Annotated in this window: 104 protein-coding genes, 1 tRNA gene, 2 pseudogenes and 1 riboswitch (1 of these 108 running past the window's edge); of the genes and pseudogenes, 61 read left to right on the plus strand and 46 right to left on the minus strand. The window is 54.2% G+C overall.

Annotated elements, in window-relative coordinates:
* The 6 genes in view from pstC to ABDK75_RS02400 are tightly spaced (at most 17 nt apart) and all read left to right on the plus strand, a layout consistent with a single transcriptional unit that may run on beyond the window.
* A protein-coding gene (gene pstC / locus ABDK75_RS02375; RefSeq protein ID WP_046900721.1) for a phosphate ABC transporter permease subunit PstC crosses the window boundary here: on the plus strand, positions 1–356 show its 3' portion. 613 nt of this gene lie to the left of the window's left edge; the window shows 356 of its 969 coding nt (coding positions 614–969); the start codon falls outside the window, past its left edge; the stop codon is at positions 354–356.
* A complete protein-coding gene (gene pstA, locus ABDK75_RS02380) occupies positions 353–1,225 on the plus strand; it encodes a phosphate ABC transporter permease PstA (RefSeq protein ID WP_086633433.1) in 873 nt (290 codons plus the stop codon). The genes pstC and pstA overlap by 4 nt, the downstream gene beginning before the upstream one ends.
* A gap of 17 nt (positions 1,226–1,242) precedes the next feature.
* A complete protein-coding gene (gene pstB, locus ABDK75_RS02385; protein WP_283092261.1) occupies positions 1,243–2,013 on the plus strand; it encodes a phosphate ABC transporter ATP-binding protein PstB in 771 nt (256 codons plus the stop codon).
* 6 nt (positions 2,014–2,019) lie between these two features.
* Entirely contained in the window at positions 2,020–2,739 is a 720-nt protein-coding gene (gene phoU, locus ABDK75_RS02390; protein WP_086633432.1) for a phosphate signaling complex protein PhoU, read from the plus strand.
* Positions 2,736–3,458, plus strand: a complete 723-nt coding sequence (locus ABDK75_RS02395) for a response regulator (protein WP_346004871.1) — start codon at positions 2,736–2,738, stop codon at positions 3,456–3,458. Before phoU ends, ABDK75_RS02395 begins: the two co-directional genes overlap by 4 nt.
* 3 nt (positions 3,459–3,461) lie before the next feature.
* The gene (locus tag ABDK75_RS02400) at positions 3,462–4,721 is read left to right on the plus strand and encodes an ATP-binding protein (RefSeq protein ID WP_215766709.1); all 1,260 of its coding nucleotides are present in this window, start codon (positions 3,462–3,464) and stop codon (positions 4,719–4,721) included.
* A gap of 62 nt (positions 4,722–4,783) precedes the next feature.
* Here ABDK75_RS02400 and ABDK75_RS02405 read toward each other — a convergent pair whose 3' ends face one another.
* Positions 4,784–6,199 (minus strand): amino acid permease, encoded by a 1,416-nt coding sequence (locus tag ABDK75_RS02405; protein WP_086633430.1) that lies wholly within the window; start codon positions 6,197–6,199, stop codon positions 4,784–4,786.
* A 169-nt stretch (positions 6,200–6,368) separates the two neighbouring features.
* Complete coding sequence (locus ABDK75_RS02410) at positions 6,369–7,610, minus strand: lytic transglycosylase domain-containing protein (RefSeq protein ID WP_346004872.1); 1,242 nt, start codon at positions 7,608–7,610, stop codon at positions 6,369–6,371.
* A 63-nt stretch (positions 7,611–7,673) separates the two neighbouring features.
* Here ABDK75_RS02410 and fliL point away from each other — a divergent pair, with 63 nt between their 5' ends.
* The 5 genes from fliL to ABDK75_RS02435 are packed head-to-tail and all read left to right on the plus strand — an operon-like array spanning position 7,674 to position 12,935.
* A complete protein-coding gene (gene fliL / locus ABDK75_RS02415; RefSeq protein ID WP_046900729.1) occupies positions 7,674–8,147 on the plus strand; it encodes a flagellar basal body-associated protein FliL in 474 nt (157 codons plus the stop codon).
* Positions 8,147–9,253, plus strand: a complete 1,107-nt coding sequence (gene fliM, locus ABDK75_RS02420; RefSeq protein ID WP_346004873.1) for a flagellar motor switch protein FliM — start codon at positions 8,147–8,149, stop codon at positions 9,251–9,253. Before fliL ends, fliM begins: the two co-directional genes overlap by 1 nt.
* Positions 9,254–9,271: 18 nt before the next feature.
* A complete protein-coding gene (locus tag ABDK75_RS02425) occupies positions 9,272–9,775 on the plus strand; it encodes a DUF6468 domain-containing protein (RefSeq protein WP_211498607.1) in 504 nt (167 codons plus the stop codon).
* Between the two features lie 5 nt (positions 9,776–9,780).
* A complete protein-coding gene (locus ABDK75_RS02430) occupies positions 9,781–10,500 on the plus strand; it encodes a MotE family protein (protein WP_211498606.1) in 720 nt (239 codons plus the stop codon).
* Positions 10,500–12,935 (plus strand): hypothetical protein, encoded by a 2,436-nt coding sequence (locus tag ABDK75_RS02435; protein WP_346004874.1) that lies wholly within the window; start codon positions 10,500–10,502, stop codon positions 12,933–12,935. Before ABDK75_RS02430 ends, ABDK75_RS02435 begins: the two co-directional genes overlap by 1 nt.
* Positions 12,936–12,940: 5 nt before the next feature.
* Here ABDK75_RS02435 and ABDK75_RS02440 read toward each other — a convergent pair whose 3' ends face one another.
* On the minus strand, positions 12,941–13,597 hold the full coding sequence (locus ABDK75_RS02440) for a TetR/AcrR family transcriptional regulator (protein WP_252350022.1): 657 nt from the start codon (positions 13,595–13,597) through the stop codon (positions 12,941–12,943).
* Between the two features lie 115 nt (positions 13,598–13,712).
* On the opposite strand from ABDK75_RS02440, the gene ABDK75_RS02445 reads away from it, so the two are divergent.
* From ABDK75_RS02445 to ABDK75_RS02465, 5 genes are all read left to right on the plus strand, one after another.
* Positions 13,713–14,921 carry an efflux RND transporter periplasmic adaptor subunit gene (locus ABDK75_RS02445; RefSeq protein ID WP_099211750.1) on the plus strand — a complete coding sequence of 403 codons (1,209 nt, stop codon included), beginning with the start codon at positions 13,713–13,715 and terminating at the stop codon, positions 14,919–14,921.
* Positions 14,922–14,927: 6 nt separating this feature from the next.
* Positions 14,928–18,104 carry an efflux RND transporter permease subunit gene (locus tag ABDK75_RS02450; RefSeq protein ID WP_099211752.1) on the plus strand — a complete coding sequence of 1,059 codons (3,177 nt, stop codon included), beginning with the start codon at positions 14,928–14,930 and terminating at the stop codon, positions 18,102–18,104.
* On the plus strand, positions 18,101–19,555 hold the full coding sequence (locus ABDK75_RS02455) for an efflux transporter outer membrane subunit (protein ID WP_099211755.1): 1,455 nt from the start codon (positions 18,101–18,103) through the stop codon (positions 19,553–19,555). The genes ABDK75_RS02450 and ABDK75_RS02455 overlap by 4 nt, the downstream gene beginning before the upstream one ends.
* 12 nt (positions 19,556–19,567) lie before the next feature.
* Positions 19,568–19,909, plus strand: a complete 342-nt coding sequence (locus ABDK75_RS02460) for a hypothetical protein (protein ID WP_046900735.1) — start codon at positions 19,568–19,570, stop codon at positions 19,907–19,909.
* A 353-nt stretch (positions 19,910–20,262) separates the two neighbouring features.
* Complete coding sequence (locus tag ABDK75_RS02465) at positions 20,263–22,479, plus strand: TonB-dependent receptor domain-containing protein (RefSeq protein WP_346005819.1); 2,217 nt, start codon at positions 20,263–20,265, stop codon at positions 22,477–22,479.
* A 64-nt stretch (positions 22,480–22,543) separates the two neighbouring features.
* On the opposite strand, the gene pnuC is transcribed toward ABDK75_RS02465, so the two are convergent.
* The 3 genes from pnuC to ABDK75_RS02480 are packed head-to-tail and all read right to left on the minus strand — an operon-like array spanning position 22,544 to position 26,617.
* Positions 22,544–23,104 carry a nicotinamide riboside transporter PnuC gene (gene pnuC / locus ABDK75_RS02470; RefSeq protein ID WP_346004875.1) on the minus strand — a complete coding sequence of 187 codons (561 nt, stop codon included), beginning with the start codon at positions 23,102–23,104 and terminating at the stop codon, positions 22,544–22,546.
* Positions 23,095–24,237 carry a phosphotransferase gene (locus ABDK75_RS02475; protein WP_346004876.1) on the minus strand — a complete coding sequence of 381 codons (1,143 nt, stop codon included), beginning with the start codon at positions 24,235–24,237 and terminating at the stop codon, positions 23,095–23,097. The genes pnuC and ABDK75_RS02475 overlap by 10 nt, the downstream gene beginning before the upstream one ends.
* A 4-nt stretch (positions 24,238–24,241) precedes the next feature.
* A complete protein-coding gene (locus ABDK75_RS02480; protein ID WP_346004877.1) occupies positions 24,242–26,617 on the minus strand; it encodes a TonB-dependent receptor domain-containing protein in 2,376 nt (791 codons plus the stop codon).
* Positions 26,618–26,700: 83 nt separating this feature from the next.
* Positions 26,701–26,833, minus strand: a riboswitch (TPP riboswitch).
* 138 nt (positions 26,834–26,971) lie between these two features.
* Between ABDK75_RS02480 and ABDK75_RS02485 the strand changes: the two genes are divergently transcribed.
* The 3 genes from ABDK75_RS02485 (at position 26,972) to ABDK75_RS02495 (ending at position 30,979) form a co-directional block, all read left to right on the plus strand.
* Positions 26,972–29,053 (plus strand): S46 family peptidase, encoded by a 2,082-nt coding sequence (locus ABDK75_RS02485; protein WP_346004878.1) that lies wholly within the window; start codon positions 26,972–26,974, stop codon positions 29,051–29,053.
* Positions 29,054–29,171: 118 nt separating this feature from the next.
* Positions 29,172–30,401 (plus strand): MFS transporter, encoded by a 1,230-nt coding sequence (locus tag ABDK75_RS02490; protein ID WP_211508271.1) that lies wholly within the window; start codon positions 29,172–29,174, stop codon positions 30,399–30,401.
* A complete protein-coding gene (locus ABDK75_RS02495; RefSeq protein WP_346004879.1) occupies positions 30,398–30,979 on the plus strand; it encodes a YdcF family protein in 582 nt (193 codons plus the stop codon). The genes ABDK75_RS02490 and ABDK75_RS02495 overlap by 4 nt, the downstream gene beginning before the upstream one ends.
* Here ABDK75_RS02495 and ABDK75_RS02500 read toward each other — a convergent pair.
* Positions 30,973–32,232 carry an AGE family epimerase/isomerase gene (locus ABDK75_RS02500; RefSeq protein WP_346004880.1) on the minus strand — a complete coding sequence of 420 codons (1,260 nt, stop codon included), beginning with the start codon at positions 32,230–32,232 and terminating at the stop codon, positions 30,973–30,975. The genes ABDK75_RS02495 and ABDK75_RS02500 overlap by 7 nt on opposite strands.
* A 161-nt stretch (positions 32,233–32,393) precedes the next feature.
* Here ABDK75_RS02500 and rpe point away from each other — a divergent pair, with 161 nt between their 5' ends.
* The 4 genes from rpe (at position 32,394) to ABDK75_RS02520 (ending at position 37,196) form a co-directional block, all read left to right on the plus strand.
* On the plus strand, positions 32,394–33,068 hold the full coding sequence (rpe, locus tag ABDK75_RS02505) for a ribulose-phosphate 3-epimerase (protein ID WP_046900742.1): 675 nt from the start codon (positions 32,394–32,396) through the stop codon (positions 33,066–33,068).
* Positions 33,068–34,735: a heparinase II/III family protein gene (locus ABDK75_RS02510; RefSeq protein ID WP_346004881.1), complete on the plus strand. Its 1,668-nt coding sequence runs from the start codon at positions 33,068–33,070 to the stop codon at positions 34,733–34,735. Before rpe ends, ABDK75_RS02510 begins: the two co-directional genes overlap by 1 nt.
* 10 nt (positions 34,736–34,745) lie before the next feature.
* Positions 34,746–35,864 carry a glycosyltransferase family 4 protein gene (locus ABDK75_RS02515; protein WP_346004882.1) on the plus strand — a complete coding sequence of 373 codons (1,119 nt, stop codon included), beginning with the start codon at positions 34,746–34,748 and terminating at the stop codon, positions 35,862–35,864.
* 105 nt (positions 35,865–35,969) lie between these two features.
* Complete coding sequence (locus ABDK75_RS02520) at positions 35,970–37,196, plus strand: SMP-30/gluconolactonase/LRE family protein (RefSeq protein WP_346004883.1); 1,227 nt, start codon at positions 35,970–35,972, stop codon at positions 37,194–37,196.
* 19 nt (positions 37,197–37,215) lie between these two features.
* On the opposite strand, the gene ABDK75_RS02525 is transcribed toward ABDK75_RS02520, so the two are convergent.
* The 4 genes from ABDK75_RS02525 to tyrS form a co-directional block, all read right to left on the minus strand.
* On the minus strand, positions 37,216–37,821 hold the full coding sequence (locus ABDK75_RS02525; RefSeq protein WP_211500537.1) for a response regulator transcription factor: 606 nt from the start codon (positions 37,819–37,821) through the stop codon (positions 37,216–37,218).
* Entirely contained in the window at positions 37,818–38,942 is a 1,125-nt protein-coding gene (locus ABDK75_RS02530; protein WP_264649112.1) for a sensor histidine kinase, read from the minus strand. The genes ABDK75_RS02525 and ABDK75_RS02530 overlap by 4 nt, the downstream gene beginning before the upstream one ends.
* Complete coding sequence (locus ABDK75_RS02535) at positions 38,939–39,484, minus strand: hypothetical protein (RefSeq protein ID WP_339406165.1); 546 nt, start codon at positions 39,482–39,484, stop codon at positions 38,939–38,941. The genes ABDK75_RS02530 and ABDK75_RS02535 overlap by 4 nt, the downstream gene beginning before the upstream one ends.
* Positions 39,485–39,578: 94 nt before the next feature.
* Entirely contained in the window at positions 39,579–40,829 is a 1,251-nt protein-coding gene (gene tyrS, locus ABDK75_RS02540; RefSeq protein ID WP_346004884.1) for a tyrosine--tRNA ligase, read from the minus strand.
* A 189-nt stretch (positions 40,830–41,018) separates the two neighbouring features.
* Here tyrS and ABDK75_RS02545 point away from each other — a divergent pair, with 189 nt between their 5' ends.
* Entirely contained in the window at positions 41,019–43,808 is a 2,790-nt protein-coding gene (locus ABDK75_RS02545; RefSeq protein ID WP_346004885.1) for a TonB-dependent receptor domain-containing protein, read from the plus strand.
* Positions 43,809–43,923: 115 nt separating this feature from the next.
* Here ABDK75_RS02545 and ABDK75_RS02550 read toward each other — a convergent pair whose 3' ends face one another.
* The 6 genes from ABDK75_RS02550 to ABDK75_RS02575 form a co-directional block, all read right to left on the minus strand.
* Positions 43,924–46,143, minus strand: coding sequence for a pyrroloquinoline quinone-dependent dehydrogenase (locus ABDK75_RS02550; RefSeq protein WP_346004886.1), 2,220 nt, complete (start codon positions 46,141–46,143; stop codon positions 43,924–43,926).
* Positions 46,143–46,523: a glycerol dehydrogenase gene (locus ABDK75_RS02555; protein ID WP_211502285.1), complete on the minus strand. Its 381-nt coding sequence runs from the start codon at positions 46,521–46,523 to the stop codon at positions 46,143–46,145. The genes ABDK75_RS02550 and ABDK75_RS02555 overlap by 1 nt, the downstream gene beginning before the upstream one ends.
* 87 nt (positions 46,524–46,610) lie before the next feature.
* Positions 46,611–48,167 carry a carbohydrate porin gene (locus tag ABDK75_RS02560; RefSeq protein ID WP_346004887.1) on the minus strand — a complete coding sequence of 519 codons (1,557 nt, stop codon included), beginning with the start codon at positions 48,165–48,167 and terminating at the stop codon, positions 46,611–46,613.
* A 280-nt stretch (positions 48,168–48,447) separates the two neighbouring features.
* Positions 48,448–49,866 (minus strand): ABC transporter permease, encoded by a 1,419-nt coding sequence (locus ABDK75_RS02565; RefSeq protein ID WP_346004888.1) that lies wholly within the window; start codon positions 49,864–49,866, stop codon positions 48,448–48,450.
* A gap of 2 nt (positions 49,867–49,868) precedes the next feature.
* Positions 49,869–50,738 (minus strand): ABC transporter ATP-binding protein, encoded by an 870-nt coding sequence (locus ABDK75_RS02570; protein WP_346004889.1) that lies wholly within the window; start codon positions 50,736–50,738, stop codon positions 49,869–49,871.
* A gap of 104 nt (positions 50,739–50,842) precedes the next feature.
* Positions 50,843–51,508 carry an alpha/beta hydrolase gene (locus ABDK75_RS02575; RefSeq protein WP_064274695.1) on the minus strand — a complete coding sequence of 222 codons (666 nt, stop codon included), beginning with the start codon at positions 51,506–51,508 and terminating at the stop codon, positions 50,843–50,845.
* A gap of 137 nt (positions 51,509–51,645) precedes the next feature.
* Between ABDK75_RS02575 and ABDK75_RS02580 the strand changes: the two genes are divergently transcribed.
* The gene (locus tag ABDK75_RS02580) at positions 51,646–52,737 is read left to right on the plus strand and encodes an aminotransferase class V-fold PLP-dependent enzyme (protein WP_346004890.1); all 1,092 of its coding nucleotides are present in this window, start codon (positions 51,646–51,648) and stop codon (positions 52,735–52,737) included.
* On the opposite strand, the gene ABDK75_RS02585 is transcribed toward ABDK75_RS02580, so the two are convergent.
* Positions 52,734–52,898, minus strand: a complete 165-nt coding sequence (locus tag ABDK75_RS02585) for a hypothetical protein (RefSeq protein WP_346004891.1) — start codon at positions 52,896–52,898, stop codon at positions 52,734–52,736. The genes ABDK75_RS02580 and ABDK75_RS02585 overlap by 4 nt on opposite strands.
* Positions 52,899–52,991: 93 nt before the next feature.
* Here ABDK75_RS02585 and ABDK75_RS02590 point away from each other — a divergent pair, with 93 nt between their 5' ends.
* The 4 genes from ABDK75_RS02590 to ABDK75_RS02605 are packed head-to-tail and all read left to right on the plus strand — an operon-like array spanning position 52,992 to position 56,219.
* Positions 52,992–54,140 (plus strand): cysteine desulfurase family protein, encoded by a 1,149-nt coding sequence (locus ABDK75_RS02590; RefSeq protein ID WP_346004892.1) that lies wholly within the window; start codon positions 52,992–52,994, stop codon positions 54,138–54,140.
* Positions 54,141–54,157: 17 nt separating this feature from the next.
* Positions 54,158–54,472: a ferredoxin family 2Fe-2S iron-sulfur cluster binding protein gene (locus ABDK75_RS02595; RefSeq protein ID WP_046900759.1), complete on the plus strand. Its 315-nt coding sequence runs from the start codon at positions 54,158–54,160 to the stop codon at positions 54,470–54,472.
* A gap of 5 nt (positions 54,473–54,477) precedes the next feature.
* Positions 54,478–55,560 carry a tRNA 2-thiouridine(34) synthase MnmA gene (mnmA, locus tag ABDK75_RS02600; RefSeq protein WP_086633404.1) on the plus strand — a complete coding sequence of 361 codons (1,083 nt, stop codon included), beginning with the start codon at positions 54,478–54,480 and terminating at the stop codon, positions 55,558–55,560.
* 2 nt (positions 55,561–55,562) lie between these two features.
* Positions 55,563–56,219, plus strand: a complete 657-nt coding sequence (locus ABDK75_RS02605; RefSeq protein ID WP_346004893.1) for a glutathione S-transferase family protein — start codon at positions 55,563–55,565, stop codon at positions 56,217–56,219.
* Positions 56,220–56,233: 14 nt separating this feature from the next.
* On the opposite strand, the gene ABDK75_RS02610 is transcribed toward ABDK75_RS02605, so the two are convergent.
* Positions 56,234–56,449: a hypothetical protein gene (locus ABDK75_RS02610; RefSeq protein ID WP_346004894.1), complete on the minus strand. Its 216-nt coding sequence runs from the start codon at positions 56,447–56,449 to the stop codon at positions 56,234–56,236.
* A 154-nt stretch (positions 56,450–56,603) separates the two neighbouring features.
* On the opposite strand from ABDK75_RS02610, the gene ABDK75_RS02615 reads away from it, so the two are divergent.
* The 3 genes from ABDK75_RS02615 to ABDK75_RS02625 all read left to right on the plus strand — a co-directional run bounded on the left by ABDK75_RS02615 (position 56,604) and on the right by ABDK75_RS02625 (position 59,615).
* Positions 56,604–57,689 carry a DNA topoisomerase IB gene (locus tag ABDK75_RS02615; protein ID WP_346004895.1) on the plus strand — a complete coding sequence of 362 codons (1,086 nt, stop codon included), beginning with the start codon at positions 56,604–56,606 and terminating at the stop codon, positions 57,687–57,689.
* 149 nt (positions 57,690–57,838) lie between these two features.
* A complete protein-coding gene (locus ABDK75_RS02620; protein WP_346004896.1) occupies positions 57,839–59,092 on the plus strand; it encodes a sodium:proton antiporter in 1,254 nt (417 codons plus the stop codon).
* A 58-nt stretch (positions 59,093–59,150) separates the two neighbouring features.
* Complete coding sequence (locus tag ABDK75_RS02625) at positions 59,151–59,615, plus strand: hypothetical protein (RefSeq protein WP_346004897.1); 465 nt, start codon at positions 59,151–59,153, stop codon at positions 59,613–59,615.
* A gap of 17 nt (positions 59,616–59,632) precedes the next feature.
* Here ABDK75_RS02625 and ABDK75_RS02630 read toward each other — a convergent pair whose 3' ends face one another.
* Together ABDK75_RS02630 and ABDK75_RS02635 are read right to left on the minus strand one after the other, a co-directional pair.
* Positions 59,633–60,577, minus strand: a complete 945-nt coding sequence (locus ABDK75_RS02630) for an SMP-30/gluconolactonase/LRE family protein (protein ID WP_346004898.1) — start codon at positions 60,575–60,577, stop codon at positions 59,633–59,635.
* Between the two features lie 138 nt (positions 60,578–60,715).
* The gene (locus tag ABDK75_RS02635) at positions 60,716–61,648 is read right to left on the minus strand and encodes a hydrogen peroxide-inducible genes activator (RefSeq protein WP_086633398.1); all 933 of its coding nucleotides are present in this window, start codon (positions 61,646–61,648) and stop codon (positions 60,716–60,718) included.
* A gap of 145 nt (positions 61,649–61,793) precedes the next feature.
* Between ABDK75_RS02635 and ABDK75_RS02640 the strand changes: the two genes are divergently transcribed.
* The 6 genes from ABDK75_RS02640 (at position 61,794) to ABDK75_RS02665 (ending at position 67,301) form a co-directional block, all read left to right on the plus strand.
* The gene (locus tag ABDK75_RS02640) at positions 61,794–62,525 is read left to right on the plus strand and encodes an SDR family oxidoreductase (protein ID WP_064274703.1); all 732 of its coding nucleotides are present in this window, start codon (positions 61,794–61,796) and stop codon (positions 62,523–62,525) included.
* A 118-nt stretch (positions 62,526–62,643) separates the two neighbouring features.
* On the plus strand, positions 62,644–63,768 hold the full coding sequence (add, locus tag ABDK75_RS02645; RefSeq protein WP_346004899.1) for an adenosine deaminase: 1,125 nt from the start codon (positions 62,644–62,646) through the stop codon (positions 63,766–63,768).
* Between the two features lie 167 nt (positions 63,769–63,935).
* Entirely contained in the window at positions 63,936–64,499 is a 564-nt protein-coding gene (ahpC, locus tag ABDK75_RS02650) for an alkyl hydroperoxide reductase subunit C (RefSeq protein WP_046900770.1), read from the plus strand.
* A 98-nt stretch (positions 64,500–64,597) separates the two neighbouring features.
* Positions 64,598–66,160 (plus strand): alkyl hydroperoxide reductase subunit F, encoded by a 1,563-nt coding sequence (gene ahpF / locus ABDK75_RS02655; RefSeq protein WP_346004900.1) that lies wholly within the window; start codon positions 64,598–64,600, stop codon positions 66,158–66,160.
* A gap of 35 nt (positions 66,161–66,195) precedes the next feature.
* On the plus strand, positions 66,196–66,858 hold the full coding sequence (locus ABDK75_RS02660; protein ID WP_346004901.1) for a LysE family translocator: 663 nt from the start codon (positions 66,196–66,198) through the stop codon (positions 66,856–66,858).
* 110 nt (positions 66,859–66,968) lie between these two features.
* Entirely contained in the window at positions 66,969–67,301 is a 333-nt protein-coding gene (locus ABDK75_RS02665) for a YegP family protein (RefSeq protein ID WP_064274707.1), read from the plus strand.
* Positions 67,302–67,365: 64 nt separating this feature from the next.
* On the opposite strand, the gene ABDK75_RS02670 is transcribed toward ABDK75_RS02665, so the two are convergent.
* Positions 67,366–68,436, minus strand: a complete 1,071-nt coding sequence (locus ABDK75_RS02670; protein ID WP_346004902.1) for a LuxR family transcriptional regulator — start codon at positions 68,434–68,436, stop codon at positions 67,366–67,368.
* Positions 68,437–68,597: 161 nt separating this feature from the next.
* Here ABDK75_RS02670 and ABDK75_RS02675 point away from each other — a divergent pair, with 161 nt between their 5' ends.
* Entirely contained in the window at positions 68,598–70,283 is a 1,686-nt protein-coding gene (locus ABDK75_RS02675; protein WP_346004903.1) for a Hint domain-containing protein, read from the plus strand.
* Positions 70,284–70,341: 58 nt separating this feature from the next.
* Here ABDK75_RS02675 and acnA read toward each other — a convergent pair whose 3' ends face one another.
* Positions 70,342–73,032, minus strand: coding sequence for an aconitate hydratase AcnA (gene acnA, locus ABDK75_RS02680; RefSeq protein ID WP_346004904.1), 2,691 nt, complete (start codon positions 73,030–73,032; stop codon positions 70,342–70,344).
* Between the two features lie 33 nt (positions 73,033–73,065).
* On the minus strand, positions 73,066–74,088 hold the full coding sequence (locus tag ABDK75_RS02685; protein ID WP_346004905.1) for an isocitrate/isopropylmalate family dehydrogenase: 1,023 nt from the start codon (positions 74,086–74,088) through the stop codon (positions 73,066–73,068).
* A gap of 107 nt (positions 74,089–74,195) precedes the next feature.
* On the opposite strand from ABDK75_RS02685, the gene ABDK75_RS02690 reads away from it, so the two are divergent.
* Positions 74,196–75,128: a LysR family transcriptional regulator gene (locus ABDK75_RS02690; RefSeq protein WP_211509396.1), complete on the plus strand. Its 933-nt coding sequence runs from the start codon at positions 74,196–74,198 to the stop codon at positions 75,126–75,128.
* On the opposite strand, the gene ABDK75_RS02695 is transcribed toward ABDK75_RS02690, so the two are convergent.
* Both ABDK75_RS02695 and ABDK75_RS02700 read right to left on the minus strand, forming a co-directional pair.
* Complete coding sequence (locus tag ABDK75_RS02695; RefSeq protein ID WP_346004906.1) at positions 75,125–76,207, minus strand: putative zinc-binding metallopeptidase; 1,083 nt, start codon at positions 76,205–76,207, stop codon at positions 75,125–75,127. The two genes, ABDK75_RS02690 and ABDK75_RS02695, sit on opposite strands and share 4 nt — an antisense overlap.
* A gap of 39 nt (positions 76,208–76,246) precedes the next feature.
* A complete protein-coding gene (locus ABDK75_RS02700; RefSeq protein ID WP_346004907.1) occupies positions 76,247–77,095 on the minus strand; it encodes a transglutaminase family protein in 849 nt (282 codons plus the stop codon).
* A 261-nt stretch (positions 77,096–77,356) separates the two neighbouring features.
* On the opposite strand from ABDK75_RS02700, the gene ABDK75_RS02705 reads away from it, so the two are divergent.
* Together ABDK75_RS02705 and ABDK75_RS02710 are read left to right on the plus strand one after the other, a co-directional pair.
* A complete protein-coding gene (locus tag ABDK75_RS02705; protein WP_086633387.1) occupies positions 77,357–78,829 on the plus strand; it encodes a circularly permuted type 2 ATP-grasp protein in 1,473 nt (490 codons plus the stop codon).
* Between the two features lie 26 nt (positions 78,830–78,855).
* Entirely contained in the window at positions 78,856–79,854 is a 999-nt protein-coding gene (locus ABDK75_RS02710) for an alpha-E domain-containing protein (RefSeq protein WP_086633579.1), read from the plus strand.
* A 76-nt stretch (positions 79,855–79,930) separates the two neighbouring features.
* On the opposite strand, the gene ABDK75_RS02715 is transcribed toward ABDK75_RS02710, so the two are convergent.
* Both ABDK75_RS02715 and ABDK75_RS02720 read right to left on the minus strand, forming a co-directional pair.
* Positions 79,931–80,839, minus strand: coding sequence for a hypothetical protein (locus ABDK75_RS02715; RefSeq protein ID WP_346004908.1), 909 nt, complete (start codon positions 80,837–80,839; stop codon positions 79,931–79,933).
* A gap of 581 nt (positions 80,840–81,420) precedes the next feature.
* The gene (locus ABDK75_RS02720; RefSeq protein ID WP_346004909.1) at positions 81,421–81,855 is read right to left on the minus strand and encodes a DUF6538 domain-containing protein; all 435 of its coding nucleotides are present in this window, start codon (positions 81,853–81,855) and stop codon (positions 81,421–81,423) included.
* A 428-nt stretch (positions 81,856–82,283) separates the two neighbouring features.
* Here ABDK75_RS02720 and ABDK75_RS02725 point away from each other — a divergent pair, with 428 nt between their 5' ends.
* Both ABDK75_RS02725 and ABDK75_RS02730 read left to right on the plus strand, forming a co-directional pair.
* On the plus strand, positions 82,284–83,399 hold the full coding sequence (locus ABDK75_RS02725) for a Fic family protein (protein WP_346004910.1): 1,116 nt from the start codon (positions 82,284–82,286) through the stop codon (positions 83,397–83,399).
* Positions 83,400–83,736: 337 nt separating this feature from the next.
* Positions 83,737–84,501: a hypothetical protein gene (locus ABDK75_RS02730; protein ID WP_346004911.1), complete on the plus strand. Its 765-nt coding sequence runs from the start codon at positions 83,737–83,739 to the stop codon at positions 84,499–84,501.
* 173 nt (positions 84,502–84,674) lie between these two features.
* Here the strand turns inward: ABDK75_RS02730 and ABDK75_RS02735 are convergent.
* From ABDK75_RS02735 to ABDK75_RS02750, 4 genes and pseudogenes are all read right to left on the minus strand, one after another.
* Positions 84,675–85,172: pseudogene (locus tag ABDK75_RS02735) on the minus strand (chloramphenicol phosphotransferase CPT family protein); the annotation flags it as partial.
* Positions 85,173–85,416: 244 nt separating this feature from the next.
* A complete protein-coding gene (locus tag ABDK75_RS02740) occupies positions 85,417–85,968 on the minus strand; it encodes a GNAT family protein (protein ID WP_339408380.1) in 552 nt (183 codons plus the stop codon).
* Positions 85,965–87,317: a tyrosine-type recombinase/integrase gene (locus ABDK75_RS02745; RefSeq protein ID WP_346004912.1), complete on the minus strand. Its 1,353-nt coding sequence runs from the start codon at positions 87,315–87,317 to the stop codon at positions 85,965–85,967. Before ABDK75_RS02745 ends, ABDK75_RS02740 begins: the two co-directional genes overlap by 4 nt.
* 93 nt (positions 87,318–87,410) lie before the next feature.
* Entirely contained in the window at positions 87,411–87,680 is a 270-nt protein-coding gene (locus ABDK75_RS02750; protein WP_339408376.1) for a DUF6538 domain-containing protein, read from the minus strand.
* Between the two features lie 391 nt (positions 87,681–88,071).
* Here ABDK75_RS02750 and ABDK75_RS02755 point away from each other — a divergent pair, with 391 nt between their 5' ends.
* Positions 88,072–89,064, plus strand: a complete 993-nt coding sequence (locus ABDK75_RS02755) for a DNA cytosine methyltransferase (RefSeq protein WP_346004913.1) — start codon at positions 88,072–88,074, stop codon at positions 89,062–89,064.
* The gene (locus tag ABDK75_RS02760) at positions 89,045–90,004 is read left to right on the plus strand and encodes a NaeI family type II restriction endonuclease (protein WP_346004914.1); all 960 of its coding nucleotides are present in this window, start codon (positions 89,045–89,047) and stop codon (positions 90,002–90,004) included. Before ABDK75_RS02755 ends, ABDK75_RS02760 begins: the two co-directional genes overlap by 20 nt.
* A gap of 3 nt (positions 90,005–90,007) precedes the next feature.
* On the opposite strand, the gene ABDK75_RS02765 is transcribed toward ABDK75_RS02760, so the two are convergent.
* Positions 90,008–90,277, minus strand: a complete 270-nt coding sequence (locus tag ABDK75_RS02765) for a hypothetical protein (RefSeq protein WP_346004915.1) — start codon at positions 90,275–90,277, stop codon at positions 90,008–90,010.
* 39 nt (positions 90,278–90,316) lie between these two features.
* Positions 90,317–90,874, minus strand: a complete 558-nt coding sequence (locus ABDK75_RS02770; RefSeq protein WP_346004916.1) for a recombinase family protein — start codon at positions 90,872–90,874, stop codon at positions 90,317–90,319.
* A gap of 423 nt (positions 90,875–91,297) precedes the next feature.
* Here ABDK75_RS02770 and ABDK75_RS02775 point away from each other — a divergent pair, with 423 nt between their 5' ends.
* Positions 91,298–94,342, plus strand: a complete 3,045-nt coding sequence (locus ABDK75_RS02775) for a hypothetical protein (RefSeq protein ID WP_346004917.1) — start codon at positions 91,298–91,300, stop codon at positions 94,340–94,342.
* Between the two features lie 248 nt (positions 94,343–94,590).
* On the opposite strand, the gene ABDK75_RS02780 is transcribed toward ABDK75_RS02775, so the two are convergent.
* The gene (locus tag ABDK75_RS02780) at positions 94,591–95,151 is read right to left on the minus strand and encodes a recombinase family protein (RefSeq protein WP_346004918.1); all 561 of its coding nucleotides are present in this window, start codon (positions 95,149–95,151) and stop codon (positions 94,591–94,593) included.
* A 162-nt stretch (positions 95,152–95,313) separates the two neighbouring features.
* On the opposite strand from ABDK75_RS02780, the gene ABDK75_RS02785 reads away from it, so the two are divergent.
* Genes ABDK75_RS02785 through ABDK75_RS02795 form a run of 3 tightly spaced genes read left to right on the plus strand, consistent with a single transcriptional unit; the run spans position 95,314 to position 97,328 of the window.
* A complete protein-coding gene (locus ABDK75_RS02785) occupies positions 95,314–96,021 on the plus strand; it encodes a hypothetical protein (RefSeq protein WP_346004919.1) in 708 nt (235 codons plus the stop codon).
* Positions 96,022–96,064: 43 nt separating this feature from the next.
* On the plus strand, positions 96,065–96,451 hold the full coding sequence (locus tag ABDK75_RS02790; protein WP_346004920.1) for a hypothetical protein: 387 nt from the start codon (positions 96,065–96,067) through the stop codon (positions 96,449–96,451).
* Positions 96,452–96,455: 4 nt separating this feature from the next.
* Positions 96,456–97,328 (plus strand): hypothetical protein, encoded by an 873-nt coding sequence (locus tag ABDK75_RS02795; protein ID WP_346004921.1) that lies wholly within the window; start codon positions 96,456–96,458, stop codon positions 97,326–97,328.
* On the opposite strand, the gene ABDK75_RS02800 is transcribed toward ABDK75_RS02795, so the two are convergent.
* From ABDK75_RS02800 to ABDK75_RS02805, 3 genes and pseudogenes are all read right to left on the minus strand, one after another.
* A complete protein-coding gene (locus tag ABDK75_RS02800) occupies positions 97,325–98,488 on the minus strand; it encodes a hypothetical protein (RefSeq protein ID WP_408874433.1) in 1,164 nt (387 codons plus the stop codon). The two genes, ABDK75_RS02795 and ABDK75_RS02800, sit on opposite strands and share 4 nt — an antisense overlap.
* A 240-nt stretch (positions 98,489–98,728) precedes the next feature.
* A pseudogene (locus ABDK75_RS17815) lies at positions 98,729–99,112 on the minus strand (hypothetical protein); the annotation flags it as partial.
* Entirely contained in the window at positions 99,109–99,411 is a 303-nt protein-coding gene (locus ABDK75_RS02805; RefSeq protein WP_346004923.1) for a MobC family plasmid mobilization relaxosome protein, read from the minus strand. The gene ABDK75_RS02805 and the pseudogene ABDK75_RS17815, both read right to left, overlap by 4 nt.
* Positions 99,412–99,636: 225 nt before the next feature.
* On the opposite strand from ABDK75_RS02805, the gene ABDK75_RS02810 reads away from it, so the two are divergent.
* Both ABDK75_RS02810 and ABDK75_RS02815 read left to right on the plus strand, forming a co-directional pair.
* A complete protein-coding gene (locus ABDK75_RS02810) occupies positions 99,637–100,227 on the plus strand; it encodes a hypothetical protein (protein ID WP_346004924.1) in 591 nt (196 codons plus the stop codon).
* Between the two features lie 287 nt (positions 100,228–100,514).
* Complete coding sequence (locus tag ABDK75_RS02815; RefSeq protein WP_346004925.1) at positions 100,515–101,174, plus strand: hypothetical protein; 660 nt, start codon at positions 100,515–100,517, stop codon at positions 101,172–101,174.
* Here ABDK75_RS02815 and ABDK75_RS02820 read toward each other — a convergent pair.
* The 8 genes from ABDK75_RS02820 to ABDK75_RS02855 form a co-directional block, all read right to left on the minus strand.
* Positions 101,159–102,568 carry a hypothetical protein gene (locus ABDK75_RS02820; protein ID WP_346004926.1) on the minus strand — a complete coding sequence of 470 codons (1,410 nt, stop codon included), beginning with the start codon at positions 102,566–102,568 and terminating at the stop codon, positions 101,159–101,161. The two genes, ABDK75_RS02815 and ABDK75_RS02820, sit on opposite strands and share 16 nt — an antisense overlap.
* A 157-nt stretch (positions 102,569–102,725) precedes the next feature.
* Positions 102,726–104,360 (minus strand): tyrosine-type recombinase/integrase, encoded by a 1,635-nt coding sequence (locus ABDK75_RS02825; RefSeq protein ID WP_346004927.1) that lies wholly within the window; start codon positions 104,358–104,360, stop codon positions 102,726–102,728.
* A 94-nt stretch (positions 104,361–104,454) separates the two neighbouring features.
* A tRNA-Leu gene (locus tag ABDK75_RS02830) sits at positions 104,455–104,540 on the minus strand.
* 7 nt (positions 104,541–104,547) lie between these two features.
* On the minus strand, positions 104,548–105,231 hold the full coding sequence (locus ABDK75_RS02835) for a SprT family zinc-dependent metalloprotease (RefSeq protein ID WP_346004928.1): 684 nt from the start codon (positions 105,229–105,231) through the stop codon (positions 104,548–104,550).
* 4 nt (positions 105,232–105,235) lie between these two features.
* Entirely contained in the window at positions 105,236–105,724 is a 489-nt protein-coding gene (locus tag ABDK75_RS02840) for a YcgN family cysteine cluster protein (RefSeq protein WP_046900785.1), read from the minus strand.
* Positions 105,721–106,152: a hypothetical protein gene (locus tag ABDK75_RS02845; RefSeq protein WP_339408342.1), complete on the minus strand. Its 432-nt coding sequence runs from the start codon at positions 106,150–106,152 to the stop codon at positions 105,721–105,723. The genes ABDK75_RS02840 and ABDK75_RS02845 overlap by 4 nt, the downstream gene beginning before the upstream one ends.
* Positions 106,149–107,336, minus strand: a complete 1,188-nt coding sequence (locus tag ABDK75_RS02850) for an extracellular solute-binding protein (protein ID WP_346004929.1) — start codon at positions 107,334–107,336, stop codon at positions 106,149–106,151. The genes ABDK75_RS02845 and ABDK75_RS02850 overlap by 4 nt, the downstream gene beginning before the upstream one ends.
* 42 nt (positions 107,337–107,378) lie before the next feature.
* Positions 107,379–108,539: a TOBE domain-containing protein gene (locus ABDK75_RS02855; protein WP_346004930.1), complete on the minus strand. Its 1,161-nt coding sequence runs from the start codon at positions 108,537–108,539 to the stop codon at positions 107,379–107,381.
* A gap of 86 nt (positions 108,540–108,625) precedes the next feature.
* On the opposite strand from ABDK75_RS02855, the gene ABDK75_RS02860 reads away from it, so the two are divergent.
* From ABDK75_RS02860 to ABDK75_RS02900, 9 genes are all read left to right on the plus strand, one after another.
* Complete coding sequence (locus ABDK75_RS02860; protein ID WP_046900788.1) at positions 108,626–108,904, plus strand: hypothetical protein; 279 nt, start codon at positions 108,626–108,628, stop codon at positions 108,902–108,904.
* Positions 108,905–108,986: 82 nt separating this feature from the next.
* Positions 108,987–109,421, plus strand: coding sequence for a hypothetical protein (locus tag ABDK75_RS02865; protein WP_046900789.1), 435 nt, complete (start codon positions 108,987–108,989; stop codon positions 109,419–109,421).
* Between the two features lie 171 nt (positions 109,422–109,592).
* Positions 109,593–109,787, plus strand: coding sequence for a DUF1656 domain-containing protein (locus ABDK75_RS02870; protein WP_007284708.1), 195 nt, complete (start codon positions 109,593–109,595; stop codon positions 109,785–109,787).
* 12 nt (positions 109,788–109,799) lie between these two features.
* Complete coding sequence (locus ABDK75_RS02875) at positions 109,800–110,711, plus strand: HlyD family secretion protein (RefSeq protein WP_046900790.1); 912 nt, start codon at positions 109,800–109,802, stop codon at positions 110,709–110,711.
* 1 nt (position 110,712) lies between these two features.
* The gene (locus tag ABDK75_RS02880; protein ID WP_099211840.1) at positions 110,713–112,221 is read left to right on the plus strand and encodes an efflux transporter outer membrane subunit; all 1,509 of its coding nucleotides are present in this window, start codon (positions 110,713–110,715) and stop codon (positions 112,219–112,221) included.
* A 50-nt stretch (positions 112,222–112,271) separates the two neighbouring features.
* A complete protein-coding gene (locus tag ABDK75_RS02885) occupies positions 112,272–113,240 on the plus strand; it encodes a serine aminopeptidase domain-containing protein (protein ID WP_346004931.1) in 969 nt (322 codons plus the stop codon).
* 49 nt (positions 113,241–113,289) lie between these two features.
* Entirely contained in the window at positions 113,290–113,448 is a 159-nt protein-coding gene (locus ABDK75_RS02890) for a hypothetical protein (RefSeq protein ID WP_167386127.1), read from the plus strand.
* Positions 113,445–114,356, plus strand: coding sequence for a DnaJ C-terminal domain-containing protein (locus ABDK75_RS02895; RefSeq protein ID WP_099211842.1), 912 nt, complete (start codon positions 113,445–113,447; stop codon positions 114,354–114,356). Before ABDK75_RS02890 ends, ABDK75_RS02895 begins: the two co-directional genes overlap by 4 nt.
* Before the next feature lie 2 nt (positions 114,357–114,358).
* Positions 114,359–114,508 (plus strand): hypothetical protein, encoded by a 150-nt coding sequence (locus tag ABDK75_RS02900; protein WP_167386128.1) that lies wholly within the window; start codon positions 114,359–114,361, stop codon positions 114,506–114,508.
* The last annotated feature ends 25 nt before the right edge of the window (positions 114,509–114,533 follow it).

Here is a 114,533-nt window from a genome sequence, read left to right on the forward strand (position 1 = left end):
TGCCCGGTATGCTTCGTGAAAGCGCCTACGGGTTGGGAGCAACGCGCTGGGACGTGATGTGGAAGGTCGTCGTGCCCTGGTCCCGGTCGGGCATGATCGGCGCTATTGTTCTGGGTATGGGGCGCGCTCTAGGTGAAACCATGGCCGTGACATTCGTGATCGGAAACGTGACAGCCGTCGGCTGGTCTTTGTTCGCCCCTCGAAGCACCGTGGCCTCTCTCATTGCACTGCAGTTTCCGGAAAGCCCGGCCGGGTCGCTTCGTTTGTCTTCTCTGCTGGCACTGGGTTTCATTCTCATGTTGCTGTCGTTCGCCAGTCTGTCTCTGGCCCGGATGCTGAGAGGGGATAGCAAATGAGCAATATGACCACGCTTTCTCCCGGTTGGGCTCCCAATCCTTGTGGCGCGCGTCGCCGCCGGAAAGATCGTGTCGCGACTATTCTGGGCATGATTGCGGCGGGCATTCTTGTGCTGGTTCTGACGTCCATTCTCTGGACGCTTCTGGCACGCGGTATCGTTGGCCTGTCCGCGGGTGCTCTTTTCAAGCCCATGGGCCCACCAGGTTCTGGAGGTGGGTTGGCAAACGCTATTCTTGGTAGCGTGATTCAGACGGCGATGGCGCTTGCTATGGCCACCCCCCTAGGGCTGGGTTGCGGCATCTATCTGTCCGAGTATGGCTCCAAGCAGAACCGTTTTGCCTCGTGCGTGCGTTTTGTTTCTGATGTGCTGATGTCTGTCCCGTCCATTCTTGTGGGGCTGTTCGTCTATCAGGTTTTGGTGGCGCCGTTTGGTCACTTCTCTGCTTTTGCGGGCTCCGTGGCCCTCGCCATTCTTGCTGTGCCCATCATTGTGCGCACAACGGAAGATATGCTGCGTCTCGTACCGGTCTCGATGCGCGAAGCCGGAGCGGCGCTGGGTGCAACGCGCTGGCGCGTTACCCTTTTTCTCTGTCTGCGTTCGGCTAAAACCGGCGTTTTGACAGGTATTCTTCTGGCTCTGGCCCGTGTGAGTGGCGAGACGGCTCCCCTGCTGTTTACATCACTCGGTAATCAGAACTGGTCCTTCAGCCTGAACCACCCAATGGCCAGCCTACCGGTGACAATCTACCAGTATGCAGGTGCATCTTACGACGACTGGGTACAGCTTGCTTGGGCTGGTGCTCTTCTGGTGACACTGGGTGTTCTGGCCATCAATATTGCCGTTCGTTTTTCGGCCCGGCGCGGATGACTTTACAGGATTTCAAAATGAACGAGACCAAGCCGCAAGTGGCCCTCGCCGTTCGCAATCTGAACTTCTACTACGGGCAGAACCATGCCCTGCACGATATCAGCATCGACTTTCCCGCCCGGAAAGTGACGGCGATGATCGGCCCCAGCGGCTGTGGCAAGTCCACGCTTCTGCGGATCTTCAACCGTATGTACGATCTCTATCCGGGACAGCGTGCAACGGGAGAGGTGATTTTCGACGGCCGCAACATTCTTGAAACCGGGCTGGACCTGAACATCCTGCGCGCGCGGATCGGAATGGTGTTCCAGAAGCCGACACCGTTCCCGATGTCGATCTATGACAACATCGCATTCGGTGTGCGCCTCCATGAGCGCCTGAACAAGGCTGACATGGATGTGCGTGTGCAAGACGTGCTGACACGTGTTGCCCTGTGGAACGAAGTGCGGGATCGCCTGAATGCGCCGGCTGCGGGTCTCTCGGGCGGCCAGCAGCAGAGACTTTGTATCGCACGTTCCATTGCGACCCGCCCTGAAGTTCTGCTGTTGGACGAGCCGACGTCCGCGTTGGATCCTATCTCTACCGCACGTATTGAAGAACTGCTGGACGAGCTCAAGGAAGAGTTCACGATTGCGATCGTGACGCACAACATGCAGCAGGCAGCACGGTGTGCTGATCAGGTTGCGTTTTTCTACATGGGACGGCTGATTGAAGTGGACGCGGCAGACCGCATCTTTACCAATCCAAAGCAGCAGCAGACCCAGGACTACATCACCGGAAGATTTGGATAATCCGCCATGGCTGACAGATCTCATATCGTCAAAAGCTACGAGCAGGAGCTGGGTCAGCTCCGGTCCATGATGTCCCAGATGGGTGGCATCGTAGAAAATCAGGTCGCGTTGGCGCTTTCGGCCATCGCAGACCGGAATGAGGAAGCTGCCGATGCCGCAGCCCGTCAGGATCCGGACGTAGATGAGCTGGAGCGGGAAGTTGAAAGTCTCGCCATTCGCCTCCTGGCCCTGCGAAGCCCGATGGCCAGCGATCTGCGTGAGATCGTTGCGGCGCTGAAAATCACCGGCGATCTGGAGCGTATCGGCGATTATGCCTCGTCCATCGCGCGTCGGTCCCTCCGCATTCGCGGCGCTGACGGGCAGATTTCGCTCTCAGGTCTGCGGAGCATGGGGCGTCTGGTGCAGGACAATCTGCGCCGGTCTATTGATGCGATCACGCAGCAGGATTCCAACCGCGCCATGGAAGTCTGGCACGCAGACCGCGCGGTCGATGAGTACTATACCGCGTTGTTCCGTGAACTCGTGACGTACATGATGGAAGATCCCCGAAATATCCGTGCCTGCACGGAGCTTCTGTTCATTGCAAAAAACCTCGAACGGATTGGTGATCACGCCACCAATATCGCCGAGCGCGTATTCTACGCAGTGACGGGAGACAACCTACCAGCCGTTCGTCCGCGCGGTGCTCCAGCAACTGCCGATACTTCAGAACAGCCCGACCGGTGAGCGGAAGCACCCAAATCAGGGCAAAAGGCCTTATCCTTGTTGTCGAGGATGATCCTGCGTTGCTCCTGATGATGCGATATAACCTCGAGCAACGGGGTTATCGTGTCGAATCTGCGGCCGACGCTGAGACCGCACTTCAGTTCCTCGAAACGGCGCGTCCAGACGCTGCTGTTCTGGACTGGATGCTCCCGGGAATGTCGGGGCTTGACCTGTGCAGGCGTATTCGCAGCAACCCGATCCTGCGCGATCTTCCAGTTCTGCTGCTGACAGCGCGGTCAGGCGAACAGGATGCGATCCGCGGGCTAGATACAGGCGCGGATGACTACCTGATCAAACCCTGTAGCGTTGACACTCTGGATGCCCGCCTGCGTGCTCTGCTGCGGCGACACCAGTCTTCTTACGACGTGCTGTCTTTCGCAGATATTACGCTAGATCCTGAAACCCACCGGATTGAACGGGCAGGCCGTCTGCTGTCACTTGGGCCAACGGAATATCGTCTTCTGGATCTGCTGATCCGGAATCCCCGCAAGGTTTTCTCACGGGAAGATCTTCTGCGGCGGATCTGGGGACAGAATATCCATGTGGAAATTCGCACGATCGACGTGCATATCCGCCGGCTTCGCAAGGCAATCAATGGCCCGAACGAGCCGGATCTGGTGCGCACTGTCAGGGCTGCGGGTTATGCTCTGGATGACGGTCCTGTCATGGATGGACTTTGACGGGTGAGGGCTGAAAGCCTGGCAGCCGTCTCTCATGAAGGTCTGCCTTTCTGGGCAGGGCTTGTTCTTGTGGGAGCCGCGGTTGCCGGGTGGGGATGTGCCTTTCTGGCCTTCCGGCGACCGGCATTACCCCTGCCGGTACTGACGGAACATTCAGCCCTGCCATCTGCAGTACCAACGTCAGAGACTGCGCTCCCTATCGAGATTTTCCCTGGCAGTGTTCTTCTGCTGGACCGTCTGGGGGCAGTTCTTCAGGCGAACGAAGAAGCACTCACACAGTTTGGCGATAGTGTTGGTGCTATTCTCCGTCACCCCGCCGCGCGTTCAGCTCTCTCGGCCGCATTGCGCGTTGCTTCTGACAGCGCAGATGACCTGCCTTCAATGTGTTCGACAACGTTTACGCTGGACGTTCCTGTCCCGCGTACGCTTCACCTGTCACTCAGACGAATTCCTGCCCAGCATGACCGGCATACACGCGTGCTTGTCATGCTATCGGATCGGAGTGAAGCACAGGTCCTGGACAGGATGCGGATCGATTTCGTAGCCCATGCCAGTCATGAGCTCCGCACGCCTCTGGCCTCTCTGAGTGGCTTCATTGATGCCCTGCGCACCGGTGGAAGCAGCATGAATGAAGGGACGCGGCAACAGTTTCTCGATATCATGGCCCAGCAGTCTGCTCGGCTGAAACGCCTGATTGATCGGCTGCTTTACCTGTCGCGCGTGCAGGCTCACGAACATCAGCGTCCCCGTGATCTGGTGGAAGTCGCGGATCTGATGGCCATTGTCCTTGGCGAAGTGGCGCCCCGGTTTGATGAGCCGGGATGCTCCCTGAATCTTGCCATTGAGGATGACCTGACGATCCGGGCTGATGAGGATGAGATGGTTCAGGTGCTTCTGAACCTGATCGAAAACGCCTTGCGGTATGGCCGTGAAGAAGGGCGGCCGTTTGCTGTGACGCTGTTCGCCCGACGGGCCCCTGAACGGGATGACCGCTGGCCTGAAGAGGGTGGCGTCCTGCTTGGAGTGGAAGATAATGGTCGCGGTATGGAAGCGCATCATCTCCCGCGGCTGACAGAACGATTTTATCGGGTGGTGGACAAGGTTGAGCCTGCCAAGCAGGGAACGGGCCTCGGCTTGTCTATCGTTCGGCATATTCTTGACCGCCACGGAGGAAGACTCAGGGTTGCGAGTGCCCCGGGTCGCGGTACGACGTGTCTTGTGTGGCTTCCGCCTGTTGGCGCATTGCCCGCCGAGAATTCCTGATTTCAACCTGAGCCCATAAAAAAAGCGCCCCGATAAGGAGCGCTTTTTTTTGTAGTCGTAACTCAGTGGGCTTTTCGGGTACGCGCCAGAAGAAGCCATCCACCTACGAGGATAAGGCCGATGAGCGGAATGGCGCCAATGGTGATTGTTCCATCCGGATAATCGAAAGCCATCATCAGAAGAACGAATGCCAGAAACCCCAGTGTTGCCCAGTTGGTATAGGGGGCACCAGGCATGGCAAATGTTGTTGGAGCGATTTCGCCGCGATTAATGGCTGATCGCAGGCGAAGCTGGCACAGCAGAATGAAACCCCACGTGCTGATGATTCCGATGGCCGAGAAGTTCAGAACCACTTCAAACACACGGGACGGGATCAGATAGTTCAGGCCAACGCCCACCAGATAAACAGAAAGCGTTGTCAGAATGCCCATGTAAGGCACGGAGCTCTTGTTCATCTTGGAGAGCATCTGAGGGCCAGATCCCCCAAGGGACAGAGCACGCAGGACGCGGCCCGTTGAGTACAGGCCTGAGTTGAGGCTGGACAGAGCCGCAGTCAGGACAACGATATTCATGATCGTGCCAACGCCCGGAATTCCAAGTGCCTGAAAGAACGTTACGAACGGGCTGACGCCAGCATGGTAAGCTGTCCATGGCAGCAGGCAGACGAGCAGGACAACCGAGCCAACATAGAAGAGACCGATACGCCAGATGACGCTATTCACAGCGCGAGGCAGAATTTCACGTGCATCGTGGCATTCGCCAGCGGCAGTGCCAATCAGTTCAATGGCCGAGTAGGCAAATACGACACCTTGCAGCAGCAGAAAGACTGGCATGATTCCATGCGGGAACAGGCCACCGTTCTCTGTGATCAGATGAAGGCCTGTGGTGTGCCCGGCCACCGGCATCCGGCTGCCAAGAATGAGGGTTCCGGCGATGAGAAATGCAGCAAGCGCCACGACCTTGATGAGCGAAAACCAGAACTCCATCTCACCGAAATAGCGGACGCCGATCATGTTCATCGTGCCAACGATGCTGAGAGCACCAAGAGCGAAAACCCACTGGGGGACGTCCACGAAAACGGCCCAGTAGTGCATGTAAAGGGCGACGGCGGTGATATCGACGATGCCCGTCATGGCCCAGTTGAGGAATGAGAGCCAGCCCGCAGCATAGGCGGCTTTTTCGCCAAGAAATTCGCGGGCATAGGTCACGAAGCTACCGCTGGTCGGGCGGTACATGACCAGTTCTCCGAGGGCACGGAGAATCAAGAAAGAGAAAACGCCACAAACGGCATAGATCAGCGCAAGGGAAGGACCGGCAACCTGAAGGCGGGAGCCAGCACCAAGGAACAGTCCGGTTCCGATGGCGCCACCGATGGCGATCATCTGAACGTGTCGACGACCAAGATCCTTGTGATACCCTTCCTCGCTGATGACATCTTCCGATGGTGGAGTGTGATCGTGAGCAGGGCTGGTCGTCATCTGCGCATCCTGAGGGCCGGGATCGGCGTGGTGAATCAATGTCTGGACGTGGGTCACCTACACTTCGTGCGTGGCAGGTATGTCCAATCTGCATGGGAACATACGGCAAAGTCTGCCCATTGCCAACGAGCATTGAGTTTCCTTACGGAAATTAAGACTTTTGAGACATTTAATGTCTGGGGGGGACCGCCATGCAGGCCATACCCTGGGCTGTCAGGCTACTACAGGCACTGGCCGCGCCAGCCCGACTGATGCCAGCAAGACGGGCTCGATAGAAGCGTGTCCCGTGCGACAAAGTAGGCTGGACCTGAATTTGCGAGGCCTGAAGCGGAGAGAACGCAGACTGGCGAGCCATATTCGCTGCAAACCGGGCTTGCCCGGGATTCGCGAATGCTCCGACCTGGATACCCCAGTCTCCGTAAGATCCAGGGGCGCGATAGCTGACGGCCGTGGGTGTCAGGCTTGCAGAGGAATGGGATATTCGAGGTGGTGTGGGAATAACCGGCGCGGGCGGCAAAAGCGTGCTGGCCACTGTCGATTGTTCGACCGTAGCGGCCGGGGCTTCAAGTTGACGGTTGGGGGCCGATACCGGGGTGCAGGCCATGCTCGGGTCATAGGCCGCGTCTGGGTCACACGGGCCGAGCGGGGGAAGGTCCGGCGGCATCGTATCTGATGGTACGGAAGTAATGTGCCGTCTGGACCAGGCTTTCTGGACGCTCTGTTGTGTTGAACCGTACTGCCCTGAAGGCTGCGCCATGGCCAGTTGGGTGCTGGTATCAGGCGCTTCTGCGACTTCCATGGGAGATGCGTTCAATTGCTGTGACGACGCGTAGGCTGCCAGTGGACCCGTCATGGCGATCTGTGTGCCCAGATGCGGCGTGATACTTGCGATGTAATTGACAGTCTCGTTGGGGAGTGCGCGCCCTTGGTAGAGGTAATCCTCAAGGCGTTGTGGTCCAGCATTGTAAGCCACCAGAAATGCGGGAGCTCCGTATTTGCGAGACAGTATTTTAATATATCCGGTTCCCGCCATGATGTTGTCATGCGGTTCATACGGATCAGAACCCAGCCCGAACCGGCCCTGCATTTCAGCATAGGTCTGTGGCATGAGCTGCATCAGGCCCATGGCTCCGGCGCTGGACGTGATGGGTTGGCCATTCAGATACTGGTGCCCCCCCGATTCCTGGTGAATGACCGCTCTGATCCAGGCTTCGGGAATCGAGAAGCGACTGGCAGCCTGCTGAATGTATGGCCCCCAGGGATCACTGGCTGTGCCGGGGGCTTTGTAAGCGCCGTTTGCTGCATAATATCGATTGTAGGGCGAGGGTTGGGAGGCGCATCCGGCGAGAAGGATTCCCGTCAGGCAAAGGCTTCCAGCATACAGGACAAGGGGCCTTTTCCGACGCGTCATAAACCCAATGTTAATCTTTTGCTCAGATGATGCGGTCTGTCCGAAAGAGAAGGCAGACAGGCAGTGACGACGGAGACTCCGGAACTTGAGATCCCGGCGAAAGCTGGCGGAAAACGCAGGATTATCCTGATCGCAGCAGTGCTCTGTGCCATGCTGGCTGGAGGCGGCGTATTCGCCTGGCGGCATTTCCAACATCCTGCGTCCCGTCCCGTAAAAGCGGCGTCCCAGCCGATATCCCTGACACTCATTACCATCCCGACGCTGGTGTCCAACCTCGATACCGGAGATGGCAGGGCGCGTTATGTCCGGATCAGTGCGCGCCTTCAGGTTGAAGACAGCAAAGATACGGCAAAAATCGGGCCGCTCATGCCTCAGATACAGGATGCCTTCCAGACCTGCCTGCATGGGATGCGCCCGGACGAGCTAACCGGAGCGGGAATTTATCGTCTGCGGGAAACCATGCTGGCGCAGATTTCCAATATTCTTGCTCCCTTGTCCGTGCGTGATCTCTTCTTCGTGGAAGTGCTGGTGCAGTGATGCCAGACGCACAGAAGGCTACGTCGGAAGGTGATGCAAACGATGCGCCGATGCCACGTTTTGCCCTTTCAATGGATGATCTTGGTTTTTCAGAGGATGACGGTGCGGACCGGATTCTGAACCAGGACGAGATTGATAGTCTCTTCGGTAGCGACGCCCACGTGAGCGGTGGCGGCGAAGGGAGTGGTCTGGAAAAGCTGCTGAGCACGTCGTTCGTCTCTTACGAGCGGCTCCCTATGCTCGAAGTGGTTTTTGACCGCCTCGTCCGGATTCTCACGACCAGCCTACGGAACTTCACCAGCGATAACGTTGAAGTCTCAATGGATCGCCTGGCTTCCCAGAGGTTTGGAGATTATCTGGAGAATGTTTCCGGGCAGTCCATGTTCGCCGTCTTCAAAGCGGAGGAATGGGACAATTACGGGATTCTCGTTCTTAGCTCGTCCCTTGTTTACAGTGTCATTGATGCATTGCTGGGAGGGCGTGATCGTGTTCGTCCTCATGGCGATGGGGAGAGGCGGGCAGAAGGCCGACACCATACGGCGATCGAGCGCGCACTGGTTGAGCCTCTGATCCGTGTGATCCTCTCGGACCTTTCCATGAGTTTCAGCCCTTTGTGTGCTGTGAATTTTCGTTTTGAACGGCTGGAACTGAATTCCCGCTTTGCGACTATCTCCCGGGCGGCAAATGGCGTGGTGTTGGCGCGATTTGGCATCGATATGGATGGGCGCGGTGGGGATGTGGATCTCATTCTGCCCCATGCAACGCTGGAGCCTGTTCGGGAAATCCTGCTGCAACAGTTCATGGGTGAAAAATTTGGCCATGACGGCATCTGGGAAAGTCATCTTGCCCAGGAGCTCTGGAATACGGACGTCACGCTCGACGCCGTCCTGGAAGAGCAGAGCATGAATCTGCAGGACATCATGTCCCTTTCGCCGGGCGAGATGCTGGTGCTGCGCCGTGATCCTACGGCTCTCGTTCAACTGCGCTGCGGCGGAAAAACGATTTTCCGGGGTCGGGTTGGCAAAAAGCAGGGTCATGTCGCGGTTCGTATTGAAGAAAATCTTATTGGCGGAGGGGTCGGTGATCGCCCTTCCGCATACAGCTGAAAAGGCGGAGCACTCTCCATGGACAGGTTCCAGATCGTACTTGAAGTTGCTCTGTCAGCCCTGCTGCTGATTACGATTTTCTACAGCCTCTATCTTGGCCGAGCGCTATCGGTCATCCGTCGAAACCGGGGAGAGCTGGATGCCCTGATTGCGAGTTTGCAAAGCAGTAGCCAGCAGGCTCAGTCTGGTATCGACCATCTGCGTCAGACAACTGAAATGGTTGGACGGTCGCTGGGTAAAACGGTGGAGAGCGGAAAGAGTCTCAAGCGTGAACTGACGATGCTTTGTGAACGATCAGAGGCTGTCGCTCAGGTCTTGGAAAAAACAGCTTCAATCGGTCGTCCCGCCAACCCGGAGCCTCTCAGGGAGGCAGACGTGCCGGATATGGAGGGCCCTCGTTTTTCTGCCCGTCTCAGGACAGATGAAGGACGATGGGGATCACCCAGCGCATTGAAAACGCCATCCGGTAAGACTGCAGCCGAGCGCGAGCTGCTGCGTGCCCTTCGTCAGAAGCAGGTGTAACGCTCATGCTCTTTCGCTTGCTGCACATTGCCTGTGGTTTGATGATCATCCTGCTGGGCGTGAAGGTTTACGATCTGGTTGGGTATGTCGATGCCTCAACGGATTCATCGTTGATGTCGTCTGCCATGGCGCAGCCGGCCGCGACGCAAGTGGCGCCTAAAGCTACTGCTGACGAGGCTGCGAGCAAACGAGCTGATGTAGAAGACGGGAAGCCTGCTCAACAGAAGGCCCCCTCCTCGGACCTTTGCAAGTCAGGGGGCTGCCAAGGCGCATTGTCTCCGACAGGCACGGTAGACGCTATAACTCCTGACCCGACACTGAAAGCAGAGCTGGCTGCACGGCAGCAGGAACTGGATCGCAAGGCTGCGGCGTTAGAAGATCGGCAGCGACTAGTGGATGCGGCAGAAGAAGAGCTGCAACGTCGGATGACCGCACTCCAGACATCCCGTTCGCAGTTTGAAGAGACAGCACGACATTCGGACGAGCTTCTGAACCAGGATGCGGAAAGACTGGTCAGGATTTATGAGGCGATGAAGCCTGTCGATGCGGCCGCTATTTTCAATATTCTTGATCTGCGGGTTGGCGTGGGTCTTTTGAACCGTATGAGCCCGCGGAAGGCTTCAGCGATCATGGAAGCCATGTCTCCACAACGAGCCATTCTGGCGACGCAGCTTCTTGCCAATGCTCATGCGCATCCAGGCATGCATATTGGGGATAACGGGTGATGTTGGCGCGGGGCTGCCTCTTCGCTCTGGCAATGCTGATGTTCCCACAAAGCGCAGTAGCTTTGCCGCCAGCCGCAAGTGCGCTTCTTCCCTCAGGGTGGTCATTCCTGAACGATCCATCGCCACTTTTAACCAGCCAGGAAAAGGCTAGGGCATCGGTCGGGCGTACGGATTTCAGTGCGCGGCCTGTCATGCAGGCGAATGAGGGTGTCGTCTCCTCTGCCACTGGATTATGGTTACCTCTGGGGGAAATGACGCCCGTTGCCGCATTTCAAAATGGTCGACGTCTCCTGATCGTTGCTGCCGGTCGCCATGTCATCGACACCGCCGGGCTAACGAATGTTGCTCCATTCGAAGGTGTATCTGCTCGCATTATGGCGGATGTGACAGCTGTCAGCATCCTGTGTCCTGAAGGATCCAGTCCATTAATCAGACCCGTCGGGCATGGATGGACGGTGTCTTTCGGAAGGCAATCAACCCCATCCCCAGATGTTATGTTGTTAGGGCAAGATGATGGTGCCCTGACCTTCACGCCGCCTCGGGAGGACGGAGCTCTATTTGTTGTCACGTTTCGGGATCCGGATTCGGGCCGGCGGCTGCTGCTCGGTCTCTCACGGTCCGGTTCTGTCTCAGGTGATTTGATCCGGCGGGGAGCAGGTTTTGAGGTTCGTCCAAGTCTGATGGGGTTGGTCATTGCCGCAGATGCCGATGCAATCGAGCTCAGGCAAAACGGAAAGCAGTTCTTTCTTGATAGAGTTGGCCCCAGCGGTACTCCGCTGCTTGCTGGAGGAAAAGTTGCTGCTTATGGGGCTTCGGGTGCCGGGGTAGCGTTGGCTGGCAGCCCACCGGAAGGTTTGCGGGAGAGTGTGCGTCGCGCTCAAATTGCGGCGGCCATGGCATCAGCGGGTCAGCGCTTCGATGCGCGGATCCGGCTGGCACAGGCAGCGGCAAGGCTAGCTAATGGTGCGTTGGTTTCACAGGTTCTGCAGGTAGCACTGGAAGATCAGCCTGAAGGGAGCACCCGCAAAGATGTACGAAGGCTGAGACAAATTTCGGCTGTGCTGAATGGTCGTGCTGATCCGTCTCTGTTGTCAGAGGAAGAAGGGGCAACGCCGGAGGATCAGTTTTGGCGAGGAATGGTACGCGCGCAGCTCCCCATTACGGGAGAGGGACTTGATATCGATGTACAGCGCACCCGCACGGCCAGGTTGATTGCGGCGGGACTACCTTCTGTATCGGGATATTCTCAGCCTTTGCGGCATCGTCTGCTGCCGGTGGCTGCAGAGTGGGTTGCGCGGTATGGCACAGCAAAAGATCGGGGCGTTCTCTTATCTCTTCCCTCGGTACCGGAAACCGTTCTTGCGCGTGCTTTAACGGCAGCTGAGACACATGCGTTGGATGCAAGAGGGCAGCTTGAGACGCTCACTCATGATCCTTCTCCTATGGTGTGGCCGGTTGCCAGCGAAGCTGCTCTTCGCTTCGATCTTGAAAAAGATGCATCACCCGCGAAAACAATTGGTGAACATGTGGATGGTCTTATGCCTGCCTTTAGAATGGTTGGAAGGGAGCGTGAGGCACGACTGCTGAGTATTGATGCGTTCATCAAAGGGAAAGAATGGCGCGCCGCTCAACAGGGCGTGCAAGACGGGCAGGCTGTTTATGGGAAAGCTGGTTTTCCCGGTCATGACAGATTGCTCGTTATTGCCCGTGGGTTCGCAGAACAGAAAGACATTGAAGCAAAGAGTGCTCTTGCTGAGGTCGAACTGTTGAAAGCAGCAATGACAATGGAGCCGAATGACCCGACATTACAGGCTTATTTTCTGAAGGCTCTGGAGCGTCGATATGCGGTGCTAGGCCTCCCGGACGCTCAACGGACGGTATTGCGTGGTCTTCTTCAGAACCAGCAAGGACCTGAACATCAGGATACTATGGTGAAGCTGGTTCGTCTGGATCTTGATGCGAACGACCTGAGCGCTGCACTCCATGATTTACCGGCAGAAAACCCCGCCGATGTATCTGTGCTGCCGGGAGGTCAGCCAGAAGCATTAGAGGTATCATTGCTTCGTGCTGAAGTTGCGCGTGAGCAACACGATTTGCCTAAGGCTGCGCACTACCTCACAGGCCGGACAGAGACACAGGCATTGAAAATGCGTGCGCGGTTGATGGAGCAGGCGAAGGATTGGGTTGGTGCAGTTTCTGCTCTAAAACCTGTCATCGATGCAGCTTGGACAGGGCGTAAAGAGGCTTCAGCTCTGTCGCCGGATCTGGAAGCGCTGGTTCTGGAGCTGGCTGGCGATGCTTCAAGGGCCCATGATGATACCACGCTCGCTATTCTAAAAGGGCAGTATGGTTCTCTCATGGAGCGTTCGGCGTCCGCAGGGGTCTTTAAGCTTCTGGTTGGTGAAAATTCGGCCAAGCCGCCTGCCGGTGGATAAGGCCCTTAGGTGCTATGAGCCTTGAGAAAGGTCTGTATGCCGTATGCGATGAACTGGATCAGGTTTTCGCCTTCTTTGGGCGGCTTGCAATGCGTGAGGTGCGCCAGTAGCGGGCCACCCAAGGTCATGCTGAAAAGCAGATCTGCCGCTTCTTCAACGTTCTCGATATGGAGATGGCCGGCCTCGGCCTGTTTGGTCAGCCACTGCTGAACGGGGAGGGCCCTTCCGGAAAGATGAAACAGGTCTGTCACGATTTGTCGTACGGCAGGATTTCGCGTGGTTTCCGTGATGATGGACTTCAGAAGGCCAAGGCGCTCTTCATTTAGGAGTTGCTCCGCGAGGAGCGTCATCATCATCTGGAGCTGTTGGGGAAGAGGGTCTGTTTCAACCGGGGTATATGGAAGCGGAGCGAAAAGCCGCTCTATGATAAGGGTCTCGAAAAGAGATTTTTTAGACTCGAAAAACTGGTAGAGCGTCTTTTTGGACATTCCGGAGCATGCGGCAATGCTGTCCATGGACGCTGCATGATACCCATGAGTCGTGAGCATTGAACTTGCAGCATTCAGGATCCGCGTCTTGCGCTCTACGTCATCCACTGAACCGTTATGATCGCAGCACCGCAGCTTGCGGGTATCGGGTAGGGCGGAAGTGGGACTGTTCAAGATCAACTCCGGGATTATTCGTACCGGCCGAATTGACGTTCATCAAAGAAACCGGCTAGTTTCCGGAACAACTGGAAACTGCGTGGTTTCTGTATCACAGGATAGCGGCTGTATCATGCCTTCTTTTCAGAAAACATTTTGGATGTCGTCCGCGACTGTCGTCTTGGAGAAAGGTCAGATGCGCCGTCAGGCCAAAACAATGATCCCTTTGCTGGCAGCCGTGCCTTTCTTGGTTGCTGGCTGTCAGAAAAAAGCCGCCGCTCCGCAATTGCCGCCACAGCCTGTTGGCGTCATGACGCTGCAAACCCAGCCGGTTACGCTGGAGACGTCTCTTCCCGGCCGAACGGATGCCTATGAACAGGCGCAGATCCGTCCGCAGGTGAATGGTGTGATTGTCTCGCGTGACTTTGAGCAGGGGGCGGACGTCAAAAAAGGGCAGCAGCTGTTCCAGGTTTATATTGCGCCATATCAGGCTGCTTATGACCAGGCCAAGGCGCAGCTCATGAATGCTCAGGCCGTTGCCACGCGCGCGGCTGGTCAGCTTCGCCGTTATGCGCCGCTGGTCAAGGCGCATGCTGTAAGCTCACAGGATTATGACAACACGCTTGCAACGGCCCGCGAAGCTGAAGCGCAGGTTGCTCAGGCGAAAGCCAATCTTGAGGCCGCCGAAGTCAACCTGAATTACACTCATGTCCGTGCCCCGATTGATGGCCGTATCGGCCGTACGCTTTATACGCCGGGTGCGTTGCTCACGGCAGGGCAGACACAGCCGATCGCAGTCGTGACACGGCTTGATCCAATCTATGTGGACGTCAATCTGGCCGCCTCTGACATGCTGCGTCTCAAGCATGAGCTGGCAACGGGGCAGGTTGAGCGTAAAGGCGATGATGCCGCTGCCGTGGGTCTGAAGCTGGAAGATGATTCAGATTATCCCCAGCGCGGTAAGCTCCAGCTTTCGGAAGTTACGGTCGATCCTGCAACGGGAACGCTTGTCATGCGAGCTGTTTTCCCGAACCCGGATCATCTGCTTCTGCCGGGAATGTTTGTGCATGCCCATATCCGTGAAGGTATCGATCCGAACGGCATTCTGGTGCCGCAGGTGGCTGTCCAGCGTGACTCGAAGGGCAATCCTTTCGTGATGACCGTTGATGCCGAAAACAAGGTGCAGCAGCGCCCGATCCAGACGACCCGGACGATTGGCAAAGACTGGCTGGTGACGGGCGGCGTCAAGGCTGGCGACAAGATCATCGTGAACGGTCTGCAGAAGGTTCAGCCGGGTGCGAAGGTCGCACCTCAGGAAGTTCCTGCGGGAAAGGCTGAGTAACAGCACATGACGCTCTCACGCTTTTTCATTGATCGGCCGATCTTTGCATGGGTGATCGGGCTGATCATCATGCTGGTTGGTGGCGTTGCCATCACCCGCATGCCGATTGCCCAGTATCCCAGCATCGCACCGCCGCAGATCGCCATTTCTGTCATGTATCCGGGTGCTTCGGCGGAAACCGTGAATAACACGGTTGTCCGTCCGATTTTGCAGCAGATGTATGGTCTGGATCATCTCGAATATCTGTCTGCGTCGTCCTATGCGAGCGGACAGATGGAAATCGATCTGACCTTCGAGCAGGGGACCAATCCTGACATCGCTCAGGTTCAGGTTCAGAACAAACTTCAGCTGGCGCAGCCGCGTCTGCCGTCTGAAGTGACAGCTCAGGGTCTGGGCGTCACGAAGGCCACCAAGAACTTCATGATGGTTCTGGCCTTTATTTCCGAAGACGGAAGCATGTCCGGCCAGGACATTGCCGATTATGTGGCGTCCAATATCTCTGATCCGCTGTCGCGTGTGTCAGGTGTGGGCGATCACACACTGTTCGGCTCAGAATACGCGATGCGCATCTGGCTTGATCCGTCCCGGCTGTATAATTACGGCCTGACGGTCGGCGATGTGCAGTCCGCCATTCAGGCACAGAATATTCAGGTTTCGTCCGGTGAGTTGGGCGGTTTGCCCGCTAAAAAAGGCATCGGATTTGACGCAACGGTTATTGGTCCGACGCGTCTGAGTTCGCCTGAAGAATTTAACAAGATTCTGCTCAAGGTTCAGCAGGACGGTAGCCAGGTTCGCCTGAGCGATGTGGCCCGTGTTGAGCTTGGTGCACAGAGTTACGCTCTCGGTTCCGTCTATAACGGTCATCCTGCATCTGCGATGGCTCTGAAGCTGGCGCCGGGTGCCAATCAGCTTCAGACTGAAGCCGCAGTCCGTAGCCGAATGACAGATCTGCAGCGCTATTTCCCGCATGGTCTGAAGCTGGTCTACCCACTGGATACGGAGCCGTTCATTACGCTCTCTATCAAGGAAGTTATCGAGACGCTGGTTATCGCCATCATTCTCGTGTTCTTCGTGATGCTGATCTTCCTTCAGAACTTCCGCGCCACGCTGATCCCGACGATTGCTGTCCCGGTTGTTCTTCTGGGCACGTTCGGGCTGCTGTCCGTGATGGGATACAGCATCAACACGCTGACCATGCTGGCTATGGTTCTGGCTGTTGGTCTGCTCGTGGACGATGCGATCGTCGTTGTTGAAAACGTCGAGCGTGTGATGACGGATCAGGGTCTGTCTCCCAAGGAAGCTGCTCGCCAGTCCATGGATGAGATTTCCGGTGCCCTGATTGGCATCGTGCTGGTTCTGACGGCTGTGTTCCTGCCGATGGCCGCCTTCGGTGGTTCTACCGGTGTGATTTATCGCCAGTTCTCCATCACCATTGTTGCCGCCATGTGGTTGTCTGTTCTGGTGGCTATGGTCATGACGCCGGCACTCTGCGGGTCCATGCTGAAGCCTACCCATAAGGGACATGAGCGTGGTCCGGCAGCTTGGTTCAATCGTAATTTTGACCGCCTGACCAATGGTTATCTGAGCGGTGTGAAGTGGCTGATCCGCGCGCCTGTTGTCAGCATGGTTGTCTTTCTGCTGCTGACCGCCGGTGTAGTGTTCCTGTTCAATCGCGTGCCTGGCGGGTTCCTGCCGGACGAAGATCAGGGGATCATCTTCGGGCAGGTCACGATGCGGAATAACGCAACGCAGGAGCAGACCGCTGCCGTCAACAAGAAGATCACGGATTACGTCCTGAAAAATTACGGGGACTACGTTCAGTCAGTCTTTACGATGAACGGCTTCAGTTTTGCCGGGCAGGGTCAGTCTGCGGGCGCATTCTTTATTCGAATGAAGCCGTGGGATCAGCGCCCCGGTGCTGCCCATACGACGATGACCGTGTCTCGTGAAATCATGATGCACTTCTGGATGGATCCGGACGCGCAGATCTTCGCAGTCAACCCGCCAGCCGTGATGGAGCTGGGTAACGCTACCGGTTTCGATCTGGAGCTTGAGGACACAGGCCATCTGGGTCACGCAGCACTGCTGGCTGCGCGGAATCAGGTGCTGATGGAAGCAGCTAAAAATCCGCTCCTTCAGGCTGTTCGTCCGCTCGGCATGGAAGATGCGCCGCAGTTCAAGCTGGACATCAACCGTGAACGTGCGAATGCACTTGGTCTGACCAACGCTGACATCAACACGACGCTGGAAGGTGCTCTTGGCTCCATCTACGTCAACCAGTTCATGCGTGATGACCGTGTGAAGCAGGTCTATATTCAGGGTGAACCCTGGGCGCGTATGACGCCGGAAGATCTGAACCGCTGGTACGTCCGTAATACGACGGGCACGATGGTTCCGTTCAATGCCTTTGCTTCAGGTACGTGGGAAAGCGGCCCCCAGAAGGTCGAAGACTACAACGGCATGAACTCCTACGAGATTCAGGGGCAGCCCGCCGTTGGATCCAGTTCCGGTCAGGCTATGAGCGAGATGGAAAAAATCCTCGCCAAGCTGCCACGTGGCATCGGGTATGAGTGGACGGGTCTGTCCTACGAACAGCTTGCATCCAGTGGTTCAACGGGGCCGCTTTATGCTCTGGCCGCTATCGTGATCATGTTCTGTCTTGCCGCGCTTTATGAAAGCTGGGCCATTCCTTTTGCGGTACTTCTGGTGCTGCCACTGGGTGTGCTTGGAGCGATTGCCGCAACGCTGGGCCGTGGCCTTTCCAATGACGTTTACTTCCAGGTTGGTCTGCTGACGACAGTTGGTCTGTCTGTGAAGAACGCGATCCTGATTGTGGAATTTGCTAAGGCTTTCTTTGAAGAAGGGCAGTCTCTGGAAGAGTCCGTGATTGAAGCCGGGCGTGAACGTCTGAGGCCAATTCTCATGACGTCCATTGCGTTCGTCTGCGGTGTGTTCCCGCTTGCGATCGCAACGGGGGCAGGCTCTGCCGCACGTGTGGCCATCGGCACCTGCGTGGTTGGCGGCATGCTGTCTGCAACCTTGCTTGCGATTTACTTCGTGCCGGTCTTCTTCGTGGTGGTGCTGCGTCTGTTCCGTGTGGTCCGGATCCGGGACCGGAAGGACGCCTATGCCCATCTGGATAATAAGGCGACACCTGCCATTGAAGGGGAGCACGGCGCATGAAGGCCCGTCTTGGATTTGCCGCGCTGCTGATGCTTTCCGGCTGCAACATGGCTCCCAGATATCATCAGCCGACGCAGGCTGTGCAGAATGCTTACCCGCAGGATACAGGCGCTAAGAACGTCTCTTCGGTGGCCAAATCCTATAATCTGGGATGGGAAGATTTCTTCACGGACCCTCGTCTGAAAGCTCTGGTCCAATTGGGGCTCAGGAATAACCGGGATTTAGCCGCTCAGGCAGCGGCTATCACGGTGGCTCGTGGGCAATATGAAATTCAGAACGCATCCCTGTTCCCGATCATCACGGCCGGCGGGCAGGGCATGTTCATGGCGCCGTCAAGCACGGCAGGCTTCTCTTTTGCGCCAGGGCTTGGGACCAGCGTTTCGACCCTCCGGCTTTATCAGACGTCCATCGGCTTCTCGTCTTACGAGGTGGATCTCTGGGGCCGTATTCGCAACCTGACGAAGCAGCAGGCCGAGACGGTTCTGAACAGTGTTGAGGGTGCCCGAAACGTTCTGATTACGACGGTCTCGCAGATTGGCACGACCTACATTCAGTGGCTTGCGGATCGTGAACAGCTTCGCGTTACACGCGACACCCTGAAGTCCCAGCGGGATACGCTGCGCCTGACGCAGCTTTCCTACGACAATGGCGAGACAGATGCCCTGACGCTTGCGCAGGTCAAGACGCAGGTCGAACAGGCTTCGGCGTATGAGGCGCAGTATTTGCGTGCCGTAGCGGATGACGAGCATGGTCTTCAGGTTCTGGTGGGTGTGCCGTTGCCGGCCGATCTGCCGCCGCCAGCACCATTTGGTGCTCAGACGATGATCAGTGATCTGCCGGAAGGGTTGCCGTCGGATCTTCTGGCCCAACGCCCTGATATTGTCGCGGCGGAGCACACTCTGATTGGTGCCAATGCAAGTATTGGTGCGGCGCGAGCAGAGTTTTTCCCGAAGGTCACGCTGACGGCGTCTGAAGGGACAAGCTCCCTGCAGTTCCGCAAGCTGTTTACGCCGGGTGCCGAGACATGGTCGGTCTCGCCGTCCATCAGTTTGCCAATTTTCACCTGGGGGCAGAGTGAGGGAAATCTGCTGATGGCGAAGGGGCAGAAGCTCCAGTATGCCGCGCAGTATGAGAAAACTGTGCAGACAGCTTTCCGGGAAGTGTCCGACGCGCTTACAGCACGTGAGACCTACACGGCGCAGCAGCAGCATATGCAGTCGCTCGTTGACCAGTCACAGAAGGCCTATGATCTGGCAAAGATGCGCTATGATGCAGGGATCGACAGCTATCTGACGACGCTTGAGCAGCAGAGAACGCTTTATCAGGCTCAGCAGAATGCCATTTTGGTTCAGGCTGCCCGATTCCAGAATCTTGTCACGCTTTACCGTGCGCTTGGCGGTGGGTGGAGCCAGAAGACGGTTTCGCCTACAGTGCCTGCCGCAACGCACTGACCGGAGAGCATCATGCGCAGGATCCTGACTACTACTTTGGCCGTTCTAGCCCTGACGGGCACGGCTGTCGCGCAGGATGCCGATGGTGACGGGCCCAAGAAGCCGAGCATGCACGAGCTGTATCATAGCTCTTCGCTGCCCCGGAGCCATGCTGACTTCAGTCGCTTCAAGTATCGCCCACCAGGGGACAAGGTGGTTGAACAGCCGGATGCGTTTCGGCTGCTTTTCCGCACCCGTGACGGCCAGCCGGATGGTTATGCCGAACGTCGTGGTGATGCCGTGATCTACTATGATCGCTATGGCAAAGTGACGCATGTTCAGCCGCTCGCGCCGGACGATGAAACGCCGAACTGATCTGTTTCTTCGACGACTGTTTTAGAAAGCCCCGTCCTGTTTCCAGGTGCGGGGCTTTTTTTGTTCGTAAGGAAATACGGGCTTATTCCGCTTCGTTCGTGACGAGGTTTGTCGGAAATTAGAAACACTTCATCAAAAACTATTTGAGAATGTTTCTCATTACCAGTATGGGGATTTCGAAATGTAAAGTTATTTGTCTGAATGAAGAGGTTCCGGTGACTGGTTCGCTGCGCACACACATCACGTCTCTTTCAGTTGCCGGTACGCTCCTGATGTCTTCGCAAGGCTATGCCGCTGCACCTGTGAAGCATGAGAAAAAACCAGATCGCAAACCGGAGTCATCAACGCGGCATTTGGAAGACAGTGCTGGGGTTGAAGGGTCGGATGTCGAGCATCTGACAGTTCAGGGGCATGGCTTTAACACCATGCATCAGTCTCTTGGGCTATCCCGGATGCCACAGGACGTGATGCACACGCCGCAGAACATCAATGTCGTGCCGCAGGCCCTGATGCAGCAACAGAATGTCAAATCTCTAGATGAAGCTCTGAGGAATGTGCCGGGCGTAACAACGTCCATCGGTGAGGGCGCTGGTGGCATGAACGGGGATCAGTTCCTGATCCGTGGTTTTCAGGCCCAGAATGACATCTATGAAGATGGGCTGCGGGACTTCGGGGTCTATTCCCGCGATTCATTCAATTTCGAAACTGTGTCCGTCATCAAGGGGCCGTCTTCCGAAGTGTTTGGGAATGGCACGACGGGCGGTGCCATCAATATGGTGACCAAAACTCCTGGTTTGAAAAATCACTATTCGGCTGATTTTTCAGGCGGTTCAGGCAGTTATTATCGCGGCACATTGGATGTGAACCAGAAAATCAATGACTCTACGGCCTTCCGCATTACGGGAATGGGCGATGAGCATAATGTTGTGGGACGAGATTATATCTTCTCTCATCGCTGGGGTGTTGCTCCGTCTCTTGCATTCGGGATTGGCAAGAGAACAACGCTTGTTCTGCAATACATGCACCAGCAGGAAAACTCAGTGCCTGATTTCGGTGTTCCGGTTGTCACGAAACCGGGGGCGAAGTACGGGCAGCCTATTACGGAATACGGTATCCGCCGGACGAACTGGTACGGCACGGATAACGACCAGAACGCCACAAATTCCAACATGGAAACAGCGCGATTCAGCTTCAAACTGAACAGGCATGTCACGTTCTATGATGATTTGCGGGGTGGTGAGTATTACCGGTCTTTCGCGGCTTCAAAAGCGACCTGCGATACGACGTGTGTGAACAACTACTTCAACGGGGATGCGCCAAAGGCGCTCGTTGCACGGTCCGGGCCAGTGGGTGCGGGGGCGGGCACAGGAACCGGCACCTACATGGCGCCGCTGCCGTATGAGCAAACGAGCTGGTCTGTGCAGAATGTCGGCTCAATGGTTGCAGACTTCCATACAAGCTTTCTCAGGCATCAGGTTGTCGCCGGGTTTGACGTCGAACGCGTCAATGATGTTCGCTCACAGTCGACGTATCTGAAGCCAAAACCGTATGCAAACCTGGTTAATCCGAAGGGGAATGTCGGCAATCTTGATCTGGTACCGGGTGATATGAACCCGGCCGGTCTGGTGTCTCTGGGGTCACTGGGGGCGAAGTCGCATAGTAATGGCTACGGGTTCGATACGGGCCTGTTCCTGTTCGATCAGATCTGGTTCACCAAGTGGCTTTCTGTGAAAGGGGGCTTCCGCTGGGATCGTTGGCAAACGAGCTACAACCTGACGGGAGGAAATGTCGCGAAGAACCCCGATCAGCATTTTCATGATGTGACGGGTGTGTTCAATCCGAATGCCAGCCTCGTTGTCACGCCGGACGACCATCAGACTTATTATTTTACCTGGGCCAATTCCACGACCCCGATGGGAATGTACGTCACCAATGGGTCTGTTCCCATCCGTCCGGGGACCAATTCTTTTGCCAGTCCTGAGAAGGCTCAGCTTTATGAGCTTGGCGCCAAGTACAGCATTCTGCATGACCGGTTGGGTCTGACGGCCTCTTTGTTCCGTCTGGACAAAGGGAATGCATTGAACGCTGATCCGGTGACGGGTGAAATTCAGGGCTCTTCTGACCGGCAGCGTAATCAGGGTCTGGAACTGTCTGTCGGCGGTGTCATTCTGCCGGGCTGGAACGTGTCAGCGACCTATGCCCTTTATGATAGCAGCACGACGTCTTCTGCTACCAAGGCGAACCGCGGCAAGAATGTTCAGTATGTGCCACACAATCAGGCAACCCTCTGGTCAGCGTATAGCGCCTTCCCGGACAAGCCCTATAACCTGACAGTCGGTGGTGGGCTGACCTGGCGTGAGCATGTCTGGCTCGATACCGCCAATACTCTGCGTGCTCCGGCAAATCTGGATTTCAGTGCCATGATTTCCCATCGCTTTAACCGGCACTGGAAAATCTCCATGAATGGCTACAATCTTGCCAACAAACTCAATTACCAGAGCCTTTTCTCGAACCGTGCGACCCCCTCTGCAGGGCGTATGTTCCTGGGCGAAGTCAGCGTTGCGTATTGAGCGGCCAGGTTTTCGATTTTAAGCCAGCGCTTGGCATGATGGGAAAACGCATTTTGTTTTCCCATTACGCTTGGGAGGCATTTTGCCATTTGCGCAGCCCATGAACCGCCAGAAGGACGAATATCGCGTAAAGGGCGGCTGTCGGGTAAAGGTCGCGACTGACGAACATGGCAACGTAAGCTGTGTCGATCACGATCCAGCAGGCCCAGCTGATCGTATGCCGCCGCGCGGCCCAGATCTGTGCAACCAGACTGTAACTGCTGAGCAGGGCATCAGCCATGGGGGTGGGATCGTCTGTAAAGCGCGCCAGACAGAAAGCCCACAGTCCGCCCCCAAGTGCGCCGATCAGAAGGCCCAAGAGTAACCCGCGTTCCGAAAGTGGCCGAATATGCAGGGTCTCATCCCCCTGCGCACCGTCTTTCATCCAGCGCCACCACCCATAGAGCAGGCAGCCACAGAATACGGCCTGAAGGCAGGCGTCGGCGTAAAGATGGGCTTTAAAAAACACCCACCCGTATAAGAGAGCGGCAAGAAGAGAGAGTGGCCAGCAAGCCATAGTGCGGCGTGCCGTCAGCCACACGCCGATGGCACTCAGAAGGGCCGCGATGAGTTCCGTCAGGGACATGCGGCAATGGCATCCAGAGTTTCGCGGAGCCAGTTCAGAAGGTGTTGACCGTCACGGCCTGCAAACCAGTGTGCATGGCCTAAAAGATAGTCTGCGTAGGCGACACGGGCTGACGCCTCATCCTGAACAAGCGTGCTGTAATACGCGACCTCAGACAATGCGAATTCGACATGAACAAGCGGCAGGAACGCAACGACCAGTTCGCGTTCTTGCGGAGTGAGGGGACGGACCCTGTGATAGCCCGCTAACAGGGCGCTCAGCTGGCTCCACGAGACAGCATAGTGCGAGGACAGCCAAGAGATGGCAGTGCGCTCGATCGCTACTGCGAGATCGTACGCAGCGCAGGTGCGATCAGACATACCAAAATCAAAGATCCCGCAGATTTCGGCGTCTGGAGTGGCGGACGTCCAGAACTGGTTAGATGGATGCCAGTCTCCGTGTCCCCAACAGGGGATAATCTCCGTCAGGACTGGTCGCAGTTTTGCGTGGAAAGGTTCCAGAACACTTAGGGTCTGCTGCCAAGCCTCCGCATTCAGCGTCGTGTTGAGGCCCGGTTGAGACGCAGCCCAATGACGGAGGCCAGTCTCAAGATCGGGGTTGGTAATAGCGTTGAAGCTGGAGAGCAAAAGCCGATCAGGCCGGGCGGGGGCGGCGTAATCTGTTGCTGCAAGATGAAGACGGGCGAGTGTGCCGCCAGCGGTATGCGCATGTTCTGAACAGAGAAACGGCTCCCAGGACTGAACATCTCGATAAAGATCCAAGCCGGGTAAGGGAGGGAAAACCTCATAAACCCAACCATGATCTGTCAGAGCGCAGTGTTGTTCCCGCGTTGTACACGCCGCCGTGACGGGTAAGCCATGGTGGCCAAGATGCGCCATGAAAGCGTTTTCTTCCGTCAGGGCGTTCTGATCGCGAAGGCGTGGATCATGGCGCTTCAGAAAAAGCATCGTGCCGTCGGTAAGGCGCATCAGGGCTGTCGCGGAGAACGGGCGTTGTCCATGCCACAGAACAGTTTCCGTAACAGCGGTAATGGAAAAAAACGCCAGAACACGTTTCGCCTCGGCGAGCGTTAGCGGCGGCCAGTGCCGTTCAGCCTGCACACCCTTGACGCCGAACTGTCCGGGAGCGGCCACGGGTTCAGAAGCCTGTGGACGCGGTGAACAGGGCTGCGAAACCGCCGCCGATATAATAACTCGGGGCGCTTCCGCTGATCGTGCTGCCGTAAATGCCAGTCGTGTCCTTTGCGTTCAGGGTCGGGCTGGCAACGCCGGACAGGGAGCGCTCATTAGTGATGTTGATGAAGTTCAGGCGTAGAGTTGGTTTGTGTAGGCGAGACAGATCACCGAAGCGGTAGCCGACGGAAATATCGCCGGTCGTGCGGTCTGACATCCGCTCATCATTCATGAACGTTGCGTATTGGTGCCCGGTGTAATGCAGGGTGGCCACGCCGAAGATGTGCCCGTCATCGTAGCTGATGCCAGCAGCGGCCTGAAGTGTCGGGCTGCGAACGGCGATTTTGCCTTTGGTCGGCAGAAGATCGCCACCTGAGGCAATGTTGTTATCAATGGTGGCGTGCAGATACTCGCCCGAGACGTAAGGGCTAAAGTGGTGCCAGGGGCGGAGGCCGATTTCCACATCCACACCGCGCGAGGTCTGGCCGCCGGCATTCATGGTCGTCTGAATGATGGAGCCGTTCTGGGAGGCCAGCGTTGAGATCTGGCGGTTGGTGAAGTTATAGTTGAATAGCGTCAGGCTGCCGATGATCCATTGTCCTGCGCGGCGATATCCCAGTTCTTCGGAAATGGAATATTCGTTGCGGACATCCGCGCTGCCGGTTGTCGCGAGTGCGCCGGAGGTCGGGTCGTAGGTGTTGTAAAGTGCCGTCTGGTCCGGGGCACGGAAGTTGGTCGTGGCGTTGAAGAAGATCTGGTTCTGCTCATCAATGCGCCAGCGGACGCCAAGACGCGGCAGAGGCTCCATGCTGTTTGACGCCACACGATACTGAGGGCCGGGAACATTGTTCGTGCCCGCGCGGCTCATCATAACGGCCTTGAAACCCGCTTCGATGGTCAGGCGATCATGCAGGAGCGAGATATGATCGCCCAGATACAGTGCGTTGGTCTGGGAAATAGTGTGGAAGCTGCCGCCCAGCAGTTTTTGCCCGTTCGCAAGATGGATCAGGCTACGGCTGTTTTCCGCCCAGATATCGCCTGAGGCGCCGGTGGCGGAAACGGTTGTGAAGGGCTGCTGCTCGTTGTCGTCTCCATAATCGTACCAGTAACCGAGGACGAAATCGTTCCAGCCGGTTTTGTAATGCATGGTTGAATTGAATCCGGAGCGATAACTGCGCTGGGTGTAGTTAGCACGCACGACCGCGGTGCCGTCCTGCGCATTGGGTAGCGCGAGCGTGTCATTCAGAGGCTGAGTGCCGTTATAGAGACCGGTTTCCGTCAGTGTGGAGCCGCCCGGAACGTTGCCATAGGCGAACTGTGCGTAAGGTGTGACGTCCAGGGAAAGCTTGTGCGTCAGATGCAGATGGACGGGCGCACCTGCATAGAAGGTGCGTTCCGGCGCGCGCCACAAACGCCAGTAATTGACGGCATTGTCTGCGTTGGAGGCGTCATAATGGCCTGCAAGGTTGTTCGCGCCATGGATGCCATCGGCTTTCCAGCTTTCCATCGTAACCTGCGGATAATAGCTGGTGACGGTGGTGTTGAAGGAGCCGATGAGGCTGGCGCGGTTGCCTTGGCCCCATTCCTTCAGGAGCTTGAAATCGACATGCTGGCGTTTGTCCCGCCCCGGCCCACGCCAGTTGTCGCTGGCGCTGTGGGAATAGGACACAAAGCCACGAATGCCGGAATTGCCGATGTTGCCCGTTTCAAGGCGAATGAATTCGCGATTGGTGTCAAAGGAGCCATAGGAGACGCTGGCGAAGCCCCCGGCCTTCTGTGACGGATCGAGAAAGGACAGGCTCATCAGCCCCCCGGCGGCGTTCAGGACAGGGCTGTCCAGATCGGCCGACCCTTGGGCAAGTGCGACCTGACTATAATTCTCGCTGTCAGCGAACTGGCTCGGATATCCGGAATAATAGGCGACATCGTTCAGCGGTGTGCCTTCCAGCACATAGCCGATAGCATCATTGTTTAGGCCGCGAACGGTCAGGTTGGTGTTGGGCGAAAAGCCGAATGGGTCGGATGTGGCGACATTCGCACCGGGCAGCATGGAGGCGAGCTGATAGGCCGTCGCCATCGGGGGCTGCTTGTCCATGTAGTCACGGCTGACTGTGCTGATAGAGCGCACGCTGTTTTCCGGTCGGATCAGTCCGCCGCCGGGCTGATGTCCGGGTGCGCTGTCAGAAACGCGGTGGACAGTAATGTGCTCGGCCTTCGGGGCGATGGACGCAGGCGGGGTAAGGGCTGTGGTGTCCGCCGCGCGCACTGTACCGGCACAAACGGTCAGGCCGAGCAGGAAGACAGGAACCTGGCGGGATTTGCGCGCAAATACGGTGGTCATGATGGTGCTGTCCCGCCTGCAATACTGCGATCCCCCCATGCGCAGCGGGGACGACGAGAGACACCGAAAATCCAGTCTTTGGATCTGTCAGTAGCCACCATCCCTCCGCCAGCATGAACTGGATCAGGTTCGATGGGTCACTGCGCTGGTATGGCTCTAAAGCGCATACCCTCAGCAGTCTCTCAGCCCTTTGTCAGGGCACCCCAAGGTGAAGAAGCACTCCTTCATGGGCCGCGAGAGAATGTCAATAAATTCCGTAAGGCATGGGGGGATCAAAATTTCGTCGGCAGGGATGGAGCAGCGATGCAGAGCAGGATAGAGTATTGTTATAAGATAACATTTCTAGGATCTGTCATGCGTGTTGTGAAGCGCCTGTTACCTACTCTGCTCATTGCAGGCACAGCCCTCGGTTCAGCTCGGGCCGAGGAAGGAATGTGGACGTTCGATCATCTGCCAGCCCGTCAGTTGAAGCAGCAATATGGCTTCGAGCCTTCGGCTGAATGGATCAACCACGTCATTCAGTCTTCAGCACGTCTGGCAGAAGGATGCTCGGCGTCTTTTGTCTCTGGTGATGGGTTGGTGATGACAAATCATCATTGTGCCAATACCTGCCTGACCGACCTGTCGGACAAGACGCACGATTATTTTCATGATGGTTTTTCGGCAGCAGATGTTTCCAAAGAGCCGCAATGTCCGGGTATGGAACTGGATCGTCTGGATCAGGTGAAAGACGTGACAGGCCGTGTCGCTGACATGACCTCAGGCAAGCACGGTGCGGATTATGCAAAGGCGCTTCAGGCTGCCAGTAGCGTTCTGACGAAGGAATGTGCGGGCGGAGATGCAACACGCTGGCGGTGTGATGTCGTGACGCTCTATCACGGTGGTCAAACTGCGCTCTATCGCTATCGTCGATATCAGGATGTGCGTCTTGTGATGGCGCCGGATCAGGATATCGCATTTTTCGGTGGCGATCCGGACAATTTTACCTTCCCACGGTACGATATCGATCTGTCGATGTTGCGGGTGTTTGAGGACGGTAAGCCGGTCCACACACCTTTCTTCAAGTTTGATCCGAAAGGGCCAAAAGCAGGAGAGCTGGTGTTCACGTCTGGTAATCCGGGGCGAACGCAGCGGTCTCTTCCGGCCAGTGCATTGACGTTCCAGCGGGACATTATCCTGCCAACCATCATTGGGGTGTATTCTACCAGCGAAGGGGCGCTCTGGCAGTATTCACGTGAAAGCAAGGAACATCTGATTGAAGCGCAAAATACGCTGTTCGGCGTTCAGAACGGCCTGAAATCTCTGTCGGGCACCGTGAAGGCCCTGCGGGAACCCGGCGTCATGGAAAAGCGTGAAGCGGAAGATCGTGCTCTACAGGCCTGGATTGATGCGGATGCCGAGCGCCGCAAGATCTATGGCGAGCCGTTCAAAAAAGTGGAGGCTGCACTGGCCATACAGCGCCAGTCTTATGGCCATGACTTTGCCATTGCCCGTACAGTTCATGGCCTGCTGGGTGATGCTGTCATGCTGGTATCAGCCGCGCAGGAGCGACAGAAGCCGGATGCCGAGCGTCGTGCGGGCTACCACGATGCCGAACTGGCTGAACTTGAAGCTGAAATTTCTGCCAAAGTGCCGGTGCATGTCGATCTGGAAACCATGACGCTGGCTCTGGGCATGACCACGATGCGTCAGATGCTGGGTGAGGATGATGCTGCCGTGCATCTGGTTCTCGGCACAAAAAGCCCGGATGAACGCGCTGCGGAGCTGATGCAGGGAACGAAGCTTGCTGATCCTGCACAGCGCCTCGCGTTGTATAAGGGTGGTGTAAAGGCCATTCAGGCTTCTACGGACCCGATGATTGTTCTAGCCCGTCAGTTGCAGCCGGTTCTGGATGTGATCCGCAATCGAAGCCGTGATCAGATCGAAGCACCAATGCATGAAGCTCAAGGTGCGATTGCCCGTGCCCAGTTTGCGCGCGCACAGGCAGAAGGAAAGGCAGATACGCTTTATCCAGATGCTACATTCTCACCAAGACTGTCTTACGGCACCGTCAAAGGTTGGCAGGATGGTGCCAAGACGATTGCGCCCTTCACAAATTTTGCCGGGATGTACAAACATGCGACCGGGAGCGATCCGTTCCGCCTCCCGCAGGTCTGGCTGGATGCGAAGCCTCATCTGACACTGTCCACGAATCTCGATTTTGTTTCGACGAATGATATTGTGGGTGGAAATTCAGGCTCCCCGGTCATTAACCGGCAGGGCGATGTGGTGGGCCTGATTTTCGACGGTAATCTCGATAGTCTGGCTGGCGATCTTTATTACGATGGCGAGCGCAATAGAGCGGTTTCGACGGATACGAGCGCCATCATGGCTGCACTCAAGACCGTCTATCATGCCGATGCCCTTGCTCAGGAACTGGAACAGGGACACCTGTAATCATGATGTGAGGGTCATTCTTGCGGAATAACCCTCGACATCCAATGTAAGATTCCTGACAGTGGGTGGATGCCAGTCTGTCCGTCTTCCTGTTGTTTTCAGCCTGGAGTGTCCCCTGATGCTGGGTGACACTTTCCGCTCTCTGGGGCGGCGCAATTATCGTGTCTGGGTCTGGGGAGCACTGTTCTCCAACATCGGAACATGGATGCAGTTCACGACGCAGGACTGGCTTGTTCTCACTGAATTGACCCATCACGATGCCATGGCCATTGGCATCGTGATGGCCCTCCAGCTTGCCCCGCCTCTTTTGCTTATGCTCTGGACCGGACTGATTGCGGACCGGGTTGAGAAGCATCGATTTCTGCTTTTTACCCAAGGTGCTTTGGGTGTGCTGGCCGTTGCACTGGGCCTTCTCGTCGTTACGGGATCGGTCCGTCTCTGGCAGGTGGATCTGTTTGCTTTCCTGAGTGGCTGTGTCGCCGCGTTTGACAGTCCTGTTCGTCAGACGTTTGTCGGTGAGTTGGTGGGAGAGACTGATCTTCCCAATGCCGTGGCCATCAATTCCATGTCCTACAACGCTGGACGGATGATCGGGCCTGCGGTGGCAGGGTTCTGCATTGCGGAAATTGGTTCAGGCTGGTCGTTTGTTTTGAACGGCCTTTCGTTTTTCGGCGTCATGGGCTCTTTGCTCTTTATTCGCCGTGAAGACCTGTTTCGGCATGCCAGGGCGAGAGAAACCGAGCGCAACGCCCTGACCAGCGGACTGCGCTACGTCTGGGCGCGCGAGGATCTTCGGACGATTCTGATTATGTTGTTCATTATCGGAGCGTTTGGTCTCAATTTCCCGATCTTTATTGCGACCATGGCAGTTGGCGTGTTTCACGTCGGCGCGCATGGTTATGGAATTCTGAATTCCGCCATGGCCGTGGGCACCATTCTGGGGGGCTTTCTGGCAGCAGGTCGTAAAAAGGCAGATTTTGACGTTCTGCTGAATGGTTCATTGATTTTTGGTGTGGGTTGCCTGTTGGGAGCATTGGCCCCGACATACTGGCTTTTTGCCTGCACGTTGCTCATTACCGGCGTATCATCTCTGACATTTACAGCCACCAGTAACAGCTTCATGCAGCTTTCGAGCGACCCATCCATGCGAGGACGCGTGCTGGCCATCCGGTTTGCTGTTTTTGCAGGGTCATCCCCATTTGGTGCCCCCGTTGTGGGATGGGTTGCCAATTATTTTGGGCCACGGTGGTCCCTGGGTGTCGGAGCACTGTCAGGCTTTTTGGCGGCAGTGGTGGCGTTGTTATACATCCTGCGCATGCGGGAGCAGCAGGGCGAGAAGCACTCGTGACCGTTCGCTGGGGAAAGCGGATTGCGGCAGCGGCGTTGGCTGGCGGTATTGTATGTGCGAGTTGGTGCGCATGCGTTGCCGTAACGGGTATGCGTGCTTCTGCCAGCCCCGCAGAAATGGGCGTCATTTTCGGCACAGCCGTCACGGATGCGGGCGTGCCAAAGCCAGCTTTGCAGGACCGTCTGAAAACCGGATTGTCACTCTGGAAGGAAAAGCGCGTTCGGGAACTGATGGTGAGTGGAGCTGTGGAAACTGCCAATCATCAGGATGAAGCTGAAATCATGGCGCACTGGCTGGAAAATCACGGTGTTCCGGCAGAAGCGATCATCGTTGATTCACAGGGAAACAATACCTGGCTGACGGCTCTGCATGTTGCGCAGGAAGCGCCGGAAGGGGCTGTCGTCGTTTCGCAGTGGTTTCATATCATGCGGGCAGAATGGGCATTGCGGCATGCTGGCGTGAAAGACGTGTCAGGCGCTTATCCGAAAGTCTTTCGGCTGCCTGAACTCTACTATTTGTTCCGGGAGGCCGTGGCGCTCCCGGTATACTGGGTGACGAAACCGGCGCCTGCTCAGTAAGGCACGCCAATCTGTTCGATCGCTGTTGCGAGTGACGGAGCCAAGGGCATCATCGGTGCCAGAGTGGATTGGTAGGCGTGGTAAAGGTCGCCTTTACCTTTGTAGATATGCTCTGTTGGCTCGCCTTCTGGGCTGACTTCGTTGAACCAGCTTCCAAAATCCCGATCGACGAGGGTTGTGTCGATATAATCCCAGATCGTGCGATACCAGTGCTCGTAATGTGGATTTCCCGTGCGCTTATACAGGTTGATCGCCGCAGTTAGCGCTTCTGCATGAGCCCAGTGGACGCGGGAGGGCACATGGGGTTTGTGATCCCAGTCAATTGTGTAAACCATTCCGGGAAGACCATCGACGTTCCAGCCTGATTTCATGCCGGTTTCGAAGAGCGCCTGTGCGTCATGAAGCATCCAGCCTGGAGCTGTTTCGCCTCTGCGGAGTAGAGCTGCTTCCAGTTTCACGGTCAGGTGAGACCATTCAACGAAATGACCCGGTGTCATGCCGTAAGGGCGTAGATCGTCCGTAGGTTTGTCTTCATGATAATTCTGCAGCAGATCCCAATTTCGGTTGAAGTGCTCGGGCATTGCGAAGCCCTGCTGTGGGGCCAGTTCATGCACAAACCGGGTGACGATCCGCAGCGCGCGGCGCAACCACTTCACATCACCTGTAACATCCGCAAGAGCCATGAAGGCTTCTGTGGAATGCATGTTACTGTTGGCCCCGCGATAGTTCTCTTCGTCAGACCAGTCGTCTGCGAAGCTCTCGCGCATGACGCCTTCGTCTTCAGACCAGAAATGCGTCTCGATCTGATGGATGGCATCCTTGAGAAGTGCGTTTGCACCTTCCACCCCGATCAGAACAGCAGAGGACGCGGCAAGTGCGACGAACGCATGCAGATAGGCCTGCTTGCGCTCATGAGGCTGATCCGCGAAGTGGTTCCAGCCTCCGTGCTGCTGGTCCCGAAAGGATGTCATGAGCGCATTTACGCCATGTGCGACGAGCGGCGCGCTTCCTGGAATGCCCTGGAGTTCCGCAGTCGCATAAGCGTGGACGCACCGCGCAGTCAGGGTTGCTTCTGCTTTGGCGCCTTCAGGAAGATGGCCCTCCATATCCAGCCCTGCAAACCCCCCGTCGATACAACCTTCCTTGCTGAAATCCAGCAACCGACGGCCCTGCATTTCGAGCCAAGCCCGGTGAGATGGTCGGCGGATCCAGGCGTCTCTACTAAGCAGAATGGGGGAGAGGCGATCGGTCATAAAAACTCCATACTACGGTGGTAGTAGTCAGACAGTCTGATGAGGACGCATCAGCAGCGGTTGAGTTCCTGAGGGCCTCGTCGGCGGTACTCGCTCACGAACGCGCGGGGATGTGCGGAACTGTCTTGCGTCTGGAGGTTGCTTTGCCGATACATAACAACATGACAGAACGATCCCCGATCATTGTCGCCCCCAGCCTGCTGGCTGCCGACTTCGCCCGTCTTGGAGATGAGATTGCATCCATCTCTCGCGCGCCCTGGTTACATCTGGATGTAATGGACGGTCATTTCGTGCCGAACATCTCGTTCGGTCCTGGGGTGATCTCGGCCTTGCGAAAGCATACCGATGCGAAGTTCGACGTGCACCTGATGATCGATCCAGTGGATCCGTATCTGGAAGCAACAGCCAAGGCTGGCGCGGATCACATTACGGTGCACGTGGAAAACGCCCCCCATATTCACCGGACGCTTCAGACCATCCGTGCGCTTGGTTGCCGCCCGGGAATTGCGATCTGTCCGGGGACGCCGCCAGAAGCACTGTCAGAGGTGCTTGATCTGGTAGACATCATTCTGGTCATGACAGTGAATCCCGGGTTTGGCGGCCAGAGCTTTCTGGAAAGCCAGCTGCCAAAAATCCGAACCCTGTCGCGCATGATTGAAGACAGTGGCCGTGATATCGTGCTGGCGGTTGATGGCGGCATTGACCCGGTCACAGCCCCAAAAGTGGTGGCTGCCGGAGCGCGGATGCTGGTGGCAGGGTCTGCCGTCTTTGGTAAGCCGGACCGTGATTCAGCCATTCATGCACTTGAAGGCCCGTTCAAGGAAGACAGCGCCTGATGCCCATTCGTCGCTGGATTCAGGACGCACGACTTTCACTCGCACGACTGCCCGTTGGTGGCGGAACTTCAGAGGGACCGGTTTATATTTATCGTGACCCGTGGAAGGGGGACGCCGAGCAGGGCGCCCGCCTTGTCGCGGGTCGCTTTCGGTTTGAGCGGCAGGACTACGATCTGCCACGCGGAAAGTGGGAACGCGGCCCTTGGCCGGAACCTGCAAAACAGTGGCTGCAAAGTTTTGCATGGCTGCGGGATCTGCGCGCATTAGGCAGTGACGATGCCCGCATGACGGCCCGCGCGCTTGTCGCGGACTGGGTATCGCATCCTCCAACGGATCCGCTGGTCAAGGATGCCTGCGTAACAGGTGCGCGCCTCTCATCCTGGCTGGCAAACCACGAGTTCTGCCTGGCTTCGGCGGACCGTAAACTTCAGCAAAAAATCATGGATCGGATGTTGGTAGAGGGGCGGACCATTGCCGCCCTTTTGCCACTTGAACCGCAAGGCTGGCGTGGGCTGACGGCCTTGCGGGGCCTGCTTGCTGCGGCTCTGGCTATGCCGGATCACAGCGGGTTCATGACGCGCTTCCTGCGTTACCTTCCAGCGGAAATTGAACGTCTGATTCTTTCCGATGGGACGGTTGCTGAGCGGTCTCCGGAGGCACAATATCAGACGGCGCGTGAGTTGGCAGAAATGTCCGTGATGTTCCGCACAGCGCATTCGAGCGTACCGCCCTTTATTGATGTGGCCCTGGACAGAGTCTGCCCGGTGTTGCGTGCCATGCGTCATGGTGATGGTGGTCTGGCCGTTTTTAATGGTTCCAACGAGCGTTACAGCGCGATGGTGGAAGATGTTCTGGCGCAGGGCTCCAGGCAGAAGCTGATTGCGCCCGCCATGCATCAGGGGAAATTTACCCGGCTGGCGCTCGGGAAGTCTCTGCTGATTGTGGATAGCGGTGCGCCTCCACCGACCAGTTATGATCAGGCAGCGCATGCTGGCACGTTGTCTTTCGAGTTTTCAAACCAGCGGCATCGTCTTTTCGTCAATTGCGGCAGTGCGCAGGTGGGGGCATGGGCGCAGGCTCTGAGAGCCAGTGCAGCGCATACGGTTCTGGTCGCGGATGGTCTGTCGTCCTCAGACTTCGGGCCTGACGGACATGTCACGCGGCGTCCGGCGCATGTCACATGCGAGCATCAAAGCAGTGGGGAAGCCCATTGGCTGGATCTGTCTCATGACGGGTATCATCCGCCGCTTGGAATGAAGTGGACGCGACGTCTCTATCTTGGGGCGGACGGAGAAGACCTGCGCGGGCAGGAAGTTCTTGAAGGTGAGCGCGAGACGCCGTTTGCCCTGCGGTTCCATATTCACCCGGACGTGCATGTCACACGGGACGACGAAGATATAATTCTTCAGGTGGGCGGCATGATCTGGCGCTTCCGTCAGAAGGGCGGCATGCTGCTGCTCGAAGATGACGTCTATCTGGCGCGCGGTCGGCGTGAAGAGACCAAGCAAATCGTTATTGCTTCTCTCAGGCGCGTTGTTCCTGCGGCGGAAGAGGTAGCCGAGAATGGTGGAGAAGCGCAGGAAAATGCCAAACCTGCGGCACCTTCAAAACCACTTCAGGTTGTCTCCCAGACAGTAACCTGGCTTCTGGAACGTATCCCGGAATAAAGGTGCTGTTGTGAAAATCCTTGAAATCACAAACGTTGATTTCTCTCTGCGCCAGTTCCTGTTTCCCTTAATGAAGGCGCTTCGTGCCGCCGGGCATGAGGTTCAGGGGGCCTGTGCGGAAGGCCCCCATCTGGCGCCAGTACGTGCAAATGGGTTTGTCGTTCATGCCGTGCCGATGGCGCGCTCATTGTCACCGGTTGCGCAGCTTCGCGCGTTTGTCGCGCTGATCCGGCTTATTCGCCGGGAGAAGCCTGACGTCGTGCATGGACATATGCCCATCAGTGGCATTCTGGCGAGGCTTGCTGCACGTCTTTGTGGTGTCAGGATCATTGCCTACACCTGTCATGGCTTTCTGTTCAATCAACCTGGATCTTTGGCCCGCCGGGTGCTCTCCGTTGTTCTGGAATGGGCCGCAGGTCGGATCACGGATCTCTACATGACCGTCTCGGTTGAAGAGGCACGGGACGCACGACGCCTGCACCTGAATGCGCATCCCGTTGCTATTGGTAATGGCCGTGACCCCAAGCGCTATCATGCCAATCCCTTGGTACGGGCCCGTATCCGCAGGGAGTTGGGAGTTCCGGAGGATCGCCCCGTGGTCATCGTGGTTTCGCGACTGGTGCGCCACAAAGGCCATCCTGAACTTCTCCGAGCCATGGAAGATGTGCCAGGAGCTGAACTCTGGGTTGTGGGGGAACGGCTGCCATCTGATCATGGCGATGCCCTCGGGCCCGCGTTTGACAGAGCCAGACAGCTCTTGGGTCCGCGGTTGCGGATGCTGGGTTATCGGGAAGATGTGTCAGATCTTCTTGCCGCCGCAGACGTGTTTGCGCTTCCAAGCCACTTTGAAGGGCTTCCCATGTCCGTCATTGAAGCGATGCTGACGGAGTTGCCTGTAGTGGCGACCAATGTTCGCGGTCCACGAGAACAGGTCGTGGATGGGCAGACCGGCTTTGTGGTGCCTCCCGGCCTGTCTGCGCCCTTGGCTCGGGCGCTGAGAACAGTGACACAGGATCTGCCTCTGGCGCGCGTTATGGGAGAGCGGGGGCGGCAGCGGGCGGTTGCGTCCTATAGCGAAAAACGGATCATGGACCTCGTGGTGCGTCTGATCGAGGCTGAAGCGCGGTAGACGTTTTTCTCGAAATTCTCTGGTATTTCTTGGTTATTCCGAAATTTTGATTTTCGCCTCTCAGGAAAACAACGAGAATAGGCACGTTCTATTTGGAGAGGGACGATGTCTGACGAAACGAGTGTTCAGACTGACGGGAATAGCCGGTCAGGTGTTCTTCTGGCGCGCCGCGCGGTTTTATCGGGGGCGGCGGGGCTGGTCTGTCTTGGTGCCGCCAAAGCCAAAGCGACTCAGCCTCAGGGGGCAGTAGAGCCGCCGAGTGTTATCAGCCAGCCACCTAGAGCGTGGGGCGAGAAAGCAGGTCCCAGTTATCTGCCTGACCCTGACGTAATTGCGATTGATCCCTCGTTTCGTGATTTGACGTATTTCGCGGCCCCCATTCGTCGCGTGTGGGATCAGGGCGGTTGGTTGGAAGGTCCTGCATGGAGCAGTGAAGGGCGCTTTCTGGTTCTCAGTGATGTTATTCGCTCCCGTGCGTTACGCTATATCTGGGAAACTGGAGAAATCACGGATTTCCGCCCCGATGGCTATGCAGCCAATGGGAACTGCTTTGATTTCGATGGTCGGCTTGTTGTCTGTGAAGACTTTTTCCGGCGCGTCGTGCGGTGGGAGCACGACGGAAGTGTTAAGGTTCTCGCTGATAGGTTTGAAGGCAAGGGCCTGAATTCCCCCAACGATGTTGTGCCTCACCCCGATGGAAGCTTGTGGTTCACGGACCCTGGTTACGGCACGAACATTACGGAAGGTCATGCGGATGAACCCGGTGGGCCCACCAATCCGGACGGAAAAATTCGCTGGAATATTGGCCGTGAACTGACGGGTGAAATTGGCGGGACCAAACGACAGCGTGACCATGTCTTTCGCATTGCCCCGGATGGAACGCTTCAGGCTGTTTTGCAGGAAAAGGATCTACTTGATCCGAATGGCTTGTGTTTTTCTCCCGACTACAAAAAGCTTTACGTCGTTTCGACGCCTAAAGGGCCGGGGCAGAAAGCGGGTGGCGATCAGGCGATCCATGTCTATGACGTGAATGGCAGCAGCCTTACCAACGGGCGCATTTTTGCGGACATGAAGCTGAATGGTGCGCAGATGAACCCGGATGGCATTCGTGTGGATGTATTCGGGAACTTGTGGTGTGGCGCGTCGGGTCCGCTCGGCTTATGCGGGGTGTTTGTTTTTAATCCGGCGGGCAAGCTCATTGGTCGGCTTCGCTTGCCGCAGGGGTGCTCAAACCTGACGTTCGGTGGCCCGAAACGCGACCATCTGTTCATGTGCGCAGCCGGGTCATTGTTTGTGCTTCAGGTTGGCGTGCAGGGATTTGCGCCGTCCTGAGCCCGCGTTGCGGCTGGGGTCAGAGCCAGCCGTTCTGCCGGGCGACGCGCCCGGCTTCAATCCGGTTACGGGCATCGAGTTTCTGAACAATTTCCGAGAAGTAGTTACGGACTGTCCCGGCTGACAGCGAGAGCTCTTCGGCAATCTCCTTGTTCGTGCGCCCGGCTTCAGCCAGACGGAGCATGGACCGTTCACGGTCTGACAACGGGTCGGGCAGGGCATCCCAGACAGATTCTGCCAGATCTGATGCAATGGCCCGTCCCCCGGAAGCGACTTTCCGAATAGCGTCTGCAAGTTGCGTAATCGGGGCATCCTTGAGCATGTATCCCCGCACGCCTGCCTGAAGGGCACGGCGCAGATATCCGGCACGGCCAAAGGTCGTCACGATCATGACACGGCTTGGAAGGCCCTGCTCCCGAATTTTTTCTGCCAGTTCAATGCCTGTCATGTTCGGCATTTCGATGTCTGTGATGATGACATCCGGGCGCAGGTCGGCCGCGAGCTGGAGCGCCCGTTGTCCATCTGGTGCGCGCCCCACGATCTGAATGTCTTCTTCAAGGCCAAGAAGCGCTTCAAAAGCATCCAGAAGCATGGCTTGGTCTTCGGCCAGAATAAGGCGGATCATGGGGTAATACTCGCTGTGAGTCGGAGGCCGCTTGAGGTATGGCTTAGCATTAAAGATCCTCCCGCAGCGGCAAGACGTGTTCTCATGCCACGAAGGCCGTTTCCTTCCTGCGGAGGGGCCGGAGACCGGCCTGACTGCTGGGCGCCATCATCTTCAATGCGAATGGCACAGGGTTGCCCCCCAGCATCACAGTCAAAACTGATGGTGCAATGTCGCGCACCGGAATGACGGATCACATTCGTGACGGCCTCTCGCAATGCCATCGCGAGAACGCTGCTTTGTGGGTGATCTTCAAGGCGCTCAGCGTGATGGATGGTCAGACTGATGGATGCTGCTTCAAGCGCCTTGCGCGCGCGCTCCAGCTCATGCTGAAGGGACGCACCATTCATGCCGGTGACGGCCTCACGGACTTCTTTCAAAGACGTTCGGGCAATCTGCGTAATGTCCTGAAGTTCCCGTTGCGCGCGGTCGGGGTGAGTCTCGAACAGGCGGTTGGCCAACTCGGCTTTGACTGAAATGACAGTCAGGGAATGGCCCAGAAGATCATGTACATCCCGCGCGATACGCTCGCGCTCTGCTGTAGCGGCCAGCGTACGGATTTCGTGTTGTGCCTTGCGGAGTTGCAGGTTTTGCAGGCCCAGCTTCCACTGCATCCACGTCCCGATATAGGTGATGATGCTAAAGAAGGCCCCGATGCTCGCGTGGAGCATGGACTTGTCCTGAAGCCAGACAAACGCGAACAGGGCGATCTGCAAACATACAATTGTCAGGACAGCTTGCCGCATCTGCCTGAAACAGGCGCACATGGCGGTGGCATAAATATTGAAGACCAGCCAGTCGCCCTGCGTCCAAGCGGTCGCAAATCCGATAAGGGCCGTGAAGATGATTTCTGGCAGCCCATAATACCGGTCATTGCGGTAAGGCGCGAAATACAGCAGCAGGAAAATGCCTGTTGCCCCAGCAGAAAACAGGGCTGCCGGAAGGGTGGGTGCTCCATGGATCAACCAGGGAATAGGGTAGATCAGAAGATAAACGAGATAAGAGACCCGATACCGGTTGAAGCTCGGCCAGTTGTCTTCCTTGTTTCCAGGAAGCGGGATGAAGGTCTCTATTTCTGTCATGAGGGCAAGGCGTTCTTCGGCAGAAAGGACAGGGTTCCGGAATTGCGCAGACGGATAACGGCACCGACCCAGATGGCCAGAGCAGTTCCAAAGCCTGCAACTTCAAGATGTAGCGGTTCTGGAAGCAGGAAAGAAAGAGCTGACACGCTGACAATCACAAAACCCATGATGACGTGAATGGGTTCGTGCATCGCGCGGCCCATAGGGATGTACGAAAGGCCAATAATGCATCCGAGCAGCGGGTAAAGAAGTTCCGGATGATGCGTGCTGCGGACGGAGGTAATCATTACAGTAATGGCAATGATGCGCATGATCTTTACACGGCGCAGCAGGGCCGCGTCCCAAATGCGCTCGGGGCGACACTGGATCAGGTCGCGTCTGGCAAACCCGGCAAGCAAGGCTAGCGTGATGACAGCAATCGGGATGGCCATGGCCATTGTGGAAACATGCGCTGCCATGGCACCGCGTGCTGCCCAGACGACGGCGAACAGCAGTCCGGCGGCATCGGTGGAAAGAGCTTTCCAGTTTTTCTGATTTGTCACGACCGCGGACTCCACTGTTTCGGAAAGATTATGACACAAGCCATGATCCGAAACAGTGAAGGACGTCATGACAAGGTCATGACATCTGTCAGATTCAGACCGGACGGATAAGAATGTGCTTCTTTTTGCCGGAAGAGACCTTCAGCGTGCCTTCCCGCAGATCCTCGAGCGTGAAGACCTGGTTTTCATCGGAAATGACGACGTCATTGACGCGGCCACCACCGCCACGGATCAGCCTACGGGCCTCCCCGCCACTGGCGGCCAGTCCGGCCTCCTGAAACACGCGGAACGCCGGTAGACCTTCGGCCAGCATATTGGCGGGAAGATCGATTTCCGGAAGAGCTGCCGTTGTGGAGCCCTGTTCGAAGACCTTGCGGGCCGTCTCGGCAGCCTCTTCTGCAGCCGTGCGTCCGTGACAGATCGCAGTCGCTTCCGTGGCGAGGATCTTCTTGGCCTCGTTGATCTCGGCCCCTTCAAGTGCGCCCAGTCGCTCGCATTCTTCCACAGGCAGATCCGTGAAAAGTTTGAGGAAGCGGCCGACATCGGCGTCTTCCGTGTTGCGCCAGAACTGCCAGTAGTCAAAGACCGAGCGCTTCTCGGCACGGAGCCATGTGGCGCCCTGTGCGGACTTGCCCATCTTCACGCCGGACGACGTGGTGACGAGAGGCGTGGTGAGACCAAACACCTGCTTGCCATCAGTGCGGCGCGTCAGGTCGATACCGGCGACAATGTTGCCCCACTGGTCCGAGCCGCCCATCTGAAGCACGGCACCATGGCGGCGGTTCAGTTCACGGAAATCGTAAGACTGGAGGATGGAGTAGTTGAACTCCAGGAACGTCAGGCCCTGCTCACGGTCCAGACGCTGCTTCACACTCTCGAAAGACAGCATACGGCTGATGGAGAAATGAACGCCGACGTCCTGTAGCAGATTGATGTAGGACAGCTTATCCAGCCATTCCGCATTATTGGCGAGGATAGCACCGCTGGACGGGTCTTCATCGCTGAAGGTGATGAACTGGCGCAGGGACTGCTCAATGCCAGCGATGTTATGCGCGATGGTGTCGTTCGTCATGAGCGAACGGGCTTCGTCACGGAAGGACGGATCACCAATCTTTGCCGTGCCGCCACCCATCAGGGCAATTGGGCGATGACCATGCTTCTGCAACAGGCGCAGCGCCATGATGGACATAGCATTGCCCACATGCAGGGAGTCTGCCGTCGGGTCAAAGCCTACATAGGCAGTAATCGGTCCAGCCAACATGGCTTCATCGAGGGCTTCGAGGTCGGTGCACTGGAAAATCAGGCCGCGTGCCTGGGCTTCGAGAAGGAACGGACTCTTTGGCATGGATCGGTCTTGCTGCTGCGCTGTCGGAAAAGGGGAAGATCTGTCTATCATAACATCGCGCAAAGCACGACCGTGTGTCCCATGACACCAGACGCAACGGGATGGTCATTGTTTGTCGCTTGAATGACGGCACCGTCGGTCACTAGAGATATGTTATATCGTAACATAATGTCCGAGTGTGTATCCCCCATGTCTGTCCGTCCTTTTCGGAAAGCTGTTCGTCCTTTTTATCCGGCTCTGATTGGCAGCATGATGTGGAGCCCTGTCGTCTTTGCAGATGACCGGACAGAGACCCTAAAGTCCTCGAAGTCCGAGGATATCGTTGTAACGGGATCTTATCTTGGAGGGGCGGGGAACAAGACCGCCAATCCGGTTCAAATCATTTCGGCGAAGGATATTCAGAAGACTTCGGCCATTTCTCTTGGAGACTATCTGACCCGTCTGCCCTCTGTCGGCTCATCAGGAACACCCAATACCCGCACGAACGGCGGTGGGGGTGTGTCCTGCACAGACCTGCGCAATCTGGGGCAGGGGCGTGTTCTGATCCTGATTGATGGCAAGCGTACGGCGATGAATGCCGGCTCGGAATGTGTGGATCTCAACGCTATTCCCGTGCAGCAGATCGACCGGATCGAGATCCTGAAGGATGGGGGTTCCGAGCTTTACGGAGCGGATGCTGTCTCAGGCGTCATCAATATCCGCCTGAAACATGATCTGACGGGAGGAAACCTGACGATCAAGGGCGGCATCACACAATATGGAGACAGTCGATCCGGGCTGATTTCTGGTTACAAGGGCTTCAATTTCGATCATGGCCGCGGCAACGTCACGCTGTTTGGTCAGTACGATACGACTGGACCGATTTCTTCAGGGGATCGACGATGGGCTGCGCTGCCGCAGAACGACAATCCGGCTTCTGGAGCGCCAGGTTTTGGCTCCTCCATTATCCCATCAGGCGTGGCGTTTAACCCGGTGACAGGCAAGCGCATGGTCCCTGACGGCAATGGCAGTTTTCGGGCCTTTCAGTCTTCAGATCTGTATAATTTCGCTGAAGGCTCAATGCTCCAGAACTATCATCAGAATGCGGCCTTGTCTGGTGATACCCATTACGATCTGAACTCACACATCACGCTGTATTCCAACGTTCGTTACAGTCACACTACGGCGTCCCGGCAGCTTTCCCCATCTCCTGTGCAAGGAAGCATCCCGCCTTCCAGTCTTCCGTCTTCCTGGATCATTCCAGCGGATAGCCCTGATAATCCATGGGGTAAGGATTACGCTGTGACGAAGCGGATGGAAGATGTCGGATACCGGCAAAATGATTTTGCTGTGGATACCTGGACGGTCATTGGTGGTGCCAAAGGACGCATTGTCGGGGACTGGCAGTATGATGCCTCTATGACTTACGGCGTCAGTCAGTTGACGGCGCAGACGCAGAATATGGTCAACTATCGCCATCTGCTGGAAACGACAGGCACGGAACAGCTTGATCCATCCCGTTCGTCGAGTGCGGTGCGATATAATCCGGATATCTGTGTGGCTGCTTCAGGCTGCATTCTGCAAAACCCGTTCGCATCGTATTCAGAGCAGGCTGTAAATTACGTCCGGTTTACGCAGCGCGACCACGCGGATTACCAGATGCGGGACGTCAATCTGCGCTTTCATAACAATCATGTTCTGAGCCTGCCATATCGCCACGGAGGTCAGGTCGGTCTCGCATTCGGGATGGAACACCGGAGCGAGCAGCTAAGCTACAAGCCTGATCCAGTTGTGGAGCGTGGGGACTCAACGGGTGCAACCACGGCTTATACGGGTGGCGGTTTTCATGTGACGGAAGGGTATGTCGAAGGAAAAATCCCGCTTCTCGAACATGCTTTTCTGGCCCGGGATCTGACTGTGGATCTTCAGGGCCGTATCTCGGCCTATAATACATTCGGGACGACGAAGAACTGGAAGGTCGGGCTGCACTGGGCGCCTGTTCAGGACATAGCTTTCCGCGCGACGCTGGGAACGTCCTACCGGCAACCCAGCATCTACAGTCTCTACGGGGGGCGGACGCTGAGCTATCCGTCTGCGTCCGATCCATGCAGTCAGGCTGGAGCCTATGGAGCGCGGGCTGGGACGGTTCGGGCAAGGTGCCTGTCTGAAGGGATCAACCCCGAGACGTTCAATTCGGCGTTCGTGGGGCAGTTGCCCACGCTGTCGGGCGGAAATGCGGCTCTAAAGCCAGAAACGGGCCGTACCTATACAATCGGAACAGTCGTCACACCCCACTGGGTGCCGCATCTCTCGCTATCCGTAGAATACTGGCACTATACGTTGCAGAACATGATTTCAGCACCGGGTACGCAGTATATTCTGGACGGATGCTATACGGGAACGGAGCCCCAGCTTTGCTCGCTGGTCTCGCCACGGTCCACAAGCGGGCAGCTTACGGCGATTTCTGCCGTTCAGCAGAATCTTGGTGGCCTGCGCACGAACGGTCTGGATATCGACCTGACATACCGGATGCGTCTGGGGCGACAGGACAGTCTGTCCCTGTCCGAAAACTATCAGCAGTTGATCGGGTATTTCCAGCAGTACACGCCGGGCGGGGCGTGGCGGAATTATACAGGACGACTGCTCTACCTGTCTGGCAGCGGGATGCCGCGCGAGCGGAGCTACACTACGGTCAGTTGGCAGCATGGCGCGTTCAGCCTGACCTACATGGTGCAATATATTGGCGGGATGCACTGGAATGACGGGACGAACGATCTGGCACCGCAGACGGCCGGGCGTACGCGCTCACCGGGCGTCTTCCTTCAGGATGTGACGGTGGGGTATCGAGCGGGTCGGTGGACGTTTAATACGGGCATCAACAACCTGTTCAACAGGCAACCACCTTTCGTGGTGGATGGCGCATCCAATACGGCTGTGGCGCAGTATTCGGGCTTTATTCCGGGCCGCTATGTGTTTGCGCAGGCAGGTGTGGATTTCTGAAAAGCATAAAAAGAGAGGCGTCCACGTGTGACGCCTCTCTCGTTTCAGTCCGGGTATTCAGTCTGGACTGACCTGCCCATACTCGGTTGTACAGGCAGGGGTTTGCATAAGTTTTTCAGTGCTTGATGGCGTCTGGCAGGGCGTAGACCACAAGCTGGTCCGTAACAGGTGTCATCATGAAGTGATGACCACCTGCCATGATGGCAACGTACTGATGTCCATTGGCTTCGTAGGTCATCGGGTTGGCCTGACCGCCACCCGGGAGCACTGCGCTCCACACGACCTTGCCGGTGTGTTCGTCAATGGCACGGATCTGGTTATCCGTAGCTGCTGCAATGAACACCAGACCACCAGCCGTCACGACAGAACCGCCATTGTTCGGTGTTCCAATCTCCCATGACAGACCTGTCGGCAGACCCCATGGACCATTGGCCCGAGCCGTTCCCAGCGGGTGCTGCCAGAGCACCTTCTGACCGTGCTTCATGTCGATCGCCGTGATCATCCCGTAAGGCGGGCGATGGCACAGCATCTTGGTGAACGGGTCCCAGAAAGGGGCAATGGCGATCGCATAAGGTGTGCCTTCCATCGGGCCATTCCCTTCAGCCGCCCCGGCACCCGGTTTGTAATGCGGATCATCGATCGGCATCAGCTTCAGCGCATCGGCCTTCCGGCGGGTGATGAGCTGGGCATACATTGGTGATGCATTCCAGTTGGCAATCAGGATGCCGGTGTTTGGGTCGTAGGACATGGAGCCCCAGTCACTGCCACCATTGTTGCCGGGGTACATGATCCAGGGCTTGTCCAGACTTGGGGCCGTGAACTCACCGTCATAATGCGCGCTGCGGAATTTGATCCGGCAGTAAAGCTGATCGATCGGAGACATGCCCCACATGTCTTTTTCGCGGAGTTCCGGCATCCGAAGGGCAGGCATTCCGACAGACCAAGGCTGCGTCGGCGCGCGGCTGTCACCGGGGACATGTCCTGCTGGAGCAGGGCGCTCCTCCACGGGCAGGATTGGCTTGCCCGTTCTGCGGTCCAGCACAAAAGTCTGGCCACGTTTGGTTGGAACAATCAGAGCCGGTGCCAGCATGCCGTCTGGCCCCCGAAGGTCCATCATTGTGACCTGAGAACCCATGTCATAATCCCAGACATCCTTGCGGGTCGTCTGATAGACCCATCGTGGTGAGCCTGTCTTGACATCGAGCGCAACGATCGACGTGGAAATGGCATTTTCTGCTGGGCTACGCAGCCCGCTGTAGTAGTCGCCGCCAGCATTGCCAGTCGGGACGTACACAAGGCCCTGTGCATTATCTCCGGTCATGGCCGCCCATGAGTTCGGCGTACCACGGCTATAGTGGCGATTGCCCGTTGGCTGGCTGTGATCGTCAGGATTGCCAACATCCCAGGCCCAGACAAATTTTCCGCTTTCAGCATCGTAACCACGGATCACACCAGATGGTGCCCAGCGACGCTGACCATCCAGCACTTCGTGATTGACGACGACAATACCGTTCACCACAGGCGGCGGAGCCGTTATGGCCACGAAGCCGGGGACGGATTCACCCATGCCCTGCATAAGATTGACCTGTCCGTTATGGCCAAACGCGGGGCAGAATTCACCTGTTGCCGCATCGACGGCCACGAGGCGCATATCCAGTGTGCCTTCAATGATGCGGTTGTGGCAGGGCTGACCCTCTGGCACGGCAGCAGACGTGAAATACGTCACACCCTTGCAGGCTGCCGTGTAGGGAATGGACTCGTATTTGACGTTCAGATTACGACGCCAGATCTCTTTTCCAGTCACCGGGTCCAGCTTCATGATGTCGTTCTGAGCTGAGCACATGTAGAGGCCGTCACCCACCTTGATGGGTGTGGTTTCAGCCGCCCATTTATTGGTCTGACCCGGACGTGGATAGCTGCCCGTATGGTAGGTGAATGCAACCTTCAGGTTGTTGACCGTCTCGGGGGTCAGTTCTGTCAGAGGCGAATAGCGCGTCTGGTTATCGTCACGGCCATAGGCCGGCCAGTCTTCATGCGATGGGCTTGCACTCTGTTGGGGCGCCATGGCTGGAATTTCGGAAATGTCGATTGATCCGATATTCGGCAGGTTTGCAGCATTTACGCCGGGAGCCTGCGGGGCATACGGAGACGGTCCGGCAAAATAGCTTGAATCCGCCGGTGTGTTTTCCTTGGGTTCGTCGGCGTTGCCCGGGCCGGGAATAGTCGCCGAAGGTGGCCCCCCAGAGCCTGCGGGAGCGAACTGAGCGTGGGCGGCGAGAGGCGAACAGGCGAGCGCGAGGCCTGCGGCTGTTGCGAGAAGGTGAGACCGACGCATCAGACGGCTCCTCTGAGTGTACGTCGGGATTCCAGGCGGCGAAGGACCGGAATGGTCAGGACCACCAGAATGCCGAGAATGGTCGGGCCGAAAGCGCGCGGCAGAAGGTCAATCGGGCTGACCCCGACTTCCCACAGGGACCAGACCCATGTGTAGGCCAGGGCGCCGAGGTACAGGAACGCGCCGAGCGTGCGGCCCATCACCATGAACACCCCGCTGGCAACCAGCACGATCCCGCAAATGACGTAGTAAACAGAGCCGCCCAGCATCGCGAGGTCAGCCCCCATGATGACAAAGATCAGGCCCACAAGAAGAATAACGACCCCCAGAAGCAGCGTCAGCCACTCCGTCAGAGTCTTCGTGCCGTTACGGACAGCCATGGACGTGTTCTCCGGTAAGGAATGTGCTGTTTCTGCCGCAAGAATTGATTTTGGAATGATTCATGATCCCGGTTTCCATGTGTGGTCTTAGAAAGTAATTCCGGTTTCGAAATCCAGTATCAGTGGATTTTTGTACCGGTTGGTCCCGCCTGTGCTCCAGATGTACTGGGCACCAGGGCGGATCAGCAGCCATGGGGTGGGGCGCCATCCGTAGTTCAGTTCGATGGCGTGTTCGCCACTTGGGCGGTAAAGACCGGTGGCGCCATTTTTCTGAAGTTCGGCGACCCAGTTGGTCATCTTGGCGTTCACCCAGAGGAACTTCATGCCGAGGCTAACTGTGTCATCGGGGCGATTTTTGAACGTGCCTTTGCGTGTCAGGCCCCAGTCGACGAAGTATGGTGCGATGGCCGTTCTTGGATCACCCCAGGTGAAGGACGCAAAAAACGATGTGCCGCGATGCGCATCCCCTGCGTCGCGCTGGATCATGCGATCGAACTGGAACCATCCGCCGAAACGTCCCCTGACCTTTGCTGTTGGTGCACTAACTAGATAGTTACTTGGAATTTCAAACATTCCATATTGGGAGTACACATTGTTGACCTGTGACGTATCCCAGTATCCGCCGATCTTGACGTTGGTTTGCAGGGGGCCACTGTAATCGTCTTTTCCGCCCTGATGCCAGACAAGCTGGAAGGGCAGAAAGGTGCCGGTGGCGCCGTGCAGGTTCATCTTCCATCCGTTATGGGTGTTTCCAATCGTCGGATCAGCCGAATAGACGCCAAACTGAATGGAATAATGGTTGTTTCCGGCAGGGTAGAATTTCACCCATGCTCCGGGATGGGCCGTCGGATAGTATCCATAGCCTGAGTTGTAAGCGATGGACTGTGGCATGCCGCAGATGGCGTTGGTTTGGAACTGACAGTAGTTGTTCATGCCCCAGTAGATGGACCATGTTTCGAAGTCGGTTTCAGAGTTGATTTCGCCGATCGTCGTTGAAACGTAGCGGTTCCAGTTCATCTCCCAGGACAGCAGAGACAAACGCACTGTGGGAGAGCCGTAGATTTCCTGGGGACTGTTTAGTGCAGGAAGTTTTGCACCGAGGCCCTGTCCCGCGCGGGAGGTCACGATGAAGTGGAACAGGCCGATGCTGTAGCCTGTAAGCTTCTTGAGATCGAAATCAAAATTCAGGCCGATTTCGTGTGCGTACCTCACATTCTGGGACTTGCCGCCCATCGGGTTGCCAGCAGAATCCTGAAAGTAATGGCCCGTGATGTTCACGCCCTTGTCTGTCAGCCATGGGCGCCAGCCGCCCCAGTCCCCGGTCATGGTGCTTTGCTTCATCCAGTCATGCAGACTGGCGGGAAGAAAGGACTGATCCGTTGTTATCGGCTGGGCAAGGTCGTTCACGCCAGGTTGGGATGGTGTGACGGTTACGGGCTTGGGAGCAGGACGGATGGTCTTGATACGGCTTTTTGCATTGCTCCTGTAGCGAAGGGCAGCATGTTCCGAGGTTGTTCGCTCATCCTCGGATACGGTGGCGGAGGATGATTGCGCCCGTGCAGTGCCTGTGGTGAAGGCAAATCCTGACGTAATGGCGCAGACCAGTCCCAGCGATTTGACCCATTGTCTCTCGAACGGCTGCATATTCTCAACGGCCGGGCGGGCCGTGTCCCAACTCTGCTTAAGTAACGGACCGTTCCGTTACATGAACATGAATCTATCTCACGAGACGGACGAGGCCTGGGAATGACAAAGAAGAGAGAAGTTTTACAGACGCTCTTTCTGTGATTTGGAAGAAAGGGTTCTATTTGTTTTCATTAATTTTTTTCTGGGAAAGACCGCCAAAATCCATTTGAGCGGTCATAATCCAAAGGCAGGATCACGCTTGCGTGTCCTTTCGCACAAGGCCTGCCTGGTGAAGGGCCTATTCGGTTTCGTAGGGCCAGTCTGCCTTACTGAGACTGCGAGGCGCAAGGACATAGGCCACGCAGCCCAGAGCTATGGAAAGTCCTGCGATCATGCCCGCAATCCGTGTTCCCGTGATGAATGGGTTGCAGGTTTGCAAAAGGAAGATCGGAATGAAATTGAAGGCATAAACAACGCCCTTCCAAGGATTTCCGCTCACCAGAAAAGGAAGCCCCCCGCAGAGGGCAAAGCCAAGCGCCAGCCCCATAAATTCCAGACTGAACAACAGGGTGTCGCGCAGAGCGAATGATGTAATCAGGGCGTATGGAATGATCAGGCTGAGAACACGCAGCGGTATCGTGACGGACAGGCGGGAAAGCTTTGCCGAAAAGACAGACCGGACAAAGGAAAGACGATCGCCAAAACGCCCGGTAATCAGCAGGAGAGGCCAATGCTGCCGTTGGGTAAGCCAGTTGTCGCTAACGGCGATCATCGCGCCTGCGCTGAAGACAAGTGGCTTCCAGCATGATGCGAAACTCTTGTGAGTGAAGAGTGACATTCCCATTGCCGCTATGGACATGAGAACAGGAATGAACAGGCAGCTTAGCAGGATGTCAGTTTTGAGTGTCAGAGGTGAGGTCGGTGCCAGCAGCATCTGGCGAAGCTGATAGAATGTGATGGGTTTGCGGGCCCGTGTCTTTGCTTTGCCATAAGGAAACTCCGGCAGCGCGTCTTTCAAAGACGCAGAAGCGTCGAGAGCATGCGGAGTAGCCGGAGCACCGTGAAGGCGGTTGGGCAGGGAGAGAATACTGACGATCATGACCAGCAAAAGACAAACATCTGCTGGAATGGTGAGGATGGGTGGACGCGTCAGAAGCCACAGGCTGGCATTTGAAAGGAGGAGGAGGCCGAATTGCCCCAATATCAGGATGCCCCCTGCCAGACTGATCAGAAAGCGTAGTTTCTGGGACTGGCCTTGGGGCGGGACGTACCACTGCAGCACGGTAGGGATTGAATTGAACAGCACAAAGAAGAGGGCGTCGTGGAACGGAATGGGCGCGAAACTCAGGGCCGTGCTGAGCAATAAGACGGACAGGACATCCACGATGCAGACTGCTCTTGCTTCCGCTAAAGCCAGCCCGGGAATAGCAGGAGCCTGAGCTGCACCGATCTGTCTTGTAGCGTGCAATTGCAGGCAGTTCTGAATGAACATGGATGTGAGGATGAGACTGACAACATTGGCGTGCGACAGAGCCTGCTCAAATGTCTCATGCGTCAGAAGCCTGTGCAGCCTCCGAAGATCCATTAAGGACGTAAACAGAAAGAACCCAACTGAAATCAGCAGGTAGTTTGCCCGAAGGAATACGGGGCTGGCGTAGAGTTGCAGGGCTCGCCAGAGGTCAGACCATTCCTGCCGGGTGAGGGAGACGCTGCCCATGGTCAATGCTCCCGCGGAGCCGTGATTTCAAGAAAGGCGTCTTCAAAGTCGGGGATGGAAACGGATGTTCCGTCAGGAAGGGCGAGGTCCTCGGTCCACCCGTGAGCAAGAATGCCGCTCTCGCGCTGCCCGAGTATCTGGCATGGCAGAGTGTGCAGTACTTCCGGAGTGCTGTGATCGAGCCACCGGGTCTGTGTTCGGAAAACTTCTGCAGACACATCCAGAACAAGATGGCCTTGCCGAACAAACAGCAGGCGTGAGCACAGACGTTCGAGATCTGACAGAATATGTGATGAAATCAGAATACTGGCGCCAACGCGCGTTGCATAACTGCCCAGCAGATTCATGAAATCCCGCCGGGCATGAGGATCGAGGCTGGCGACAGGCTCATCCAGTACGAGGAAATCGGGCTCGTGCCGCATGGCCAGAAGAATAGCCAGACGTTGTTTCTGGCCGCCCGAGAGGTTGCGAACAATCTTTTTGAAATCCAGATCGGCCCATTGCAGCAGGATGGGATCAATAGGGGGCAGATCGCCGTAAAACGCTCCGATATAATCAATCAGTCGACCAACACTGAACGCTGTAAATCCAGTCATGGTCTGGGGGACAAACCCGGTACGGGCCCGGAGGTCTCGCGGCAGCGAAAGAACACTTTGGCCAAAGATGTCCACAGACCCCTGATCGGGGATCAGAAATCCCATGAGACAGCCGATCAAGGTGGATTTTCCGGCACCATTGCGCCCGAGTAGAGCTACGGTTTCACCGGGTTCGACGGTAAAAGAAACGTGGTCGAGCGCAGTGAAGCTGCCGAAGCGTTTTGTGAGGTCCGTCACACGGACGGGTAAGGTCGGGGGGGCGGGCCGGATTGTCATGCAATAAACGTTGCACAATGTTACTGAACCGACAAACAAAAAAATAGCCTGCGATCCGGACAGGAAAGCAGGCTATTTTTATAGTCCTGGCTGAAGAACCGGGATCAGTCGGCGGCCAGTGCGAGAGCCTTGCGGCCACGCATGGTCATGACGTGATCTTCCAGTGCTTCTCCGACGCGCTCAGCCTGCTTGGCGAAAATGTGGTCGGCATCGTCGAAGATACGATAATCGACCGTCACATTCTTCTGCGTGTTGAGCTTGTCGACCAGCTTGCGAATGCCTGGCTCGGGAGCCATTTCGTCCTTGCCGCCAGCGATCATCAGACCACTACACGGACAAGGTGCAAGGAAGCCGAAGTCATAATCATTGGCTGGAGGCGCAACGCTGATCCAACCACTGATTTCCGGGCGGCGCATCAGAAGCTGCATGCCGACGAACGCCCCGAACGAGTATCCGGCGATCCATAGTTCGCTGGAGTTCGGGTTGACCATCTGCATCCAGTCAAGTGCTGCAGCTGCATCGGAGATTTCTCCGATACCGCCATCGTAACGCCCCTGGGAGCGGCCGACGCCGCGCGAGTTGTAGCGCATGACCGAGAAGCCCATCTTCTCGAAGTGGCGATACATCGTGTACGTAATACGATTATTCATGGTGCCGCCGTGAAGCGGGTGTGGGTGCAGCACCAGGGCGAGGGGAGCGTTTGGTTCGCTGGAGTGGTGGTAACGACCCTCAAGCCGGCCATCTGGGCCGGCGAACATCACTTCAGGCATGAATACTCTCGCTCTATGTCCGGCAGGATTACGGCCCTGCCTTCCGGTGGGCGTCTGTATATCGAGTTGAAAGCCAGAATTTCCACCAAAATCGACTCGGGATTGCGATTCCTGCAACTCTGCACGATCTAGAGAACATGACGAACGCATCTGCTCCGACCTATCTTGACGCCAATGCAACCGAGCCTCTGCGCCCCGCAGCGAGGGAGGCTGTGCTGTCCGGTCTGCTGCTGTCCGGCAATCCGTCTTCGGTCCACGCGGAAGGGCGCGAAGCCAGGCGATGTCTTGAAGATGCCCGTAGTCGTATCAGTGCGGGTTTCGGGCGGATTTCCGGGACCTGTGTGTTTACATCAGGTGGCACGGAGGCTGACGCAATGGCCATTCATGCGTTCGGTCAGGGGCGTCGGATCCTGATCGGCGCAACCGAGCATGATGCCATTCGTAAAGCCGCCCCGGACGCGGACATTATTCCAGTGAATGACCAGGGCATTCTGGACCTTGAAACCCTCCGTCAGCGTCTCGCGGATGGAGCACCAACACTTGTCTGTGTCATGGCCGCCAATAACGAGACAGGGGTTTTGTCGCCACTGGAGGAGGTGGCTGCACTCTGCCGCGACTCGGGCGCACATCTGCATGTGGATGCGGTTCAGAGCGCTGGGCGACTGCCTTTCAGCCTGACTGAGTGCAGCGTTGCTCTCTCGGGGCACAAGATGGGCGGACCAAAAGGCGCAGGCGCGTTGCTGCTGCCACGGGATGAACCGATTGATGCCCTGATGGTGGGCGGTGGTCAGGAGCGCGGTCGGCGAGGAGGAACGCAGTCTTTGCCAGCTATTATGGGCATGGCTGCTGCTTTTGATCAGGCGCAGGCTCAGGACTGGTCCGCTATTGAGGCACTGCGGGAGCGCGTCGAACAGGTGGCGATGGCAGCGGGAGCCCGTGTTGCCGGGCGTCAGGTCGCCCGCCTGCCGAACACAAGCTGCCTGATCCTCGACGGGGTTGCCGCCCAGGTGCAGCTCATGACGCTGGATCTGGAAGGGTTTTGTGTTTCTGCCGGTTCGGCATGCTCTTCTGGAAAGGTGGCGGCATCTCATGTTCTGACGGCGATGGGAGAGACAGCCGGGGCCTCTCAGGCCATACGAGTGTCGTTGCCGTGGAATGTGAGGGCAGGGCAGGTTGACGCGTTTTGTGATGCCTATGAGCGTATGGCGCGTCGTTTGAATAAACGTTAAGGCGCGCTCATGTGGTCATTTTCCAGTCTGAGTTTCCGGGCCTGCTCTTCCAGAAGGGTGCTCCGGGCGTTGATCCATCGGCCTAAAGGGGAAATGAGGCTGAGGAGTAGAATACCGAAGGCGATGGCAAACAGAGTGCTGCCAAGGGGGATCAGGTCCATGAGGCATTCTCTGCCTGAAACAGGGTTCGAGGCTGAAAAGCCCATCTATATCTGGAACCGTAACGATCTGTGTTGGTCAGTGGAAGGTATAGCGTGATTTATCTGGACTATTTTTCCACAACGCCCTGCGCCCCTGAGGTTGTGGAAGCCATGCTGCCCTGGTTCGCAGAGGATTTTGGGAATCCACACAGTGTCCATGGCCCGGGCCAGAAAGCGGCGCAGGCTGTCGATGCAGCCCGCCAGACTATCGCTGACCTGATCGGGGCTGAAGCCCGGGAGCTCGTTTTTACGTCTGGAGCCACGGAAGCAAACAATCTTGCCATCAAGGGAGCCGCTCGCCACCTGAAGCGCATGGGCAATGAGCGTCGTCGCGTTATTACCGTTGCCACCGAGCATAAATGCGTTCTGGAATCCGTGCGGGATCTGGAGACTGAAGGCTTTGACCCTCTTATCCTTGGAGTGGACGGGCAAGGGCGTGTTGATCCGGAGGCTCTGCGGGAGGCACTGTCGGTGCCGACACTGCTTGTCAGCATCATGACGGCAAATAATGAGACGGGCATCCTGCAGGACATTCCGCTCCTGTCACGAATCGCCCATGAGGCTGGGGCGTTGTTTCACACTGACATGGCGCAGATGGCCGGGAAGCTGCCTGTTTCACTGGATGATATCGATCTGGCGTCTTTTTCCGCGCACAAGATGTATGGCCCCAAGGGGATCGGTGCCCTGTATGTGCGGCGTCGTCCCCGTGTGCGACTACAGCCGCTCTTTTCGGGGGGAGGGCAGGAACGGGCCTTCCGTTCAGGCACGTTGCCTACCCCTCTTGTCGTGGGGTTCGGGAAAGCTGCGGAGCTGGCGAAACGAAGATTGGATACGGATATTTTGCAGATTTCCGCCCTGCGGGATGATCTGTGGCACCAGATTGAAACGGCACTTCCAGGGTGTGAACTGAATGGACGTGAAGTTTCGCGCCTGCCGGGTGCGCTGAATTTCTGTCTACCGGAAGGCGTGCGGGCGACGGACATCCTTGAACGGGTGCCGGAAGTTGCCATGTCTACGGGGTCAGCCTGCTCGGCCGCAGAAATTACCCCCTCTTATGTGCTGACGGCGATGGGACTTTCTGCAGAGAAAGCATCGCAGTGCTTGCGCCTGTCGGTCGGACGCTCTACCTCCAAGCCCGGTATTGACCGTGCGGCGGCTCTTCTGATCGAGGCTGTCCGTACCTGCCAACCTTCAAGAGACTGAAACAAGACGGACAGCCCATGCCCAAGATGACCTTTATCGAACGTGACGGTTCCCGCCGTGAAGTTGACGCGCCTGTCGGCCTGTCGGTGCTGGAAATCGCTCACAAGCATGACATTGACCTCGAAGGCGCCTGCGAAGGCTCCCTGGCCTGTGCGACGTGCCATGTCGTGGTGGACCCGGAATGGGCTGGCAAGCTGTCCGAGCCGACCGACGATGAAGAAGACATGCTGGATCTGGCCTTCGGCCTTGAGCAGACGTCCCGTCTGGGCTGCCAGATTGTCATGACCGAAGACCTGGACGGCCTGACCGTTCAGCTCCCAAAGGCGGGCTGAAGACCATGCGTATCCTCGTTGCCATGTCAGGAGGCGTGGACAGCTCCGTAGTGGCCGCGCTGCTCAAAAGGCAGGGCCACGAGGTGATCGGCGCGACCCTCCAGCTTTACGATCACGGTCAGGCGTCCAAGCCGGGGGCCTGTTGTGCCGGACGCGACATCATGGATGCCCGCGCCGTGGCGGATAAGCTGGATTTCCCGCATTACGTCATTGATGCGGAAAGCCGCTTCCGGGATAGCGTGATCGAGAACTTTGCGGACGCCTATGCGCGCGGGGAAACCCCCGTGCCGTGCGTGGCCTGCAATCAGGGCGTGAAGTTCACGGATCTTCTGGGCATGGCCCGCGATCTGGGCTGTGAAGCGATGGCGACCGGGCATTACGTCCGGCGTGTTGAAGGTCCGTCCGGTGCTGAAATGCATCGCCCCGTTGATGCAGAGCGGGACCAGACCTGGTTCCTGTTTGCGACGACGAAAGACCAGCTTGATTACCTGCGCTTCCCGCTTGGCGAGATGCCGGACAAGGCGCATGTGCGTGAACTGGCACAGGAGCTTGGACTGGAAATCGCGGCCAAGCCGGACAGTCAGGACATCTGCTTCGTCCCAAGCGGGTCTTACGTTGATATCGTCGAGAAGCTTCGTCCTGAAATTCGGGGTGAAGGCGAAATCGTGGATGAACAGGGTAAGGTCCTTGGGCATCATGAAGGCGTTGCGCGCTATACGGTTGGGCAGAGCAAGCGGCTGGGAGACATCCATACAGCCGTTGGCGAGCGCCAGATGGTGACGCGGATTGATGTACCGAAGCGCCGGATTGTTGTTGGACCTCGCGTTCAGGCGACCGAAGTTGAGACGCGCAAGGCGATCCGTCTGCGGGACATGAACTGGCTGATTGATGCTCCGCCGGAAGGTGTCTCCTGTGGTGTGCAGATCCGTGCCCGGGAGAAGCTCCGGGATGCGGTTGTGAAGCCATTGGCGAATGGTGAGGCACTCGTTGAGCTTCTGGAGCCAGCCATGCCGGCCCCGGGGCAGGCCTGTGTTCTGTATGATGGGAGCCGTGTTCTGGGCGGCGGGTTTATTCTGGCGGGAGCATAAGCATGGCAGGGACACTTCTGATCGGGTCGCGGCGGTATTCGTCCTGGTCTTTGCGTGGCTGGCTGGCTGTGAAGCTGGCGAAGCTGGATGTGGAAGAGAAGGTCATTGCTCTAAAGGGCGGTGGCAAGACCACGGAAATCCACGCACTGTCTCCCAACAAGCTGGTGCCCTATTTGCAGCATGATGGCGCGCATGTTTGGGAAAGTCTGGCCATCTGCGAATACTGCGCCGAGCATGAGCCGTCTCTTTGGCCGCAGGACCGTGTGGTGCGCGCTCATGCCCGCAGCATCAGCGCCCAGATGCACGCCGGTTTCCGCCCAATCCGGCAGAATTGCCCGATGGATGTGGAACGTGTTCCAGCGCCTTTGTCAGAAATCAGCGAAGATCTGGCCAAGGATGTTGCTCTGTTAAGCGAGACCCTGAAGGGGGCACTTCTGCGCTCCGGCACGGCCACGCGGTATCTGTTCGGGGACTTCCTGACGGTGGCTGACTGCATGTATGCGCCAGTCGCTATCCGGATTCACACGTATCAACTTAATGTTGACCCCGTTGTGAAAGCTTGGGTTCAGAGCATGCTGCACCATCCGCTCATGAAGGAATGGTACAGCCTTGCGGATGCAGAGCCTGCTGAGTGGCGACTGAGCTACGAAGACAAATAAGGGTCTGGCTTCGTTCAGTGGTGAACGAAGCCCATTCCAGTTTGTAGGGCGGTGCGAAACACATCAGACCAGATGCTGTTACCGCCGCCACGGCCTCCACCAGGGCCACTGCCCGTCTGATTGAACGACGGAGCGTCGTTGCTGTCGGCAGTTTCCGACATGTCTGACGGTGCATGCGATGCGCAGCTTGCGAGCAGGAACATACTGCATCCCAACAACAGTCGTTTCACATCTTTATTCCCTACCCGTAATGTCCTCCTTGTAAGTCACCTGTGGAAAAGCAGGTGTCATGTCAGGAAGTATCAGGAAGCGTAAGCAGATCTGACGAAACTCCGGTTCCAGCAGCACGCTGTTACAGTTGGACGGACAGGGAACCGCGAAACCGTGACAGCAAGACTTTCACCTGAGCAAAAACAGGCCCGGCGCGCGGGTCTGCATTATGTGGACAGGACGGAACCAGGAATTACCCGCAGACGAGCCGGCAAAGGCTTCGCCTATTACGATCCTTCGGGGGAGCGCATCACGGACCAGAGCGTTATCCGGCGCCTGAAACGCCTGGGGATTCCTCCCGCTTATCGCGATGTCTGGATCTGTGCTGATCCCGATGGTCATCTCCAAGCTGTTGGCACAGATGCGCGGGGGCGGTTGCAGTATCGCTATCATCCCAAATGGCGGGAAACACGGGACGTCGCCAAGTTCGGTCGAATGCTTGTCTTCAGTGAGCATCTTCCTGCCTTGAGAGCGCAGGTGGCAAAGGACCTGGCGCGAAAGAAGCTGGACCGGGACCGTGTTCTGGCCGCGATTGTCTTCATCATGGAACGGACGATGGCCCGTATCGGAAATGACCGGTACGCGCGCGAAAACCGTAGCTATGGCCTGACGACGCTGCGGCACCGGCATGTGGATGTGACCGGAAAGCACGTCACGCTTGATTTCCGGGCCAAACATGGGATTGAGCAGCATCTGGATTTGTCTGACGCTCGACTGGCACGTCTTGTGTCACGCCTCGAAGATCTGCCGGGGCAACGTCTCTTCCAGTATCTGGATGAGAACGGTGAACGCCACGATGTGCACTCACAGGACGTGAACGACTACCTTCAGACCATCACTGGTGAAGACATTACGGCCAAGGACTTTCGCACTTGGGCTGCCACGCAACTGGCTGCCGTCACGCTCTGTGCCTTCAATGGCTATGATACGAAAGCGAAAGCCAAAAAGCAGGTTGTGGAAGCGGTGAAGTCCGTGGCTGCTCGGCTTGGAAATACGCCTGCGGTCTGTCGAAAGAGTTATATTAATCCGTGCGTGGTGGATGGGCATCTGGACGGGACTTTGAGGGCTGCGTTTCAGAAACGGGCGCAGGATGTTCTGGATATGCCGGAGCATGGACTATCGGCTGAAGAAGCAGCGGTGACGGGCTTCCTGGCAAACCGTCTGCCGCATCTTCGAAATAACGGCACATCAAAGTCCTGAACCGCAGTATGTTGAAATCTTTCGCAGGAAACTCTGCCTGTTACAGAAGCTTCTGTTTCTGACGGACCGTATAAAAATGCGTCGCAACGGAATTGATGGCTGGCGACGGAAGGTCAGTGCATGATGCACTGTCAGGAGGAGAAGAACGGATGAACTCGCTGGGTCTCTTTGCCTTGCTGATGCTGGGAGCAACGTGTTTCGGGGTTTTGAACGAGCGCCTTTTCAAGCTCCCTCTGACCATCGGTATTCTCCTGATTTCCATGGTCATTTCGATGCTGATCATGCTGATCAATCCTCTGGTGCCAGGCTACGACCTTCAGCACATTCCCCGGACCCTTCTCGGGCAGGTCAATCTTCCAGAAACGCTTCTGGAAGGGGCTCTGTCCTTCCTTCTTTTTGCCGGGGCCATGCAGGTTAATCTCGGACTGCTGCTCTCCCGCGGAAAGGCTGTGGCGGCACTGGCTATCTTGGGAACGGTATTGGCCGTGGGGCTTCTGGCAGGCGCAGCATGGTTGGTCTTTCCGCTTCTGGGCATGAATGTTCCCTTCAGCTGGTGTGTCGTTCTGGGGGCTATTCTCGCGCCGACGGATCCGGTTTCCGTCGTGGGAATGTTGCGTCGGCTGGGTTTGCCAGAAGCTCTTCAGGCCACTTTTGCAGGAGAAAGCCTGTTCAACGATGGTGTAGGCATTGTGATGTACGGGACCGTCATCGGTCTTGCGACTGGAGAGGTCCATAGCGTTGCAATGACGGACTTCATCGTTCGTTTTCTTGTGGAAGCGGTCGGTGGTGGTGTGCTGGGAGGTGTGCTGGGCTGGGTCGCCCTGAAGATCATTCGGGGCGTGCAGGACATGCAGATTGATCTGCTGGCTTCGCTGGCCTTGGCAACGGGCACTTACAGCCTCGCCAGCTCTTTGCACATGTCCGGACCGATTGCCGTGGTTGTGGCAGGGATGTGGCTGGCGACTGATACAGGCAAGCGTGCAATACCAGAGCATTCCCGCCAGGAGCTCACCACGTTCTGGGGGCTGATCGACGAAATCCTGAACGCATTGCTGTTCCTGCTGATCGGATTTGAGCTTCTCGAAATTACTCCACATCTGCCCAACCTTGTGGCGACACTCATCATCATTCCACTGTCCGTGATTGTTCGCGGACTGAGTGTGTTTCTGTCCACAATGCCGGTTCACCTGAAAAAAGGTGAGCGTGGCAGAGCTCTCGGTGTTTTGACCTGGGGTGGGCTTCGGGGCGGGATTTCCGTGGCATTGGCCCTGGGGTTGCCCCCGGGAGAACTGAGGGAGACGCTGCTGCCGGTTTGCTACGGGGTGGTGGTCTTTACAATCATCGTGCAGGGACTGACGATGGAGAAGGTGGTCAATCGGCTTTACCCGAAAGCCCCCAGTTGAGTGTATGCCTGCTGAGAGATTTGGCAGACTGAAAATGGATCGGCAGGAGTGCGGTAAAATGGTGACTTTAAAGCGGGTGATGGGTCTACTAATTGTGACGGGTGCCGTCATGGGCGTGTCCGGGAATGCGTTTGCCGCCAAGGGGTTCCCGGGACAGGCAGGATGCTGGGCCGCCCTTCCGGGTGAAGACGAGCGACCGGAAGTGACGTGTCGGAGCTTCACGGAAGATTTGCTGAAAAGTCTTGAGAAAGCCACGCCTGCACAGGTGACGTCTATTCTGGGTGTTCCAGGCAAGGACCATAAGCCCACCTATTTCGAGAGCGCGAACAAAACGCCCGGAGCCTATAATGGCTACGTTGAGCTGACATACACGGCCGGACACGTCTCGGATCTGTCTGCTGTTTTGACGCAGGTTCAGCCGAACGGCATGGCAAGTGACGAGAAGGATTATCAGTGGGATGCCAGTAAGGCTGGCTGCTCCGATTTTCCGGGAAGCAAGAAAGCCTGTGATACGTCCAACTAAAGAACTGCGCTCTGGATTTAGTCTCTCAGATCCAGAGCCACCAGTTTTTCACGGCAGGTAATGAAGAGGCGCCTGTTCTCCGGGCCACCAAATGTACAGTTCGTTGGTGACCACGGAAGAGGGATGAACCCGAGCGTGCAACCCAAGGCGTCGATCACGTAAATCCCATTATCTGCGGTGGTCCACACCCATCCGCGATGGTCTACGGCCAAGCCATCAGGGACGCCGTTTTCCGTGCTGTAGAAGGGACGTTTCCCCGTCAGCTTTCCATGACGGCCGACATCAAATGCATGAATGTGGCAGCCGTGACCGCCAATTTTTCTGGATGTGTCCGTTACGTATAGGGTTTTCCTATCTGGCGAAAATGCCAGAGCATCGGGCTGATCCAGATCAGCCATGCGCGTCAGATCTCCAGTTTTTCGATCGTATCGGTACACGCTGCGATGGGGAAGTTCTGGTGCCGCGATATACCCTTCTCTTGCGGAGTGGATGCCGAAGATTGGGTCGGTGAACCAGAGGGTATGATTGGGGCCAGTGATAATGGCGTTTGGGGCATTAAGGCGGCCGCCCTGATAGTGCGTGACGAGGGGTAAGGTTTCCTGACCGTCCTGTGAAAGACTGATGCAGCGACGTCCCTGTTCGCAATGCACCAGCGTGCCATCCGGAAGTAGCGCATTGCCGTTGATGAACCACGTGGGATCAATAATGGTGTGAACATGGCCGTCTGGGTGCCATGCCATCACCCTGCGCGAGATGACATCTGACCAGATGAGCCTGTTGCGGTCCTGATCCCAGACTGGGCTGTCGCCCAGTGTTGTTCCCTCGTGGAGAAGCAGAAGCGGAATATCGAAATCCAGAACCGCAGCGAGTGTCGGATCATCAATCCGGATGTCTGGAAGAGGGCCTGATGTTTCTGGTGCACCCGGCAACCGCAGGAATGTACCAATCAGAGCGTTCTTCACGCGGCGCGTCTTATCTGAATACGCATTGCGACTTTCTCAGCCATATTTGTGGCGCAGGCCTACAGCAGTGTTTGGCTTCCCCGGACAGAGCCTTCGGAAAAGCGATATCTTACAAAAACGCCTTGATGTTCACGGGGTTCATGCCGGATACATTTTGCATCCTTCGGGGGTGGCCTGCCGTAGAAAGATGCCGAGTTCCCGGAAAGTGCTGGCACGTGGATCTGAGGCACGCCACACGAGCCCAATTGTCCGACTTGCTTCGGGTTCGGAAAGGGGGCGGACGGTAATGAGGTTCTCAAAATCCATCCGGTTACGCAGAGCAAGCCGGGGAATGAGCGAGAAGCCTTCGCCTGCACCAATCATGTGCCAGAGCATCTCTAGGCTTGTGGCCAATCTGGTTTCGCGCTGTCTGGGAATGGTTGGGCAGATGGACAGCGCCTGATCGCGAAGACAGTGACCGTCTTCCAGTAACAGAAGATCAGGTCGACCCAGCTGTTTCAGGGAGATCCTGTTCTTGCCAGCCAGTTCGTGCGTAACCGGAAAAACGCCCAGAAAAGCCTCTTCGAAAAGAGGAAGGGCTTCCAGCGCCTCCGACGGAGCAGGCAGCGCCATCAGAGCCAGATCGAGTTCGTTGTTTCGCAGAGACTGGACCAGCGTATCCGTCGTTCCTTCTGTCAGGCGCAGATTCAGGTTCGGATAGGACTGCCGCAGATGGGGAAGAGTGCCGGGAATATAATACGGGCCAAGCGTCGGGATGACGCCCAGGCGCAGAATGCCATCCAGCGGGCTGGTGCGCGTCCGTGCGACTTCCAGAAGATTCCGGGCTGCCGTTAAAACTTCACGGCCAAGCGCAATCAGGCGCTCTCCATCAGGTGTGGGGGCGACATGCCTGCGCGAGCGCTCGAACAGCGTAACGTCCAGAAGCTGCTCCAGCTTACGGACCTGCTCTGAAAGGCCCGCCTGGCTCACACCACAGCGTTCTGCCGCGCGGGAGAAATTGCGCAGGTCATCCACTGCCACGACATATTCGATGTCCCGAAGGGACAGGCCGGAAAGGGGAACGTAACTCATGAATTATAGATAATACCGAACACCAAAATATGGAAGTGCGGTTTTTCCTATATTTGCATGAAAGCGTCATCGGCCTTGGCAAGACACATCTGCTGACGAAGCGTATAAGGTTTCAAAGAATTTCCACAGCAAGGATGAAGACTCCATGACACAGCGCGCTGCTCTCGTGACCGGTGGTTCCCGTGGTATCGGGGCCGCGATCGCCCTTCGTCTGGCCACAGACGGATATGACGTTGCGATCTCTTATGCCAGCAACGAAAAAGCTGCTGCGGATATCGTCAGCAAGATTGAAGCCAAGGGCCGCAAGGCTGTTGCCATCAAGGCCAATGGCGGAACAGCGGAAGGTAACCGCGCTGTTGTCACGAAGGCCGTGGAAACATTCGGTCGGCTGGATGCGCTCGTCTGTAACGCCGGGATTTATCCTTACGGGCCGATCGATCAGATGACTGTTGAGCAGATCGATCAGGTGCTGAACCTGAATGTTCGTGCCGTTATGATCGAGACGATGGAAGCTGTAAAACATCTGGGGCAGGGTGGTCGCCTGATTTACATCGGCTCTGCTTTTGGCGCCCGCGCACCTTTCCCGGGTATTTCCCTTTACTCCGCCACCAAGGCGGCTCTGGAAGGCTTTGCCCGCGGCGTAGCGCGTGATGTGGGGCCAAAGGGGATTACCGTTAATGTGGTCGAGCCAGGTCCGATCGATACGGATCTGAACCCGGCTGACGGCGAAGGTGCGGCCCTGATCAGCAGTTTCACCGCGACGAATTCCTACGGCAAGGTTGCTGATATTGCGGATTTCGTAGGCTTCCTTGCAAGCCCTGCTGCCTCTTACATTACGGGCGCGTCCCTCCCGGTAGATGGCGGTCTGACGGCCTGATCTAAATTAACGTCGGTCTATCCTGTTTTCTCTCCTTGTTATCGGAGCGGATGCGCAACATTCTCCCTGCGAAAGTCGTGGGCAGGGAGATGCCGCGTAAACGCTAAAGGAAAACAGGATGACGTTCGGGCGCAGGTTTTTTCTGGCAAATACAATGCTGTTTTCAGCCAGTATCGCTTTGACCGGGCGTGCATCGGCTGCGGCAACTTCAGATGGAGCGGGCGATGACCTGACCCGCTTCATCTATGCAATGCCAAAAGCCGAGATGCATGTGCATATTGAAGGCACGCTTGAGCCGGAAATGAAGTTCCGTCTGGCCCAACGCAATGGTGTCTCCCTGCCGTACAGCACGGTTGAAGACATGCGGGCCAGTTATAACTTCCACGACCTTCAGAGCTTTCTGAAGATTTTCTATGAGGGCAAAACCGTTCTGCTCAAGGAGCAGGATTTCTATGACCTCACATATGCCTATCTGACCAAAGCAGCCTCCCAGAATGTGCTGTATGCGGAGATATTCTTCGATCCGCAGATGCATACGGATCGTGGCATCCCATTCGCTACGGTTATGAATGGTCTCACGCGGGCGCAGGCTGATGGCCGCCGCAATCTGAAGATCGACTCCCAGCTTGTTCTTTGCTTCGAGCGGGAACTGACGGCTGAGTCTGCCATGAAGACGCTGGAGGCAGCGCTTCCGTATCGTCAGCATATTGTCGGCATTGGGTTGGACTCTGACGAGAAGAACAATCCCCCTGACAAATTCCGGGAGGTGTTTGCCCGCGCCCGTAAAGCCGGTTTCCACCTGACGATGCATTGTGACCTGAACCAGCTCGATACGCATGAACACATCCGGCAGGTGCTGGAAGACATTCAGGCAGACCGCATTGATCATGGCGGCAATATTCTGGAGCGTCCGGATCTGGTGGCTGTGGCAAAGCGCCGAGGCACAGCGTTTACTGTTTGCCCGGTTGCCTGTGGCTGGCTGCGGGAAAATGGTGAAAACATCAACATCATTCGCGGAATGCTCGATCAGGGGCTGAAAGTTACGGTCGCGTCTGATGATCCCGCTTACATGAAGAGCAATTATGTGGCGGAGAGCCTTGTCGTGGCGCAGGGCGATGGCGCGTTGAGCAAAGGCGATCTTCTGACGCTGGCGCGAAACAGTTTTGAGGCTGCCTGGATCAGCCCGGCGCAGCGCAAAATCTATCTGGGCAAGCTGGAAGCCTTTCGTCGTCAGTGGGCTTGAAGGACTGGTCAGTGGGGCTGATATGAAATAGGTAGTGGTGATGAGGGTTTGATCTCTGTTCGGTTTGACCGATCAATCATATTGACAGGAACTGTTTCCTGACCTTCTCATTTTGTGGGACATAGGTTCCGCAACCTAACACGAGCGACAAAGCAGGAGACCTTCTGATGGTTCGCATTAACTCCACACTGGCCCCGTTCTCGACCGATGCATTCCGCAACGGCGAATTCCTGACGGTCACGGATGCAGACGTCCGTGGCAAGTGGTCCGTCTTCTTCTTCTATCCGGCAGACTTCACGTTCGTCTGCCCGACGGAACTCGAAGATCTGGCTGACAATCAGGCAGCTTTCGACAAGCTGGGCGTTGAAATCTATTCCGTTTCCACGGACAAGCATTTCACGCACAAGGCCTGGCACGACACGTCCCCGGCTATTGGCAAGATCAAGTACACCATGCTGGGCGACCCGACGGGTGTAATCTCCCGCAACTTCGGTGTTCTGATCGAAGAAGCTGGCCTGGCTGATCGCGGCACGTTCCTGCTCGATCCGGAAGGCAAGGTTCAGTACATCGAAATCACGGCTGGTGGCGTTGGCCGCTCCGCGACGGAACTGCTGGAGAAGATCCAGGCCGCTCAGTATGTCGCCACGCATCCGGGTGAAGTCTGCCCGGCCAAGTGGAAGGAAGGCGGCGAAACGCTGAAGCCTTCTCTCGACCTCGTCGGCAAGATCTGATTTTTCCGGGTGAGGCGGGATCGCCTCACCATTCCCTGCCCTTTCATCGGGGCAGGGCTCTTCAAGATTTCACCAATTTTAAATTGCTGGAGAAAACGATGCTTCAGGACGACCTGAAAACCCAGATGCGCGCCTATATGGAATATCTGCGCAGTGACGTCGTGCTGGAAGCTACCCTTGGCACCGACGAGCGCTCCGCCGAAGTGCGTGGATTGCTGGAAGACCTTGCCAGCCTGTCCAACAAGGTGACGTTCTCCGACGCCGGAACTGCTTCCCGCCGCCCATCTTTCCTGATTCGCCGGGCCGGTTCGGTTGAAGCCGTGACATTCGCCGGCCTCCCGATGGGGCATGAGTTTACCTCGCTGGTCTTGGCGCTGCTTCAGGTGAGCGGCCATCCGCCCAAGATCGACGGTGATCTTGTTGAGCAGATCAAAGCGCTGGACGGGGATTTCCATTTCGAGACTTATTTCTCCCAGTCCTGCCAGAACTGCCCGGATGTGGTGCAGGCGCTGAACGCCATGAGCGTCCTGAACCCGAAAATCCATCACGTCGCGATTGATGGGGCGGATTTTCAGGAAGAAGTCGAACGCCTTGGCATTCGGTCTGTGCCGCAGGTCTATCTGAATGGGCAGCCATTTGCCTCTGGTCGCATGGAAGTCGCGGATATTCTGGCAAAGCTGGATGCGTCTTCTGTTGAGCGTGCGGCTGCCAAACTGAACGACGTTGCACCATTTGATGTTTTGGTACTGGGCGCGGGCCCGGCGGGTGCATCCGCAGCGATTTATGCTGCACGTAAAGGTTTGCGGACGGGCCTCGTTGCGGACCGCTTCGGTGGTCAGGTGATGGATACGGCTGGCATCGAGAACTTCATTTCCGTCAAGGAAACAGAAGGCCCACAGCTATCTGCTGCGCTTGAAGCCCATGTGCGCCAGTACGACGTACAGATCATCGCGTCCCAGAAAGCAGCAAAACTTGTTCCGGCGGCTCAGATCGGTGGCTTGCATGAGATCGCTCTGGAAAGTGGGGCGAGCCTGCATTCCAAGACGGTCATTCTGGCAACCGGTGCACGGTGGCGCCAGCTAGGCGTTCCGGGTGAAGAGGAGTATCGCACCAAGGGCGTGGCCTATTGCCCGCATTGCGATGGCCCGTTCTACAAGGGACGCCCTGTTGTTGTGACGGGCGGTGGCAATAGCGGTGTTGAAGCTGCAATTGATCTCGCGAATATCGTCTCACACGTTACGCTTTTGCAGCGCGGTGCGCATCTGAAGGCAGATAAGGTGTTGCAGGACAAGTTGCTGAGCCTGCCTAATGTCACGGTTCTGATGAGTGCGCTCACCACGAAGATCGAAGGTGATGGCAAGGAAGTCACGGGCCTGACTTACAGCGATGCCGATGGTGGCCTGCACCACATCAAGACGGACGGTGTATTCGTTCAGATCGGTCTGCTGCCAAATACGGACTGGTTGAAGGGGACCCTGGATCTGAGCCCATATGGTGAGATCGTAATCAACGACCATTGCGCAACCTCGGTGCCTGGCATCTACGCGGCGGGTGACGCGACAACAGTGCCTTACAAGCAGATTGTCATTGCCATGGGTGAGGGCGCAAAGGCCTCCCTGTCTGCCTTTGATTACCTGATCCGCTTGCCTGTGCAGGCATAATTGGTGAGGCCTTGGGGAGAACGGAAAGGATGTATATGGTTCAGGCCATGCATCCTTATCTGCTCCCCCTCCTTGCGTTCGCACTGACTGCCGCCGTTTTCACCATTACGCCGGGCCTGGATACCGCCATGACCCTCCGGACGGCCACGACGTCTGGCTGGAAAGCCGGGCTGGCAGCCGTTATGGGAATCTGTCTTGGGCTTGGCGTCTGGGGCTTGGGAGCTGCTTTTGGCCTGACTGCACTTTTGGCAGCATCAGAGACGGCATTCACAGCCGTCAAATGGGCGGGGGCGCTTTATCTGGGATGGATAGGCATCAAGCTGCTTTTACATCCCCGATCATCCCTGTCGAAAGAAGAGGCTGAAGCAGCCGTTGAGCAGCCGACGAACCGTCCAGAGGCAGGACTGGCCTTTCGGCGCGGTTTGCTGAGCAATCTGCTGAATCCCAAGGTTGGCGTCCTTTACATGACGTTTATGCCGCAGTTCATTCCGCCCCATGTCAACGTGCGCGAATTTTCGCTTCTGCTAACCGCCATCCAGGCGTTGCTGTCTTTTGCATGGCTTGGGCTGCTGGTCGCCTTGACCATTCCCCTTGGACGCTTTCTGTCCAGCCCGACTGTCGTACGGCGTATGGACCGCCTGACCGGCAGCGTTTTCTTGCTGTTCAGCCTTAAGCTGGCACTTGCCCGTCGGGCTTGAGAGCAGACTCGATTTTTCAGCACTTTTTGTGGCAGGCTCACAGCAGCAGGTCTTCTTGAATCTGGTATGGGGGGTCTGCTGATGAATGCTGTTCTGAAAGGAGCTCGATCATGAGTGCAAAATTTGAACTCTATACCGACACTGCTGGCGAATATCGTTTTCGCCTGAAAGCAGCTAACGGAGAGAATATTCTTGCCAGTGAAGGGTACAAGCAGAAAGCCAGTGCGGTGAATGGTATTGCTTCCGTTCAGAAGCATGCCCCTGACGACGCCCATTATGAGCGCAAGATTTCAGCGTCTGGAAAGCCATTCTTCAATCTGAAGGCTTCAAACGGGCAGGTGATTGGCAGCAGTCAGGCGTACAGCAGCGAGAGTGCGCGGAATGCCGGGATTGAATCCGTTAAGAAAAATGCGCCGTCAGCTGTGACGGTAGATGCTGTATAAGAAGATCTGTTAATCTGCCTCTGCATCATTTTGGTACTATTGATGCAGGGGTATGTAATAAAATCTAAGCTATAAAGCTTATATTCTTAACAAAAGCCGTAAGTTGGCTCTGGCTATTGACGCCTAACCTGACAAAAATGTCTTTGACCATCTGTCGGGCAGTTCCTTCGGTGATATTCATTTTCAAAGAAGAGTCCTTAATGGAATTCCCATTCGCGATCAGGCAGGCAATTTTTGATTGAGACGCTGTAAGGAAAAGGTTGCTCAGGATAGATTCTGTTTCAGAATTGACTCTGTGAATAGAAAAAATAACCATTCTGGTTTGTTCCATTTTGGATGAAACGTTTATTACTTTTGCAAAGAAAATCTTATCTGTTTCGGTTTTTATTTTTATGGGATTGTGAATGTCGCCGGATCCAGAGAGGATGCGAGAAAATTTACTGTTACCATCAGAACTTTTCACTTGGATTGTGTTGTTTTTTATAAAAATTCCATCGGATTCCATCCGGATTAGGTTGTTGTTCGCATATACAATTTTATTTTCTGAATTAATAAGAGCAATTCCAAACGGCATTTCTTTAAAGGAATTCTCAAATATTTCATGAAAATTCTTGCTCTTGTTAAAGGAGATTCCGGTTCCAACTGCTTGAATAACGTGCGGAATTATTCGTGTCAGGTTTTGCTTGATGATTGCGCTTGATTGTATTGTTAATCCGTCTGGAGACTGTACAGACAGTAGAAACCTATTCCCATTTTCAGTTTTGAACATGGCATGATGTATTCTTCGAACACCAAATTCCCTTAAAAATTCCATGTAAAACGGTATTTTGTCGATTTGTTTGTCAGATAAGAAGCTGTCATCAACATACAGGAAGTCATTCTCTATTTTTTTTCTTGTATAGACAGATAGAGGTGATTTGTTTCGCCAGTGATTGTAATATAATTCTTCTGTTTTCGGATCCTGATTGGAGCCAAACCGCCAATCAGACATATCTTCGTCTAATGGAATTAAAGATGCGCCGCCAAAACTGCTATCTGTGCAGTATTTTGCGATATTTACTAAGGCTTCCTTCCATTCAGAACGGTCTTCAATAGTTTTGTAGATATTTTTTGTAATAAAAATATGATTTTCCATTTAATGGATTCTTTCTTTTGAAGCCGGAATCATCAGACAAAAATATTCAAAAAAAAGCAAACATCCACTACCATATGGGAGTGGTGGCCAAAATTCTCATGCTTCAAAAAAACAGGCGCGGTGAGTTGCAGATCTCATCTGGCTAGAGGCAGGAGAAAACAATGGTAGCGTCAGTAATTTTTACCCCAACAGGGGGTAGCCAGTCTGTCGTCAGTGCGCAGAACGGCGTAGTAACTATAGAAAATTCTGGAAAAATATCTGGGGCGGCATTTTATACTGGACTTCCTGTTCCAGATGCAAGTCAAGCAACAACAGGAAGTGTTATTGTAGATAATAATTCTGTTGTAACTGCTTCAAATTGGACAATTGGAACTGCATCCGAAAGTGCAGCAGTCACAGTGAGTGGAGGGGGATCTCTATCTCTCGATAACTCAGTTTCGATCACTGGCGGATCGAAAATAATTATTGGTAATGGCGGCACTGTAGTTCTTGGTGGTTATGCAACCACAACAACAGGACTTATCCAGTTCGACGAAGGCGGCGGTGGAACGCTTGAAATTGCAGCAGGAACAACGCCAAGTATTATTAGTTACATTACAAATATTAAAGAAAATGATACAATCATTCTCAGCGGCCTGACGGCAGACGGTTATACGTATGAGAACGGCGTTTATACACTGACCAATCAAGGCGTACCCATTTCCGGAACATCTTCATTCCAGCTCCCGGCAGCCAATGAAGGAACGACCTTCACGGTTTCGACGATCAACGGCAAAACTTATCTGAGAACACTGGTTGTCGTGTGCTTTTTGCGGGGATCAATGGTCCGCACTGCACAGGGAGAGGTCGCTGTTGAAGATATCTGCATTGGCGATGAAGTTACCGTTTATGACTGGCAGGCTCAGGCCGAAGTAAATCGTCCGGTCGTGTGGGTTGGAACCAAAAAGGCCTTTGTCTGCCCAGGGCTGCCTAATGACAAAGCTGGTTATCCGGTCCGTGTTCTCAAGAATGCCATCTCAGATGGTGTTCCCTATGAAGACCTGTTGATCACTGCTGAGCATTGTCTGTTCTTCGACGGTAAATTCGTACCTGTGCGGATGCTCGTAAACGGTCGCTCAATTTTTTACGACAAGAGCATCACGTCTTACGACTATTACCATGTAGAGACGGAGCAGCACTCCGTTATCACCGCGAATGGTGTTCTTACAGAGAGCTATTTGGACACAGGAAATCGTCGCTCGTTTGCTCAAAGCGGCAATGTCGTCGCCTTGGGTGGTCGTGCTAAAACATGGGCTGAAGACGGTAATGCGCCGCTGGATGTCAGGCGTGAGTTTGTGGAGCCGCTATTCCACCAGTTTGATGCGCGTGCCAGCACGGTCTGCTCAGAGACGGTTTCCGAAGATGCGCCTCTTACGGAAGATGCCGATCTTCACTTGGTGACGGACACCGGCACGGTTATTCGCAAGACCCGCGAAGCCAATGACCGTGTCATGTTCATGATCCCCGCCAACGTCAAAAGCGTGCGGATTGTCTCCAGAACGAGCCGCCCGAGTGACGTTATCGGCCCGTTTGTAGATGACCGACGCAACCTCGGCGTTCTGATTGGTGATATCACTCTGTTTGAAGAGAGCCGTACTCACCGGATTACAGCTCATCTGAAGACTGAGGCGCTGGAAGGCTGGAGTAATCCGGAGAAGGGTAACATGCGCTGGACAGCTGGTCGTGGCCTTCTGCCGCTTGGCAGCCGCCCTTCCAACAGCATTGCCATTCTTGCTCTGCAGATCAAGGCTGGCGGACCATACAAGCTGGCCCCTCAGAACGACGCAGGCCTGTCTCTTACAGCCTGAGACACGGTATTTTCCTGCTTTGGCTCTGTCCCCTTGTCGGGGGCAGAGCCTTTTTTGTTCAGGCAGCAGCCATACCGCGCAGGACGTAAGGCAGGATGCCGCCATGGCGATAGTAATCTGCCTCGTCCACCGTATCGATGCGACACAGAAGAGGAACATTTTCCTGTGTGCCATCGCGACGGGTGATGGTCATAACCAACGTTTTGCGAGGAGTCAGATCACTGATGCCCGCAATATTGATGGTCTCGGTCCCATCCAGATTCAGTGTCTTGCGCGTCGTTCCAGGTTCGAACGTCAGTGGCAGAACGCCCATCCCCACAAGGTTTGAACGGTGAATGCGCTCAAAGCTCTCGGCGATGACGGCTTTGACACCCAGGAGACGCGTGCCTTTCGCGGCCCAGTCGCGGGATGAGCCCATGCCGTATTCCTTGCCGCCGAACACGACAAGCGGTGTTCCTTCGTCAGCGTAGCGCGTGGCCGCATCATAGATGGACATGAGTGTCCCGTCCGGCTGATGACGTGTCATGCCACCTTCGGTACCCGGCGCCATTTCATTGCGGATACGGATATTGGCGAAGGTGCCGCGGACCATCACACGGTCATTGCCGCGGCGTGACCCATAGGAGTTAAAGTCTTTAACCGCGACCTGATGTTCCTGAAGGTATTCGCCTGCAGGGGAGGACGTCGCGATCGAACCGGCAGGCGAGATGTGATCGGTGGTGATGTTGTCACCAAGCAGCGCCAGAACGCGTGCGCCTGAAATGTCACTCGTTGTCTGTGGGTCAGCTGTCAGGCCAGAAAAATATGGCGGATCCTGCACATACGTGGAGCCAGGCTGCCATTTGAATGTGGCTGAATCACTGGCTGTTCCAAGCGCCTGCCATTCCGGCGTGCCTTCCGTGATACGACCATACCGCTCAACGAAGGCATCCCGGGTAACCGCGGACCCAACCAGTTCTGCAACATCATGGTTGGAGGGCCAGAGATCCTTGAGATAGACGGCCTTGCCGTCTGGCGAGTGACCCAGAACGGCTGTCGTAATGTCCTGACGCATCGTCCCGAGCAGCGCGTAAGCAACCACAAGTGGCGGGCTTGCGAGGTAGTTTGCGCGAACGTTGGGTGAAATACGGCCTTCAAAGTTCCGATTGCCGGACAGGACAGATGTCGCCACTAGGTTATGTCCCTCAATGGCATCAACTATCGGCTGGGCCAACGGGCCTGAGTTTCCGATGCAGGTCGTGCAGCCATACCCAACGGTTTCGAAGCCCAACGCATCCAGATCTGCTGTTAGGCCTGCACGGTCCAGATAATCGGTCACAACCTGCGACCCCGGCGCGAGAGAGGTCTTGACCCATGGCTTGGGCTTGAGGCCGAACGCACGTGCCTTACGGGCAACCAGTCCTGCGGCAATCAGAACGGCCGGATTGGACGTATTGGTGCAGGACGTGATGGCTGCAATGACGACTGAACCATGCTCCAGCGCGTAATCCGTTCCAGCGACCGGAGCGGTGACGATGGTGTTTTCCGGTTTGACGCCGAGTGTCTCCGTCAGGGCCTGTTCAAAAGCTTCAGAGGCAGAGCGCAGTTCTACACGGTCTTGTGGGCGCTTTGGTCCTGCGAGGGATGGCGTAACGGTGCTGAGATCCAGTGAGAGCGTAGAGGAAAAGACCGGTTCTGGCGTGGACGCATCACGGAACATGCCCTGCGCCCGCAGATAGGCTTCAACAAGCGCAATACGGTGTTCGTCACGGCCGGTCTGGCGCAGGTAATCCAGTGCCAGCGCATCGACCGGGAAGAAGCCGCAGGTTGCGCCGTATTCCGGAGCCATATTGGCGATGGTGGCGCGGTCTGCGACAGGCAGATGGTCCAGTGCGGGGCCATAGAACTCGACAAATTTGCCGACAACGCCCTTGGCGCGCAGCATCTGCGTGATGGTCAGGACGAGGTCTGTAGCTGTGGTGCCTTCGGGAAGTTTGCCGTCCAAACGAAAACCGACGACATCCGGAATGAGCATGGAAATTGGCTGGCCGAGCATCGCGGCTTCGGCTTCAATACCACCAACGCCCCAGCCCAGAACGCCCAGCCCATTGACCATGGTGGTGTGGGAATCCGTGCCATACAACGTGTCCGGATAGGCATAGGTCACGCCGTCGATCGTGTTGGTCCAGACGACCTGGGACAGGTACTCCAGATTGACCTGATGGCAAATGCCCGCACCCGGTGGCACAACGCGGAACTGGTCGAATGCCTGCTGGCCCCAGCGGAGGAACGCATAACGTTCGCCATTCCGCTCGAATTCCAGAGAAACGTTCTGCTGAAGGGCGTCTGCACGGCCTGCCACGTCGACCATGACGGAATGGTCGATCACAAGATCAACCGGCACAAGCGGATTGACCTTCCGCGGGTCTCCGTTGAGCGCCAGAATGCCATCGCGCATGGCGGCCAGATCGACGACAGCCGGAACGCCTGTGAAATCCTGCATCAGAATACGGGATGGCTTGAACGGCACTTCCTGCGTCGAGCCAGCGTACTGCAGCCAGTCTGCAATGGCCTGGGCATCTTCAGTTTTGTAGCTCGTGCCGTCCGTGAAACGCAGGACGTTTTCGAGCAGAACCTTGAGGCTGACGGGAAGGCGGGAAATGTCCCCGATCTTCTCCGCGGCCACGGGAAGAGAGAAATAGCGATAGGTCTGTCCGTCAACGGACAGGTCGCGCTGGCTGCCCAGAAGATCGCGTCCAACCTGTTTCATGATGTGTGTTCCCTGCTGGTCGTGTCGTCTGGTTTAGTGAATGGCGCGCAGGAGGGCCTGCGTGACGTCTTCTGTTGTAGCTGTGCCGCCAAGATCGCGGGTGCGAATATTGTCTGTCGTCAGGATCTGCTTCATGCCGACATCAAGGCGGGCGGACAGGTCCTGACGTCCCACATGGGCCAGCATCATGCTGGCTGCCATCATCAGTGCGAGCGGATTAGCAATGCCCTGACCTGCAATGTCAGGTGCTGAGCCATGAACGGCTTCAAAAACAGCCATTTTCTCGCCAATATTCGCGCCTGGTGCCATGCCTAGGCCGCCGACAAGCCCCGCAGCCAGATCAGACAGGATATCGCCAAAAAGATTGGTCGTGACGAGAACGTCGTAATTTTCCGGCTTGATGACAAGTTCCATCGCGCAGGCATCGACAATGCGTTCTTCAAGTTCCACGCGGCCTTCATATTCTGCGGCTACGCGGCGGCCTTCATGCAGAAAGATGCCGCTCAGGATCTTGAGGATATTGGCCTTGTGAACCAGCGTAACTTTCTTGCGGCCGTTCTTCACAGCGTATTCGAACGCAAACCTTACGATCCGGTTACATTCCGCTCGCGTGTTGAACCCGGCACCGTATGCCACAGCTTCCGGATCGTCCCCAACGCGCATGTAGTGTTCCATGGCGGCGTAAAGGCCCTCAACGTTTTCCCGGATCACGACCAGATCGACGTTCTCATAACGACCGCCTGGCACGATGGTCTGCGTCGGACGCACATTCGCATACAGATCAAACTGCTGACGAAGTGTCACATTGATAGAGCGGAAGCCTTTTCCAACAGGCGTTGTCAACGGGCCTTTCAGCACCAGGCCCGTACGGGCAATGCTTTCCAGCGTCGCATCAGGCAGGGCGCTTCCCTGGCTCTCCAGAGCGCCCATGCCTGCGCTCTGATGATCCCAGACAAAAGGCGCTCCCAGAGCATCAAGCACTGTCGTGACAGACGCCATGATTTCTGGTCCGATACCATCACCGGCGAGAAGGGTAGCGGGGATCTTGTCGGTCATGGGGGCGTCCTGTCTGTCCGTATGTGAGAAGGCGTGCGGACTTTAGAGAGGAAAACTGTTAGATCCAATATTTCCATACAGGTTTCATCATACCTTAAAGGTATCGCATGGTTGAGCTCCGTCATTTCCGCGCCGTTGTTGCCATCGCGGAGGAAGGCACCCTGACACGAGCCGCAGAACGGCTGGGGATTCAGCAGCCTCCTCTCACGCGGATGTTGCGCTCCTGCGAAGAAACCATGGGTGTTCAACTTTTTGAGCGTCATGCCAAAGGGATGCGCTTGACGGCTGCCGGACGCAGTATGCTCAAGGGAGCTTATGACATTCTCGACCGTGTAGACGAGACGGTTGAAGATGTCCGTCGTGTCGTGCGGGGCGAGAGCGGGGAGCTATCGGTCGGCTTCACCAACTCAGCAATGTGCCACCCCAGTTTACCAGCCGTTTTGGGGTATTTTCGCGAAAGCTGGCCGGATGTCACGCTTGGCCTGACGGAGGGAAATTCCAGTCAGTTGCTCGGCGCTTTGCGAGACGATCTGGTGGATGTCGCGTTTGTCCGGGCGTCCATCCCGGATGTTTCGGACGTTATGGTGGAGTTGATTCTGGAAGAGCCCATGGTTGTGGCTGTGCCCAAGGCCCATCCCCTTGCGGACAATCCTCCACCAGAGGGGCTCAGGCTGGCTGATCTGGAGAATGAAGACTTCATTCTTTATCAAAGCCAGTACAACAACGGTCTGTACAAGACGATCGTGGATGCCTGCCTCGGGGCAGGTTTTATGCCCAATATCCGCCAGAAAGGACCGCAACTCATGGCGGCCCTCAGTCTTGTAGCCGGGGGGTTGGGGATTTCCGTGGTTCCGCACTCCATGCAGCAGCACCATGCGGGGCAGATCACCTATATTCCGCTTTCTTCCCGCACGGCGCTGACCGCGCCGGTTTATCTTGTGTTCAGGTCTGTCCGTATGACGGGCGCCAAACTGTACTTCATTCATCAGGCTCGGCAGATGCGCACGCGCCAATTCGGGACAGGAAAGGCGGTCTCCTAACCGAGCGCCTGTGTCTCCCGGATCAGGGAGTGAATAAACGCCAGCTTTTCCCGCACTCCGGACGTCAGCACGAAGGGATAAAAGTCTGAGAGGCCCATGGAGCGGTTAAGGCTGTTGACTGCTGATGTCAGGGGGACCCAGGCCTCCATGATTTCGTCAAATGTGGACGTCAGATACGGATCGTTCCCCGGGCCGTTGGTTGAGAGGGGTGATGCATCCGGCAGAACGGGATGAATGGTCACGCCATACGCCCATGCGGTCTCCAGAGTGGAAACGATATGGAGGTAATGGGCCCATGTTTCTGCAAAATCTTCCCAAGGATGGGACGTCGCATACATGCTGACATGCCGTTCCCGCCAGTCTTCCGGCGGTGGGTTGTTGTAATGATTTTGCAGGGCCTCCTGATAGTCCTGCTGGTCATCGCCGAATACCGCGCGGCAACTTTCCAAGCGCCCTGCGTCCCGAACCAGAACGTTCCAGTAATAGTGTCCAATCTCGTGCCGGAAATGACCGAGAAGCGTGCGGTAATACTCGCCCATCTCCACCCGCATACGCTCGCGTTCAGCGTCATCCGCTTCTCGGATGGCTAAAGTAATCAGACCGTTGTTATGGCCGGTCATAATGGGGGCAGAGCCGTCTGCGGCATCGTCCAGGAAATCAAACGCCAGACCGTTATGAGGGTCTTCCCAACGGCTCCGGATTGGAAGTTTGAGGCGAAGCAGCGTGTAAAACAGCCGATGTTTGGCGACTTCTATCTTCCGCCAGCGTTCGAGATTTTTTGGATTGTCGAGATTGGGAATTGTCCGGTTGAAGCGGCAGGCAAAGCAGATGGCGGGCCTGCCGGATCTGTCTGGTGTCGTCAGCCAGTTGCAGGCGTCATAGGAATGGTTCGCACAGTAGACGAGTTCTGCATGTTGGACCTGTTCTTCCACGGGGTGCCAGCGGCCCGTTCCGGTCGGTTCCAGCGCAGTCAGCGTCGCTAAACCAGGGAGATAGCCCACGGGATGATGGCAGGATTCACACGCAATATTTTCGAAATACAGAGCCTGCTGGCAGCACTGACATGAGAAAAGCTTCACTGTTTCGGCACCTTATTGCAGCTCTTGCGAAGCATGATGTCAGGTATTGGTCTCTCTGTGCAAATGTTGTGCTTCCATCAAGACATCAAACCGCGCCTGACAGTGATCCAGAAGCCCTGAAACAGGGGCAGCCTCTTCCGGTGTCGCCGAAACAGCAAGGGGAATATGGTTCTGGGCTGTGACCAAACCTGAAGTCGTGTCGAATCCGAACCATCCTGATTCCGGCACCCAGATTTCAGCCCAGGCATGCAAGTCACAGGTCAATGTCTGACTGCCTGTATCCAATGGCTTTGGCTGAATCAGGTATCCGGAGACAAACCGAGCTGCGAAGCCCAACCTGCGCGCGAAAGCAACCATTAACCATGCACTATCCCGGCATGAGCCCGTCAGGCGGGACAGGGTCTCAGCTGGAGCCCAGGTGCCGGGCTCCATGCGCGTCTTATAGTGCAGAGATTGTGCCAGTCTGCGATTGAGCCAGATCAGGCGAGCCAGATCTGTTTCTCCCGCTGAAAGGAATTGACCTTCAAGAAAGCCGTCCAGCAGGTCTGGATCAGACGTAGCCACTCTGTAGGCGGGATTGTCCGGTGTCTGTGAAAGTGGCTGACCGCCCTTCTGAAAGGGGTCATAGGGCGTGATATCCAGAGTCATACGGACTTCGATATCGAAGTGGGAGACCTGCTCGGCAAAGATGGCTTCGGCAACCGTATTTTCGTGGGCGTCCAGTCGCCACGCGATCTGACCTTCGCCAGGACCGACGTTCAGGGCATAGGTCAGGACGGGGCTGCGTGCGTTAACGGGCGGCCGCAGCCGGATGGTCTGAGGGCCCAGAAAGACGGGACGGTCATAGCGATAGGACGTGTGGTGGCGAAGCGTCACGAGCGTGTTCATTGTGGCAGATTTCCGCGATCCACTCTCATGACCTGATGTTCCCTGCTCCTCTGATGTCCCGTTAGCTCGGGATTATCCTTCCTTTATCGTAACAGGAAGAACGGCAACGGCAACTCTCTTGATATATTCTGGGAAAAACAAAACTGCTCGCTGCTTTTATTGCTTGGCAAACAGAAGGGAGTTGATAGGTTAATAAATAATCGTAATGATCCGGCCGGGTATGGTTCATACAGCTGTCGGGTAAGGAAACGGGGCAAACAGATGAGGTCCAACGTCTTGCAATCCCAGGTCCAGGAAGCCGGCATTTTCTCCGCTTATCTCAAGCCCGCGTTTTTCTGTGAACTGATGAACCGGGGAGAGGCGTTACCTGAGGCCCTGCAACTGGTTCAGGAAAGGCTGTCCCAGTTCGACATCAAGGAACTCCGCCACCGTACATCCAATGCGGAAACCCAGTTGTACCGTCTTGGTATCACCTTCACGGTTTACTCTGACCGGGAGGCCATTGACCGGGTTTTACCTTTTGATGTGATCCCCCGCGTTCTGACAGCCGACGAATGGGCGTTTATCGAAAAAGGCGTGCAACAGCGCGTCAAGGCGATCAATCTTTTCCTTTGGGACATCTATCATGATCGCAAGATCCTGCAGGACGGTATTATTCCCGCAGATCTGGTTCTGAAAAATGCCAATTACTGTCAGGCTATGGTCGGCGTTGATGTCCCGGGTGGCGTGTATGTCCATATTAATGGCACTGATCTGATCCGCGATCGCAGCGGGCAGTTCCTTGTTCTGGAAGACAACGCCAGAACCCCGTCAGGTGTGTCATACGTCATTGAAAACCGGCACATGATGCTGCGGTTGATGCCGGATCTGGCATCAGGGATGCCTCTTCGCTCGGTCGAGGATTATGGGCTGCGTCTGCATCGAGCACTTTGCGATGTCGCACCGGAAGGCGTGACTAACCCGCAGGTCGTTCTTTTGTCTCCGGGGATCTATAACTCAGCCTATTTCGAGCATGTCTTTCTGGCACGCGAGATGGGTGTTCCTCTTGTTGAGGGGCGCGATCTCCTCGTTGAAAACAATCATGTTTACATGCGAACTGTCGCCGGGCTCCGACCTGTGCATTCGATCTACAGACGCATTGATGACGCTTTCCTGGACCCGCTGGCTTTCAATCCGGAAAGTCTTCTGGGCGTTCCGGGACTGGTGGAAGCCTACCGTCAAGGCAACGTGACGATTGCCAACGCTCTCGGGACCGGGGTTGCGGATGACAAGGCCGTGTACGCGTATATGCCACGGATTATCCGGTACTATCTGGAAGAAGAACCCATTCTGGGAAGCGTTGAAACGCACATCTGCGCTGAGCCAGAAGGACTGGCCTTTACTTTGGCGAATCTGGAGAAGCTTGTCGTCAAACCTGTCGGGGAGTCCGGAGGCTATGGGCTTCTGATAGGGCCACACGCAACGGAAAGTGAGCTCGAGGACTTCAGGCGCCGACTGACGGAGAACCCGTCCAATTACATCAGCCAGCCCGTGATCGATCTTTCGGTGACGCCAACCCTGTGTGACGCTGGCGTTGAGGCGCGGCATGTTGACCTACGTCCCTTCGCATTAACCGGAAAAACGACGTGGGTGCTGCCGGGGGGCTTGTCGCGTGTGGCTCTCCGCAAAGGATCTCTGGTTGTTAATTCCTCCCAGGGCGGAGGATCGAAGGATACATGGGTGATGTCCGTATGACACAGCTTTCCCCAACGGCATCAGGCATGCTTCCGGGCCTGAATACCCTTCTGTCCCGGTATGCCGAGAGCATGATGTGGCTGGCGCGCTACATGGAGCGGATTGAAAATCTGGCGCGTCTGATTGAGGTGACCGAGGCGTTCGTACGAGGCCCGGACGGACGGACGTCCTGGGATACAATCGTTCAGATCAATTCAGACGAAGAGCGGTTCAGCGCTCTTTATCCAGCGGCTACCGAGCAGGATTATCTACAGTTTTACATTACGGATGTTGCAAATTCGAGTTCCATCAAGGCGATGGCCAACTCTGTTCGTGAAAATGCCCGCTCGGTTCGTCCACTGATTTCCACAGAAATGTGGATGCAATTGAACGTCTTCACACGCTGGGTCCTTGATCTTCAGGCGTCCGATATCCGCAGGACTGGCCTTTCTGCGTTGTGTAATCGCATCAAGCAGGACTGCCAGACCCATACAGGCGTAACCGAAGGCACTTTATACCGCGATCAGGCATGGCTCTTCTACCTTCTGGGACGACACATGGAGCGGAGTGACCAGATCACCCGTCTCATAGACACGCGATATCATACGTTGCTTCCCCAGGAAGAAGTGGGCTCTGAAATCGATACGACACAATGGGCGTCTGTTCTGCGATCTGCGGCTGCATATCACGCATTTCGACGCTTGCAGCCCGTCACGACAACGCCAGCAAATGTGGTCGGATTTCTACTGAAGAACGAAGGATTTCCTCGGTCTCTCGCCTTGAATTTACGACAGACTGATAGCGTTCTGGGCGCATTGTCCACGCACTACAATCTGCGTAAGCAATGCTATGCCGTGCAAGAACGTCTGGCCGACCTACGCGCAAGCCTCGAAGATCAAACAGCAGAAGAGATCATTATTCGCGGGCTGCATGAATATATGCACTGGATTCAGGGGCAGATTGAAACAATCCAGACGGAACTGGTGACTGCTTACTGGCCCCCAGCAGCTACGCAGCACGTGTCGGATGCCAGTGTCGCGCAATAAAACAGGAAGGGGCTGATCGCTCAAATAGGGGAAGAAGTGGGAATCCTTCTTCTCGGGCATTGAGGATAAATATGAATTACTTATTGAGATCCATATTGTGGATGAAGAAATCCACAACTTCTGAAACTAGTTTCTTCGAATCTTGCCGCCAGTAAACCCCTACGTTGAGGGTAATATCGGAAAGCTCCTCGATGTTTTTATTTTCTTCAAATTTGTATTTTACTGATTTTAAATAGGATATCGTAGACATTCCTATAGTATCAGGATTATCTATTAAGCTGGATGCGCCAATGATTGAATTTAGTTCAATCAGATTTTTCGGCGTTTTCAAGCCATTATACTCGAGAATAGAGTCGAATCTATCGCGCATAGCTGTTCCACGAATGGGTAGAACCCATACTTTTGATTGAAAGCTATCCCAGTTTCTAACTATCTCTTTCATTGAATAGGCGCGATCTTTATCGATAATAACACATTTATCTTGGATGAGATATTTATAGTTAATCCTATCATCTATTATGTCATTATAAGCACTAGCAAAGATTATATCTGTTCTTCCCTTCAAAAGAGAGGAAAATAGGTGCTCTCTTGACCCATAGTTTACTGTAAAATTTACATTTTTAGATGAAACTATAGACAAGATACATTTCATCATCTCTGAAATAATAGAGTTTGATTGAAATGATATATTCACATAGTTTTTTTCATTATAGATATTGTCTATATCGATAATCATCCTATCTATTTCTTTTTCAATTAAAATACTAGATTCTACAACACGTTTCGCAATCTCATTGGGTATAAGTCCATGTATAGTTCTTGAAAAAAGTGTTTTACCAATAATTTTTTCAAATTCTATGCATGTTTTGGATATTGCGGCGGGTGTTAAAGACATCACTTCGGATGTTTTTTTTAAGTTTTGTATTTTATAAATATGTTTTATTACGTTTAAATGACGAATTTTAATGTTGGATTTTCTATTCATTTAAATTATTCCCACGAATTTTAAGAATTATTGAATATTTACCGCGTGCTATCGAGTGGATTGCTTTATTTTTCTAAGCTCATTTTTTGTTGCAATAAGAAATATTCATCTCTTTTTCTAGGGCGCTTTCTTATTTCGTGGACGCAGATCAATAGCATTTCTTAAAAGTGTGGATATCAACTTTTTTTTGACATACAAAAGATTATCTATTTTTTCGGATTTTTAACTAATTTTACCGATTGAGAAAAATGTAAAATTAAAATGGATAAATATAATATTTCAAAAATATCATATGTATTTTAATGATTGTAATTGATTTAAAGTGTATTTATTTGTGGGTTGTAATTTTCATTAAAAAATATATTCAATTTTAAAATTTACAATTAATTAAATTAAAAATAAAACTATTCTGTAAACTTAGTTTCTCTTGGTTTTGATTTTTCAGAAGAATGATGCATTCGAAAAACCCTTGATGAGTACCCTTACTTTTTTAACTCCGGGGTTACTCGCAGTGGGGGAGGGACCGGACAAGCCATGTTCAGAGCTTCTTTTGTCCTTGCCCGGCTTGTGAATGATGTCGGTCAGGGCTTGATTTCGGGACTAATCTTCTCAAGCACGCTGGAAACCCGCTGATGGTCTTCCATTCGTGCCAGAAGGTATTCGGCATTCATGGTTTTATAGCGAGCCTTCAGAGCCTGAATCTCACTGTCGTAGGTTTGGACAATGGACTGGAACAGGTCTTGCTGGACAGGATGCAGGTCAGATGTGACCAGAGCCTCCTGAAAGGTCTCAACCGCCTTGTTGAGCGAGGATGTTTCTTCCGATGAAGACATGGCCAGACTGATGCACTCGAAAAGCTGAGAGGTCAGTCCATACATGGCACAGGCACGGGTTCTGGCAAGATTTCTGTCGAGGGTTTCCAAGGAGTGCCAGATTTCCCGTTTTCCCAGAGCAGGCCGAAAACGAACGGGAATCGCGCGTCTGAAATGGAAACCGGATTGCAGACGAATCAGCACAACAGGGCTCGTTTTGTAGAAGCCCTTTGTAGAAGAATGGGGGCTCCGGGTTGCTGAAAACCCTAAAAGACGTTTATTTTCAATAACTTATATGTGGTGCGAGCTGCGGGACTCGACCAGCTCCACATCATTTTTGAGATGCTGGGAGTGTCTCAATTTCGGCAGAAAACGGCGGAATATGAAGCTCTTCTCAGTGAACGTTATGGAGTACAGGTTTGGAGAAAAACTTCGGTCCGTCAAGGGCTGCACGACACTACACATATCCGGATGAAAGGATGAGAAATCTTGTCATGAAATCGGTCTAGTCCTTTGTGGGTTATTCCGGGTTTATGTGCGGGAAAATTGGTCGTAAGGATGATTGATAGATTAAACTTCTATCAATCATAAAACACGAATAAAGTGATCGATATAACTCTGAGGTATCGATCATGCGTTGGAATTGGCAGCTTCCGGGTTGGCCGCACTTTCAGTTTGAGAAAATCCGGTTGCGGGATGCTGAAACGCAGTTCCTAAAGGGAGCAGGCGTTGTCGTAGGCGCGATGGAGCATCTCGACAAAGACGCCAGTCAGCAGCTTGTCGTTCAAATGATCTCTCAAGAAATGGTCGAGAGCTCGGCCATTGAAGGCGAAGTGCTTGATCGGGCCAGTGTTCAATCCTCGGTTGCCCGACAGCTAGGCTTTGCAGCAGACAGGCGACGTTCCACGCCTGCCGAGGCAGGAGCCGCTGAACTGATGGCAGATCTGTATCGTCATTATGCCTCTCCTTTAACGGACCAAAGTCTGTTTGACTGGCATGCCATGCTCATGAACGGCCGTCGCGATCTGGACGTCATCGGTGGATATCGAACTCATGCTGAGGCCGTGCAGATTATCTCCGGCCCCCTTCATGAACCGCACATCCATTTTGAGGCCCCGGCATCTCAAAGCGTGCCTTCCGAGATGACCCAGTTTATTGGCTGGTTCAACAGAACAGCTCCACATGGGACTAACCCCTTATCCGCGATTGAACGGGCTGCGATTGCGCATCTGTGGTTTGAGACCATCCATCCCTTCGAAGACGGGAACGGTCGCATCGGAAGGGCCATTGCTGAAAAAGCACTGGCGCAAAGTCTTGAAGCCCCGACGCTGACGGCTTTGGCTGCGACCATCAATACGCACAAGAAGGCGTATTATCTCGAACTGCACCGAGCCAGTGAGACAAACCGGATAGAAGGCTGGATGGTCTGGTTTTCCCAGATCGTACTGGAAGCTCAATCTCGCACGCTTCAGACCATTCGGTTCCTGATTGAGAAGACGAGGCTTCTGGACCGCCTTCGGGGAAAGCTGAACATTCGTCAGGAAAAGGCTTTGCTTCGGATGCTGGCTGAAGGGCCTGATGGATTTCAAGGTGGTCTGAGCGCCCAGAATTATCGGTCCATCACCGGGGCAACGTCTGCCACGGCAACTCGTGACCTAGCAGAGCTTGTCACGCTCGGAGCGCTCAACCGGACAGGAGAAAACCGGTATGCCCGATACAGTTTACTGATTGGGCAGCATCGACCCTAACAGCAAAAATTCAGGCTCCGACGGTAAGCATTCAGATTGGCTACATTGGTAGAGCAAGCCATGGCGATCTGCGGATACTTTGTATTCCTCAATCTCCATCTTGCCAGGAGGAAATCAATTCCCCCGTGGACCGGTTTAGGGAAAGTTTGACGCCACTGATGGGAAGCGGTCGCCGCGAAGGAAAGGGGGGGCTTATGCAAAATTTGGATGCCAGGCCTTACTCAACCCGAGGATAGAACGCCCTTGGAAAACTCGAAATAATGTTATTAGGAGGTAACTTGATTTCTCTTTCGTAACTAGTTACTTTGTAACCGTATGTTGCTATTGGGGAAAATTCTTGTCGCCTTCATTTCCAAGTTTTCGCTCTTTATTCAAAGAGACTTATCAAGTTTCCTTTCTCTTTCGTCGAGATATTCTTGTTGTTTTCACCCTCGGTTTGGTCCTTCTGGCTTTTTCCGATGTGATTGAATATTCAATAAAAAATACTCTTCTGATTAAAGAGGGAGTAAAAGAAATTGTTTTCCGAAATATTTTCAACATACCAAATACAATCATACTATGGTTTTTGAATATGTCTGTTGTCAGGTGCATATTAACTTCTTCTAAAGGGCTGTCGTTAATACGCATCACAAATAGTTCGTATAAATCTTACGTACTTATGTTTTTCACGGCTATCGCTTGTTCCCTGTGGACAGGTATTTTGGAAACTGGTGACAGTGACGTTGTTCACTTGTTCGGAAGGGGCCTCGGTAAGCCAATATTTAACGGTGTTATGGTTATAGCCTTCCTTATTTGTGGAATGATCTGGACCCGAGCCTTCACGGTAGCAGATGTTGCCTGGAAAGCAGACCGCTCCGGTTTCTGCTTGTCCGACGGTTGGGATGCCATGCGCGGGAAAGTATGGAAATTTTTGTTGTGTAGCGCACTGTGCATTTTGCCAATTAGTATAATCCAGGCAATAATTGAAAAATATTGTAGTTTCTGTCATAATTTTATTGATGGTTTTTGGTTGTCTTCATTAGATAATAATATTATTGCTATAATTATCTCGGTTATTTCTCAGAATTTTAGTTTGAAATTCTATAAATCTATCGGTTTTTAGAAAGAAACCTAATAGCCTATATGTAACGTTAGGCAGTTGTGTCGCGCGTCAACGACCAAAGGCTAAGATAGCTCCTTCATGATATATGGTTGATGTCAGGTACTAAGGCGAGTGCAGGCATGCTGCACCGTGCTTGCAAAAAGGTAAGCGGGGATTGTCCGTGTTGCCCAAGGTTAATCGCTCACTGGAATGTCGAAAGCGGCGGCAATCTGCTGAGCGATCTGTCTTGGTGTAAAAGACGTAGTGTCAACTTCTAGGTCGTACAACTGGCCTTGATGCACGCGATCGAACTGCCATCGTGCTAAACCATTTTTCCGGTCGGCTCTCATGCGCTCCCGATTTTCGAGCACCTGCAATGGGGCGTGTAATCCAACAATGCGAAGATCGACGTGGCTCAACAGTGTTCGGTATTCGTCTGCTTCAGCGTGGGACATCATAACGTCGTCCAAGATAATGCTGTTGCCGACGGATGTCATAGCGGCCACGGCATGGCGCATACCCTGCGTAATACGAGCCATGACCACACCACTGTGGATGATAACTGAAGGCATATTTTGGTTTGTGACAGCTTCCAACATCAAACGATCAGGATGGCCAAACATGCGCTTTGGCATCATTCCTAAGAACACGTTCATGGATACATGTAGGAAATTACGGTCTGCTATTTCCTGTAAAGCTTGAGCTGCCTACGTCTTGCCAACGCTACCAACGCCATTCAGGATAATAACTTGAGGCTTTTGAGACATTATGAGTTCCCAGAATTGGGATGAAATGAGCATGCTGCGTTTCTCCCATACGCCAAGATCGACTGTTATGCCTCCATAGAATGACTTGGTATCTGAGCCTGCACGGTTTCAGATAGCCAAAAGTAGAATGCAGTGTCCGAAAAGAAGGCGCGAGCAGCCAGCGATACTATTAGGTTTCAGAAGGCATTGGCGTTTTCAGCCATTCTGTTTGAGTCAGTTCAAATTCATATTCGTGACTTTTTGCTCCTTTAAAGAAGTCTGCGTCATGAATTGTTCTGACCTGTTTGAAGCCCAGTTTGTGTAGCAGGGCGATAGAGGCGTGATTTCTCGTATCAACAAAGGCGCGTGCGATTTTGATGTCGGGATTGTGGAAAATAGTTTTGAGGGTGATCTTCATGGCTTCTGCTGCGATGCCTTGACGCCAGTAGAGAGGGAAGACGTGATAGGCGACAACCGCTTCCTCTGCCGTCAGTGTCGCTTGCGTATACCCAACAGTCTTCTGATCCACACCTTGCCTGATGATCCAGTTCAGCCAGATTTCGGTACCATTTGAATTCCCGCCTGAGGACAAAACAACATACCTGTCACGAAGAGCTTCAAGACTTATTGGTGGTTCATCAGGAATGAATTGATAGGCGCGATTATCAGATAGTCCTGAAAACATATCTTGTGCATCTTCAGGACGTAAATGCTCTAACTTAATCTTTTTTGTATCGCTCATAACCTTTTTCTCAAATAAAAGTCTGGATATTGAATAGCCTCGACTGTTGTTTGCAGATTGGTGAGATCGATACCGCTCAGATATGTCGTGGCCCCCTGACTCTTGTGGCTGGATTCATGACCTAACAGGGCATCAATCCAGATTTCGCGAATGTCGCTTTTCTGATTGCGCAGAAGTGTTGACACTGTATGCCGGAAACCGTGGAACGTAACAGCCGGAGAAAGGTCCATTATCATTTTGTAGCGTGAGAATGCCCGGCTGAAGTCAGCGCCCCGGTTTCCGTCCCGTGAGTCTTTAATATCAGAAAAAAGGTATTTCTGATTGGCTTTTTGAAAAGCTAGCAGCCCCCAGCTCAGTAGGGTGGAGTGAATGGGAACAATGCGTTCTCCTGCGTCAGTCTTGGGGGACCAGTTGTCTTCTGGATGGGCACAAATCCGGAAGCACGGAACACCCTCCACGTCTTGGATGTCTTCATTTCTCAGGTTGCTGATTTCGCCAAGTCGCATACCGCTATAAGCAGCAACCATCGTGATGCCCATGAAGGTCTCGTTGGAAATACTGCCTACTGGCCAAGGGGTATTAACGAGCTTATTCATTTCTTCCTGTTTCCAGGCCCGACGCGATATTTGGTTGGACAGGTTGAAACTCCATTTGCTCCACGGATTTTTCTCAACCATGTCCCGTCTTAGAAGTTCATTCCATAGAGAAGACAGGCGCATGAAGTGGTTTTTTACCGTCTTTGTGCTTAGCAATGGCACATCCTGAGAAGCTGCACGGTCTATCTCATCTTGAAAAGAGAGGTTGCGGCGCTTGCCATGTGATGCTGGAAGGGAAAAGAGAACGTCGCGGAAATCCCCTGAGACTTTGCCATCAATCTCACGTACGGGAAGATCTCCAAATGCCTGTATGAAAAGTGCGACAGTTCTTCTCGTGTCTCGCTGAGTTTCGGAGCTTTTGGCGGGTTTGGTGTTGAGAAAACGCTCTAGGGCCGCCGATAGTAGAAGAGGTGAGGGAACCTTTGACTGTAGTTTGGTTTGATTTTCGGCGACTATGGGAAGTGCCTCTTCGGAATAAGGTGTTGGAGACTGTGGTGCTGGTCGGAAAGTTGTAGTTTCAATGGCTTTTGTTAAGGTTGTAACGAGAGTGTTATGGAGGCGGTCAATTTTGCTTCTTAGGACTTCTTTCTCAGCGGAAGAGATTTGTAGTCTCCGAACAAGATCTTCCATAGACTCCAAAAATTCTGTTCGAAAATTTTCTATAGCTTTTTCGATCTCGTCAATTTCTAAAATAAAAAGTAATAAATCTTTAGTGTGTTGAAAAACAGTTTCTTTGTATTTTATTTTTGCCATTTTTTCTGCGTTATGAATTCCTGTTATTCTAAGGTTTTCATGTATTTTTATTATATTCTTTAAAATTCTTATTTCTGTATCACGGGTATCAAGTTATTTTTTTAAGACGTATTCTTCGTTGGTGGATTTGATTTCTTCCTGTAGGGAAGTGAGCGCATCAGATGACTGCTTTATATCGCTCACACTGAAAAGTCCTTTAAACAGGTCAGTCGTTTGCCCATGCAGTTGTGCTGCACGATGTCGCGCCTCGACTTTGCCTGCTCTTCCCAAGGAAATCCAGATCTCGCTTTTACCAAGAATCGGGCGCAAGGGGACTGGGACGACGCGTCGAAAATGGAATCGCGAGCCGACAAGTTTGAGCATAAAACTTCTCCAACTTTGGAGAAGAGCTTTGGAGAGCCAACCCACTTGCTATGGGGCATATCCTCATATTTTCAATGAAATCAGAGAGTTATGTGGTGCGAGCTGCGGGACTCGAACAAGAACTGTCCCGGAGTAGCCTGCTTAAGTTATTGAAAACAATAGCCTTTATGGCGATTTATTTCGATAAATTGTAGAAGGCTTTTGTAAATTAGTCTACTCCCTGTTGGACGAAAGCGAACTATTTAACTGCCTCCTGCTAAGCTCGGCACGTTGCGTGTCACCACGCTGGGATAAGGGGGCTCAAGAGCGCAGGTTTTTTTCCTGCACGGTATCGTCTTTGGCTGGCCGTTTTGGTATTGAACGCTTAGAACATATCGTGGACAGGAGCCGAATGATGGCTATCACATCCTTGGAATTGTGTGCTGGTGCAGGTGGTCAGGCTCTTGGGCTTGAGCTGGCAGGAATTGAGCACTCGGGATTGATGGAAATTGATTCGGATGCCTGTGCAACGCTTCTGCTAAATCGTCCCTCTTGGAATGTGCATGAAGCAGACCTGACGACGTTCGATGCTGGCTCCTGGAAGGGAGTAGATTTGGTTACAGGAGGGCTTCCGTGTCCACCGTACTCAATCGCAGGAAAGCAGTTAGGACCTCAGGATGAACGCGACTTATTTGGTCATGGCCTAAGAATTATAGACCAGGTCCGACCTCGTGGTGTTATGATCGAGAACGTTAAAGGCATTCTTTCTCCACGATTTGAAGAAGTGCGTCTCGACCTGAAACGTAAGTTCAGGGCTCTTGGGTACGATATCCAATGGCGTCTTCTCAATGCTTCAGACTTTGGAGTGCCACAGCTTCGACCTCGCGTAGTCTTTGTGGCTCTGCCTGTAAGCACAATGGAATTCTTTGAATGGCCAACGCCTAATCAGCATTCTGCACCTACTGTGGGAGAAGCTCTTCTCGACTTGATGTCCGAGAATGGTTGGCCCGAGGCGGATAAGTGGGCAGAAAAATGCGATGATATTGCCCCCACACTTGTGGGTGGCTCCAAAAAGCATGGTGGTCCTGACCTAGGTCCAACGAGAGCTAAACGTGCTTGGGAAGCGCTCGGTGTCAATGGAAAGTCATTGGCAGAGACTGCGCCTCTTCCCGATTTTGAAGGAATGCCACGTTTGACTGTCCGTATGGCTGCTCGCCTACAAGGTTTTCCAGATACATGGAAGTTTCATGGCCGGAAGACGACTTCTTACAGACAAGTAGCAAATGCGTTTCCTGCTCCTGTTGCGAAGGCGGTAGCGGTGCAGATTAGAAAAGCGTTGGAAGCATCTGCTTCTACCGGTCTGGTTAAGAAAACACATTTAGCTCATGCCAAAGCTGCCAAGTAAGATGTCCATTCCACAGCGTCCGTTACCGAATGACCATCCTGACTTCCATATTATTGAAGAAATCTGTGAAGCTATTCGCAGAAGAGCAGGGACTAAAGGTTGGGATGACTTCGTTGTTGAGTTGCCCCAGAGATTGCGTCAGGCAATTGATGAAGTGATTGATACGCCTCGAACTGGGCGTTTCGAATTAAGTGAAACGGAAAAAACTGAAAAAACATATATTGGCACTAAAGTTGAAATTTTGGTCAGGGATTACCTTGGTTTTCCAAAAGGATTAGCAGGTGTTTTGGACTTAGAAGTTGAAGGCCGTTCTGTAGATGTGAAAAATACAGTTACAGGAAACTGGATGATACCTGCCGAAGCATTAGGACATCCCTGCATCCTGATACATGAAGATGAACAACGCTCCGAATGCTCATTTGGAGTAATTATTGCTAAACCTGAATATCTCACCCAAGGAGCTAATAGAGACGGTAAGGTCTCTGTAAGTGCATCCGGGAAAAATAATATTCATTGGCTGCTATTTAAGCACAAATATCCCGATAATTTTTGGAAGCAGGTCCCTTCCTCTCATAGGAAATGGATAGTCACGCCAAGGGGTGGCACAAAGCGCCTTGAGCGCCTTTTCTTGATGCTTCTAGAAAGGCCAATCCCTCGAAGGATTGTCGAAGCAGTGGCGTCTCAGAGTGATTTTATGAAACGCATTAGGGCTAATGGCGGTGTTAGAGACATACTAGGTCCCAAGGGCGTCGCTGTCTTGAATGGAACTACGGACAACGAGTTGCTGAAAAAACTTGCACATCCTGAAATTAATTCGGACGAGTTTATATCGGTCGCAGTTAAGGATAGTGGGGCAAGAGAAGTACTAAAATCATCAGGCCGTCATAGCTACGTAACGGCTATATTCAATTCAGAAATTTTGGAAGATTTACCTAAGTAAAACTTAAGTATCTTTACTCAGGCGGATTTTAGAGAAGCGAGTTTCAGCAACTTCCCATGTTACAGACGCGGGTGCTATCTGCTTTTCTACGAAAATATTATATGATTTTTTTCTATCATAATAATTTCCCATTGTTCTAACCAACCACCCTCCCAAGCCTTGTGATAATAGTCCCTTTTCAACAACGTTGAGTTCGTCTTCTGTCGGAGAGGTATGACGGCCGAGCGATACGTGACGACCATCTTCGGCAATAATTAGCCATTGCTGATGCATTTTTACTGTTTCTCGGCCAATTTAAGAGCTCATGCTTGATTATACCTCTCTTGCGACTCTCTGAATAGTTCTCAAGCCAACGCCATACTCGTTGGCTAAGGCCTTCCCGGTCTCGCTCCCATAACGTTGCTTGATGGCATTCTGAGCTTGGGGAGAAAGCTTCTCCTTTCTTCCCATTCGTACTCCGTTGGCCATGGCTCTTTTTCTGCCGGATTGGGTGCGGTCGATAATCAGAGCACGCTCGAACTCTGCAAAGGAGGCCAGGAGGTTCATGGTAAGGCTTCCCATCATGTCATCCCTGATGGTCCCCACTCCCTCAATGGTGATGGCAATGCCCTGACCTCTCAGGTTCTGGATGACTGTCAGGATATCGAGGGTAGACCTTCCAAGTCGGTCGAGCTTCATCACGACCAGCTCATCCCCGGCCTGAATCTTTTTCAGAAGCTTCCCGAATTGAGGTCTGTCATCTGACCTGATGACACCTGAAATCTTTTCCTTGAAGATATTCGCTTTTGGAACTCCAAGAGCCATTAGGGCGTCTTCCTGTTCCTTCAAATCCTGTCCTACTGTGGACACTCTGCAATAACCGTATTTCATATAATTCTCCTTATAATTTTGGCGGAGATTTATGGCGGTTATTCTCTGGCTGTTTTCTGCGGTTCTATAATACCGCCATATTTCTCAATCTATGGCGGTATTATACCGGAAAATTGCATTGTTATTACTACAATTATGTTTCTTAAGAAACATAATTTTGCTCTCATCTTTTAAAAGCAGGTATCTAACGTCTAATAGATTTTGAGTCCGGCGGTTTTATGGCGGGATATTTTCATGCCAGCGAAAGGAAGCCGTATAGGATAGATATGTCATGAGATTGGCATAACCAAGCATGTCGTTCGAGCAAATAATGCAGCGATGGAATAGTGAAATTTTGAGGCCTGTTAAATCCTGAGGTTTACATATTTTGTAACGATGCTAAGTGTAGGAGGAACGAATTTCGTTAAGAATAAGGATTATGAAATGGAAAATTTTGATATACTGATAATATTTCCATTGGAAGAAGAATTTGACAATGGTGTGGGATTTTTTTCTGAAATTACAGATGTCGATGACGATCATTATGTTATCTTTAAAACTATAATTCCTGACACCGATATATCGGTGGCACTTATTAAGCAAAATGATATGGGAAAAGGGGCTTGTAGGGATACGCTGGAATATTTTCTAAGAAAATATGAAGTAAAACTTATAATTAGCGCAGGTATTGGGGGTGGAATATCGAAAGATATGAATATAGGAGACGTATGTTTTTCTAGGCATATCTTTGATGTTACCGACAATGCAAAAATTGATGGTGCCTCCGAAGGACAACTTGAAAATCTTCTTTTATCTAACACTCCACATAAAGTTTCTTCAAGGATTTCCCCGAGTATATCTCGCTTCAAGTCATCTCCAAAAACGAAAAACAATTATGTTAAGTGGTCTCAAGACTGCGGTGATCGCGGAAGAGTATTGATTCCTAATGCTTTTCCCGGGCGTGATAAGGAGGAAACCATTCAGAATCCTAAAGCAATAGAGGGGGATATTGCATGTGGATTAGTGTCCTCAAGCCCATCATATAATAAAAAATTAAAAGGTATTACTAGAAGAATAAGTGTTCTGGACACTGAGTCAGGTGCCCTAGGGAGTGTATGTGAGCAACATAATATTCCTGGCTTAGTATTCCGTGGAGTATCTGATTATGCTCAAGCAGATAAGAATTCATTTGAATTGGCAACAGATAATAAAGCTAGAAACATAGCAATACATAATGTGATGTCATTAATTTTTATCATCTTTGAATCTGATTTGTTTAAGTCAAGAATTCTCCGTCTTCGGGAAGCAGATAAGGAAATTCAAAAATTATCCACAACATCAAACCAAATAGGAGGTGGTCTAGATAACGTTACAAACTGTATATCTGATCTTTGTGAAGAATATAATTTAAAAATAAAAGACCTTACACCTCAAATAAAAATTTCTGATTATAATTATAAATTGCCAACCCCAAGAATAACTATAGAGTCTGATGAGATTAGTTTCAAATCAAAAAATTTCACTTTTGAAGTTCGGGATGTTGTAAAGAAGGAGAGAATATTAACAATTGAAATTCCCAAAGACTATCCGGATAAAAGCCTGCCGTATATATTTGCTTCCGATTTACTAAATATGGATGTCGATGGAAAAAATTATTTACCTTATGTAATTGACGCATCCGAAATAAAACCTCCAAAAGGTGGCATTCTTAGTAAGATTCCAAAGGATGTGTCCGAGGCAATGACGGCCAAAGATACTCAAAGTATTATTATTATGGAAAATTTTCCAAATGATTATGTATCTAGGGCTAAGTATATTGCGAATAAAATGGAAGAATATCCACAATTTAAATTTATAATTGTTTGTAGAGGTAAATTTGATCCTGGAGTATTGGGGCAGTTTAAATCTTTAGGCGCAAAGACATCTAATTTGATTGATATTTCCTTTAGAGAAATAGCATATTTTATAAAAAATAATTTTGATTTAGATAATGCTCAATCCGAATTTGTTGCAACAAGATTGGGAGAAATATTTGATGAATTCAATATGTGCTCTCATCCTAGCTATTTCGCAGGCATACCGAGAGATGCATTGAATTCTCTTATGAAGGCAAATAAAAAGGCCGAATTTATTGAGATCGCTACAGCAGGATACCTAAGTTTTTTGGTGGCAACTGATGACCAAGATGTCGCCTTGGGGAGAAAGGCAAGAGAGGATTTTTTAGCACTTTTAGCATATGGAATGAATTTCAATGGAAAGAAATACACTGAAAATAATCTTATCGAAATGGCTTCAGAATTTGCCAAAGAATTTGATTTCGGAATTAATAGTATAAAATTTGTTAACTCTTTTATGGATAGAGGTCTTTTATTTAAAGATAACGGATTTGTAAAATTTACTCTTCCTTTTATGGAAAGTTTCTTGCTTGCAAAATATCTTACAAATAACAAAGAAGACGCTATAAAATATTTTAACCTTAATTCTGATTCTTTTAATATAGATGCATTTGTTATATATTCTGAACTTGGGATAGATGATAAAATCGTTGATTCTGTAATTTTGAAATTGTCTAACACAATAGAAAATCTAAAGAAATCTTCTGGCCCTGAAGAATCTAATTTAAAACTTCTTGGTCAAGTTATTTCAAGCCCATCATTCGAAAAAATGGCGAATGCAAAAGCTTTTGATGAAAAGATAACTGAATTGGAGAATGATGTTATCCGGGATACGGATCTTTCTATTGAGAAGCAAAGAATTCTTGATTTAAAAAGAATTATCCAAAAGGAGGCAGCGGGTTCTTCCAGAAAGATTTTGTCATCTCCTGAAATACCAGAAAAAGATGAAGAATTTTTTTATGCAAATGATATTCTCAAGATAGCTCAATTAATGATTGCATCTGGTGCAGAACGGTTAAGTGCATATCGTAAACGAGAAATTATTTCTAAAATTATCGACGCGGGCAGCTTGATATTTAATATACGTTCCAATCGTATTGTTAATACAGATTTTTCTCAAATAAGAAAAAATATTATTGAGAGTGATGAAATTTCTAAAATTATAGATACCGATAGTAATAGGGAGGAAGTAGAAAATGTTATTAATTCAGTAATTGACATACAGGAAATGTTGATAAAGTTCTCCCCTTTTATTTCATTGATTTCTGGCCTCTGCGATAATGCAAGGAGTAATGTTCTTCCGGAAAGTGTAATAAATACAAGTTTCGATGATAAATTTAAGAATTTTATAGTAAATTTCTGGGTTTGTGATTTAAGCGTTAAGCGAGGGAATAAGCTTTTATCAGCATCGATAAAAAGTTTGCCGAAAAATATTTCGCTTCGTATGGTAATTGCAATGTTCATAATGACACGAGTTTATTGGTGTCAGCACAATAGATCAGACCGACAAGATTTAATATCTATTGCTAAGCTTTCTCTATCCTCTGCTGGAATGAAAATGGACCCTCGTACAGAGAGGCAATTATTTGGATGAAATAAAAAGTACTAAGTAATTTTTTGATTTCTATTACTTCTGTAAAATAGGCAATCGGGTAGATTGGATGGGCAGGACGCATAGCTGGAATATGACGGTTGCGAAAGAGAAGATAGAAAAGAGCTTGCGAGAAGCTGCCAGTCTTTAAGATTCTTTCGTCCCAAAAACACCTGATTTGGGAATAGGGTGATTTTGCATGGCTGAGAGTCCGGTTCTGCAATTCTGGGACAGGGATTGCGGGACGGATTTCAGGAGTTCATCGCCCGCCAGGCGGTCATCTTGGAGACGTGCAGGAGCGTCGCCACTTCTCGTGCTGACAATCCCTGAGCCTTGAGACGACGCGCCTGAGCGATGTCGTCTTCTGTCAGCGTCGGTTTTCTCCCGAGGCGGATGCCCTTTGCCTTGGCGGTCTCCAGGCCTGACAGCACCCGCTCGCGGATGATATTGCGTTCAAACTCCGCAAATCCCGCCAGAAGCAGCAGGAACAGTTTGCCTCCAGCGCCTGCGGTATCAATCCCTAGATTGAGAATCCTGACAGAAATCTCCCGTTTTTTCAGCACGTCGATGAGGGTCAGGACATCCAGGGCGTTACGGCCCAGACGGTCGAGCTTCACCACCGTCAGCGTATCCCCGGCCTGAAGCCGTCTGACCAGTTTCTTCAGGGCCGGACGCGATTTCCACGCTGTCGCCCCTGACACTGTTTCCGTCACAATCTGCGTTTCCGGCACGCCCTCCCGCAGAAGGTCCGTGACCTGATTGTCTGTCTGCTGTCGTGATGTGCTTACGCGTGCATAGCCATATTTTCCCATAATCCCTGTCCTGTTGTTCCGGGACACCTTTGTGGGACCCTTTCAGGCCCTTCCGGTCTCCTCCCTGAATCATAACAAAATCAGGTGTTTACGGGATATGTTGCAGGGGATTTCAACGCAGGCAGACATGAGCGTGCTCTCCTTCTCGAGAAGAGACAGGTCATGTTTTTTCCCTGTTTTTCGGAAGGTTTCGGGCACGGCATGGATATCAAACTCTGCGGAAAACCCTTCTGGCTTCACGGAATCCGGGGAACGGTTCACAGCGTCCGCCAGTGGTCGGAAGACATCACGTACCGGCCTCCCGCGAGCAGCATGAAGGTCGGAGATACGCTGTTTGTGGATATTCCTGCCGAGAAAACCTTCTCTACCCGTCACTACCAGAAGTTCTGGGTTGTCGCGTCTGACGGTCGCCAGTTTCAGGTGGATGTGCCGTGTCAGGTGAGAGAGGGCCAGCAGGTCTGTCTCGTCTGGGGCAATGTGAAGGGGGGAAAAGTTGGACGGATGCTCTACATCCGCAACCTGTCTCTCGGTCACTCCTCAATCGTCCATAACACCCTTCCGTGGTCGGTTCTGTTTGCCTCCGTTGGCAGGATGACCGCCCGCGCCCTGATGGTTCTGCTTGTCCTTGCCCTGATTCTGAAGGGGGCAGATATCTTCCGGAATCTGGTTGGTCATTACACCCGTCAGGGCACCAATCCGCTTTGGCTTGTGGCGACCTGGGTCATGGTCGCTGTCATCCTGTTTGGCGCTCTGTTCGTGGTCATCGGGTTTCTGCGCGTTCTGTGGCGTCTGATTCAGAACAAGCGACAGGCCATCCAGACCCTTAGCGACACCATCAACGGCAACCCCCGCTTTCTTGAGAGCCTGTGACGTGGGTTCTGCCTCTCCATCAAAAAGGAAAACCGTCTTGAAGATGATGAAAACAGCGGCTCTGGCTGTTGTACTGGGCTGTCTGAGTGCCTGCTCCTCGGCTGGCAATGCCTCCCTGAAGAGTGTCACGGCTGCGGATGTGGACCGCTCCATTCGCGATGGTGTGACAACCTCGTCCCAGCTGCATCAGCTCTATGGCGAGCCGTCCGAAACGTCCTTCGAGAACGGCAATGAGCAGTGGGTGTATGTCTATTCAGCCACCCGGCAGGATGGTCTGTCTATGGTGCAGGACGTTGTGGGTCTCGGCGTTTTAGGGACTAGAGACAGCGCCAAAAGCAACATTCTGAAGGTCACGCTCCATAAGGACATCGTGGTCCATCACAGCTTTACCACCAGCCAGAACACTGGCGGCAGCGGACTGAGGCAGTAACGCCATGAGCAGGTCTTTCCTTCCGGCTTTCGTCCTCGTGCTAGCTGTCAGCACTGTTCCGCTCTCCGTCCATGCCCAGAGCCTGACCCAGTGTCTGCTGGCGCATAATCAGGGTCTCATCACACCGGCCTGTGCCCATCTTCTGGGACTGTCCGTGCCACCGTCCCAGCCACAGACGCCTCCCGACAATGGCGGGGTGCATCTCAAGCAGACCGTAACCTATCAGCCCCTCGACAACGTGTTCGGGCAGGACAGCATTCTTGGCCTTAGGCTCGGGATGACGCAGGCTGATGCCACCAGCACCATGACGTCCTATTGCGGCAAAGCTCCTCAGGTGACGAACACCTATCTGTCCACCACCTACAAGGGTGTCGGGGTCAACACGCAGTATTTCCCGAGCACCCTGACCTGTCAGAAGGGACAGGACAGCCTGACTGTGCGCCTGTCCATTCCTGTCATGGGGGCGATGGTTACGAAGATTGAACGTTCTGCGTCCTTCCCGATGGAAGCCTCCCCGCATTACACGGACCTTCAGGCGGATATCGCATCCAAATACGGTCTGCATCTTCAGCCCATGACCCGCTATGGCACACCGTCCGGGACAGCCTATGCCGGACCGGATGGAAAGGTCGTGACGACCCAGACCGGGACGACTGCGGAAGCGAATGAACCGCTGACCTACACGACACCCCATGAGATGGCCTATCTCTCGGTGACGGTCATTCCGGTCGGTGAAAACCTCTCCAATGTCTCCGGCCTCCGTCTGACACTGGAGGATTTGCGGGCTGAAGAGGTCATGTATGCCGAACTGTTCAAACAGATGAATGGCTCTGTTGATGCCAAACTCTCAGGCAGTACAGTCAAAGCAGCTCTTTAAAGCGAGAGAGTGGAGCGCTGTGTCTTCTGTCTGTCGGGAGATGGAATTGTCCTGACAGGCAGGGATTGCGAACTGGTTTGTCCAGCCTCTGTCTTCGTCAGGTCTGCCAGACGCTTCAGAGCCTCCTCCGGGTTGGTTCTCGCCAAGAGCAACAGTGCCACGTCCTTTGTGGCGTCCAGATGAGCCACAAGTCTCTCTATCTCGGCTTTCGCTGTCAGGTACCTGCGAACCTCGGGGGTCTTCTGCCACGCCCTGTGCTGACGCTCTCGACCTGACACGACCCGTTCCGCCATCCAGTTCACGGCATAGGCAAAGTTGTCATCGTCCAGCAGGTCAAGCTTGCCGACCTCGTGACGGTCATAGCCATAGCGATGCAGCAGACCCTCGAACGCGGCTCTGGCTCTTTGGATGTCAGCTCCGTTCCAGAGATTCCAGACACTCGCTTTGGCTTTTGCCTCTTTCCACGTCTGACGGGCGGGGGCCAGTCTCTGTTCCTGCGTTTTGCGAAGAACCGATGCATCCCGGCTTTTCGGGTCGGGATAGGGTTCAGGAGGCAGGTTCTGCCACTGGCTTTGAAAGCTGGTGAAGATTTCGGTCAGCAGGGCCGCAAAGCGTTTCTGGTCGTGCAGTAACTCACGGAGCTGGTTGTCTCTTTCCGCTTCCTGAGCATTGAAGTCGATGACCGACTGGATTTCCGCGTGTGACATCCCTTCCGTAATTGTCGAGCGGGAAGCGTGCAGAAGGGGAGCAATCGGTCCCAGCCAGTGAGGCTTTTGAGACAGAGATTTCTGAGAAAGGGAGGGGATTGAAGGCCCGGAGGATGAGCCAGATTTTTCCTTTTCCTCCGAAGTCTCATCGGAATCCTCAGCTCTGTCGTTATGGGGGGCAACGGGGGTTTCCCCCTTGCCAGTTGGCTGCTGCGATGTATCGCAGGGGCCAGGGCTGGCTATCCCTTTTTGTCTCATGGCCTCTGGGTCTGTTCTGAGTTGCTGAAGCTCGGCTTTCTTCAGGCCCAGTAAACGGGACAACGAGCCAACGAAGACCCCGTTTTCGTCTTTCAGAATGAGAACATCTGGTTTCTTCTGTCCAGCTTCCAGAGCCCAGCCACGGTCTGCCACGGCACGTTCAAACGCCTGCCAGCTTTGGCTACGGGAGAACATCTCCCTGACTTCATATTTGATATCGAAAGGGCTGGCTCCCTGTCTCTGGGCTTGTCTGGACTGTGGGTCTGACAGGCAAGAGTTCGGGAGCGGTCCTTCGCAGAGAATTTTCAGCCGGTCACGAAATTCCTCTGGAACCGCGTGATACACGGACCTGTTGTGACGTCCTTTAGTCAGTTCCAGACCATGCGTCAGCTCAAACAGTCTGGCGACCTTCTCCTGACGTTCATAGCGATGCGAGACATCCAGAACCTTGCCGGTTTCGGCATGTGTGGTGCGGACCAGAAACTGGCAATGGCGATTGTCTGCTTTGCCATCGTGGCGGGTTTTGGTGTGGATGACCGCAAGGCAGACATCCGAGGCCTGAAACCCGAACTCTTTGGCGAGCATGGTGATGCAGTTGGCAAACTGTTCGTCTGTCAGCTTCTCCTTGGACGATATCTGGAAGTGCTGGACTGCGTTCACGCGATGAAAGGCGGCGGCATCAGCCATGCAGTCATCGACATCCTGACGTCTGCCTTTCCAGAGCAGGATATGCTCGTTCTCGTCTGTCTTCTCCACAAGATGGTGGAAAATGGCTCCTGAACCTGATGACGTTTTGATGGGGTTGCTCTTGAGTATCATCGCACCCGCCTCAGAGCCCTGTTGATGCGGGCTTTCAGGGTGTCGATGTCCGCAGGCAGGGCAGCGATATCGACCTGCTCCCCTGTATTCAGCCTGCGAGCAATTTGATTCAGGTTGTTGCCGATGGCAGACAGCTCACGACGCAACGCCAGAAGCTCTTCGGCAATCGAAGTCCCTCCTGCCAGTTCGTTCAGCAAGACTTTCCTGCACCAGACAGACAGTCTGCGTGTTCCTGCTGTGGTTTTCAGTCTCTCCCGTTCTTCTGGTCTGACCCGGATATGTAATGTCTCTGTTTTCATGATGCCCCTCGCGCGCGTGAGTCATTATAGCTCTGAGAGATGCAGGGGAGAGTGTATGGTCTTCTGTATTCGGAAGTGATTTCGGAGTGATACAGAAGTATTCGTATATACAGATTCATCAAAAAGCATTTATTTTTCGAAACGACCAAATAAATACTTGACATCGATGTCTGTATGGGCTATACGTCTCCTTGCCCCACAAACGGAGGCGAAAGATAAAGGAAGATGTCATACGTATATAATATAATGAAACAGTTCGAACTTGCGGAAATGAACGCAGTCGAGAGAGTTAAAGCCCTTGGAACATCAAGTCATATAGGCAATGCTCCCCTGTCAGTGGCAGAGGTCGAGCGTATTGTTTCCATCATCAGGACAGACCTGAAGGGACAAGAGTTCACAACAGCAAAACGTGCGAATGCGTATGCTGAAACTCTTAGAAAATCTGCATATTTGAGAGATGTGAAGCCTGACCATATGCTGAACTTCTTTCTGGATTCACGCATTCCAGCGAGTGAAGTCAGTGCTTTGGGATGGGAGCAGGAAGACGTCAGGGCGGAGCGAAAAGGCTTCGGAAACGCGCTCTTTGTTGCGTTGGGATTGCTGGTTTTCCGGGACTGGGAACGGTATCACGGGCATAGCTGGGCTTGCGAAACCCAGTACGTTCAGTGGTTTATCCGCTTTGCTCCCGAGGAGTTCAATGCAGGAGCATCCATTGCCCTCCATGCCCATTTCGACCTTGGTTTTTCTCTTCTGGCAGAGATGAAGGGTAAGAAGCCTCTGTCCTGGTCCTATGAAGGACAGGGAGGTCAGCCATGAATAGATGTGCAATCGTCATGGAAGAACTTCGAGGACTAAGACGAGGCTATGAGAATGCCAAAACGCTATGCGACAAGCGGTCCCGACGCTTCCAGGAACTGGGTCGTGAAAAAGACGCCCTCGAGCTACTGGACCAAAAATTGGAATTTGAGATTCGTATCGAATATCTGAACGATATAATGACGGACCTTCTCAAACGGTGGGACCTGTAAAAAGCTAACAACGTTGCTGCATGTCTTTTCTCTTCTGCTATAAATTATAGAAACGGGAAAAGACGTGAAAACTTCATGGCTACAATTCAATACGACCGGACAAAAGGAGTTTTCCAGTTGCCGGTCGGTGTCCATTCGCAAGCTGATGAGGAGATGTGTACTCGCCTTAACCGCGAGCTCTCCAAGATTAAATCATGGCTCCATGTAAAGAGAAGTCATGGACAATTTTCTCATGGCTTTCTGGTTGAGCTGGCTTTTGGTGCGCTTAATCAGCGTTTTCATATCCATGGGGTCTATGATGAAATTGGAAAGCTGGAGAGTGCGGGGGAGCGCTTCGGTATGACCAAAAAGCCCAAACAGATGCGAAAACCTTTAAAGGGGCTTTGGCATAAGCATTATTTTGACCCTAATTTCATGGTGCGTAATTTAATTGATGAAACAGAAAGAATGTCCAAAGATGGGCGGTGGGACGCCATGTTCGCTCCTCATATCGGAAAATACCTGAGTGATTTTATGCCGCAGGTTACACATGAGATGGTGATGGGCGCTTTTCAGACGCGTGCTCGTGAAGGAAGAGTTACGGGAGAGTTTCTTGTTTATGAACGAAGGCCTGATGGCTCAAATTACTATCTGACGCTTGGCGTGCATGGTGAGTGGGATGACATTCGTACGCGAGTTGATGAATATAAGGGATTTGATGAAGGGAATCCTTGGCCTCATCAAAATAGTCTCTGATAGAGTAGTATCCTTTTGTAAGTGTTTTTTAAGGGTGCCTCTTTTCCAAAAGGAGGAGGTTGCCCTCTGGACTGAAGCCGCTCCCATCCACAGGCTGAAGCAGGAACACCTTCTTGGTATACATTTAAACAAGTTGGAACAAAGAGAGACTGAACCCCTGTTTTCCCTGCTGAAACCTCGTGTCTGACCATGGAGGTCTGGCTGACAGGGGATGCATTGAAATCCTTCACTGTCCTGAAATGCATCGTGTGCACCAGAGCTGTCAGAACCCGTGGCATTCCTGTGCGGACATAATGGAAATCGGGATGGCGTGCTGATATTCGGTTTACTCTCTCATCGGAAAACCCCCGCATCAGAAGCAGTGCTGTTCCGCCAAAGGCTTTCCGCTTCATCAATCTGTGAGCTGTGGCAATCCTGGCATCTGACAGGGTTCCGTAGCGCTTGCCTGCGTAGATACTCGTGTAACGGGCTCGGATGTCGCGTGTCAGGCCAATGAAGGTCAGACTGGTCTCAGGCTTGCCGTAGTCCTTGGTGAGGTAAAGAGAGACAGACAACACATCCCGGATATCCTTGATGGCTTCCGCCTGTCGTTCAATCTCGTTCGGGAAGGCCTGGAGTATCTGCTCTTCGAGCCATGCTCTCTGGGCTGGGGCGACATAGAGCTGGATATGATAGTGGGGTGTTTCGTCGTCCTGAAGTTCGAGCGCTGTCATGCCCAGCAGGAGGACATCTTTCTCCCGTGCCTTGCGTCTGACAGTTTTCCAACGTCTGGCGATTTCTGCCTTGGCCTCTTCATAGGAACAGGCGTGGTACTTGCCAGGTAGTGTCAGGGTCAGAAACAGGCCCTGATAGCCCAGAAATCCGGTAGCAAAATCATGCAGGCTGTCGGCTATGGCCAGCGTGACAGCATAATGTTTTCTAAGCTGCCACTGACGCAGCGTATGCGCTGACAGGCCAGTGTCCGGGTTCTGTCGGTCGGGAACCACGATGAACGATTTGCTGGCAGCCAGCTTCTCGTCATCAAAGGCCTGCTGAACGCTGTCCCGTTCCGGAGAGAGTTCCAGAACCCTGCGGAGATTGCGGCGTAACCTGTTGGTTTTGCGTGTGAGAACCTGCCCTGTGATTCGCTGAGTTTGCTTCAGCTCGTCATAAGACTGGGAGAGAAGGTCAAAGCCGGAAACAAGGTCATCGGATAGGGTTTCAACCCAGTCCACGACTTCCATGGCGACCTGTTCGGTCTCTTCGAAACAGGCAAGGAACGCGCAGTTTTCTGCGACCTTGCGGGTAATTTCGTTCTTGTAAATCCCATGCAGGGGTAACAGCCTGCGCCAGATGTCTGGTCTGGTGGTTCTTATCCAGTGGTCTATTTCGTCATACTGCACATCATCCTGCATCTTTCCCCGTGTAATCGTGGAGAGAGGCAGAATGGTCTATAATGGTCCTGTTGTAGAAACATGTTGGTCTTCCTTCTCCGGACTGGTCTTCGGGATGTTCTCCAGTCCTGAGAGGGAAGTATAGCAGACAGTTATGCAGTTTTGTTTCGAAGTGGGATTATTGCTTTCCCATCAGTCTCTTTAGGTCCCAGAACTCAGGATATGACATGGAATCTGCAACACGTTTGAGGTTCGTGATATCCACGTCATCGAAATAGACGATATTACCAACGGACTTGTTCAATCCTTCATGTCCGAGAAAATCATCAATCCATGATTCCCGAAGTCCACCGTCGCCATGTTCGTGAATATTGCGGAGCTTGGTTGAGACGTTGTGCCGGAAAGAATGAAAAACCTTCTCCCGGCCGATGCCCAGCCGTGATTTGAAAGAGGAGAAATTTCTCTGGAAAATCCCGGACCTTTTCATGTCCATACCCGTGAAATTTAGTTCCTTGAACAGGTATCGACGTCGTTGGTTTTTAGCGCGTTTGGCCATTTCCACGAGGCCGGTATCCAGAAGCGGCTGGCAAAGAGGAACAATGCGAGCCCCGGCTTCAGTCTTGGGGTCCCATGCTTCCCAAGGGGCGTCTTTATGAGCACGGTGGACCTGCACCACAATGCACCAGACATCCTGAATCTGGACAATATCCTGTGGACGCAGACGGCAGATTTCTTCCTCCCGCATTCCCGTATAGGACGCTATTCCCACAATCAGACCGAAGGTGGCCTGACTGATGGTTTGGAACGGCCATGGAGTGTCGATGAGCGTCATCAGGTCATCGTTCGACCAGCGGATACGCTGCGTTTTTGCGGTGGTGTCAAACTTCCAGCCCCCGACAAACGGATTACGGTCAATCAGGCCGAGGGGTTCGTAATGACGCCACAGAGCGGAAAGGCGAGTGAAATGATTTTTGCTGGCCTTTCCGGAAATGCGTTCCAGATTTTTCCGATTGGCCTCTGCTGTCAGTTCGGCAACTGTCCGCGTGTCCTTCCGGTTCTTGCCGTAATGGACAGGAAGCTGCTCCATCATGTCCTTGAACGTGCCCGCGTCTTCTCCCGTGTAGTCGCGGATGGGTCTGTCTCCACAGATTTCGACAAATCTTCTGTAGGTGTTGCGATGTTCGGCAATGACAGAGGGTTTTGCCTTCTTGGCCTTGAGACTGAGGAAGGTCTCGGACGCTTCGGAGAACAGAGGGGAGGGTTTGGGCGCTGGCGGCTGGACAAGCTGTGTCAGTGCGGCAACCTGTTCTGACAGCTTTGTCAAGGCTTCTTCGCCCGAGCTTCTTTTGTCCTTGCCCAGTTTGTGAATGATGTCTGTCAGGGCATTGATTTCGGGACCAATCTTCTCAAGCACGCTGGAAACCCGCTGATGGTCTTCCATTCGTGCCAGAAGGTGCTCGGCATTCATGGTTTTATAGCGAGCCTTGAGAGCCTGAATCTCACTGTCGTAGGTCTGGACAATGCACTGAAACAGGTCCTGCTGGACAGGATGCAGGTCAGATGTGGCCAGAGCCTCCTGAAAGGTCTCAACCGCCTTGTTGAGCGAGGATGTTTCTTCCGATGAAGACATGGCCAGACTGATGCACTCGAAAAGCTGAGAGGTCAGTCCATACATGGCACAGGCACGGGTTCTGGCAAGATTTCTGTCGAGGGTCTCCAGGGAGTGCCAGATTTCCCGTTTTCCCAGAGCAGGCCGAAAACGAACGGGAATCCCGCGTCTGAAATGGAAACCGGATTGCAGACGAATCAGCACAACAGGGCTCGTTTTGTAGAAGCCCTTTGTAGAAGAATGGGGGCTCCGGGTTGCTGAAAACCCTAAAAGCTGTTTATTTTCAATAACTTAGATGTGGTGCGAGCTGCGGGACTCGAACCCGCACGCCCTTACGGACTCGAGATTTTAAGTCTCGTGCGTCTACCATTCCGCCAAGCTCGCACACGCCTCATGCTGCTCGCAGCAGGGCGGTCCCGTTTTGGCTCAGCCAGCGTTCCGCTGCAAGACGTCCTGTGCGTCCATTTGTGCAAAATCTGTCAACAAGGCCCCAAAAAGCAGCGCTATGATCAAAATGTTGAAGATGAGCGAGTTCATGGATCACGACGTAATCTCGAATGTCCAGCGGCGTCATGACCAGACGCCAGCTCAACATGATGCGTCCTTTTCGGGTGCAACTGCCCCAGCGAGACCGGACTTCCCGCAAATCGACACGAGACGGTACAAGCCCCATTCTTTTACTCTGAAGTGCCACAGCCTTTGAGAGGCGCTCTTTGGCCAGGCTGTGAAGAAAGTCCCTTACGCGACGTTCAGTATGAGCCGCATCACCGCTGACATGCAGGCCATCTGAATCAAGCCATGTGCCACGACGGGCATCTGGCTCGTGCAGAATGGGAACCGGTGATCCTTCGATCATGACTTCGTGGCCGTCAGCCAGTACGCGTTTTTCAGGCAGAGCAGCGAGAGAGGACGTAATCCAGTCCATATGCTGATGGACGAACGCAAGACCCTGCCGCTGGCTGATGCGCTCCGGCATTGTAACAACAACACTACCGTCTTGAGCATCAATGCGGAGGGTCATGCGGCGTGCACGAGGCGAACGTCTCCATACAAGAGGGACGGTCGGCGGAAGCATGGGGTTAGCCGGAGCGCTTTCTGGAAATGCACGCAGGTGCATTCGCAGGCCACTCACCGGGCCATGCGGTAATGTAATTCTCCAATGGGCCCGCGCGGCGCTCACTTACGCAGCGCCCACCTGCTGAAGCACCGGCAAGCAGAACGCTGTCCTGCGTCCCGGAGCGCAGAGGGTGCCATTCCGGGAGATCGAACCCGTCTCGCAGTAATCGATAAGCGCAGCTTGGTGGAAGCCAGTCGATTTCAGCCAAGAGTTCAGGCGTTAGAGTAACGCAGTCCGGCACCTTGCGATGGCGCTTCGGATAATCTGTGCAACGGCAGGTCTGTGTGTCCAGAAGCCGGCAGGCAACGGTCGTGTAAACGATCTCGTCTGTATCTTCGTCGCGGAGCTTGTTCAGGCAGCAACGCCCACATCCGTCACAAAGGGATTCCCATTGCTCGGACGTCATCTGATCTAGCGGCGTGGTTTGCCAGAAAGGAGAAACTGAAGTCATGGCCGATCCAGTATCACACAGCCGAGGCACAACAGAACCGCTATTGTCAGGGAAAGCAGGGCCGCGGGTAAAAGTAGGGGAAGCCATATTAATTTCAGGCGGGTCGTCAGATCTGCTCCCAGGCCGATTGCTGCGCGCGTTGTTCCGATGGGCAGTCCAAGTAACGTGGCTCCGAACGGCATCATGACAGCTGGGGAAATCAGAACACCCTGGAGGATGTCATAATGTCGGCTGATAAAGCTTAGTCCAGCGCGATGAAGTTCAGGCAGCGCAAAAGCGAGAGCCGGGCCGGGCAGTAGAACCAGCAAACCAAGAAGGCGTACGTGTCGGGCTGGCAGAAGACGCATCAGCAGCGTGATAACACCACAGCCAATGAGCAGGCCAAGTATAATGGCGGGCAAGTGAAGCCGCATGGAAATGGCCATCATGGCTTGCTGCTGCCGTACCAGTCCTGAAATTGCTGCTCCAGGTGGTCACCGTATTTCGTCCAGAACGCGTCATTGACGGACAAAGCTGTTCCTCTCGGATCAAGGACGCTTTCAGGCATGTCGTTCAGGTGTGGAGACTGAGTGTGCAGCTGGGTCAGGGTTTTCTGTGCAGTCGTTGTCGGGTTGTTAGCCGGTATTGCCCAATAGAGTGCCGTGCTGAGAGTTTGCTCTGGCTGCGCGACAAAAAGAGAAGCCGCTGGTCCCGCTTTGACTTTCATGCTGACGCTGGAAATTTCCGTCATGGGGGCGCTGGTCATGAGTGCGCTGCTTTGTTCCATAATCCGGGCGGCATCATCGGGTGTTTTCCACCACACAATATAGGGTCGCAGCAGATCCAGCTTGTGAAACGCACGACTAACACCCGCGGGCGTGGACAGCGCAGTATAAATGTCACGCGCGTCTATTCCGTCCGCAAGCAGGGCAATTTCCAGCGTTGTACGTGCGCCAAGATAAAGACCGCGGCGTCCTGGATGACGTGCAACGTCCCAGAAGTCTTTCCAGTCAGGGGCGGCAGGTAGTCGTGAACGATCCCATGCGAGTGCCATGATTGTCTGGCCTCCGGGCAGGCCGCATCCCAAAGTACCGTCCAGAGGGTGAACCCAACCTTTCTGACAGGCATCTGCAAGCTGGCTGCCGTTTAACAGAATAGCAGCCCAGCTTGGGTTTGATGAATGAACGCCCGCGTTCAGCGTGCTGTTTTGGCCGTCCCATTCAACCTGCTTCAGCGACTTGTCGCTTGTGATCAGGGCATTCGCAGTCACCGCACCTTCAGGAATGGCCCAGCCGGGGGCGGGCGGAGCAGGTTTGGCTGCACGACGATGTTTTGTGGAGTGGTGTGTAACCGCTCGCTTGTGCGCGTGCGCCGAGGCTTCGGATGGCGAGAACACCGAGGCGACACTCTGGCCGACATGGGAAAAGAAATCCCCGATGTCATCGGAAGGGCGGGTGCTGCTCGCGGATGTGGCGTGCGCGTGCATGTTGGCAGGCAGAACCTGTATCGCAAGCAGGCCCACCAGAAATGCTGCAGGACGCATGATACGACCGAGACCCGCCCGGCATCGTGCCGGGAGCGTATGTCGCAGAAAGAAAGCGGGCCGGGTCAGAATGGTGTCCTCAATCAGCATGAAGAAGTCAGGCGCAGATGCCTGACCGAATGCGGCGGCACTTTAATACAGGTCGGCACGAAGCGGAAAGGCCGTTGCATGGCCGGCGGGCCACGCGAGCTGAACGGCAGCTCCGGCGCGTGGCAGCTTCTGGGCCTGAAGGGGCGGGCGCCGGAGCTCAATCTCGGTACCATTCGGGCAGCGCACCCGCATTCTGATATGATCGCCAAGATGAACGCTGTCCGTCAGTGTGCCGCGAACGGGTGGCGCTTCCTCATCATCAAGACCAAGAGACTGGCTGCCGAAAAAGGGCGAGATCCGATCCGGGCGAACGCAGACCAGGCAGGCGTGACCTTCTTGAAGCGTATCATCGGATGCGAGAGCTTCCACAATGCCGCCGCAGGCAAGTTGAACGCGCGCGACGTCATCCGCAATATCCAGAACCTGCCCGGTCAAGGCATTGGCTTCACCAAAGAGTGTCGCCACTCCAACGTCTGATGGGCGATCATACAGTTCGGCCGCTGTTCCGCACTGAAGCAACGCCTCTTCATTAAAGAGGGCGATCTGCCCTCCTGCGCGTAGTGCGTCTTCCTTGCGCGTGACGCTTTGCAAAACGCTGAGATTTCGCGCGCGCGACAGTTTCGACAGCAGAGACGCGATGCGTCGACCAGCGTGGATGTCCAGACCACCGTATGGGTTGTCGAGCAAAAGAATGGTTGGGGCAGTTACGAGTGCGCGGGCCAGCATTGCACGGAAGGTTTGCTCTGGATTGAGGTCCTGCGGAGAGAGATTTCCCAGCCCATCCAGTCCCAGAAGAGACATCATGCGACCCGCACCCGCATCGGCTTCTGCGCGGCTTTGTCCTTGGGCGCGCAGTGCGAAAACGATGTTGCTGCGCGTATCGAGGTGAGGAAACAGCGGATCTCGGGTGCCGATCAGGACAATGCTGCGTTGCCCGGCGGGACGGGATGTAACATCCGTTTCCTGCACAAGCACGCGCCCGCCCATGGGGGGAGAGAAACCTGCGATCAGATCCAGTAGGCCAGATAATGCAGCTTCATCAGTTCCATAGGCGGTAACCGTTTCCCCCTCGGAAACCGTGAGGTCAAACGCTTCTCCCCGTAGTCCAGCGCGCAGAGCTTCGAGCCTAAGAGCAGGAGCTAGGCGTGTGGCGGGCTTCTTGCGGCGTGTGGGGGAAGGTGGGGCGCCGGGTGGGCGGGACATGCAACCTCTGATAATGCTTTTGCGTTTGAAGCCAGATACCGGGCCTGATTCCCAGGTCCCTATTTGATTGCAATGAGGGTTTGAACATGAGCCGCGATACCGTCAAGAAGAACATCGAAGCTGCAGCCGAGACAACGCAGGACCAGATCGAGACGCTGCGCAAGCAGGTTGAGCAGATCCTGAACGACTATGTTAACCCGGCTCTGCTTCAGGCTGCGGACCGTACAGAGCATGCCGTTGCAAATGCCCGCAAAATCACAGATCATGAAATTGAAAATGTATCGACGCGTGTGCAGTCGCGGCCCATCGCCGCTATTCTGATTTCCGCTGTGGTCGGTTTCCTGGCGGGCCGTTTCTCCAAGTAATCGGCACGTGACCTTTCAGGCGGGAGGCAGGCCATTCACAGACCTGCGCCCGTCCTGTTAGAAATAAAGGCAACGATCCTCCATGAAGCCCATCGAACTCGGTCAGGAAGTCCTTTCCGCCCAAGGCCAGATTCTCTCCCGCTCCGCCATGCGAATCGGTCGGAGAGTTGCGTGCGCGCTTGTTGCCGTTGTCTTCCTGCTGTTCGCAGCCATTTCTTTTCACGGCTTTCTGTGGGCGTTCTTCATCAGCGTTGCAGGTCTGAGCTACGTCAAAGCCAGTCTGTGCGTTATTGGCGTTGATCTGTTCTTCGTCCTGATTTTTGCAGTTCTTGCAGCATGGTCGATCCCGGACGTTGTGGAGATCGAGGCGCGTATTCGTCGCGACCGCAAGTTGGTCGAACTGAAGCAGTCTGTTGCCATTACAGCCGTTACTGGTCTGCTGCTGGGGCCAATTGGCCGTTTTACGGGCAAAAGCTTCCTGTCCATTCTGAAGAGTTTCTTCAGTCATTCCAAATAAGACATTTTATGACTGATTTTTGTCAAAGCCATCTGGCCAGTTGTAGGTTAATGGCGTAAGCACTTCGCCTGTGCCGTGATTACGCCCTTGGGGGAGTCGTCACGGACTTGCGAGGAGTCCCGTGGAAAGTTCGTCGAACAGTCCGTTAGTTGGCACCAAGGTCACAGCCTGATGCTTACGGAAGTCAATCTCTTCGGCGTCTTTGTCGCACCCCTCTCAATTTACGCCGTTGCAGCAGTGTTCGTAACACTTCTGTTGAGAAGCATTCTGTGGCGAACCGGTGCTCTGAGCTGGTTCTGGCACGTCGCCCTCTTTGAAATAGCGCTCTATGTCTGTGTTCTCTGTCTACTCATCCTTTACGTCTAGGAGGGGTCGGCTATGAACTGGACCCGCAGTGTGATCCGCGTTCTGCTGACTCTGATTGTCCTGGCGATGGCCATTGGCCTCGGTCGGACCATGTGGGACATTTACGTTCTGGCACCATGGACGCGCGATGGCCGTGTTCGTGTGTACGTCGTAGATGCAGCCCCTGAAGTTTCCGGAACAGTTGTTTCTGTTCCTGTCGTGGATAACCAGTTTGTCCATCGCGGTGATCCGCTTTTCGTTCTCGATCCCGTTCGCTTCCGCCTTGATATTGACGCCGCCCGTGCCCGCCTTGCCGGTGCAGACGAAGACCTCAAGCTGAGATCTTCAGATGCCAAGCGTCGTATGGGCCTCGGTGGCATTGTGTCTGCCGAAGAGCAGGAAGACTTCAACTCGAACGTTGAAACCCAACGCGCCAAAGTAAATGCTGCAAAAGCCGAACTGAATACGGCGCTGCTGAATCTTCAGCGTTCCACGGTCTATTCGCCAGTTGACGGGTACATCACCAACTTGAACCTTCGCGTCGGTGATTATGCCCATGCTGGTCAGCCTGGTCTCGCCGTGATTGATGCCCACAGTTACTGGATCAACGGATACTTCGAAGAAACCAAGATGCACGGTGTGCATGTTGGGGACGCGGCCCGTGTCAAACTCATGGGTTACAAGCAGATCCTGCCTGCCCACGTCGTCAGCATTGGTCGTGGTATTAACGATCGTAACGGCGTGTCAGACCGTCTTGGTCTGCCAGACGTGAACCCGATTTTCACGTGGGTCCGTCTTGCGCAGCGTATCCCGGTTCGTCTGGAACTGGATAACGTTCCGCCGGAAATCACTCTCGCGGCCGGCATGACCGCAACCGTCACGATTGGGCGCGAAACGCCGGGCGCCCGTGGCAAGTTGACCACCTGGCTGCAGAACCATCTCTGACATGTCACGCAACAAGCTTCTGACCCTCGCTCTCAGCACCTGTCTGTCACTTACGGCCTGCACCGTCGGGCCGAATTTCAAGCCAGACAAGATCAAGGTGCCCGACACCTTTGTCGAGCAGCCACAATCGGTGACGGCAGCCGAGATCGCGCGGACCGAAGCAGACATGAAGGACTGGTGGGCCCAGTTCCATGACCCGATGCTGAACGAGCTGATCGAGGCCGCGGTCAAGGGCAACTATGATCTGCAGATTGCATCGCAGCACATCATTTCGGAACGGGCTGTCCGGCGGCAGGCTCAGGCAGCGTGGTATCCGCAGCTTGATGCAGCTATGGGCGGTGGCGATGACCGGTATTCCATCAATGTCGACAACTGGCCGCTCCGCCCTGGAAATCCGGCAAACCGGCCTCAGGCTTCGGTTCTGACCTACGGTGCTCGCGCCAGTTGGGAAATCGATCTGTTTGGGCATATTTCCCGGCAGGTCGAGGAACGTAAGCGGCTCGTTGAGGAATCTCTGGAAAACCGTCGCGCTATTCTGTTGTCGCTGCTGTCCGAAGTCGCATCAGACTACGTGACGTTGCGCGGTATTCAGGAACGGCTTGCAGTCACGGAACACAGCATCGATGTGGCACAGCGTTCCCGCGAGCTGACTGAAAAGCTTTACACGCACGGCTTGGGTAATACGTTGGCTGTAGCGCAGGCACAGACGGAAGAGCATCTCGAGCGCTCGCGGCTTGCTCCACTGCACTCGCAGGAAGAGCGCCTGATCCATGCCATTTCCATTCTGCTGGGTGAAATGCCCGGCAAGCTGGAGGAAGAGCTGGACGTGCGGCGCCCTCTGCCGTCTGTTCCTGCGTTCCCGGCGTCCCTGCCGTCCATCGTCTTGGCAAATCGCCCGGATATTCGGGCCACGGAAGCGCATTATGCAGCGGACATGGCTCAGGTCGGTGTGGCGGTTGCCAACCTCTATCCGAAGTTCATGATCCCGCTGACGTTCAATCCGAACGCTTCTGCCGCCTATCAGGCGTTTCAGATGGGAGGTATGGCCTGGAGCTTCATGATGATGGCTTCGCTGCCCATCATTCATGGCGGTCGTTATACAGCAGAAATTGCTCAGGCTCGTGCAGAAGCCGAGGCGAGCCGTCTGGTGTATCGTAAAACCGTGCTGAAGGCCTTCGCTGAAGTTGAAGATTCAATGGGTGACTGGCGCCATGACAATGAGCTTGTCACGCAGCTTGAAGAAGCCGCGACGGATTCCGGTCTTGCCCGCGATCGTGCTCAGAAGCTGTTTAGCGCTGGTCTGACCGGGTATCTGAATGTTCTGACAACTGAGCAGACCGCACTTTCTGCTCAGGATCAGGCAGTTGTGGGACGTATGGCCCGTCTGCGTGACGCCATTTCGCTTTATACGGCTATGGGTGCGGGCTGGCAGGGCCGTCAGCTCACCGATACGCGTCTGCCAATTGAAGTTGGAAAGCAAAACGCGCTGGTACGGGCCTTTACGCGCTAGGACAGGATTGGCTCGCAACAGGGCAAGAACAGTTTGAACGGAGTCCTGCCATGATGCCTGTCTTTCTGCGATCATTTGCTCTGCTGGCTGCAGTTGTGTTGGGAACTGGTCTTTCCGAGGCAGCAACTGAGCGTGATCTTGAAGCGCCCGGCCCGCTTGGGCCATTATCTGGCACTTATCTTGACGCGGGGAAAACAGCGCCCGTTCTTCTGCTCGTCCCTGGCTCTGGCCCTACAGACAGAAACGGGGATTCAGCGTCTGGCCTCAAGCCCGGAACTTTGAAGCTGTTGGCTGAGGGCGTGGCTGGGCGGGGTATTTCAACGGTTCGCGTTGATAAGCGTGGTATGTTTGGAAGTGCACGAGCTGTCGCGAACGGGAATCACGTTACCATTCAGGACTACGTGACGGACGTTCAGAACTGGATCTCTGTCATTCGCAAAGAAACGGGGACACGTTGCGTCTGGCTTGGTGGGCATAGTGAAGGCGCACTGGTCGTACTTGCTGCATCTCAGCATAGCCAGGGTGTCTGTGGTTTGATCCTGTTGTCAGGGCAAGGGCGACCAATGGGTGAACTCATCCGAGCGCAGCTTCACGCCAATCCGCGCGCGCAGACGGTCCTTCCACAAATTGATAGCACCATTGATGCTCTTGAAGCAGGCCACCGTGTTGATCCGCTAACGTTACATTCCGGTTTACAGGCTTTGTTCAACGCGGACGTGCAGGGATACCTGATTGATGTCATGCGTTATGATCCTGCTGCGCTTCTGAGGGCGTATCATGGCTCCGTTCTGCTGGTGCAGGGTGGAAAGGATCATCAGATCAGCCCGACAGAAGATCTGCCTTTGCTACAGGCTGCTGACCCTCGCGCGACGACTGTTTATCTGCCCTCTGCAAGTCACTTTCTGACGGACATGCCGGGTGTTGATTCCAAAACCATGAGCGGAGCTGGCCTTCCTTCTTTCGGCCCTCTTGATCCAGATCTGGTGCCGCATGTCGCGGAGTTTGTCCTCGGTCATTGACCCGAAGCGATCAACGTCACACATCTGAAAGTAATGGAGGAATAAACCAATGGCACAGGATGGTCACCCGGCTGAGGATTACCTCAGACCAAAGCTGGACAGTCTGATTGAAGAAGGTGTGAGCGCGGGATTTTCGCGTGATGTCGTACTTGCCGTACTGATTGATCTTCTGGATGACGGCGCAGCAGATGATGCGGAGTTGAGATGAAAGACCCTTATTCAGTTCTTGGGGTTTCCAAGACGGCCACGGACAAGGAAATCCGCAGCGCATACAGGAAGCTGGCCAAGCAATACCATCCGGACCACAACCCCGACAGCAAGGACGCGGAAGAGCGGTTCAAGGCTGTAGGTCAGGCGTATAACATCGTCGGAGACAAGGAAAAGCGTGCGCGCTTTGACCGTGGCGAGATTGATGCCGAAGGGCAGGAGCGTGGCCCGTTTGGCGGTGGTGGCTTCGGTGGCGGCGGTCCGGGAGCCGGGGCACATGGCTTTCAGGGAAATTTCAATCAGGAAGATCTGGGCGCGTTCTTCTCCGACATGTTTGGTGGCGGTGGATTTAGTGGGGACTTCCAGCCCGGTGGTGCGGCAGGACGTCGGGCCACGAAGGGCTCTGACCGCCGTTTTTCCGTGACCATTACCTTTGAACAGTCCGTTCTTGGGACGTCTCTGGATCTGGCTTTGGGCGAGGGCGGCCATACGGAAGTTCGTATTCCGCCGGGTGTCGAAGAAGGACAGACCCTGCGTGTACGGGGCAAGGGCGCGCCAGGTCGTCCGGGTATGGATGGTCAGCCGGGTGTTCCAGGTGATGCGCTGCTGACGATTTCGGTCACGCCAGACAAGCGTTACGTCCGCGATGGTCGTAATCTACGCATGACCCAGAATGTTGATCTCAAGACAGCTGTTCTGGGCGGGAAAGTGACCGTGGCGACACCGAAGGGCGACGTCGCGGTGAAGGTGCCCAAACATTCCGACAGTGGGAAAGTTCTCCGTCTTGCCGGTCGTGGTATTGGCGCTGACAAAAAGAACCCCGCAGGTGACCTGTTCGTGACGTTGCAGGTGCATATCGGGACGGTTTCTCCTGAACTGGAAGCCTTCTTCGCTGAGCAGGAGGCCTGATCATGGGAATGATCCGTCGCGCAAAAGCACGTATTCCAGACTGGCCATGGCGTCAGATTATTGGTGGCATTTTCGCCATCATCTTCGTTGTCGTGCTGAGCGTGATCGGATCCCATGCCCTCATCCTCGCCGGGGAGTGGCATTTGCCCTAAGATAAAGCCCGTCTTTGTTTCTGAC

This window comes from Gluconobacter sp. OJA, from assembly GCF_039638325.1.
Taxonomy (GTDB): Bacteria; Pseudomonadota; Alphaproteobacteria; order Acetobacterales; family Acetobacteraceae; genus Gluconobacter; species Gluconobacter cerinus.

What these genes read in the sequence shown, in the direction of transcription:
- pstA (WP_086633433.1), top strand. Translation starts at nt 353, where the DNA reads ATGAGCAATATGACCACGCTTTCTCCCGGTTGGGCTCCCAATCCTTGT.
- pstB (WP_283092261.1), top strand. Translation starts at nt 1,243, where the DNA reads ATGAACGAGACCAAGCCGCAAGTGGCCCTCGCCGTTCGCAATCTGAAC.
- phoU (WP_086633432.1), top strand. Translation starts at nt 2,020, where the DNA reads ATGGCTGACAGATCTCATATCGTCAAAAGCTACGAGCAGGAGCTGGGT.
- ABDK75_RS02405 (WP_086633430.1), bottom strand. Translation starts at nt 6,199, where the DNA reads ATGACGACCAGCCCTGCTCACGATCACACTCCACCATCGGAAGATGTC.
- ABDK75_RS02410 (WP_346004872.1), bottom strand. Translation starts at nt 7,610, where the DNA reads ATGACGCGTCGGAAAAGGCCCCTTGTCCTGTATGCTGGAAGCCTTTGC.
- fliM (WP_346004873.1), top strand. Translation starts at nt 8,147, where the DNA reads ATGCCAGACGCACAGAAGGCTACGTCGGAAGGTGATGCAAACGATGCG.
- ABDK75_RS02425 (WP_211498607.1), top strand. Translation starts at nt 9,272, where the DNA reads ATGGACAGGTTCCAGATCGTACTTGAAGTTGCTCTGTCAGCCCTGCTG.
- ABDK75_RS02430 (WP_211498606.1), top strand. Translation starts at nt 9,781, where the DNA reads ATGCTCTTTCGCTTGCTGCACATTGCCTGTGGTTTGATGATCATCCTG.
- ABDK75_RS02435 (WP_346004874.1), top strand. Translation starts at nt 10,500, where the DNA reads ATGTTGGCGCGGGGCTGCCTCTTCGCTCTGGCAATGCTGATGTTCCCA.
- ABDK75_RS02445 (WP_099211750.1), top strand. Translation starts at nt 13,713, where the DNA reads ATGCCTTCTTTTCAGAAAACATTTTGGATGTCGTCCGCGACTGTCGTC.
- ABDK75_RS02450 (WP_099211752.1), top strand. Translation starts at nt 14,928, where the DNA reads ATGACGCTCTCACGCTTTTTCATTGATCGGCCGATCTTTGCATGGGTG.
- ABDK75_RS02455 (WP_099211755.1), top strand. Translation starts at nt 18,101, where the DNA reads ATGAAGGCCCGTCTTGGATTTGCCGCGCTGCTGATGCTTTCCGGCTGC.
- ABDK75_RS02460 (WP_046900735.1), top strand. Translation starts at nt 19,568, where the DNA reads ATGCGCAGGATCCTGACTACTACTTTGGCCGTTCTAGCCCTGACGGGC.
- pnuC (WP_346004875.1), bottom strand. Translation starts at nt 23,104, where the DNA reads ATGTCCCTGACGGAACTCATCGCGGCCCTTCTGAGTGCCATCGGCGTG.
- ABDK75_RS02480 (WP_346004877.1), bottom strand. Translation starts at nt 26,617, where the DNA reads ATGACCACCGTATTTGCGCGCAAATCCCGCCAGGTTCCTGTCTTCCTG.
- ABDK75_RS02485 (WP_346004878.1), top strand. Translation starts at nt 26,972, where the DNA reads ATGCGTGTTGTGAAGCGCCTGTTACCTACTCTGCTCATTGCAGGCACA.
- ABDK75_RS02490 (WP_211508271.1), top strand. Translation starts at nt 29,172, where the DNA reads ATGCTGGGTGACACTTTCCGCTCTCTGGGGCGGCGCAATTATCGTGTC.
- ABDK75_RS02500 (WP_346004880.1), bottom strand. Translation starts at nt 32,232, where the DNA reads ATGACCGATCGCCTCTCCCCCATTCTGCTTAGTAGAGACGCCTGGATC.
- rpe (WP_046900742.1), top strand. Translation starts at nt 32,394, where the DNA reads ATGACAGAACGATCCCCGATCATTGTCGCCCCCAGCCTGCTGGCTGCC.
- ABDK75_RS02510 (WP_346004881.1), top strand. Translation starts at nt 33,068, where the DNA reads ATGCCCATTCGTCGCTGGATTCAGGACGCACGACTTTCACTCGCACGA.
- ABDK75_RS02520 (WP_346004883.1), top strand. Translation starts at nt 35,970, where the DNA reads ATGTCTGACGAAACGAGTGTTCAGACTGACGGGAATAGCCGGTCAGGT.
- ABDK75_RS02525 (WP_211500537.1), bottom strand. Translation starts at nt 37,821, where the DNA reads ATGATCCGCCTTATTCTGGCCGAAGACCAAGCCATGCTTCTGGATGCT.
- ABDK75_RS02530 (WP_264649112.1), bottom strand. Translation starts at nt 38,942, where the DNA reads ATGACAGAAATAGAGACCTTCATCCCGCTTCCTGGAAACAAGGAAGAC.
- tyrS (WP_346004884.1), bottom strand. Translation starts at nt 40,829, where the DNA reads ATGCCAAAGAGTCCGTTCCTTCTCGAAGCCCAGGCACGCGGCCTGATT.
- ABDK75_RS02545 (WP_346004885.1), top strand. Translation starts at nt 41,019, where the DNA reads ATGTCTGTCCGTCCTTTTCGGAAAGCTGTTCGTCCTTTTTATCCGGCT.
- ABDK75_RS02550 (WP_346004886.1), bottom strand. Translation starts at nt 46,143, where the DNA reads ATGCGTCGGTCTCACCTTCTCGCAACAGCCGCAGGCCTCGCGCTCGCC.
- ABDK75_RS02555 (WP_211502285.1), bottom strand. Translation starts at nt 46,523, where the DNA reads ATGGCTGTCCGTAACGGCACGAAGACTCTGACGGAGTGGCTGACGCTG.
- ABDK75_RS02560 (WP_346004887.1), bottom strand. Translation starts at nt 48,167, where the DNA reads ATGCAGCCGTTCGAGAGACAATGGGTCAAATCGCTGGGACTGGTCTGC.
- ABDK75_RS02565 (WP_346004888.1), bottom strand. Translation starts at nt 49,866, where the DNA reads ATGGGCAGCGTCTCCCTCACCCGGCAGGAATGGTCTGACCTCTGGCGA.
- ABDK75_RS02570 (WP_346004889.1), bottom strand. Translation starts at nt 50,738, where the DNA reads ATGACAATCCGGCCCGCCCCCCCGACCTTACCCGTCCGTGTGACGGAC.
- ABDK75_RS02575 (WP_064274695.1), bottom strand. Translation starts at nt 51,508, where the DNA reads ATGCCTGAAGTGATGTTCGCCGGCCCAGATGGCCGGCTTGAGGGTCGT.
- ABDK75_RS02580 (WP_346004890.1), top strand. Translation starts at nt 51,646, where the DNA reads ATGACGAACGCATCTGCTCCGACCTATCTTGACGCCAATGCAACCGAG.
- ABDK75_RS02585 (WP_346004891.1), bottom strand. Translation starts at nt 52,898, where the DNA reads ATGGACCTGATCCCCCTTGGCAGCACTCTGTTTGCCATCGCCTTCGGT.
- ABDK75_RS02595 (WP_046900759.1), top strand. Translation starts at nt 54,158, where the DNA reads ATGCCCAAGATGACCTTTATCGAACGTGACGGTTCCCGCCGTGAAGTT.
- mnmA (WP_086633404.1), top strand. Translation starts at nt 54,478, where the DNA reads ATGCGTATCCTCGTTGCCATGTCAGGAGGCGTGGACAGCTCCGTAGTG.
- ABDK75_RS02605 (WP_346004893.1), top strand. Translation starts at nt 55,563, where the DNA reads ATGGCAGGGACACTTCTGATCGGGTCGCGGCGGTATTCGTCCTGGTCT.
- ABDK75_RS02620 (WP_346004896.1), top strand. Translation starts at nt 57,839, where the DNA reads ATGAACTCGCTGGGTCTCTTTGCCTTGCTGATGCTGGGAGCAACGTGT.
- ABDK75_RS02625 (WP_346004897.1), top strand. Translation starts at nt 59,151, where the DNA reads ATGGTGACTTTAAAGCGGGTGATGGGTCTACTAATTGTGACGGGTGCC.
- ABDK75_RS02635 (WP_086633398.1), bottom strand. Translation starts at nt 61,648, where the DNA reads ATGAGTTACGTTCCCCTTTCCGGCCTGTCCCTTCGGGACATCGAATAT.
- ABDK75_RS02640 (WP_064274703.1), top strand. Translation starts at nt 61,794, where the DNA reads ATGACACAGCGCGCTGCTCTCGTGACCGGTGGTTCCCGTGGTATCGGG.
- add (WP_346004899.1), top strand. Translation starts at nt 62,644, where the DNA reads ATGACGTTCGGGCGCAGGTTTTTTCTGGCAAATACAATGCTGTTTTCA.
- ahpC (WP_046900770.1), top strand. Translation starts at nt 63,936, where the DNA reads ATGGTTCGCATTAACTCCACACTGGCCCCGTTCTCGACCGATGCATTC.
- ahpF (WP_346004900.1), top strand. Translation starts at nt 64,598, where the DNA reads ATGCTTCAGGACGACCTGAAAACCCAGATGCGCGCCTATATGGAATAT.
- ABDK75_RS02660 (WP_346004901.1), top strand. Translation starts at nt 66,196, where the DNA reads ATGGTTCAGGCCATGCATCCTTATCTGCTCCCCCTCCTTGCGTTCGCA.
- ABDK75_RS02665 (WP_064274707.1), top strand. Translation starts at nt 66,969, where the DNA reads ATGAGTGCAAAATTTGAACTCTATACCGACACTGCTGGCGAATATCGT.
- ABDK75_RS02670 (WP_346004902.1), bottom strand. Translation starts at nt 68,436, where the DNA reads ATGGAAAATCATATTTTTATTACAAAAAATATCTACAAAACTATTGAA.
- ABDK75_RS02675 (WP_346004903.1), top strand. Translation starts at nt 68,598, where the DNA reads ATGGTAGCGTCAGTAATTTTTACCCCAACAGGGGGTAGCCAGTCTGTC.
- acnA (WP_346004904.1), bottom strand. Translation starts at nt 73,032, where the DNA reads ATGAAACAGGTTGGACGCGATCTTCTGGGCAGCCAGCGCGACCTGTCC.
- ABDK75_RS02685 (WP_346004905.1), bottom strand. Translation starts at nt 74,088, where the DNA reads ATGACCGACAAGATCCCCGCTACCCTTCTCGCCGGTGATGGTATCGGA.
- ABDK75_RS02690 (WP_211509396.1), top strand. Translation starts at nt 74,196, where the DNA reads ATGGTTGAGCTCCGTCATTTCCGCGCCGTTGTTGCCATCGCGGAGGAA.
- ABDK75_RS02700 (WP_346004907.1), bottom strand. Translation starts at nt 77,095, where the DNA reads ATGAACACGCTCGTGACGCTTCGCCACCACACGTCCTATCGCTATGAC.
- ABDK75_RS02705 (WP_086633387.1), top strand. Translation starts at nt 77,357, where the DNA reads ATGAGGTCCAACGTCTTGCAATCCCAGGTCCAGGAAGCCGGCATTTTC.
- ABDK75_RS02710 (WP_086633579.1), top strand. Translation starts at nt 78,856, where the DNA reads ATGCTTCCGGGCCTGAATACCCTTCTGTCCCGGTATGCCGAGAGCATG.
- ABDK75_RS02715 (WP_346004908.1), bottom strand. Translation starts at nt 80,839, where the DNA reads ATGAATAGAAAATCCAACATTAAAATTCGTCATTTAAACGTAATAAAA.
- ABDK75_RS02725 (WP_346004910.1), top strand. Translation starts at nt 82,284, where the DNA reads ATGCGTTGGAATTGGCAGCTTCCGGGTTGGCCGCACTTTCAGTTTGAG.
- ABDK75_RS02740 (WP_339408380.1), bottom strand. Translation starts at nt 85,968, where the DNA reads ATGAGCGATACAAAAAAGATTAAGTTAGAGCATTTACGTCCTGAAGAT.
- ABDK75_RS02745 (WP_346004912.1), bottom strand. Translation starts at nt 87,317, where the DNA reads ATGGCAAAAATAAAATACAAAGAAACTGTTTTTCAACACACTAAAGAT.
- ABDK75_RS02750 (WP_339408376.1), bottom strand. Translation starts at nt 87,680, where the DNA reads ATGCTCAAACTTGTCGGCTCGCGATTCCATTTTCGACGCGTCGTCCCA.
- ABDK75_RS02755 (WP_346004913.1), top strand. Translation starts at nt 88,072, where the DNA reads ATGATGGCTATCACATCCTTGGAATTGTGTGCTGGTGCAGGTGGTCAG.
- ABDK75_RS02760 (WP_346004914.1), top strand. Translation starts at nt 89,045, where the DNA reads ATGCCAAAGCTGCCAAGTAAGATGTCCATTCCACAGCGTCCGTTACCG.
- ABDK75_RS02765 (WP_346004915.1), bottom strand. Translation starts at nt 90,277, where the DNA reads ATGCATCAGCAATGGCTAATTATTGCCGAAGATGGTCGTCACGTATCG.
- ABDK75_RS02770 (WP_346004916.1), bottom strand. Translation starts at nt 90,874, where the DNA reads ATGAAATACGGTTATTGCAGAGTGTCCACAGTAGGACAGGATTTGAAG.
- ABDK75_RS02775 (WP_346004917.1), top strand. Translation starts at nt 91,298, where the DNA reads ATGGAAAATTTTGATATACTGATAATATTTCCATTGGAAGAAGAATTT.
- ABDK75_RS02780 (WP_346004918.1), bottom strand. Translation starts at nt 95,151, where the DNA reads ATGGGAAAATATGGCTATGCACGCGTAAGCACATCACGACAGCAGACA.
- ABDK75_RS02785 (WP_346004919.1), top strand. Translation starts at nt 95,314, where the DNA reads ATGTTTTTTCCCTGTTTTTCGGAAGGTTTCGGGCACGGCATGGATATC.
- ABDK75_RS02790 (WP_346004920.1), top strand. Translation starts at nt 96,065, where the DNA reads ATGATGAAAACAGCGGCTCTGGCTGTTGTACTGGGCTGTCTGAGTGCC.
- ABDK75_RS02795 (WP_346004921.1), top strand. Translation starts at nt 96,456, where the DNA reads ATGAGCAGGTCTTTCCTTCCGGCTTTCGTCCTCGTGCTAGCTGTCAGC.
- ABDK75_RS02800 (WP_408874433.1), bottom strand. Translation starts at nt 98,488, where the DNA reads ATGTTCTCCCGTAGCCAAAGCTGGCAGGCGTTTGAACGTGCCGTGGCA.
- ABDK75_RS02805 (WP_346004923.1), bottom strand. Translation starts at nt 99,411, where the DNA reads ATGAAAACAGAGACATTACATATCCGGGTCAGACCAGAAGAACGGGAG.
- ABDK75_RS02810 (WP_346004924.1), top strand. Translation starts at nt 99,637, where the DNA reads ATGTCATACGTATATAATATAATGAAACAGTTCGAACTTGCGGAAATG.
- ABDK75_RS02815 (WP_346004925.1), top strand. Translation starts at nt 100,515, where the DNA reads ATGGCTACAATTCAATACGACCGGACAAAAGGAGTTTTCCAGTTGCCG.
- ABDK75_RS02820 (WP_346004926.1), bottom strand. Translation starts at nt 102,568, where the DNA reads ATGCAGGATGATGTGCAGTATGACGAAATAGACCACTGGATAAGAACC.
- ABDK75_RS02835 (WP_346004928.1), bottom strand. Translation starts at nt 105,231, where the DNA reads ATGCTTCCGCCGACCGTCCCTCTTGTATGGAGACGTTCGCCTCGTGCA.
- ABDK75_RS02840 (WP_046900785.1), bottom strand. Translation starts at nt 105,724, where the DNA reads ATGACTTCAGTTTCTCCTTTCTGGCAAACCACGCCGCTAGATCAGATG.
- ABDK75_RS02845 (WP_339408342.1), bottom strand. Translation starts at nt 106,152, where the DNA reads ATGATGGCCATTTCCATGCGGCTTCACTTGCCCGCCATTATACTTGGC.
- ABDK75_RS02850 (WP_346004929.1), bottom strand. Translation starts at nt 107,336, where the DNA reads ATGCTGATTGAGGACACCATTCTGACCCGGCCCGCTTTCTTTCTGCGA.
- ABDK75_RS02855 (WP_346004930.1), bottom strand. Translation starts at nt 108,539, where the DNA reads ATGTCCCGCCCACCCGGCGCCCCACCTTCCCCCACACGCCGCAAGAAG.
- ABDK75_RS02860 (WP_046900788.1), top strand. Translation starts at nt 108,626, where the DNA reads ATGAGCCGCGATACCGTCAAGAAGAACATCGAAGCTGCAGCCGAGACA.
- ABDK75_RS02865 (WP_046900789.1), top strand. Translation starts at nt 108,987, where the DNA reads ATGAAGCCCATCGAACTCGGTCAGGAAGTCCTTTCCGCCCAAGGCCAG.
- ABDK75_RS02870 (WP_007284708.1), top strand. Translation starts at nt 109,593, where the DNA reads ATGCTTACGGAAGTCAATCTCTTCGGCGTCTTTGTCGCACCCCTCTCA.
- ABDK75_RS02875 (WP_046900790.1), top strand. Translation starts at nt 109,800, where the DNA reads ATGAACTGGACCCGCAGTGTGATCCGCGTTCTGCTGACTCTGATTGTC.
- ABDK75_RS02880 (WP_099211840.1), top strand. Translation starts at nt 110,713, where the DNA reads ATGTCACGCAACAAGCTTCTGACCCTCGCTCTCAGCACCTGTCTGTCA.
- ABDK75_RS02885 (WP_346004931.1), top strand. Translation starts at nt 112,272, where the DNA reads ATGATGCCTGTCTTTCTGCGATCATTTGCTCTGCTGGCTGCAGTTGTG.
- ABDK75_RS02890 (WP_167386127.1), top strand. Translation starts at nt 113,290, where the DNA reads ATGGCACAGGATGGTCACCCGGCTGAGGATTACCTCAGACCAAAGCTG.
- ABDK75_RS02895 (WP_099211842.1), top strand. Translation starts at nt 113,445, where the DNA reads ATGAAAGACCCTTATTCAGTTCTTGGGGTTTCCAAGACGGCCACGGAC.
- ABDK75_RS02900 (WP_167386128.1), top strand. Translation starts at nt 114,359, where the DNA reads ATGGGAATGATCCGTCGCGCAAAAGCACGTATTCCAGACTGGCCATGG.